The following is a 112,724-nucleotide window of genomic DNA, read 5'->3' as shown; positions in this document are numbered from 1 at the left end:
CCCGCTCGTCCGCGTCAGATTCGGATGCCATCTCAGTCGTCCCCCTCGGCCGCGGGCATTCTGTCGGCGGCGGTTTCGACCGCGTCGACGATGTTCTGATAGCCGGTACAGCGACAGAGGTTCCCCTCGAGCGCCGCCCTGATCTCCGTCCGCGAGGGGTCGGGTTCGCTCTCGAGTAGCGCCAGCGCGCTCAGCAACACGCCGGGCGTACAGTAGCCACACTGGAGCCCGTGTTCGTCCTGAAAGGCCGCCTGGAGCGGGTGGAGTTCGTCCGCCGCGCCGAGGCCCTCGACGGTGGTCACGTCTGCACCGTCGGCCTGAACGGCCAACAGCGTACAGGACTTGACCGCCTTCCCGTCGACGTGGACCGTACAGGCCCCACAGAGGCTACTCTCACAGCCGACTTTCGGACCCGTATATCCCAGGTGGTCCCGGAGGGCGTGTATCAACAGCGTGCGCGGCTCGACGCTCAGTTCTCGTTTCGTTCCGTTAACCGTGAGCGTAATTTCGTGTGTCGTGATCGTCATACTGATCGGTCTCCGCTGGTTACTGATCGGTCTCCGCTGAGCGCGGGTACGTCGCTCGCAACCGCCTGACCGTCACTCATAGCGCGTCCTGAATCCGGTCTCTGAGCCGGGTTCGTTCGGTCTCGTCGTCGGGCTCTTCGACCTCGTCCAGTCGGGAGGCGACGTCCTCGAAGAACTGGTTGACGATGCGGTTCGCGACGGGGTTTATCACCCGGCCGCCAAGCTGGGCGATCTTCCCGAACACGTCGGCTTCGGCTTCCCACTCGACGGCGACGCCGTCGTCTATCTCCTCGAGTTCCATCCAGGCGGACATCTCGAACGAACTGTTCGCGGCGGAGCCGTTGCCGGTCGTCGCCATCCGCGGGAACTCTCGCTCTGCGATCGTCACGGTCGTCTCGAAACTCGGCTTGACGCCCCCGACGCCCAGCTCCATCAACGCGGCGTACGTCTCGCCTTCCTCGAAGGCCCGTTCACCGACCGCTTCGGGTGTCGCCTCCGGCAGCGTCGGCGGCTTTTCCTCGGTCGCCTCGGCCCGTTCCCGAAGCTCGTCGAAGTTCGCGTCGTCGTCGACCTCGAGCAGAAACTCACAGCCGGGCAGCGCCTGCTCGATCATCACCGGGTCCGACAGCACGAGCCAGACTGCCTCCGTCGATACGTCCCCGAGCTCGAACGTGCCATCGAATCTCATGGCTTACTGGGAATTGTCACCACAACACAACCAGTTGCGACGAGCGGTCAAAAAGATACCTCGAAATACTCTCAAAACTTATCATTCCTATACTAGTGAATTTACCCCATAGAGGGTTGTTTGACCCACTTTCAAAACCCTCTCCACGAATTTCGTATCGAACGGGCGATAATCGCCGCGGAAATCCGGACTGTCGCACGCCGGACGGATGACCGCGTCCGGGACCCGACCGTCGACGGCGATGCGCTGGTTAGCTCGACGACGCGTTCCGCGGGGCGTACTACGCGCCGTTGACTGTTCCTCCCTCGGGTGGAACTCGAGACGAACATTCTGACCATCGAGACGAATTTGAATATTTATATGTAGTCGCTGTTAACTGGAACGTGTATGCCCTCCAATAGGATATCGATTCCATCGGTCCGTGGTAGGCCATCGATCGCAGTCACGCTCGCGGTGATCGTGGGACTGTCGATGGTTGCGATGGGTGGAATGCACGGTGTATCGGCGGCCGAACCGGATCAACCCGAGTACGACGTCGACGCCGTTGGCGATTTCGACGACGCCGGAGACACGCTCGGGAGCGCGGACGAACTGTACGTCGAGGACGACGGCAGCGGCGTCCTCGTCTACACCGACGACGGCGACGACGACATCGACGAGTTCCAACTCGGTGCCGACGTCAGCGAGGGACTCGCACACGTCCTCATCGCCGGCGAGAACGACGGCGACGAGGACATCGAAGGGGAGATGAGCGCGTCTCTCGAGGAGGATCTCTTCTCCGCCGATGGTCACTTGACGATGGAGCAACCGCCCGAACTCGACGAACTCGACGTCGAGATCTCCGGCGAACAGACCGAAGAGACGAGCGAGTTCGACGCCGACATCTACGCGCTCTTTAGCGGCGATTCGGACGACGCGGACACTCAGCAGCTGTCGACTGCCGGAGCCCAGACCCAACAACAGAGTCTGTTCGAATCCGCCAGTACGTCGGGCGACGTCGAGGTCGCCGCGGACACCTTCCGGACGAGCGGTGACGTCCACGTCGACCTGGGAACGTCAGCGATGGGCGACTCGCCCGATGAAACGTTCTCGTTCGAACTGTCCGAGACCGCAGACGGCTACGAAATCGCCGTCAGCGAACGCCAAACCGAGTTCGATTCGATGTTTTCCGACCCGGTCGAGGAGTGGGAAACCGAAGCGAAGGCGAAAGCGACCCTCGAAGAGCAGTACGCCGAGATGGCGGAGGAACTCGGCGGTGAGGTGACGGTCGAGATCGACCACCACGACTTCGACGAGCACGACGAGAACACCTACTGGAAGGAACTCGATTACACGGTCACCTACGAGGGAATCGAAGAGGGTCTCCAGGACGCACTCACCGAGGAGCTCGTCGACGATCCACAGACTGATCTCTCCGTGGACGATGCAGAGCGCATCGCGGCCCAGGTGACCGAACTCGAGATCGAGACCGTCGAGTTCGAGATGATCTCGAGCGACGAGGAGTTCGAGGCGACCTGGAACGTCCAGATCAACGAGTACGCGGCAGCTATCGAGGCGATCGGTGAGCTCGGTGAGGCCTCGATGGACGACGAGGACCTGTTCGAAGACGAGTTCGAGGAGTTCGACGACATGTTCGAGGCCCAGCAGGCGGCTGACCTCCGAACGACGTTCGAGTGGGACGCAACCGCCGAGTTCACCGACGACAACCAGATCGAACTCGAGGCCCAGGCGACGGGAGACACCGAGAACTACGACGCGTACACGGACGAACTCGCAGACCGCGGCATCGATGCCGCCGACGAAGAGGTCGTCTTCGAGTTCACCGCCTACACGGAGGGCGAAGAGGTGTACGTCGACGGCACCGTCGAGATCGGGATGGACGACCTCGCAGAAGAAGTGCTGACGTCCATGACGACGGTGATACAGGACGAATCCGACGAACTGGGTAGTTTCGCCTCGACTCTCGAGGACTCCGAACTCGAGATCGCGAAAGTCGACGTCGACTTCGACAGCGAGACGGTCGAACTCGAAGCCGGTGCGAAGTTCGAGAACACGGAGTCGCTGATCGAAGACGGCATCCTCGGAGACAACGTCGCCGTGACGCAGATCGCCGGCGAGGACGAGGACGGCGACGTCGTCACCTACGTCTACATCGAAGACCTCGAGACCGACGACGAGCTGTCGGAATCCACGCTCGCGGAACTGGGTCTCGTCGACGACGACACCGAGGTGTACGAACCCGGTGAAGGCGACCGCGAGTTCGCTGAGATGGACACCGAACGCGCGGCTGACTTCCTCGACGTCGATCTCTCGGGAGACGACGGTATCCCCGGCTTCGGCCTCGCAGCGGCGCTCGTTGCGCTCAGTGCGCTCGTCGCAACGTTGCTCGCGCGACGGACGTAGTCCGGGCGCTCGAGACCTGCAACCGTTTTCGCGGCGGTGAATTACTTCTCAACTAACCAATATCTATTCATAGCTGACTCTGATTTGGTAGCGTAGGGCATGGCGAACGAACGGATCACTCCAGACGATCTTCCCGAGCCTCGATACGAATACGGCGCTGACGATCACGTATTCGTCGAACTCGCGGAAGCGATGAGCTTCACTGCTAACGTCAAGGCGATGGCGATCACCCAGCAGGTGGCCGAACGGGAGATCGACGGCGTCATCGAGAACTGTCCGGCCAACGCCTCGTACATGCTCCGGATCGATCCCGAGGTGATCCACCCGGACGACCTGATCGCACAGCTCCGGGAGATCGAATCCGACCTCGACCTGACGGAGTACGAGTGGGATACGCGACTGATCGACGTCCCCGTCCTCTTTCAGGATCCATGGACCCACGAGACGCTCATGGAGTTTCGTGACCGCCATCAGGACGCCGATGCGACGGATCTCGAGTACTCGGCGCAGATCAACGGCTACGATTCCGTCGAGGCGTTTCTCGACGCGTTCGTCGGCGCGCCACACATGGTGACGATGGTCGGGTTCGTCCCCGGCCTCCCCTGGTGTTTCCAGATGGTGCCACGGAGCGAACAACTCGAGGTGCCGAAGTACGTCGAACCCCGAACCGACACGCCGAGTCGCGCGGTCGGCTTCGGCGGTGCGTTCTCGGTCATCTACCCGGTTCAGGGAGCGGGCGGCTACCAGCTATACGGTCGGACGCCGATCGAAGTACTGGACGTCGACCAGATCCTGCCGGATTTCCGTGATTCGATGGTGTTTCCCAATCCGGGCGACATCCTGAACTACAGGCGAATCGACCGCGACACGTACGACGAAATCCGCGAGTCGGTCGAGGCCGGCGAGTACGAGTACACCTACCAGCGAGTGAGCTTCTCGCCCGACGAGTTCTTCGAGTCGCCACACGAGTACACCGACGACCTCACGGCGGTGATCGAATGATCGACGTCCACGAGGGAGGCATCTCGAGTACGGTTCAGGATCTCGGCCGAACCGGACACTATCATATCGGCATGCCTCCGTCGGGTGCGATGGACGAGTACGCACACACGGTTGCTAACTACCTCGTCGGCAACGACGCCGACGCCGCGACCATCGAGATGACCTACCAGGGGATTACGGCCACGTTCGACGACGACGCCGTTATCGCGATCACCGGTGCCGACATGTCACCCGAACTGAACGGTGATCCGATCGGAAGCTGGGAAACCGTGGCCGTCGAGGCCGGCGACGAGCTCTCCGTCCAGTTCGCGACCGACGGCGCTCGCGCGTACCTCGCCGTCGCGGGCGGCATCGACGTCCCCGAGGTGATGGGGAGCAGGTCGACGTACACGCTCGTCGGGATCGGCGGTCACGAGGGCCGCGGGCTCGAGGCGGGCGACGAACTTTCGGTCGGTGAGCCGCCGAACGGGAGCGTCGACCTGGTCGGCACGCGACTTCCCGACGAGTACATCCCCGAGTACGCCGACGAAAACGCCGTCCGGATCGTCGTCGGATTGACCAGCTACCGTCTCACCGACGAGGCGAGAGCGACGCTCTGTGACGCGGAGTGGACGGTCTCCGCCGAAGCCGACCGCGTCGGCTACCGCCTCGAGGGACCGGACCTCGAGTTCGAAGAGCGCGAGCAGCCGTTCGGGGCGGGCACGGATCCGTCGAACGTCGTCGACCTGGGCTATCCGATCGGTTCGATCCAGGTTCCCCAGCAGCCGATCGTTCTCATGCAGGATGCGGTCACTGGCGGCGGTTACGCCACCGTCGGCACGGTCATCAGTGCCGACCGCGGACTGCTCGCCCAGCGACAGACGCACAAGACGGTTTCGTTCGAGTCCGTCGACGTCGAGGAGGCGATCGACGCGCGAACGCGACGGAGCGAGCGACTCAAGGAGATCCGATCCGTGATCGACGGATGACCGTGATCCGAGTGATTCTGCCCAAGTCAGGATGTGAATCAGGAGAGAAACTACAAATCGAACGAGGTCCAATATAATACGACCGACCATGTCCGAGACCATCACGATCAACTCACCGATGCCGGGCGTCTTCTACCGACGTCCCGATCCCGAAGAAGCACCGTTCGTCGAACCGGGTGACAGCGTCGACGCTGGCGAGACGATCGGTCTCGTCGAAGTGATGAAGAACTTCCACGAGATCGAAACCGATCGGGCGGGAACCGTCAGCGAGTTCCTCGTCGGAGACGAAGCCGAAATCGAGGCCGATCAGCCACTCGTCGAGATCGACGCGGCGTAGCCTTTCCCGGCAGCGAACCGACCCTCACCGGTGGCGAAACCGAATAGTTTTCCGTCGTCTCGAGACGCGTCTCGAGAACGAGTACAGACGTCCACTGACGCGCGGCGAGCGGGGTCACCCAAGCTATATGCGAACTTGTGGTGGACGTACATCCATGACTGGAATCGATATCAACTGTGACATGGGCGAGAGCTTCGGCAACTGGACGATGGGGAACGACGCCGACGTCATGCCCTACGTGACGTCCGCGAACATCGCCGGGGGCTATCACGCCGGTGATCCCCACGTCATGCGCGAAACCGTCGAGCTTGCCGCCGACCACGGCGTCGGTATCGGCGTTCACCCCGGCCTTCCCGACAAGGTGGGATTCGGTCGACGGACGATGGACGCCAGCCCAGCGGAGGTCCGCGACTACGTCGTTTATCAGCTCGGCGCACTCGCGGCGTTCGCCCGCCGCCACGGGACCTCCGTCCAGCACGTCAAACCCCACGGTGCGATGTACTCGATGCTGTCCGACAGCGCCGAGCACGCTCGAGCCGTCATGGAGGGCATGCTCGAGGTCGACGAGGATCTCATCTACCTCGCGACCGATATGAATATTCACGAGGTCGCCCAGCAAGTCGACGGCCTGCGAGCCGTCTTCGAGGGCTACGTCGATCTCGACTACCGGGCCGACCGGTCGCTCATCGTCGAACAGGAGCTGTCCGATCGCGATCCCGATCTCGTCGCCGACCGGTTCGTCTCCATCGCCACCGACGGCGTCGTCGAGGCCGCAAACGGCGAGGAAATCTCAGTTCCCGCCGACAGCATCTGCATCCACGGCGACAATCCCAACGCCGTCGAACTCCTCGAGGCGATCCACGAACGGATCGACGACCACGACATCGAACTCGTCGGCCTGCCGGAACTCGTCGCGGACTGACTCGAGGAAGATCTCGGTCAGTGGGCATACACTATTGGGATTCTATGTATCGTTTTTTTGAATTCATCTCTCCCAAAATTAGACTGGCCGTTCGCACTGGTCCGGAGGGGGGAAATGAAGACCACAAAACCCTACGAGAACCGCTAATAGCAGAGAATACGTGGGAATAAGTATAACCCAAAGGATGTTTCCTCCACCGATTACCGATGTAGTCCAAACCGAAAGAATCGGGCTAATTTGGAAGAGATTGACGAGAAAAAACGTAAGTGTGGCTGGGAGAACAAACCACTTTAGTATCGATTTCTCAGTTTCAGATTCAGACATTATATATACCAAATAGTATGCTATTAATAAGATTTTCTGGTGATTCACTGCTCCATTTGCATCTGTAGTGTACGCTCCTTGTCCGATTTTCCTCCTTTAGTGGACTACTGACCTGGCGGTAAGTACAGGTAACGAATGTATCGTCGAGACATCTGGCTTCCGTTGGCTCTGATCACAGGACTGCACCGAATGATGCGTGCAGTTCGCACAGGCTGATTCAGATCAGTCACCCAAACTGGACGATCAGACACACTCTTTGTACGACCCGTTCAACGACCAGACTCGTTACTCCGACTCGCCGATCTGCTCGGTCACGAAGAACGCTGGATGGTCCCATAATTCAAGCGGCCCTTTCCGGGTGTACCGCAACCATCCAATTCCAAACGACAGCACGAGCACGTTCGCACTGAACATCATCACGCCGCCGTGTCCGAGTAGGATCGCCTCGCTGGTCGGCTCGACGAGGACGAGTACACCCCATCCACTATCTGCAGGATCGGTCGCAGAAATCAGGCTTGCCCCCGCGGCATTCCCACCTGCATGGGCCGCGATCGGCAGCGCGAGGTCATTACTCAGCAGGTACAACACACCATACACGAGTCCAGCGAGGATCCACGTCACGACGAACGCCGGATGCGGAGCCTGCACCGACCAGTGTTCGAGATGAATAACACCGAAAATTACAGTTTGTACGGCAAGCACAACGACGAGCGTATGTTTCGGGGACAGCCACCGGCGAAGTCCCTCCGCAGCATTCACCATGAACACCGCCCGGAAGAACACCTCCTCCCAAACGCCCGTCCCTAGGTACGCGATGACGACCAACAACAGTCCCATCCAGAAGCTCACGTGACCGGCAGCGAACGTCGTCGAGATCTCGTACCATCCGATCGCAACCCCGATCAGGTACGGAATCGCCACTGCACCGGCTGCGAGGCCGAACCCGGCAAGCAGATCATGTGCCCAGCGTCTGTCAGCCCGTAACCCGTACTGCCAAACGGTCCGTCCTCGGTCGAGATACCGAGTCGTCACTGCAACCGCAGTAACCATAGCGATCGCCAACGTCATTTGCGTCGCCGTGATGAGCACCGGGACAGACACTCGGCCGAACAGAAGCGTGCTCACGACGATGCCAACACCGAACATCGGCAGTAGCGGCGCAAGAATCCGCCACGGTGCTCGCACTCGACCCTGCGCTTCGTTCCATACAAGGGCCGTAACGGACGGTATCACCGCCCGAACTGTTCGCATCATACACTTCGGTTGGACCGCTACGCCCGTATTACTTGAGGATCGGTTGACAACACACAAACCGGAGAAACAGCCACCTTGTACCTCGAGCGGGTGAATCGGAGGGCGGAACAGATCTCCGAGACGTGACCACGAGCTGCTCCCCATGGTCCAGTAACTCTCACCCGGTAGCTCCGTCCGATTACTTTTCGAGCCGCATCGGCTGACGTTCACGGTACGTAAGCGTTCGCCACACCCATTCGACCGGTCCGAAGCGGAACCGCTCCAGCCACCACACCGAAAGTGGGATTTGAATCGCCCAGATCAGCACGACCACTCCCAGCAACTCAACGCGACTCAACTGTCCGAACAACCCGAGTCCGTGACCGTAGAAGATCATCGTCGCGATGATGGTTTGAAGCAGATAATTCGTAAACGCGGTCCGGCCAACCGCGGTCAACGCGTGGACGACCACGCCGTCGCGGATCCACCGACAGAGAAGCATAATCCCCGCGATATAGCTGGTTGCAAGGAGCAGGGCACCCCAGTAATTGAGTTGAAACGCGAGAGTGAGTACCGGGACCGTCTCCCAGGCAAACACCTCGCGAAGCCACACGCCGACGAGGACGAGTGCAAGTCCGGCTCCACCGACGCCGACGAGGACGCGTTTGTAAAAGCGTGTGCTCCGCGTATTTGAGATGATGCCCCACTTGTAGAGCGCCATTCCGATGATCATCATTCCACCCACCGACCAGAACATCTCGAAGACGAATCCGAGTGTGTGATATTCGAGAAGGACTGGGGCCCGGTGAGCTATCTGATCCAGCCAGCCGCTTTGATAGATCCCGATTTCCCTTTCGGGTGAGAAATCTGCGCCGAACGCGGCGAGCAACTCTTCTTCGAACTCGGCCCGCCCGTCCTCAGAGAAGGAGAGGTAGCCCAAACCCGTCAAGAGGTAGAGGATGGACGGAATCGAGAACAGTGCGGTGCCGAGTATAAACTGACGACGTGGACGCCACCGCCACACCCAGACGACGAGGAAGCCGGAGAGAGCGTAGAAGACGAGGATGTCGCCGTACCATAGCAAATATGCGTGTCCGAGGCCGATCACAAGCAGCCAGAACGTCCTTGAAAGGTGTAACTTCCGCCCGGACTGGCCCTTTCTGTCCTTCGATTCCAGGAACAGGACGATTCCGGCACCGAACAAGAACGTAAACAGAGTCACGAACTTCCGCTCGAAGAACACGTGGCTGATGAACCAAGCGAGGTAATTCCCGCCGGTAAAGTCCCCGTAGAGGGCCGGGTTGAACGTCGCTACAGTCGGCATCCCGAATAGCCAGATGTTGATCACCAGAATCCCGAGCAGAGCAAACCCACGGAGAGCGTCGAGAGCAACGATCCGATCGGACGGATCTGTCGGCTCGGGCTCGCCCGAATCCGTCGTCTCCTGATCGTCGGACGAATCAGTTGGCATAATAACAGAGCTACATCCGACCGAAATGTACTTTTCTATCAGTAAAACCAGCTTGGTCTGACACACCCATCCTCTAAGTCGGTTACTGACCGTTGAAAGTGCTGTTCGTCGCGGATACCACCTGAGTCGTGCCGAATACGGGGCGTACCTCGACTACGCCGTCGATTCGAAACGTTTCACATTCATATCGATCAGGTATACTTCCACCGGATGAACCTACTCGTCCAGTAGCTCCCGTTCGACGTACGTCGTCGTGTGCTCGTTCTCGAGGAAGCCGCGGTCCTCGAGCAGCGTACGGTGGAAGGGAATCGTCGTCGGGATGCCCTCGATATCGAAGCCCTCGAGCGCCCGTTTGCCACGGGCGATGGCTTCGTCTCTGTCCTCGCCGGTGACGATTAGCTTCGCGAACAGCGAGTCATAAAACGGCGCGATCGAGTCGCCCTGATCGACGCCGGTCTCGACTCGGACGCCGATTCCGGTCGGAGGTCGAAACGTGGAAAGGGTGCCGGGAAGCGGCGTGAAGTCGTTGTCCGGGTCCTCGGCGTTGATCCGGAACTCGATCGCCGTACCGCGCGGATCGACCTCGTCCTGACTGAACGATAGCTTCTCGCCAGCGGCGACGCGGATCTGCCACTTGACGAGATCGATGCCCGTGCGCACCTCCGTGATCGGGTGTTCGACCTGGATGCGGGCGTTGACCTCCAGAAAATAGTACTCCCCGTCTTCGTAGAGAAATTCGACGGTGCCGACGTTTTCGTAGCTCGCCTCGGCAACGCCTCGCCTGGCGGCCTCACAGATTTCGTCTCGCACCTCCTCGTCGAGGACCGGCGATGGTGACTCCTCTACGAGCTTCTGCTGACGGCGCTGGATGGTACAGTCGCGTTCGCCCAGATGTCTGACGGTTCCGTGACCGTCCCCGATCACCTGGACCTCGATGTGTCGGGGATTCTCGAGGAAGCGCTCGAGGTAGACCATGGGATTGTCGAAGTACGCCTCTCCTTCACGGACCGCGTCCTGGAGCTTGGATTCGGTCTGGGACGGTTTGTGAACGATCTTGAGCCCTCGGCCCCCGCCGCCGCCGTCGGCTTTGATCGCGACGGGGTAGCCGTATTCCTCGCCAAAGGCCTCGACTGCGCCAGGAGCCTCTATCGGCTCGGTCGTTCCAGGGACGATCGGGACATCCGCCTGTTTCATGATGGTCCGTGCGCTCGTCTTTTCACCGAAATCCGCCATCACGCTACTCGGTGGCCCGATCCACGCGAACTCGCTTTCTTCGACGTTGGCTGCAAACGACTGATTCTCGGCCAGGAAGCCGTATCCGGGATGAACCGCGTCCACGTCGGCTAAACGCGCGACATCGAGGAGCGCGTCCTGATTGAGGTAGCTCTTTTTCGCCTGCGATCCGCCGAGGTAGTACGCCTCATCAGCGACTCTAACGTGTTTGGCCTCCTCGTCTGCGTCGCTGTAGACCGCGACCGCATCGATATCCAGTTCCGTACAGGCGTGAACGATCCGGACGGCAACCTCTCCGCGGTTCGCGATCAGTACCCTGTCGAACACAGTAGTATTATCTTTGCTCTGTCGAAAGATAAGTCTATCCGCCGGAAAAGGTTGGTCAACGGTCAGCAGTAGTCCGGATAACTATACGTTTCTGTGAATATCTACGCTACTGAGATTACGGCGTCGTAGCCGGAGTACCGGCTACACCAGCAAACCGGCACGATAGGCCGTCTCAACCCCCGTCCTCGCCATCTTCGCTGAGACCCTGTGCAGCTCGTACCGTTTCGACGTCGTAGTCTCGGAGAGTCGAAACGCCGACGGTCTCTTTGATCGTCGTGATCGCGAACTTCGAACTCGTTCGGCGGATCTCTTCGATCGACTCGTAATCCTCGACGAGCTTTTCGACCATATCCCGGGAGGTGAGTCGGGCGATGACGACGAAGTCTGTATCTCCCATCGTGAAGTACACCTGATTGACGCCTTCGATGTCGGAGAGTTTCTCTCCGATCTCTTCGTGGTATCCTTCCCCGTACTCGGCCCACACTTCCGAGATGACCGTGATCTCGAGGCCGATCTTCTCTCGAGCGAGTTCGCACAGGTCGTTTACGATGACGCCGCCGTCTTTCAGGCTCTGAATCCGATAGTGCACCGTCGATTTCGGAATGTCCGTCACCTCGTGGATCGTCTCCGTGCTCATTGTGTGGTTGTTGGCAATCGCGAACAGAATGTCGATGTCTCGTCTGTCTAACGTGCTCATCGGTATGGCTATCTACGAACCTGTTAGTTGCGAGACGAAAAAACGCATTCGGAATGGGCGCCTTCACGTCGATGCGATAAGCGGCTTTCCGCCGACGTGGTGGGCCCGACCATCCCATTCACTCCGATGGGGTGTGCGTGAATTTAAACCGTATCGGGAAGCCAACGACGGTATGGTCGAACTCGAGACGACGACGTGTCGAATCAACGGCGTAACGCTGGTGAGCGCAACCGTCGCCAACCCGCAGACGACACCACAGCGAGTCCGTCTCGAGAGTCGAATCGAGGGACCGACGTGGCCTCCGCGTCGTCGCGGTTCGATCGCTCCCGAGTGGAATGGGAATCGCTGGGAGTCGACCGTTGCGCCGAAACGCCGTTGCGGCCTCGGATTTGCGACATCGGTCGAGACGACCGATCCGCCGATCGAGCTCGTCTCTGCGATCCGCGCTTCCGATCGGACGCGTTCCTCACCGGATGCCGTACTCGCATCGCTCGCGGAAAGTGCCCCGTCACGTGACGTCGTTTCGTCGTTCCCCGATTGATGATCGTCGCGATCAGCGGCGGAAAGGGCGGCGTCGGAAAGTCGACCGTGGCGATGAACCTGGCTCGAGAGCTCGAGGCGATCGTCGTTGACGCCGATCTCACAGCCCCGGACCTTCCACGAGGACGGGCGGTCGATCTACACGACGTTCTCGCCGGTCGTGCTGATCCGATGGACGCCGTTGTTCACCACGGATCGCTCTGCATCCTTCCCTGTGGCCGAACGCTCGCTGGCGCACGCGCGTCGGACCTCGCAGAGATGGGGCGGACAGTTCGACGGGTCGAGCGCGACTACGGTGACGTCGTCGTCGACTGTCCGGCCGGGCTGGCACGCGACGTCGGCACGGCGCTACACTGTGCGGACGTCGCCGTCTTGGTGACGACACCGAACCGGCCCGCACTGCTCGATGCGGTTCGTACCCGCCGACTCGCGCTCGATCTCGAGACACCGATCGCGGCCGTCGTCCTCAACCGCTCGCGAAACGGCCGTGGGGCACAGATCGACGGTCGCGTCGAAGCCACGTTCGAAGCGCCAGCCACCGTCGTTCCCGAGCGAGCGGCAATCGCAGACGCCACTCGAGCGGGGAAACCGGTCCGTGACGTTCGACCGACCGATCGTGTTCTCGAGGTTTTCGAGCGGATCGCCCGACAGCTCGAACGGTGTCACCGACGGCGGGCCGACGACGGCTCTCTCTCGCGTTCGTAATCGCGGTCGGTATCGAGTTCGAGTGCGACCGTTTCCACGGCGGCCCGCTCGGTGCGAACCTTCGGGATCGAGAGCGTGTGTTCGATCCCCGTTCCGACACCCGCCGAATACGTCCGGAGGGAAACGACGACGTCGGCAAGATGCGTCGTCACCGATCGGTTCGTCGGTGTCGATCCCCCCTCGAGACAGTGACAGACGGCGAGTCCGTCAGTCTCTGTGACCCGGTCGACGAGTCCGGACAGGAACTCGAGATACCGTTCACGATCGCCACGCTCGAAGGCGTTCATCGAGTCGATGACGAGGTTCGCACCCTCGGGAAGCTTGTCGATCAGTTCGGTCGCGTCCTCGAACCGAGCGTCGCCGCCGACCCGACGAACGGTCGGAGTGACGGCCCCCTCGCGGGTCGACTCGAGCGTTCGTTCGACGCTTCGTCTCGAGCGCGCCGCGGTGAGATAGAGCGTTCCCCTGGTTCCCGTGAGAGCAGCGAGGAGGTGTTCGGACTGGCTCGCCGGATCGGCGGTGAGCGCGACGACCGACCCGGGACGGAACCCACCACCAAGCGCCCCATCAAGCGCGCAGATTCCGGTCGACAGGCGGTTGCTGTCCGTCGCGGCTCTCGCCCGATCTGGGAACGACTCGCGTCGAAGCCGGTCGACGACGTGGTCGAACGCGCGCTCCGTGGCGTCGGCCGAAAGCGGCGCGTCGTGTTCGGGTATCGTTCCGAGCACCGGGATACCGAGTTCGGATCCGATCGTTTCAGTTTCGCCGCCGTGTTTCGTGACGACGGCACCGGCGACGGGGACCTCGAGACGGCGGGCCAGTTCGATCGTGGTCCGCGCACCGCGTCTGGCACGGTCGGTATCGGTTGTGACGACCACGACCGCGTCGGCAACCGCGAGCGGATCGGTCACGTCGGGGCCGCATCCGGAGGGGCAATCGAGCAGTATTCGAACGTCTTCGTTTCCGAGGCGATCGAGTGCCGTTTCGAGGTCGATCCTATCGGTGGTGTCCGGTGCCGCGATCACGCCGGCACCGGTCGTTCCCGACAGCGGTTGAACGGCCGCTCCGACGGCGTCGGCCTCGACGGTTGCGAGCGTCGGCGTTCGGTCGACGTTCGCGACGGCGTGGAGGTTGGGAAGCTGTCGATCGGCGTCGACGGCGACGGTCGGATCGCCGGCCCGCGCGAACGCCCTGGCCAGACCCACCGTCACCGTCGTCTTTCCACAGCCACCTTTCGAACCGGCGATCGCGATCATGCCGACTCTGGTTGCCCCTTCTCATTTGAACCTGTGGACGGCTTCGACGCGGGCGTTCGAACCTCTCGGAGGGGCTCCGTCGACGCGGTCGTCTCGTTCTTGATAGCGCTGCTCGCCGGCCAACCGTTATCTATCAGGTCGTGGTCGAACCGGACATGGGAACAGGACTCGATCGGGCCCACACCGAACTCGAGCGCGCGGCCGAAACCGCATCGGACGACGTTCGTGAGGACGTCCAGGTGGTGCTCTCCGCCTTCGAAGAGTACGAGATCGAGGATCGCCTTCCCGACCACGCCGTCTTCGACGGCCACCTCAACACGCTTCGTCAGGCCAGCGAACGGGCTTCCGGCGAGACGCGCGAGCGAATCGACGACGGGCTCGAGGCGGCCGAGGCCTTTCGGGAGGAACTCGAGCAGGGCTAATCCAGTTCCGCCACACTACAATCCACGGACACCTGAACCCACGGACGGATCCGGGTGTAGCGGCCCAGCGGTACATCAGACCGTCTCACTCGAGACGATCGAGGATCGCGTCTCGGTCGTACGATAGCGACAGCGACCGCGATCGTCCGCGTCCGTCGACGTCAGCGTACTCAGCGTCGATCAGGCCGAGCTGATCGAGCTTGTTGACGATTTCGGAGTAGCGCGTGTAGCCGAGATCGGTTCGGTCCCGGAACGCCTCGTAGACGTCGCCGGCCTGGTCGCCGTCGTGGTGTGCGATCACCTCGAGCAGCGCCCGCTCGGTGTCGGCAAGTCCCGAAAGCGACCGCGAAAGCGAGAGGTACTTCGACTTCTCGTAGGCACCTTCGACGTCCTCGCGTTCGACGGTCCGGCTGGCGCGCATTTCCGCATTCAGCCCGGCCCGTCGTAACAGATCTATTCCGACACGGAGGTCGCCGCTTTCGGCGGTGAGTTCAGCGACGTACTCGAGGGTTGCCCGGGAAATCACGCCGTCGTGAAAGCCGCGTCGCACTCGCTCGTCGAGGATGTCGACGATTTCGGGCTGATCGTAGACCGGGAAGTAGACGTCCTCGGGACGAAAGACGCTCTGCACCCGCGAATCGAGTTCGTCGATGACGTTGAGGGCGGGATCGGAGGAGACGACGATGACACCGATTTTCGCGCCGGGATGTTCCTCGTGAGCGCGCAACAGCGAGTAGAGCGTATCGGAGGCCTCGTTCTCGTAGAAGAGGTAGTTGACGTCGTCGAGAGCGACGACGAGCACCCGGTCATCTTCGACGAGTTTCTCTGCGATCTGGCCGAATAGCTTCTTGAACGAGATTCCCGACGAGGGCGGCTCGTAGTCGAACGTTCCCTCGAACAATCGCGAGAAGACCGAGTACCGGGTCGCGTTGACCTGACAGTTGACGCGGATCGTCCGGACCTCGCTGGTCTGGGTGCCGACCTCGTCGAAGAGTTTTTGGATGGACGTGGTCTTGCCGGTTCCCGGCGGCCCGCGAACCATCACGTTGAGCGGACGCGACCCGCGGACGGCCGGACGCAAGGCGTACGTCAGACTCTCCGTCTGACTCTCGCGATGTTTGAACGTCTCGGGAACGTAGTCGATTTCGAAAACGTGCTCGTTCCGGAACACGGACTCATCCCACGACAACATCCCCCCGTCGGGATCGTCTCCCATCACTTTCACCACGCTCTCGGAGCTACTTAGTTGTTCGCCGCCCCCGCCGTCTCGCGAGTTCGATTCCCTCCGTTTCGCACTCGAGGTCGACCCGCGTGATCCCTCCTCGATGACCGCGCGGACGCGGGGCTGTCCGAGCCGATGCATCTCCTCGAGTTCGCCGTCGAACTCGCCGTACTGCGTTTCTTCTCGAGCACCTAGATAGACGTTCGTACAGGATGGAACGGGTTTCGTTCATTCGAGTTCGAACCGATTCGTTCGCTCCTCACTCGAACTTCTCGAGCAACCGGTCGTAAAACTGCGGTGCGGACTCGCCGGGGGCCTCGCCGCCGTTCGCCGCGACGGCGTCGGTCGCCAGCTTCTCGACGATGAGCTCCGGCGTCGATCGCGCGAGGTGGTCTTTGACCGGCGAACGGTTCACCTCGAGTTCCCCGTCGACCAGACCGACGGCCTCGATACCGTCGACGGTGACGTCGTAGTCGGCCATCTCGCGGATCTCGTCTGCCAGGTGCGAGACGAACACCGCAGTCGCGCCGTTTTCCGACAGCGCCTCGAGAATCCCCGCGATAATCTTGGCTGACGCACCGGGCTCGGTGATGCTCTCGAGTTCGTCGACGAGGACGAGCGATCCTTCGCCACCGTCCGCGAGGGCGGCGAACTCCCGGACGGTGGATTCGAACGCACCCGCGTCGAGCGTCCCCTGGGTTTTTGCGTGATAGTGCAGGTCGTCGAACCGGCGAAGCCGGACCCGATCGGCGGGGACCGGAAGCCCCATGTGAGCGAGTACGACCACGCTCGCGACCAGATCGAGCGTCGAGGTCTTTCCACCGCTGTTGACGCCCGATAGCAGGGCGACGCCACGGACTTCGTAGTCGACCGGATCGATCGCCTCGAGCGGCTCCTCGAGAAGCGGTGAGCGCCCGGTGTCGATCTCGAAGCCGACCGATTCGCCAGCGACTCCGGCGATTTCTTCGCTATCGGGTTCGTCGGCGTCGCCCCAGACGAACTCGGGCATCGAACACGCGAAGTCGTCGGCAAACCGGGCGATCGCGAGTTCGACGTCGAGCTCCAGGGCGTCACGAACGAGCCGCCGGGCGGTCGCACGTCGATCAGCGAGATCAGCCGCTACTTCGCGTTTGAGTCGGCCGGCGCGGCGCTCTTTCGCCGCGGTTAGTTCCTCGCGGAGCCGGCTCAGGGCGCTCTCGTCGCGTTCGACCGGGAACGTCGGTTCGTCGACGAAGAGTCGGCGGGCGATGTCGGCTTCGCCCGCATCGAGCGACAACGCATCGATCAGGTGCTCGCGAGCCGTTTCGATCGCCGCGTCGTACTCGTCGGAAAGCTCTCGCGACAGGAGCGAATCGATACCCGCACCGCGTTCGACCAGCGAGAGCAGGTCCGATCCCTCGATCGTTACGTCCTCTTCTCGGATCGCCTCCCGGAGGTGATCGTTGGCGACGCTCTCGGCCGTTCCGACCGCCGCATCGAGATTGTCGACCGCCCTCTCGAGGCGATCGAGTTCGTCGTCACCCGCGACCGTTCCGTCGGCTTCGAGCCGGCTGAGTCCCTCCTCGAGCGCGTCGAGATCGCAGTCGTCGTCGGTCTCTATGGCTGCGACTCGGTGGACTTCGATCGCCGCGTTGATCCGGTCTCTGTTCCGGGCGAAAAACGAAAGCGGTCGTTCGGGAACGATCTCCGCGGATACCTCGAGCGCATCGGGTCTGACCTGTACGTCGCCCTCGACAGTGATGCCGGCGAACGATTCGTCGAGCGCGATCACCGTCGAATAGCCGCGAGCGAGTTCTGCAAGCCCCTGTGCGTCCTCGACGATTTCGACCGACAGCTCCGGGATCGCCTCGCGCGCGGCCGAGTACCGCTCGGCGTCGGCCGTCGCCAGACACCGCTCTCGGACGCGAACGTCTCCCGGTTCCTCGAGCGGAGAAACCCCCTCGAGCGCCTCGAGAGCGTCTGGATCGGGCTCGCGATCGATCGCCTCGTCGGTGAACGCCCGGACCTCCTCGATGCGAGAGCGCGTCGGACTCGGATAGATCGTCTCGAGTCGCTGGGCCGCGTAGTCGGTGACCGTTCGGTCGGTGAGCAGCGAGAGGACGGTGCGATAGACCTCTCGAGCGCGATCGGTCGCGAGAAAGCCGCCGGGGTCGTCGTGCTCGCGGCGGATCGCCCCGCGCGCGATTCGCGCAGCGCGCCCCTGGCTGAGTCCCGGCGCGCTCGCGATTGCCGCCACATCGCCCGTCCGCAGCGCTCGTTCGGGCTCGTCGAGATCGGCCAGCGCCCGGGCGGTCTTTTCTCCGACGCCAGGGATCGACTCGAGGTCCATGTCTTCTCGACCGGCGTATCAAACCGCAGCGAGAAAAAGTTCCCGTCCGGAGCCCGATTTCGGTAGTCAGGGTGAACGCGTCACGGACCGATCACTCGATGACGACGCTACTCGTCGCCGCGTTCGGACGACGGAAGATCGATCTCGAGATCGCTCTGAAACCTCGCATAGGCATAAGAGGTGGCGAGCAGGACGGCTCCGAGAACGAGAAACGACAGCGTCCTGGCGACGGTGTCGAGGCCGCGCGTATCGAACAGGAACACTTTGACGGTCGCGAGCCCGAACACGCAGATTCCGAGCAGCCGGATACCCCGACCGTCCGTGGCGAACCCGATCCCCAGCAGGACGAGTCCGAACAGCACCCAGGCGATCGAGGTGCCGACTCCCGAGAGCTCGAGTCCGAGAACGAGGACGCCAAGACCGGTCGCGACGGCGGCGTAAGCCGCGGGAACCACCGCCCGATCGTCGGAGGCGCGCTCGGCCTCGAGCAGCGAGTCCGTTCTCGAGAACCACCACGCGAGCGCGTAGAACGTTCCGACCGCGAGCGCGAACGCGACGGGACGCCCGGTCAGCGTCGCCAGCGGTTCGGACGCGTCGAACGACGCAAGCTCGCTCGCGTCGACGGCGAGCAGTTTCACGAGGAGCCCACCGGCGACGACGTGGCCACCGATCCGAAACGCCGGGGTATCGACGGCCTCCGAGAGGACGACCGCGGCGACGATCACCGCCAGCGCGCCGACGGTCGTCGCGAACGTCCCGACGGCGAGCCCGAGTCCGGCTGCGAGAAAGACCACCGAACCGGCGGCCGCCGCCGCGTCGACCGGAATCCCCCCTCGGTTCGTCAATGCGTACGTTCCGGCGAGCGCTACGGCGACAGCGATCGTCCCCGTCCCATCGGCCGCGAACGAGAGAACGGCGTCACGAACGGCGATCTCGAGCAGAAACGCCGCGAAAGCCGCGTTCGCGACCGTCAGAACGACTAGCCGGGCGCGATACGTTCGATCGAACGTGACGTCGGCCCCCCTCCGCTCGGCGCTTTCGGCGGTGTCGTCGTGCCCCGAAGCGGTGGGCCCGCCACCGCTCGATCGGAGGACGAGTCCGCCGATCTGGTAGAGCACGAACGCGGTGGCACCGACCGCACCGACCGCCGCGGCGGGTGGCTCGAGGTTGGCGAGCCACAGCAAAACGACGCCGTAGGAGGCGAACGCGCTCGAGACGACCAGCCGGCTCCACGGGCGGATCGTCGCGATGGCGACGAGACCCGCAGCGAGCACGAGGGCGTAGATCGGGGTCACGACGACCGTCGCGGCGTCCATGCTTATCGTGGCGGTGACATAGCCGAGGAGGAACGCCTCGCCGGCGACGAGCGGCGTACGGTCCCGGATCGAGAGGGCAGCCGTGACGGCGACGAGCAGCGTCAGTGCGACGAGGACGGCCCACAGCGGTGTCCCGATGGCGTCTCGATACCCTTCGAAGCCGTACGCCGCGTAGATGCTAAAGTAGGCGACTGCGAGCCCGGTTCCGGCGGCGATGCGTCCCCAGCGAACGTACCCTCGCCGGCTGGCGGCGTACCGGCCCCCGCCGAACAGCGAGAGCCCGGCGAGCGTCCCGACGGCGATTCGTCCACCGGGTCCGAGCAGTCCGATTTCGATCGCGAGCCGGACGAAGAACACGACGCCGACGACGACCGCGAGCGCGCCCACGAGCCCAAGCCATCGAATCCCGACGGCCGACTCCCAGTCGCTGTCGTCCGATGGCTCGGTGGATTCGGTCGGTCTCTCGGGCGTCTCCGACGGCGTTTCGGCCACCGAATCCGATTTTTCCGCGGGTGTCGCGGATCGCGTCTCCGACTGTCTCAGTGCCTCGCTTTCTCTCGTTGGCTCATCGCCAGCGCTCGAGTCTTCGAGCGCCTCGAGTCGACGGTGGAGGGCGTCGACCTCCTGACGAAGCCGCTCGACTTCACGACGGAGATCATCGTCGTTCATCTCTGGATATCGTTCGGCTCCGTCGACATAAACGCCGGGGTGGATGGTGGTGCGTCTCGGTTAGTTCCTCGGAACGCACTGCAGGAGGTGTGATCGAGCGGCGACAACACCTGCCTCGTTCGGTCGTCCGTCTCTCGGTGGCCTCCGTCCGAACCGACTACCGGTGCCTGACCCGTCGATCGAGTCGATGTTTCCGGAACCGAGCGAGACGAGCGGACTCGAGTCCCGCCGCTATCCGGAGTGCTAACCAGTAGATCGACACCACCTTTACGGGAAAACCGAGTGCATCCGCTCACGGGCGATGCGTTCGAGAGAATTCGGGTATCAGTCGATGTGGCCTTCGCGTCGGAGCTGATCCGCGTCCTGACCGGTGTAGCGCCACTCGATCGTGGCCTTTTCGTCCTGCCAATCCCAGGGTTCAGCGACGACGATGTCGTCTTGCTCGATCCAGGTTCGGTATTTCATTCGGCCGGGGATTCGGCCGAGCCGCTCCTCGCCGTCCTGACAGCGGAGGCGGACGTGGTTGCCACCGAGGTGTTCGGTTACGACGGCGAATACTTCATCGCTGTTGGGCATGCGGAGGTTCCGCCGCCCGGATTCTTCTGTCACACTCTCACTACGCAGACCATACGTTTAAATCATCGGAGAGGAACGGTAGCGTTTGTCGTGGTCTCGAGCGTCCTCTCTAACGTATGCTATCGATCCGGGTGTGCTGGCCGCGTTGTAGCCGTCGCGTGATACAGATCGTCTGGCGAGTAGTTCTCCACTAGAGTTCCCGGTTCGAGTCGGGGTCGTCGAGCTCCCAGAGTAACTCGGGCAAAAACGCCTCGAGATTGTCGATCACGCGCCGCTGGCTGACGTTCAACCCGTCGCAGTGGTCGTGTGCGGACTCCCGGATATCGACGTGAAGACCGTCGTCCTCGAGCCAGACCCCGAGGGGAAAGACCGAACACCGGGTTGGTTTCCAGTCCTCCTCGAGGTGGAGCGTACAGAGGCCGTCATCGCGAAGGAAGGCACAGGCACGGCCGTCCCCGGAGACGTGATCCTCTCGGTCTTTGTTCTCGCGAGTGACGAACTTCTCGCCGCGGAACTCCGTGGTCGTCTCCGCGAGATTGGCTCGCTGTGCGAGTCCGATCAGATCCCGATCGTAGAGCAAGACCCCGTGGTGACAACACCAGGTACAGTCGTCGACGCACTCGAACGTGAGGGTCGGGTCGAACTCGACGGTGACCGTTCGACCGGGATAGACTTCGACGCGCCGCGAGACGTCAGCGCTCACGGGATATCGGTCGGGACTCGTCCTCAAGTGTTTTTCTACCCGTCGGTCGCACTCAAGGGTTGGTCTTCCTCGAACTGCCGGAACGCACACCGGTACAGGCCAGACCGTTCGGTCACACCAAAACTGACTGATAGTAGTTCGTTCGAACGGTGCTCGGGGGGTAATTCGGTCACGAACGGATGAATTGGCAACGATCGGATGACGTGATCTGTGGTGTACCCCCAATCCCCGAGCAGTTCGCACATTCTCACGCGCGATAATAAATATTGCTACTAATTCACATGCTAACGGCACGGTTCTCGAGGTTGAGAGGGGCCCACGGGTCGAACGACCCGTGTCGTCTACCAGTGGTAGCCCGGAGTGGGTGGGTAGATGGTTGGGATTGGCGTTTGAATCGCTCCGGGCGTGCTGACTAACTGGTCGGTCAGTATCAATCTGTTGGATTTCAGCCTCCGTTTGGGCGGGAGCACGCGTCACCTCGCCCTCTGAAAATATACGTCGTCCAACAATTACTCGCGTACCAAACATGTTTGGAGTGGATACTATATCCGATTGATCACAATTTCCGTATATGACAGAAACGGAGTGTGTAGAACTACCGTCCGTTTTGAAAGAACTGGACACCGGTATCACGATACACGATCCGGAATCGGGTGCCGTTCTCAACGTGAACAGTCGGCTGGAACAATTATACGGATATTCCACGGCCGAGCTTCGAGAAATGACCGTCGAAGACTATACGGCCCCATCCACGACGTTCACTCAGGAGAAGGCGGTTCATCGGATTCGAGCAGCCGCAAACGGTTCGCCCCAGACATTCGATTGGAAAATCGAACGCGCAAACGGAGAATATCGGTGGGTCACCGTTCAACTGACACGTACGGAGATCGAAGACGTGCCATACGTCCTCGCTGAGATCAACGACGTTACCGAGTACAGGGCACGTGAACATCTGCTCAGACTGTTGAATCGGGTTATCCGCCACAATCTCAGAAACGATATGAACGTTCTTCTGGGATATGCTGACCGGGTTAAAGGAGCGATCGAAAACGAACAGGTCGAAAAGGAGATCGATACGATTCTGGATATCGCTACAGAGGTCGGCTCATTGAGCGATTCTCTCGACCAGATCGAAAACGTCGTCCAACCGGATGCGACTCATCGAGAGCCGACTAACCTTCGAAATCTCGCACAGATGCACGCCGTACAGGCCAAATCTGAGTACCCGTCTGCTGATATAACGGTCAACCTGAACTCGGGAGTCTGGGTAAGCGCGGATCGAAGCCTCGAGCATGCGATCGAAAACGCAATCGAAAACGCAGTCGAGCACAACGACAGGGATCCACCGAAGGTGGAGATAACGACAGAGACCGACCCCAGGAACGGTCTGGGTATCATTTCTATCGCCGACAACGGACCTTCAATTCCGGACGTTGAAATCGACGTCCTCCGGGATGAGTCGATCGTTGATAGTACGTACCACGGTTCTGGCGTTGGCCTCTGGGTCATCAAGTGGTGCGTCGATTCTCTCGGCGGCGAACTGGCTTTTGAGGAGAACACGCCGAGGGGAAATACCGTCAGAATTGGATTGCCAAAAATCAGACACGAATCTGCCGACTCGTGACTACTGGTGTATTTAGCAGAAATACGGTAGATCGAGTACGGACTCACTGACCGAGCGGATCGTATCGCTGGAACTCCGAGTAGCATCTCCCTTTCAGGACGAGTGTTCGGTCGGGAGGTTGTGGGAATATATAAGCGTCCCTTTCGACATACCTGTAAGACCGACGTAACGAACGAGCAGATTGAACGATCAACACCTATCGTCATAAGTTGACGATACTTATAGTGTGGTGCGAGCAAGAAGATACAGATAAGCTGAATTTAGCACTTCTGAAGCGACTGGTTAGAACGTCTATTGCCGAGAACAAACGGTGAACTACCCCACCCTACTCAGCCGCGATAGCGGCTTCAGTGAGGATGGGGCTTCCTGATTCAACGACGCGCTTTGCAGACACTACTGCAGTGTCCGTAGGGAGCGCAGTCTCCACAGGCGTGGATTCGGGCCATCCCAGCCCTAGCTCTTCGAAACCGCGGTGCAAGACATTCAACGCTGCGTTCGCGTCACGGTCACACTCAAACCCGCACGATGGACACGAATGCTCCCGCACCCAAATCGGCTTCTCAGTTTCAGCCCCACACGACGCGCATTCTTTCGTCGTCCCGTGGGGCTCGACTTGCACGACGTGGACACCATACAACTCTGCCTTGTAGTCGAGCAACGTGATGAACTGCCGCCACGCGGCATCCTGCTTGTTGCGAGCGGTGTGCGAGTCCTCAAGCAGTGGCTTCACGTCTAAGTCCTCGACGAATACGCCATCGTACTCACGGACGAGCCACGTCGTCAACTTCTGCTGGTAGTCCAGTACTTTCCGCCGAATCCGACGCTTGATCGTTGCAACCTCGACGCGCTGCTTTTCCCGGTTGTTCGACCCGTCTTCTTTCTGAGAGAGTTTGCGTTGCTCTCGGCGCAATCGCTCGTACTCTTCATCGAGATCGAGCCAGTCTACGCTGAGACCATCTGTTGTGTGGATGTAATTGAGGATTCCGAGGTCAATTCCGATACTATTGCTCGTATCGAGCGAGTCTACGTCGGGTTTCTCGGGTAAGTCTTCGTCGTCGGTTTCGAGACCGAACGAGACGAACCATTCATCCGTCGTTTCTTTCTTCACCGTGACTTCCTTGATAGTGGCTTCGTCGGGGATTTCGCGGTGATAACGAATCTGGATGTCGCCGATTTTGGAGAGCCAGAGCGTTGCAGTGTGACCACTCGTGTTTTTGAGTTCGAAGCCAGACTGCGAGACGTCATACTCTGGAACTCCGTCGGCGATTTCCACGTGAGCCACCCAACGTTGTTCCCATTTTTCTTCTGCTCTGAGAGGGTCGAGAGGTTCTGATAGAACCGTGTAACAGTTCGTTGTAGCGCCTTCGAGTTGACCTCTGAGAAGAGGGGAAACTCGTCTTTCCAGTCTGGGAGCCTGTAGTGGTGTTTGTACGCGGAGGCGATGGTGTCAGCGTCTCCGTGTTCGTATTCGTATCGGGTGTAGTTGTAGGCTTGGCGATGAATGTCGATGTGGTGTTCCAGTCGCTCCGCTATTGGCTGGATTGGGTCGGCAGCGTAGCGGTGACTGTACTCCATCGCTGTCTCGTAGTTACGAGGTATTATTATTTAATTGTTTGACATTCGTACGACGATTCATCCCCTCCCTACTCGCTCACTCCGCTCTACTCGTTCACTCCTTGAGGAAGGGGCCCTTCTCGCCTCATCTCTGGTAAAATCCACGAGGGTCAGCGTCTCAACTTCGTTCTCAACTGGTGGGTTCGATCGCTGGGCTCGTATTGTTCTTCGCTGTTTCCGGCTCGAAGAGATCTACGTCCTCTGTGAGATTAAAAATAGCATCGACAAACCATCTGAAAGACATGGAGCAAGACCGTGTACCCCTCCCGTTTCGTCTTGAGTGGTGTGACCCACGATAGTGGGAGTCGCGACTCAACAGGGTACTTCTGCTCCAGCGCGCTCGTAGTAGTACCAGGTGATCAGGATACACGAAAGGTAGAACGCCAGGAATGCCCCCATCGCTGCGGTCGTCGCCTGGGTTAACTCCACTGACGTGCTGAATCCCTGTGGGATGAAGAACCCGCCGTACGCGCCGATCCCACCGCTGAACCCGAGGACACTTCCCGCTTCCAGTTCGGCACGTGAGTGTGCCTTCTTCTGGGCTTCGGAATCGTCCTCGTTTACCTCACGAAGGTGCTGTTTCCGAAAGATTACCGGGACCATCTTGAACGTCGATCCGTTACCGATTCCGCTAGCGAGAAACAGCAGTATGAACGCCGCGAAGAAGCCCCAGAAGATCCCCTCGATCATGAAGTAGATAACGAGACCGGTTCCGATCGCCATCGTCACGAACACCCAGAGCGTCACCCGCGCGCCGCCGAGACGATCGGCGAGCCAGCCGCCCGGCGGCCGGACGAGTGCGCCGACCAGCGGGCCCGCGAACGCGAACAGTGCGACGTTCCGCCCTGGGAACTGGATGCTCGTCAACAGCGGGAACGCGGTCGCGTATCCGAGGAAGGAGCCGAACGTCCCGGTGTACAGCCAGCACATGATCCAGTTGTGTTTCTCCGTCAGGATCGTCAGTTGCTCCCCGAAGTTCGCCTCGACGTTGGCGATGTCGTTCATCCACAGGTACGAGGCAACGGTACCAACCAAGATAAATGGAACCCAGACGAAGCCAGCGTTCTGCAGCCACATCGACTGTTCACCGGGATTACCGGTGACGTACGTCTGGGTGGCACCGCCGAACCCGTCGAACGCTCCCAGGAAGATGACGACGGGTACGAGGAACTGGGCGGCACTTACGCCGACGTTGCCGATCCCGGCGTTGATCCCGAGTGCGGTCCCCTCATCCCGTTTGGGGAAGAAATACGCGATGTGGTCCATGCTGGAACTGAAGTTCGCCCCGCCGAAACCGGCAGTCGCCGCCAGTACCGCCATGATCCAGAACGGCGTATTCGGGTTCTGGACGGCGAAGCCGATCCCGATCGCCGGGATCAACAGGGTCGCGGTAGCGAACGCGTTCCAGCGACGGCCCCCGAAGATCGGGACGACGAACGAATACGCGAGCCGTCCCGTCGCACCCACGAGCGACGGGATCGCGATAAGCAGGAACAATTGACTTTCCGAGTAGGTGAAACCAGCCTCTGGGAGATATACGACGATCAGGCTCCACAGTACCCAGATCGCGAACGAGAGGAACAGCGTGAACACTGAAACCGTGAGGTTTCGCCACGCGATACGCTTACCTTGTTCGTTCCAGAACGATTCGTCTTCGGGATTCCAGTCCTCCAGTACTCCGTTGTCCATAGTTGCCTCTATCTGTGTGGATTCGCGTCGTCTCAGGAGACGGTTTCTCGGTTCATCCTATCGCCGTCTACTCGACATCGCGTCACCTCGTTCGGCGGCCGAAGCGGCTTCTCGCAGCTCTTCGGCGAGCGACCGTGCTTGGTCGGGTGTCAGTGTGACGGACTCCGCGTGATGTTCGATGTGATGGAGATCCGCAGGATCGGATTCCAACCCGAATGTAACCGTCCGTTTACCTCGTGGTGATTCTACGTCGAGAACGCCGACCGTCTCGTCAATCCAGCCGTTTCCGATCGCCTGCACCTCAAGGTAATCGAACGTGGTGTGCGCCGTGACGTCCAATATTCGACCGGTCATACTCAATCGGAGGTCAGCGGCGTCCCGTCGGCCGCCGTCGGGGCCGGACTCTCCCCCTCCGCGAACGGGTACCAAGACTGCTTGCCGTCGGTCAAACAGGGGTCCTCGTAGCCAACGACCTCCTCGGGTTCAGCGAGTTCGACGATCGTTTCGTGGCCGGTCGCCTCGACCCACTCGCGGAACGTCTGTCCCTCCGTCCGGAGCGCGGCGTACGCCTCGAGGAGGTTTGCGATCAGGCCGGGGAGTTCGTCCGCCGGCACTCGCTGACGGATCCACTCGATGAAGCTCGGGTTCTCGCCGATACCACCGCCGATGCCGACGTCCACGGCCTCAACCATCTCCCCATTCTTTCGGGCGCGCATGCCCTGTAGTCCGATGTCAGCCGTCATAGCCTGCCCGCAGTCGGCCGTACAGCCGGAGTAGTGGAGCTTAATTCGATCGACGTCCTCGGGCACCTCGACGTTGTCCCCGAGCCACCGGAGCAGCCGGGCCGTCCGGGCCTTCGTCTCGGTAAGCGCGAGCGAGCAGAACTCCGTACCCGTACACGCCATCGTCCCCTTGACAAACGGGTTCGGCTCCGGCTGGTGTTTCTCCAGCATTGGCTCGGCAAGCAGGGCGTCCAGTTCGTCGTCCGGTACGTCCATAATCAGGGGGTTCTGCCGGCGAGTGAGTCGTACTTCGCCCGAACCGTACTCGTCTGCCAGGTCGGCAAGGTCGATCGCCTCTTCGGCCGGCAGCCGACCGACCGCCACCGAGAGACCGACGTAGTTTCTCCCGTCGGCCTGGTCGTAGACGCCGACGTGGTCGTGTGAACCGAATTCCGCGGGTCTGCCGGCGTTGTACGTATACTCGCCGCGAAAGTCGGTTCCGGCCGGCTCGAAGGCGAAGGCGAGTCGCTCGTCGAGTTCCTCTCGAATGGTGTCGGTTCCCCAGTCGTCGACGAAGAAGCGGGCCCGGTTCTTCGCTCGGTTTTGCCTGTTTCCCTCCTCGTGATAGAGCTCCACGAACGCCCGGACCGTCTCGACCGCGTACTCCGGCCGGACGAACATGTCCAGCGGTCGGGCCTCGCGCGGTTCACGTCCGCCGAGTCCGCCGCCAACCCGCACGTTAAATCCGTCCACGTGCTCGCCGTCGATCATCTTGTGGGCTGGTTCGAGTCCGATATCGTTGATCGCGTCCTGGGCACAACCCTGGCGGCAGCCGGAGACAGAGATGTTGAACTTTCGGGGCATGTTACTCAGGCCGTCGTCCTCGCGGATCGTCTCCTGGATCTCATTGAGAACCGGCCGTGACTCGACGAACTCTTCAGCCTTCCCGGCAACGGGACAGCCGGATATATTGCGCATCGTATCACCGCCTGCCGATCGGGACGAGACACCAACGGACTCGAGTTTCTCCCAGATCGCGGGAATGTCCTCCAGCTTCAACCAGTGGAGCTGGATCGACTGGCGGGTCGTGAAGTCGATCCAGGTGGCGCCGAATTCGGGGTTTTCCACGGGACCGGATGCGTACTCGCGGGAGACTTCACTGATTGCGCGAAATTGTCCTGGTTCGAGCACCCCGCCGCAATTGGTGAGCCGCATCATAAAATACGACTCTTGACCGCTGCGGTGGTGGAACACCCCCCAGAACTTGAATCGCGAGAACCACTTCTCACGCTCCGCTTCGGGGATATCGTCCCAGCCGCGCTCGGCGAACTCCTCGATCTTCGCTCTAATTTCGTCACCGTACATCTCGGATTTCCATTCTTCTTTCTTGTGTGCCATGATATTTTGATATTAGAAGGCCATTCATCCACCACTTCGGATGAACGCTATTTGTTTGTCCGATTCTTCCTGGTAGAGTGGTTCAGACAATCGGTGATAAATATTGGTATTTAAAAAATCCAAATAAATGAGATGAGAGTATTTATACGTCCAGTATATTAGGTATATAGATAACATAAGGGGGTGAAAACCCAGGAAAATAAATCGTATTGGAATATTCTACAGGATGGGTGGAGTTGGTGAGTTCTGGTGAGGCTGATGCTGAGACGGAGTCGTTTGGGTGTTTCGACGCGAAGAATCTAGGCAATGGACTGGCCGAAGATACGTCTGCGGAGATGCGACCGCTGTCCTTTCCAACGGTGGCTCTTTTGAGTCGCGTGTAGTGAGTGCAAGTCGCGTCGTCGAGTCAGGAAGTCCCGTTCGAGAGACGGGAAGCCACCCTCAAGGAGGCCGCCCTGTGGCGGCCGAGTAGGGTGGGTAGTTCACGATCCCAGTGAGAAACCCAAGACGGGAGTACGGGCCAACATTGACGCCGTGCAATTGAACAGTGTTTCACCTGACAATATGTACAAATACCCCTCCCGGATCAACACTGTTACGGCGTCTTCCTCGCAATGGGGACGTATGCAAACCCACATCGTCCCGGTCGGCTTCGACTACGACCGGCTGATCGCACCATTGGTCCGCGATCAGATCGACGTCGACAGCGTTATTCTGCTCGAGGGGGCCGTCGGGAGCGAGGCCAACGTCGAGTACTCTCGGCACCTCTCGAAGAAACTCGAGACGGACTTTCGGAACCTGCTGGGTGCCGAGACGGACCGGTTCGTCCTCGAGGACGTCTACGATTACGACGGGGCGTTCGAGCAAGCGTTCGACCTCATTACGGTCGAACTCGACCGCGGCAACGAGGTCTGGGTCAACGTCGCGGCGATGCCGCGAACGGTGAGTTTCGCGTTCGCGAACGCCGCTCACTCGCTGATGGTCGAACGCGAGGACGAACGCGAACAGATTCACACCTACTACACGGCTCCCGAGAAATACCTGGAGACCGAACTCGCAGAGGAGCTCCGCGAGCAGATCACACTCCTCGAGAACCTCGACGATGACGACAGGATCGGCGCGACCGCACACGACCGGATCGAAAGTCGACTCGAGAGTGCTCGGGATCTCCTCTCGGAGTTCGACGAGCGCGGGACGACGATCGGAGCGAAGAAAATCGGAGACAGCCACATCGTCGAGTTGCCCGTCGCCTCCTTTTCCAACGTCAAGCCCTTCGAGGAACTCATTCTCTACAAACTCGGAGAGGACGGCGAGTTCGCTTCCGTCTCCGAACTCGCGGAGTCGCTCGCTCGCGAACTCAACGAGGAGTACACCGATAGCTTCCGGTCGAAAGTCATCTACAACGTCGATCGGCTGGGCCCCGGTGGCAAGGGCTACATCGAACGCGAAGAGCGCGGAAAATCCTACCGGACGCGACTCTCGAGGATCGGTGAGCTCTGGGTTCGCGCCCACTCGGACAACGATACGATGGAGTAGGTCGTCCACTCGCGTTTTCGCCACGGTCTCGTCGTCGCGGGCTCGGAATACCGACGCGTCGTTTCGGCTCGGTCGAGACACCGAAATCGACTCCCGAGTGGGGGCTCAACGAGCAGTCGATGACGAGGTATCACCTCTTCGTCCTCGCCGCAGTTCTGGTCGCTGGGCTCGTGCTGTTCGGTCGCCACCGGTGGCGAACGCGAGAGCGGCGCGGCCTCGAGCGTGACCTCGACAGCCGCCTTGCGGAGGCGATTCCGGCGGGGACGGCCTCACACCTCGACCGCTCACCGACCGTTCGCCGTCTCGCAGTCGTCGAGACGACCGGGGACGAAGACGACGTGTCACGGACGGTGTACGTCCCCACCGTTCGTGTCGACCTCGGAATGGTCGATGTGCCGAGAACGGAGTTCGCTTTCGGGTACGTGGCCGACGTGCTCGAGGCGATCCATCCCGTTTTCGAGGCGCGAGAAGACCGCGTTCGTCGGTACGACGTGGAGTTCACGTTCGGTCCCTCCGGACTGATCGTCGACGGGGAGTGTCGCCGCGTTTCGATCCCGCCGGAACTGGCGGAGCGACTGCTCGTGGACGAGAACTACCGCGCGTTCGACCTCTGGCGGACGATCGAACGGGACGACGACGAGGGACGAGCGGTGTTCTGGGGGGATTGTACCGAGACGCCGCTCTAGTCCATTCCAACTCACTGCACGCCTGATCGCACGGTCATCGTGCGATCGATGTGTGACTCGTCGCCGTTGTTCCGATACGTTTCTGACCGGGCCCGATCGACTCGTACGGATTGCTGTAAGTCGTACCCTCTCATACGGACTATCGTAAGCCATTGCCGGTGGGACCGCGACCCGTCTGCGGTCCCAGCGGTAAATCGTTACAATAGACCGTATCACTCCTCGCGGCGCTGGCGTTGTCTGAGGTTCTGCCGGGTGAACTGTGGTTTGACTCGAGTTGGCCGACGCGTCCGGAAGCTCCGATAGAGCTGGATCGCTACGATTACCGAAAAGCCGGCGGCGACGACGGTCGCCTCGGGTGTCTCGAGCGCGTAGAGGACGCCCATCGAGAACAGCGACATGGTGAGCAACATCCCGTAAATCAACCGCTTTGCGAGTTTGTCGAAGACGTTCTCCGAATCCTCGACGCCGATTCGAACGTAGAGATCGTCGCGCTCGAGGCGGTCGAACGCTCGCTCGGCTTTCGGGGTGATTCGCGTCAACGACTCGCCGGTCTCTTTGAGTCGCTCGCCAGATTCCGCGAGGTAGCGTCGCACGGTCTCTTCGCGATAGCCCTGCTCGGTGAGATAGTCGGTCGCAGTCGCGATGAAATCGAAGTCCGGATCGAGGGTCACACAGACGCCTTCGACGACGGTCGCGACCCGGAGGACGAGCGCGAGATTCTTCGGCAGGCGGAACGGAAAGACGTAAATCGAGTCCTCGATCTGGCCGACGATCTGGTTGATCCGGTACTGTTCGACGTCTTCGCCGCGAGCGTCCTGGATCGCGATCTCCATCACCTCGGCCATCACCGCTCGGTCGGCTTCGGGAGAGAGCGTTCCGATCTCGATCAGCGCATCGAGTATCGCATCGATGTCCTGATTGGCGACTGCGACGTAGAACTCGACGATCTTGTTCTGTACGAACTCGTCGACCCGACCCGACATACCGAAGTCGTAGAAGACGATCCGGCCGTCGTCGGTGACGGCGAGGTTGCCGGGATGTGGATCGGCGTGGAAGACGCCATCCTCGACGATCATCTGCAGATACGACCGCTCGAGATGTTCTGCAACCCGCGTCCGATCGATCCCTCTGCGCTCGAGTTCCTCGACGTCGTTGATCTTCGTCCCCTCGATGTACTCCATGGTCAGGACCCGCTGACAGGAGTGACTCTCGATGACCTCCGGAATAACGAACCGATCGTTGTCGGCGAAGTTCGAACGGATCTCGGTCAGCATCTCGGCTTCGCGTTCGTAGTCCATCTCCTCGCGGATCGTTCTCGAGAACTCGTCGGCCAGATTCTCGAGCGAGAACGATCGGGACTCGTCGACGAAATACAGGAGGACCGGCAACGACCAGTGGATGACGCGCAGGTCGGCCTCGACCAGCTCTTCGACGTTCGGTCGCCTGATCTTCACCGCGACGTCACGATCTGATCCGCCGCTCGTGGCGGCTTCTCCGGCTTCCTCGCCGATGCTCGCTCGATAGACCTGCCCCAGGCTCGCACCGCTGATCGGTTCGGTCTCGAAGGTCTCGAACCGGTCATCGACGGGTCCAAGCTCGTTTTCGAGTACCCGACTCGCGTCCGTCCACTCGGCGGGCGGGACATCGTCCTGGAGCGCAGAGAGGACGTCGATGTAGGCCGGCGGTAACACGTCGGGTCGCGCCGAGAGCAACTGGCCGAGTTTGATGAACGTCGGCCCGAGCGTCAACAGCGACTCGAGCAACACTTCGGCCCGGTAGCGGTGGGTTTCGGGGTCGACCCGGCGAGGGCGACCGAACAACACGAATCGCCGGCGATCACGGGCGTAGGCGACCAACAGCGGAAAGAACTGCCACGCGACGAGGACGAAGCGCCTGTACGCGCGGAGAAAGGACAGCGTCTGTCACCTCGATTCCGTCGGCTCCCTGTTGTCTTCGCTATCGTCGCGGTCGTCCGCATCGCTTCCCGTTCGACTCCCGGATCGATCGACGACGTCGATCGTCGTCTCCCCGCCGCCGGGTCGCTTGGGGATCGTCAACTCGAGAACACCTCGATCGACGGAGGCCGTCGTCTCCCCGCCGATCGCGTCGTCGGGGAGGGGTAACTCCGCGTCCAGAAACATCGGCCGGTTCTCCTCGAGATAGCGGTACTCGCCGGGGAGGTCCTTCGCTCTCCGTGCCTCGATGCAGAGGCGATCGGCCTCGACGGAGAGGTCGAGTGAGTCGGCGGTGACGCCGGGAACGTCGAGGACGATCAGGTACGTCTCGTCGCTCTCGAGCAGATCGAAGAAGACGTCCTCCGAGAGGTCTCGCAACGCGTCGCGCAGGGCTGGCATGCCTTCAGGTTCGAACGCCGATACGAAAAAGGCCGCGGTCTCGGAACATTCTCTCGCGCGATTCGGGCGGAACGAAACCCGTTCGAAGCGCCGCCCAGCCGTCGGTCGGATCACGTCGACCGGATCCGCTTTCGGGATCGAACGGTTAAAGCCGGATTCCTGTGGTTACATCCGTGGTTACGTTTCGATACGGTCCAGTGCAACGACTCCCAGGAGCACCAGACAGACGAGGATCATCACGGCCTGTGAGGCGGTCGCGACGACGGAGTCGACCGAATCGCCGGTTAGCAACGCGATCGCGTCCGGAACGCTCTGTGCCGATCCGACGATACCGAGGATCGAGAGCGCCACGATTCCGTAGGTCGCGAGTCGCTCCCGGTCCAGCCGTCCGCCAGCGACGCCAAAGAGCGCGATCAAGACGCCGAAGAACGCGGGAATAAGCGCCGTGACACTCGCGAAACCGGTACCGACGTACGCACCGATTCCCAGGAGGACGAGGACGATGCCGAGTCCGATCGCACTCGGAAACACGCGGATGGAACTGCTCATGCGTACGGACGATCTCGCTCGGGATAAATGATACTGTCGGAGCGGGCGGAGAAAACCCCGCGGTGGTTCGCTCGAGTTCGTCTTCAGTCGGTAGTATATTTGTACTCCCGGCCGAAACGGGGGACGATGCGACAGTACCTCGAGCTCGTCGACGCGGCTCTCTCGGGTGGGAACTACAAGTCGAACCGGACCGGCGTCGACACGATCTCCTCGTTCAGCGAACACTACGAGGTCGACCTTGGGGAGGGCTATCCCCTCCTGACGACGAAGCGAATGGACGGCTACCGGTGGAACTCGATGATTCACGAGGTCTGCTGGTATCTTTCGGGCGACGAGCACATTCGGGACCTCCGCGAGGAAACGAAGATCTGGGACGCCTGGGCCGACGACCGCGGACGTCTCGACACCGCGTACGGACGGTTCTGGCGGCGGTATCCGATCCCGGAGGATGCCGCTCGCCTCGAGGGCGAATCCTGGCCGGACGAGGCCCATCGGTGGGTGACGACGGAGGCGGACGGCCGCCGAACGTTCGATCAGCTCCAGTACGTGATCGATACGCTCTCGGATACCCCGAACTCGCGGCGGCTGGCCGTCAGCGCCTGGCACCCCGCGAACGCGGCCGTTTCGACGCTACCACCCTGTCACTACACCTTCGTCTTCAACGTCCAGGGCGACCGGCTGAACTGCCACCTCACCCAGCGATCAGGCGACATCGCACTCGGCGTCCCGTTCAACATCGCTGCCTACGCGCTGTTGACGGAGGTGATCGCCGGGCAGACGGGCTACGAACCGGGAACGTTCGCCCACACGGTCGTCGACGCCCACGTCTACTGCGGCACGGACGCACGCGGCGAGTGGTACGCCGACAACCTCGAGACGTTCCAGGCCCGTCTCGAGGCGGTCGACGGCCGCGAGGGGTACCGCACTCTTCGCGAGTGGCTCGAGTCCGAAGCGCCCGACGAAGCCGACGGTGAGGACCGACTCGATCACGTTCCCGGCCTGCTCGAGCAGCTTTCGCGAGAGCCCCTCGAGCGCCCGAAACTCGAGGTGGCTGACGTCTCGATCGACGAGCTGACCGCAGAGGACGTCCAGTTGCGATCGTACGACGCCCACGACGGGATCCGGTTTTCGGTGGCCGAATGACCGAGAGCGACGACGAGCCGTCGACGTCCGACGGCCTCGAGACTGACCGCGAACTCGTCGCGATCGTGGCCGTCGCAGAAAACGGCGTCATCGGCCGGGACGGCGAGATGCCCTGGCACGTTCCTGCCGACCTCGAGCACTTCAAATCGAAGACGATGGATCATCCGGTCATCATGGGACGGGTGACCTACGAGGGGATTCTCGAGCAACTCGAAGAACCCCTGCCCGGCCGGACGTCGATCGTCCTGACCAGTCGCGACTTCGCGACACCGGAGAGGACGGTGACGGTAAGCGGATTCGAGGAGGCACTCCGTGCGGCCGAACGTGTGGCCCGTGACCGCCACGACGGTACCGATCGTATTTTCGTCGGCGGCGGGGCGACCGTCTACGACGGACTGTTTCCCGCCGTCGACCGGCTCGTCGTGACCGAGATCCACGACGAACCCGACGGAGACACGCACTTTCCCGACTGGGATCGCAGCCGCTGGCGGGAGGTCGACCGGGACGAACGCGACGGCTTCGGTTTCGTCGAATACGTTCGTCTCGAGTAGCCATCTGGGTCGAGTTCCCCCGAGCGAAAGCGGTCGAAACCGAACGAACAGATAACGAAACGAACGGGAGCGAATGCGAACGGACGAAATCGAACGCGTAGACGCGAGTGAAGACGGGAAACGAGCAGAATCAATCGGAAACGAGCGAAAGCGAGCAAGGATATACGAAACCGAACGAAAACGGAACGGCTCGCACTCGACCGACGATCAGTCGTCAGCCGGTGCAGCGCCGCTTTCTTCGGCCTGTTCTTTCGTCCAGGCGAGCTTGCCGCCGGCGGCGAGGATGTCGCGCTCACGCTCGGAGGCGTCGAGGGTCGCCGTGACTTCGTAGTCGTCGTTGATGCGGACGGTGAACTCCTCCTGGCCGGTGGTAACGGCCTCGTAGACGTCGTCGACGACTTCGATCTCGTCGCCCTGATCGATGTTCGCGTAGGTCTCTTCGTCGATCGTCAGCGGAACGATTCCGAAGTTGAACAGGTTTGCGCGGTGAATACGTGCGAAACTCTGTGCGAGGACGCCCTCGATACCGAGGTACATCGGACAGAGAGCGGCGTGTTCGCGCGAGGATCCCTGACCGTAGTTCTCGCCGGCGACGAGGAAGCCGCCGTCGGCCTCGAGCGCGCGCTCGGCAAACGTCTCGTCGACTCGAGAGAGGGTAAACTCGGAGAGTTTGGGTACGTTCGACCGGTACATCAGGATGTCCTGGGTCGCCGGGATGATGTGATCGGTCGTGATGTTGTCCTCCATCTTGAGCAGCGCGTCGCCTTCGATCTCGGAGCCGAGCTGGTCGCGGATCGGGACGTCTCCGATGTTCGGGCCCTTGATCAGTTCGTCGTCGACGGCCTCGTCGGGGCTGATGAGGTCCGTCTTGGAGCCGTCGTACTCGTCCGGAAGCTCGACGCCGGGATCCTCCAGGTCACCGAGTTCGTCCGCGAGGTCGCGCGGATCGACGATCTCGCCGGCGATCGACGCGGCCGCGGCGACTTCCGGCGAACAGAGGTAGACGTTGTCGTCTTCGATACCCGACCGTCCCTCGAAGTTGCGGTTGAACGTCCGCAGCGAGACCGAATCGGAGGCGGGGACGTGGCCGATGCCGATACAGGCCCCGCAGGTCGCCTCGGAGAAGTTGACGCCAGCGGCCATCATCTCCGCGACCCACCCCTCGCGGGCGAGCATCTCGGAGGCCTGCTTGGAGCCGGGAGCGACGATCGTTTCGGTCTCCATCGACGTTTCGCGACCCTCGAGCATCTTGGCGACGGGAAGGATGTCCTCGTAGCCGCCGTTCGTACAGGAGCCGACGATGACCTGTTCGACGGACTCGCCGGCGACCTCGCTGACGGGAACGACCTTGTCAGGCATCGACGGCTGGGCGATCAGCGGCTCGAGATCCGAGAGGTCGACGACGATCTCGTCGTCGTACTCGGCGTCGTCGTCGGGCTGGAGTTCGACGTACTCCTCGCCGCGGCCGACGCGCTCTAGGTAGTCCTCGGTCTGTTCGTCGGTCGGGAAGATCGACGTCGTCGCGCCGAGTTCCGTCCCCATGTTGGTGATCGTCATCCGTTCGGGTGCGGTGAGCGTTTCGACACCCGGGCCGGTGTACTCGAGGATCTTGCCGACGCCGCCTTTGACGGAGAGCCGTCGCAGGAGCTCGAGAATGACGTCTTTCGCCGTGGCCCACTCGGGGAGTTCGCCCTCGAGACGGACGCTGACGATCTCGGGCATCTCGATGTAGTAGGGAGCGCCGCCCATCGCGACGGTGACGTCGATCCCGCCAGCGCCGATGGCGAGTTCACCGAGGCCGCCGGGGGTCGGGGTGTGTGAGTCCGATCCGAGCAGCGTCTTGCCCGGTGCCGCGAAGTTCTCGCGGTGGACGTTGTGACAGATGCCGTTACCGGGGCGAGAGAAGTGAGCGCCGTACGTACCCGCAGCAGAGCGGAGGAAACGATGATCGTCCGTGTTTTTAAAGTCGAACTGATACGTCTGGTGATCACAGTACTGAGCGGCGATCTCGGTCTGAACCTCGTCCAGTCCCATCGCTTCGAACTGGAGCCAGACCATCGTCCCGGTCGTGTCCTGAGTGAGCACCTGGTCGATCTCGATCCCGATCTCTTCGCCGGTCTCGAGTTCTCCTTCGACGAGGTGATCGTCGAGAATTTTCTCGGTGAGTGTCTGTCCCATAGCAGCCGAAACTGGGCTGTCCGGCTTGATAAATCCAGCGTGTTTCTGTGGCGATCAACCGTGTTACTCCCGCCGTTGCGGCAGTTTTCACACGCTTTCGAATTCAACTGGCGCGACATCGAATCGACCCCCGTCTCGAACGGATACGCTTTTCTCGCTCGCACACCGCCGTGGTGATACGCTCATGTTTCGCTCCGGTGCGTTCGTAGCCGACTATATTTCACCGACGACCGACGATCAGGTCCAGCCAAACGGCGTCGACCTCACCCTCGATGTCGTCTTCGAGCAACTCGAGCCGGGGAGAATCGGCCGTGACGGCAAACAGATCGGTGATCGCGTCGCCCGCCCGCTCGAGGAACTCGAGCGCAAGGATCCCGATACCTACTACCTGCCTCGCGGTGCGTACATCGCCCGGTACGGCGAGCGAATCGAGATTCCCGACGGACACGTCGGCTTCGTCTATCCGCGCTCGTCGCTGATGCGCAACTCCTGTATGTTGAACACGGCGGTCTGGGATGCGGGCTACGAGGGCCGCGGCGAGGGGTTGTTACAGGTCCACCACGACATCGAGATCGAACGCGGGGCGCGAATCGCTCAGCTGGTGTTCGCGGAGGCAAGCCACGAGGACGTCTACGACGGAAGTTACCAGGGCGAAAACCTCGAGAACGATTGATTTCAACGTCTGTGAACGAACGGTTCGAACTGTCCGTACCTGTCTACCGATTCACCCGGACTGTTCGTGATCGCGCCGGAGCTGAGGGACAACGGTCCGTTCGATCTCCAGCCATCCAGTGGGTGCCGTCTCACTTTTCGCCCATCGGACCGAAGGGCTCGATATGATCGGTGACCACACATGATGGCGACCACCCACGTGTTCGCCGGACTCGCCGCCGTCGCTCCGGTCGCACTCGTGGTCCCGGAGTTTGCGGGTCCGCTCGCGCTGGGTGCCGTCGTCGGCGCGATTGCACCCGATTTCGACCTCGTTCTCGAGCACCGGCGGACCCTTCATTTTCCGGTCGCCGGCCTCGTTATCGCCACACCGCTCGCCGCGGTCGCACTCGTCGCTACCGCTACGTTCACCGTCGCGCTCGCAGCCGTTGCCTTCACAGCGTGGCTTCATGCCGCAAGCGACGCGCTCGGCGGCGGTCCCGAGATGGATCCCTGGAACGACCGAACCGAGCGTGCGGTCTACGATCACGTTCGGGGCCGGTGGATCGAGCCGCGTCGCGTCGTTCGCTACGATGGCGCACCCGAGGATGCGATCCTCGCGCTGTCGCTCGCGGCTCCCGTGCTGGTAATCTTCGACGGCTGGGTCACCGCCGTCGTCGCAGTCGGCGTCCCGATCACGGTCGTCTACGCTCTCCTTCGGCGGCGATTGACCGCATGGACGCCCGACTGGCTCGAGTGAGTGGTGTGATCGATCGGTCGCGTCGTCGTTTCCCTCTGCATCCTCTCCGATACGGGGTCGTCCCGCTCCATTTCCTCTCTACGGCGGAGACGGTCCCGCTCGCCGTACTGTCCCGTTCGCCGGCAAGTCGGAACGCTGATACCATCGCCACCCAAGCCACGGACATGGTCGATACGTTTCTCGCACAGACGACGCACCTCGTGTTCGCTTCGATCTGGGCCGGTAGCGTCTTTTACGTCGCCGTCGTCGTGTTGCCGCTGGCTCGAGACGGCGCGTTCAACACGACGAAGCCGCTCGAGGCGATTTCGGGCAAACTCACGATGATATCGCGGGTGAGTGCGCTCGTCTTGCTTCTCACCGGCGGTCACCTCGCCGGGACGCGATACACCGCGGAGAGCCTGTTCAACTCGATCAACGGTCAGCTCGTGTTGGTGATGGTCGCGCTCTGGCTCCTGCTGGCGGCGCTCGTCGAGATCGGCGCGAAACGACTCGAGGCCGGACTCAACGGCAAGAAACTTCGTGAGCCAGCAGCGGACGTCCTGGGACTCTACCGGGTAGCGGCCGTCGTGGCGATCGCGTTGCTCGTCGTCGCCGGAGCGATCACGACGAACGTACAGGCAGTGGTCTGAGATTCGATCCGTTATCGGCCGTCCGGGTCCGATACTGTTCGAAAATCGGTCTCTCATCGAAGAGAGACAGTCGTACGAAAGATACTTAGCCGGTTACTGTAACGTATTCCCATGATCATCAGGGGCAAGGACATGGCGGTCTCGCTGCTCGCGGTCGGGACGGCGGCGGTCGCCGGCTATCTGCTTCGCTCGAGTCGGTCGCGGGACGACTCCCCGCGGTCGAAGGCGGATCTCGGTGCGCGCCTGGTAGATAGAGACGAGATTCCCGCCGACGCGACGGTCGTCGACGTCTCCTCGCGCCGACTGGACGAGATTCCTGGCGCTCGGCGCGCGATCGAACGCGCCGTTCGAAACCGCGCACGCGAAGACTGGGAGCACGTGACGCTGGACCGCGGCGGTGCCTGGTCGGTCGTCGACGCGATCCGCGATTCGCTGCCGTACTACGACGGGTCCGACAGCCGGTACAACGGCGTCTACGTCCACTACGAAAACCGGTTCGTCGTTCTCGATGCGATCGGCTGGGCCCGTCTCGAGGAATCGCTGTACTGATCGACTCGAGACGATACGCGGTCGAAACGACGACGGACGCATTCGGCGGGTGGCCCACGGCCGAGAATCACAACCACTACCTCTCTCCTGGACGGAGCCACCAGCATGCAACTGGGCGTAATCGGACTCGGACGGATGGGACAGATCGTCGTCGACCGCGTACTCGGAGCCGACCACGACGTCGTGGCTTTCGACCTCGACGCTGAGGCGGTCGCGACGGCGGCAGACGCCGGTGCGGAGTCGGCCGATTCGATCTCCGATCTGGTCGATCGACTGGACGAGGAGAAACGGATCTGGCTGATGGTGCCCGCGGGTGAGGCGGTGGACGTTACCCTCGAGGAACTCGAGTCCCACCTCGGACCGGACGACGTCGTCGTCGACGGGGGCAACTCCTACTTCGAGGACTCCGTCCGACGGGCGGAGTCGTGTTCCGCCGCCTACCTCGACTGTGGCACCTCCGGCGGCCCGGCCGGTGCCGAACTCGGGTTCTCGCTGATGGTCGGCGGCCCCGAGTGGGCCTACGCGGAACTCGAGTCGGTGTTCGACGCCGTCGCGACCGGACCCGACGGTCACGAGCGGATGGGCGAATCGGGTTCGGGCCACTACGTCAAGATGGTCCACAACGGCGTCGAGTACGCGCTGATGCAGACCTACGGCGAGGGGTTCGAGTTGCTCCACGAGGGTCGGTACGACCTCGACTTAGAGTCGGTTGCGTCGGTCTGGAACAACGGCGCGGTGATCCGGTCGTGGCTGCTCGAACTCTGTGAGGAGGCGTTTCGCGAGGAGGGTTCCGATCTCGGCACCGTCGCTGATCGCATCGAAGGCGGTTCCACCGGAACCTGGACCGTCCAGGAAGCTCTCGAGCAGGAGGTCCCCCTGCCGCTGATTTACACGGCCCTGGGCGAGCGCTTCGACTCGCGAGCCGACGACGGCCGGTTCTCTCGACGACTCGCCAACCGACTCCGATACGGGTTCGGACGCCACGAGGTTCCTCGGCGCGAATAGTGATCCCCTGTTTCGCGTGGGCTTCGGCTACCACCACGTGCGCCGTGCGTTTCGGACGTGATCGACCGTAACGCCAGTTCGAGACGCGAAACGGGAACGTGATCGAAAACGAGCCATCCGTTTCGAACGCGCCTCATCAGGATCGGTAAGCCGGTGGAATTTTCGTCCTACACCTGGCGGGAAATCGACCTGTTCTTTCCTCGGGAAACCTGTGGACGGAATATTGGGTCACGTTCTTTACTACTGACCCCGACAGCGTTAGTTATGAACTCTTATCGCTCCTCGAGGACGGTTCGGGTCCCTGCCGACCAGGCGACGAGTTTGGCCATCGTCGACCTCGTCGCCCGGATGGACGACGTCGATCCCCTCGACCTCGATCCGCTGTATCACGCGATCGATCCCGATGCGCTCGATTCGATCTGTGAGTCCAGCTCCGGACCGACCGCTTTCGAGTTCCTCTATGCCGGCTGGACAATTACGGTCGAGAGTACCGGAGTTGCCGGCGAAACCGAGATTTCGTTGATCGACGCGCCTCGTCACGCTGACGCCGTCGAGATGGTCGACACGGAGTCGTCGACGTAGGTCGCTTCGCTACTCGAGCCGTTCGCTCGTGTCGGATGCGCCCCCGGTGTCGGGTCCGAACCCGCGAGCGACGATCGAACGCTCCTCCGCCGGAACGCCGTAGAGCGTACAGACGCGTTCGTGGATCGTGCTGTCGAGAGCGGCGATTCGTTCGTCGAGTTCTCGAGTGCGCTCGCGTGCCGCTCGGTACTCGGCCAGTTCGTCCGCGACGTCCTCGAGACGTGGAACGCCAAGCGCCTCCAGGCGCTCGAGCGGCGATATCGTTTTCGTTGCGGTTTCTCTGAACCCCGCAAACCCGCTCCCAGTGTCGACTGCGTAGGGAACGAACGTCTCGACGAGCGTTGCCATCCCGTCGTCGATTCCCGCGAGTTCAAGCGCTGGAACGGGCTCCGTTTCCGTGTATCCCCACCGGTCGGTGTCGACGTCGCACTTCGCGACTGAGTCGCCGTCGGTCGTCCCTCGGCCCGGCTTGTACCGGAGCGTCACCGAGACGACGACGCCGCGTTCGGTTCGGTCGACGTGGGCCGACCCGATCCGGAGCGTCGGCAATTCCTCCGTCGTCGCGGTGAGCATCGTGGCCGCCGACGTCCCATCCCCCGCACCGACGCCTCCACAGTCCGCACCGACGGACCGTTCTCCCATCCCGTTGCCGGCCACGGCTCGACAGCTTCGACGGTCTCCGAGCGACGGGCCGTCGTCGTACCGACCTAGATACGTCTCGATGGCCGAATCGATCTCGATTCGTTCCGCCGTCGACTCGAGTCGCCGTTCGACCGCGTCGACGAGTTTCGAATCGGGTCCGTCGTCCATCGCGATCGGAAACGCCTCGAACGTCGACTGGTTGATCTGTGGGAAGACCGATCGGTACGCCGCGTGTCTGTAGTAGTGGTAGTACTCGAGCAGCGGCGACGTGAGTACGCCGAGGAGATGTGCGTACGTTTCTCTCGGCTGCTGAACGTCGTCCGTCAGATGGATCGTGTAGGCCGATTTGACCGTCACCAGTCCGTCGGTGTCGAGCGTTCCGACGAGGGAATCGCTGGTCTGTCTGAAGACCAGCTTCGGGCTCCGGTACCAGCGGTCGGCTTTCTCGATGTCGTCAGGATCGACGTACCGGAGTTCGCTCTCGTCGATTCCGTACTCGAGGATCGCGCTCCCGGGTGCGATCGGTCGCGCGTTCGCCGTGGGATCGTCGCGAAGGAACGGCGCTCGCTTGCTAATCTCCTCTCCGCGACCGATCTCGACGGACGTCTCGAGTGGGGGATGGCCGGCCACTCGGGAGAGGACCGTGCGCGTGGTCTCGTCTAACCCAAGCAAGAATCGGTTCGCGGGCTGTCGTTCGAAGACTGTCCGCGGAATCTCCTCGTAGGTAATCGACCGCAATTCCTCCGCATCGCTCGCATCGGCACACGCGACGTCTTCGGTATCGTCACCGCTCACCAGGACGACCGCGCCCGTTTCGGCGCTCTCGAAGGCCGTCCCGATGCGGACGATCCACGAGGGTGGTGCGTTCTCGAGCAAGTACTCGCGGATGGGTTCAGCCCCCTCCCGCGCGAGGATCGAGTCGGGGACGACGAATCCCACACGTCCGTCGCCCGCCTGTCGGACCGCCCGCTCGTAGAACGCGACGTAGAGGTCGAACTGGCGCTCGGTGGTTTCGAATTCGGCCTCGAGATAGGATCGAAGCCTGGAATCGATCGCGGCGCTGATCGACCCACGCCCTGCGGTCGTCACCCAGGGCGGATTCGCGACGACGGCGTCGAATCCCGACGCGCCGTTCGACGCCTCGTTTCCGGGGGTAAGCGCGTCGATTTCGGTGGCGAGATCCGAGCCGGCGAACACGTCGGGAAACGCGAGCGGCCAGTGGACGTATCTCTCGGACGCCGCCAGCCGCTGTGCGTCCGCAAACCACGACGTTTCGACGAGGCTACGCCACGCCTCGTCGTCCGTCAGCGCCGCCAGCAACTGGTCGACGGCGTCGTCCCCCGCATCGAGGTCGAACGCCTGTGCCGTCCGGACGTTTGCGACCGCCTCGAGTCGCCGGCGAAGCGTCTCCTCTCCGATTTCGATCGACTCCCGTCCGTCGGTCGCCCCCTCTGCGTTCGCGTCACTACTGCTGGTCGCCGCCGGTTCGATCTCCAGGTCGTCGAACGTCCCGAGGTCGGCTCCGACGAGGGCGTTCCCGACGGTCAGGTGACGCTCGAGCGCCCGCGAACTCGTCCGATCGTCGTCCGTTCGGCCGCGAAGAACGAGTCGAGCGATCTCGACTGCGGTCGGATCGAGATCGACACCGTAGAGACAGTTCGCGACGATCCGACGACGGATCCAGTCGACAGTGCGGTCCGTATCGACCGCCCCGACGCCCGACCGGGCCGCCACGCGCTCTCGGAGGGTGACGAGTTCACCGACGAGGTAGTCGGCCGCGCTCGCGAGAAAGTAACCACATCCCATCGCCGGATCGAGGATGCGGAGAGCGAGCAGCCGCTCGACGAACGCGTCCAGATACGCCGCGTCCGAATCGACGGTGCCGTCGAGATCCGAGCCAATCTCCTCGAGCAGGGGAGAAAGCGTCCGTTCCACGACGTACTCGACGACGTGGTCGGGCGTGTAGTACGAGCCGGTCGCCTTCCGGTCGCTCGCGTCTCGAGTGAGATACACCGTCCCCGCTTCGATCCGGACGCCCCCGTCGCTTCCTTCGATCTCCTCGCCGTCGTTCTCCCCGGTATCGCCCGCCTCGCTCCCGCCGTCAGCCTCGTACACGATGCAGTCGTCGTCACCGAGTACACACGGTTGCTCGGTCACTGCGAGTCGGTACTCGAGCAGCGTCTCGTAGACCGAACCCAGATGCCGGCTATCGATCGACGCGACACCCGTAAACCGCCTCACGTCGACGTCCAACTGATCGGTGAAACGACCGTCGCTGCCCGCTCGACCGGGGGAGGAATTATCGGCGTCTCCGAGGTGGACCGACGAGCGTTGCTGGCTCTCGTTCCAGTCGATACCGTCCGCGACGAGTCGACAAAGCCACCGAACCGCCTGATCGTACACCGCCGACAGCTCGTCCGTCTCGATCGGCTCCGATCGCGGATCGGATTCGCCGGAACCGCGGTGCTCGAGGACCGCTCGAGCGACCGCTGGGGTCGCCTCGTGGAGGCGCTCTCTGTGTTCGACGGACAGCTCTCGCGACCCGTCGGTCGCGTCGATAGCACGCTCGAAAACCGGATCGCTTCCCGAATCACTCCGGACGATCGCGTGGCGAAACACGCAGTAGAAGTATTTGAAGTCGTCCAGGTCACCCGTCTCGAGGAGGCGCTCGAGGTCGATTTCGTAGTACGTGTCGAGTCGGCCGCCGGCGTCGTCGGCGTAGAGTCGCCACCGCTTGCCGTCCGTGAGGATCCCCCAGCGGACGGGGAGTCTCCCCAGAGACGTGACCATTCGGCGAGCCGGGTTTTCGAACCCGCGTTCGTCTCCGCGCTCACCGATCGACTCGAGCGAGCGACCCCATCGCCGCACGTCGACACCGGCGACCGCACTCTCGAAGGACGACCCCGTTCCATCGTCTTCGGCGGCGGTGTCGACCGTCGCCGTCGACTCGCGAACGGCGTACGTCGGCCGTCGTTGCGGTCGATCAGGTGGCGGCTCGGATTCCCCACGGACGACCGACAGACCGAGCGTTTCCAGTACCGGTCGGACGAGTGACTCCGCGAGTTCGGACATCCCGTCCGTCGGTGCGCCCTCTCGTTCGCGTCCCCAGATCGACCTGACCTCGTCGTACGATCGTCCGAGTTCGTCGTCGTTCACGTCGCTCCAGAGCGTCGTGTCGGGGAGTCGACCCTCGAAGCGGTCGGAGAACAGGCCGCGGTTCGTTCGGTAGCTCGGTGAGGGCTGCATCGAATTCGTACGCACCGGTGTTCGTCCGGTATGTTCAATCAGCGAGAGCGTATAGTCCTTGTGTGGCGACTCCAACCCATGGGGGGCTCGAGATGAGTCGAGAGTAGCTCCCGAAAGAAAATCGATTTAACGACTGAGACAGTCCTGTTCACATACCGTATGTCTGATAGATCTTCCGATCTCTTTGCTCCCCTCTCGTACGGACTCTTTTCGATTTTCCTGTGGAGCCTCTTCGCCAGCCTTGCCGACTTTCTCACCGGACAGGTGAACTATCTCGCGTTTACGATCGGAATCTTCGTCTGCGGAATCGTACTCTTCGGAGCCGACTGTTACCGAAAGCGAGATCGGCTTCGTACCGGCTTCGTTCGACTGGATCGCCGGGAGAAGGCGACGTTCCTCTCGTTCGTCTTTCTGTTCGGCGTACTGTTGGCGATCTACGACCTGACGTTTTACTTCGCCATCCAGACCGGACCGAGCATTCCCGCGAACCTCATCAATTACCTCTGGCCCATGTTGACGCCGATCTTCGCCGTCTTTCTCTTTCGTCGGCCGAACGACGAGATCACCGCGTACAAGATCGGAGCGCTGTTGCTCGCTTTCCTGGGGGCGATCATCGCCGTCTGGGACTTTTCCGGCGGAACGGACCTCGCATCCATGGAGTTGCGATTCAGTTACCTGGCAGCGTTCGTCGCGTCGATCGCCGCCGCGCTCTATCTCAACGCGCTCGACGTCGCACAGGATTACATCCCCTCGATCTCCCTGACGTACTTTCTCGGGATCCTGTTCGCGTTTCCGTTCCTCCTCGTTTCGGTCCCGATCTTCGAACTCACGGTTCAGGCGACCGCGGATTCGCTGCCGATCATCGTCCTCTATGGGATCGTGGTGTTCGTGGGCGGACAGTTCGCGTGGGGGCGTGCGATCACGAGAGGAAACAAGGTCGTCATCTCGGCGCTTGCGTATCTGACGCCCATCCTGAGTACGCTCTTTCTGTTCGTGCTCGTCGACGCCACGCTCACCCAGAGCATGGCCGCCGGCGGAACCCTGATCATCGTCGCGAACGTGTTGTTGAACGACTCGTTTCGGCACGTTTCCTCCGCTCGAGGCGCTGTAATCGGCATCTTCGCCGTTTCGATCGTCCTCTTCGTCGACCCGTCACTCGGCGGCAGTGAGACGTCTATCGGTGTCTTCGAGGGATTCGTTGCGACGATCTTCGCGATCCTCGCGGGGTTCATGCTCGAGCGCGTCTGGCGAATGAACCAGAGCGAGAACGAGTACGTCGTCGAGATGAACAACACGATGGAACAGTTCCTTCCGATCCTCGACGAACTCGAACGGGAGGATCGCGAGGCGTTCGTCGAACAGATCGACGCCGTCATGATCTCGATTCTCGAGTTGAATTACCTGAAAGACGCGTCGGAGCGGTTCGCACTCTCCCGACAGGTCCACACCGATATCAACGAGTTTCACGAGACGGCAACCGGACTGTTTGCGGAGACGGGCTACGAACGCCGTGCGACCGAGCTCTCGATGCAGTTCCGCAAGGACGTCAACAACTGGCTCATGCTGAATCAAGAGGGCGTGAGCCGCGGTGAGATGGGTATCCTGTGGATCCTTGGGACCGTTACGATCGTCTTGTTCATCGTGAACATGGGGAGTGGATTCCTCGAGAACGTGATCGCGATCGCTCTCAGCGGCGTGATCATCTTCATCATCCTGAAAATACGCGATTACAACTTCAACCGGACCGGAACGGAAAAAGCGCTGGTCGAACAGGACGTTATCCTGCAGATTGAACGCGAACCGTACTTTCCGTCCAAAGAGATGGTTCTCGACGGAGGATACGTCAAGACGATGAACGAAAACGACAGCGTACGGCTCGGTGAGGACCACGAGACGGCGATCGTAAAAGATCTCGCTCCGCACCTCTACGTGAGATACAGTCTCCTCGCGCTGGTCGGTCTCGGAATCTCCCTGATGATCGGACTGATCTACTTGCGGTCGGTCGGTCTGACCTGATACGGTCTACCGTGAGTCGTTACGGGAGCGACCGCAGGACGGCTCGCGGTCGCTCCGGTAAAAAGGTCACAGCAAACCGTCTGAGTGGATTCGCGTCTCGTCGTCGCCTGCGCACCCGTCGCTCGCAAATACCATCGAGGAAGCCGTCGACGCGGAGAGACGGCCGCGGAATCGCCCGCATGCAAGAGGTACCCTTTTCAGCGCCGATGGACAACGGAGAGACGATGAGTTCGTTCGAAACGCCACACGAGACCGGACGTGGATTCGGTCTCTCGAGTCGCGAGGCACGGGTCATCGGCGGCGCAAGCGCGTTGATGGCGATCAACGTCGCGTTGATGTACGTCTTCGTCTCGACGCCGCTCGCCGTCGTCAACGACTACCTGTTCGCCGCGCCGATCCTCGGCGTCCTGGTTTATGGGGCGGCCATCATGGTCGGCGAGCTGATCGCTGAACGCGGCGTCACGAGTGGCGATATGGGCGTGGCCTTCGCGGGCGTCGCCCTCTTGCAGCTCGCGTTCGGCGTCTTCGGAGCGGGCGTCATCTCGTTCGCACCGGCGGAGGCTCACCTCACGATACTCGGACTCACGGCGGCCGTAACAGCCGTCGCGACGGCGATTATCTCGGGGTACGTCTACGCCCGTTCGACGACGTTCGAACACTGGGGTCGGTTCGCTAACCTCGCGTTCATCGGCGGTGTCGTCGTGATCGCGATCGGAACGTTCGTCCTGCCAGCTCTGTTGGCCGTCGGATTCGTCTTCATCTTCCTCGGATTCCTCCTTCGACTCGGATACGAAATCTGGCAGGTTCGGGACAGACGGGACGCCTCCGCGACGCTGCAGACGATCGGCGTCTACATCGCCGTCGCCGGTGTCTTCGTCCACATCTTACAGCTCGTGATGCGATACGTCCTTTCACAGGAGTGACCGACGACGATCAGACGAAATCCAGCAGCTCCCGAAGCGACTCGAGTTCTTCGGTCGGCGGATCCGGACACTCGAGGTCGCGGTTGTGCGGTCGACGGATGAGCGCGGTCTCGAGACCCGCCGCGTGTCCCGCTTCGACGTCCGTTTGCGAATCCCCGACGTAGATTCCGGTCTCGGCCCCGAGTTCTGCGAGTGACTCCTCGATGTAGTACGGGTTCGGCTTCCGGCGTCGAAATCCCTCGAACGTCGGATCGCGTCCCCGAACGACGTCGAACTCCACTTCCACGTAGTCGGCGACGAACTCCACTGTCTGCTGGCGGTTGTTGCTCACGAGCGAGATCGACGTTCGTTCCCCGAGGTCGGCAATCGCGTCGACGTCGTCGTACAGACCGCGGACACCGGATCGAATCCGATCGTGCGTCCGTTCGGAGGCGTACCGTTCGCGCAGTTTCCAGTATCGAACGGGATCGATTCCGAGGTCGTGGGAGTGGTCGGTGATCCGCTCGATGTCGTGACCATCGAGAACCCGGCGCTGGTCCGGAGACGGCTCGACGCCGAGGTCGACGAGCGCATCACCCGTCGCGTCACGATACACCGACAGCGGTGTCCGTGCCCCCTCGAGAATAACTCCGTCCATATCGAAGAGAATCGGTGGCGACATCCATCGATGAATCGGACTCGTCGCTCAATACCTTATCGGATACCACACGAAACGCACCGACGACGGTATGAGCTACGGATTCGACGGCCAGTGATCGGACGCGTTACAGCTGGACTTTCCACGTCGTACTCGAGGAGTAGCCCCACTTTTCGATCTCGACGCCGTGGTCGCCCTCCTGCAGTGCGGTAATGTTCGAGCCGACCTCCTTTGCGGTCATTCCGAGTTCCTTCCCGATGAGTCGGGATTTGAAGTACGTCTTGGTCGCCGCGTTGTTCCGGAGGTAGCTCAGGATCTGTTGCTGTTTCGCGGTGAGGGTTGGCGTCGTTGCAGTGCTCATACGTCGTCGGACGACGGCGACGTTCTTAGGGGGTTTGGTACGCACGGCTAACACGGCCCTGTCTGGTGATTTTCACGCCGAGTAATCATACAATAATCCGATCGAAACCATCTCTTGGTACGGCCGGTTAACCGGTCCGTTCTGAGGACTGTCACGCCACAGTGACCGTTTCAGCGGGAAAGCCCGCCGTTTCAGGCGGAAAGACGTTATTACCGGTCGTACGCGCGAACGAGGTACGGTCCGAACGCACACGGGGCCGCCTGTTCGAGAACCTCGATTCTCGGTCAGTTCTCTGCTTGAATGTTTTGGCTTCACATACCAGATCGGTCGAATTACCGGTCTTCGGACGATATCTGACGCCGATTTCGAAATCCTTATACCTCGAGTCTTTGAACGGAGTAGGTAACGAATCTGTCCGGGCTTTTGCGACCCCCCGTTCGGGCAGTATCTGCCATCGTATGACCAACGCACCAGCAAACACCAGAGTACGGCGTAGCGAACACGAACAGACGGACGAACAAACGGAACACGAACAGAGCGACCTCGCCTGCCCCGAATGTAGCGGCAATCTCATCGTCGACGACGAACACGGAGAGACGGTCTGTGAGGACTGCGGTCTCGTCGTCGAAGAGGATTCGGTCGACCGCGGCCCCGAGTGGCGAGCGTTCGACGCCGCCGAGAAGAACGAGAAGTCCCGCGTGGGCGCACCCACGACGAACACGATGCACGACAAGGGGCTCTCGACCAACATCGACTGGCGTAACAAAGACGCCTACGGAAACTCGCTTGGCTCCCGCCAGCGAGAGAAGATGCAGCGCCTTCGCAAGTGGAACGAGCGCTTTCGAACCCGCGACTCCAAGGAACGCAACCTGAAACAGGCACTCGGAGAGATCGACCGCATGGCCAGCGCGCTCGGCCTGCCGACTAACGTCCGCGAGACCGCCTCGGTTATCTACCGGCGCGCGCTCGACGAGGACCTGCTTCCCGGACGCTCCATCGAGGGCGTCTCGACCGCCTGCGTCTACGCCGCCGCCCGACAGGCCGGCGTTCCTCGCTCGCTCGACGAGATCGCTGACGTCTCCCGCGTCGAGAAAAACGAGATCGCCCGCACGTACCGCTACGTGGTCCGCGAACTCGGTCTCGAGGTCCAGCCCGCCGATCCAGAGAGCTACGTCCCGCGGTTCGCCTCGGGGCTCGACCTCTCGGACGAAGCCGAACACCGCGCCCGCGGTCTCCTCCAGAACGCAAAGGAAAAGGGCGTCCACTCCGGGAAATCGCCGGTCGGTCTCGCCGCCGCGGCGGTCTATGCGGCAGCCTTGCTGACCAACGAAAAAACCACTCAGGCCGCCGTCTCTGACGTGGCAGACATTTCCGAGGTCACTATTCGGAACCGCTACCACGAGTTGCTCGAGGCCGAGGAAACGCTCGGCGTCGCCTGATCTCGACTCGCCCGATCTCTCGAACCGATACTGTTTTTCGAGTGCCCGTACTCGAATCGGACAGCTATGGGCATCGATTTCGATTCGTTCGTTCTCACTGCCGCGACCGCCGACCTCGACGACGAGCCCGCCGCTCGTGAACACGCCGACGCCGTCGAGTACCGGATGGACCTCGCCGCCGATCCTCTCGAGGGACTTCGGGCGTACGACGGCGAGTTGCCGATTCTGGCCACTAACCGCGCCGCCTGGGAGGGCGGCGAGTGGGACGGCGACGACGACGAGCGCCTCGCGGCCCTCGAGGAGGCTCTGGCGACCGACGCCGTCGAAGCCATCGACGTCGAACTCGAGTCGCTGCGCTCCGGCGCGGCGACCGACCTCCGCACGTCGGCGCGCGACCACGGCGTCTCCGTCGTCGCCTCTGCCCACGACTTCGAGGCGACGCCAGACGAGATCGAGTTGATGGACACGCTCTCGGATGCCTGCGAGCGCGCCGACGTCGGAAAGCTCGCCACGACGGCCGAGACGCGAGCCGACACGCTCGCGCTGCTCGCCGTCACTCACCGGCTCACCGAGAGCGGACGGACGGTCGCGACGATGGCGATGGGCGAGGCTGGCAGCCACACGCGAGCCGTCGCTCCCGTCTACGGCTCGAAAATCGGCTACGCGCCCGTCGATCCCGCCGAGGCGACCGCTCCCGGCCAGTACGATCTCGAGACGCTCTCGCGACTGATCGCGACCCTCGAGAACGAGTGACGGAGTTTCGAAACTCGCGCACGGTTGTTCCGCCGGTTGTCGATCGGATTGTCAAGAAGAAATCAGGAGAATACTGGTGGAAAACCAGCGGCTTTGCCTCCGTAGAACCGACGCTCTGCCACACTCTCGATGAAGGTCCGGACAGTCGTTGGGCGAGAACTGAAGGCGGTGTGGGGAGACGGCCGGGGAGTCTCGCTCGCGGTGATCGCGATCGGGTGGGGGCTGCTCATGGGAAGCCGGATGATCCTCCCGGTCATCATCCCGTATCTCCAGACCGTTCACGGGCTGAGCCTTACGGTCGCCGGCCTGCTGGTGAGCGTTCTGTGGCTCTTTGCGTCCGTCGGCCAGTTACCCGGCGGCGTGCTCGCGGATAAATACGACGAACGCACGATCATGGCGGGCAGCGTCATCGTCGTCGCGGTGGCGCTCGCGCTCGTCATCACCGCTCCCACGCCGCTCGTCCTGTTTCTCGCGACGGCGCTGTGGGGGCTGGGCTCGTCGCTGTACCCCATCGCTCGGATTACGTTTCTCTCGAACCTCTACACCGAGCGACTCGGTAGCGCACTCGGGCTGACGATGGCGACGGCTGACGTCGGCCAGACCGTGTTCCCGCCGATCGCCACCGTTCTCGCCGTGACGGTCGCCTGGCAGGCCGGACTCGGGTTCATGATCCCGTTGTTCGTTCTCGCCGGGATCGGCCTTTTCGTCATTCTTTCCGATCGGGACGGAAGCGATCACCCGACCGGTTCCGGGTCGCTCCGGGACGCACTCGACGTCCTGCCGGAGTTTCGCACGCCGGCGATGGCGTACATGACCGGTATCCTGTTTCTCTACTTTTTCATCTGGCAGTCGTTCACGGCGTTCTACCCCACGTACCTGACGACCGTGAAAGGGCTCTCGCCGTCGGTCTCGAGTCTCCTCTTTGGTTCGTTCTTCGCGGCGGGTGTGTTAATCAAACCGCTCGCCGGCGCTGCCTACGATCGTATTGGCGCGCGAATCTCGCTCATCGCAATCCTCGTCCCGCCAGTCGCGGGATTTGCCCTCCTTCCGTTCGTCGACAACGTCTGGCTCCTCGTCGGCATCACTGCGCTCGTGAGTACGATGCTCGGCTCGGGTGCGGTCACGCAGCCGTACCTCGCTGATTCGTTTTCGAACGAGGTCAAGGGAACCGGGCTCGGAACCGTCAAAACGATCACGTTAACGCTCGCCTCCGGCGGACCGGTTCTCTTCGGCGTGATCGCTGACTACGGCTATTTCAACGAGGGCTATCTCGTCCTCGCTGCGGTCACGGCCATCGTCGTCGTGTTCACGTTCTGGATGCCCGACAGCGACTGAGGAAATTCGACTCGGCGTTCCGCTGTGAGACGTCCATCGCTATCGCCTCGTGCACCGGGCAGATGACGCGTACTGCCACACCCTGTGACTGTCAGGTTCCGGTGACGTTCTCGAGAGCGAGGACTCGAGTGACGATGATTCCGCCGCGAGACTTTCAAAAAGTAGGAACAGTCGCGCTCGTGCGACGAATACTGAGGCACAAGAGATATATTCGTGTTCTTGCGAGGAATGGTATGGTTTCCTACGCGGAGGAGAACTGTCCCGACTGTGGTGGCAAGCAGAAGATTCGCGCTGATACGTCTGTATGGTGTCCAAACTGTGCGCTGTTTCGCTCTCACTGATTGACATCCTCCCGCGCCTGAAGACGCGGGAATCCCACGGCACCGCACCGCTGAGTTGGGATATTAAGGTTCGCGGTTCACGACCTGTTCTCGTGGGGCGAAACGTCCCTCACTACGGTCGAACAGATGAATCGCTGGCTGTGCTAACCAGCCGTTATCCCTATCACCGCCATCCGTGGCGAGACTCGGGAGTACCTTTTGCCGAATGTTCTCCGCACCATTCACGTCCGCGTTCGCAACCGTATTGCACTTCTCACACACGTACAATCCACGTTTGACACGTTGGTTGTCATCTGTGTGGCCGCACGCCGAACAGGACTTCGATGTATCGCGTTCGGACACCAACTCCACGTCGATACCTTCGGCTTCCGCCTTGTAGTCAAGTAGCGTTGTGAAGCGGTCGAACGCCCACCCGTGCAAGTCGAGATTGCCGTGGTCGCCCCAGTTGCGTGGTTCGCCGTTCTCGTCGTCTTCTCGGATGCCATCGAGGTCGCCAATGACAAGAGTACCGACACCTCGTTCGATGCACTCCTCTACGATTGCTTTCGAGAGTGCGTGCAAGAAGTGTGTCCGCCGACCAGTCCGCTTCCGGTCAATACGAGTAGCCTCACGGGACGAAGAATCGTCGCACTTGGCTTTCTTCTTCGTGAAGTAGTATTCGTCCTCTTTGAGTCCGCCACCGGGATACAACACCGACTCACTGCCGAACGAGACGGCGGCGAAATTGCAAATCCCGAGGTCAACACCACCCACTTCGTCACCCGGCGGTTCCGGGTCGATAGTGGTGCGACAGACGAATTGAAGCCGCCACTCGTCGCGCTTGTAGATCGCGCGAACCTGTTGAATGTCCCACTCGGTCAGGTCAACATCCGGGCGCGTCTGGTACTCGCACAGGATGAAGTCCGAACGGTGTTCTTTGAGGTTTCGGCCTTTTGAGAGGCGGACGCGGTTGAACTGTGCGTCGTGCTTGAAGCCAGCCGCTTTGAACGACACGGTTGAACGCGGGTGGGAGTCTCCATTTTTGCGGTAGCCGGGCGGTCGGGCGCGGTCATCGCCGTTCCGACGCTTGCCGAACCAGCCGTTGAACGCTTCAGCGAGTTCTTCGAGAACGCGCTGACTGGATTGAGAATGTAAGTCCGTGTAGCGTTCGTGGCCTTTGAGTTCGGTCTTGAGTTCCCTGTCATCGGGAATCTCGCCCGTCTCATCCCACTGTTCTTGTGTGTAGTAGCGACCGACGTTCCAGAGTTTTGAGGCGGCCCACCCGAGCTGCTCGAGGCCGCCCAAGACACCCAACAGCGACTCGCGTTCTCACTCGGTGCTCGGTGTGGACTCCGGTCACACTCGATGGATCCGACGAGGCGGCTCATCGCGAATCCCCTCCGTTGGACTCGGTACCGTCTCCAGACATCACGAATTTCCTCCGTTGGACTCGGTACCGCTCGTACAGTTGCCGCCGTCACTCCCCATTCGACTCACCCCTGTCAGTCGCGACGACCTCCTGGACGGGAGCCGGAACATCAAAACCGCAGTTGAACCGCTCGGGTTCGTCGATCGGATCGGCCTTTTCGAGCTCTTGGCCAGCAGCACCCCCTTCTCCGAGCCTCTCGTCAGTGTCGCACTCGATACAGCGATGGGCAACCTGATTTTCGTCGCCGTGCGTTCTGCGGAACTGCGGGGTAACGTGCGACCCACACATTCGGCACTTGGTCTTGTCAGACATATCGCATCCGAAGCGCATCATGCCAACAACCTCGTGGTGGCCGGTCTCCTTCGATCTAATCGCATGAATGCGGCGAGGCGATCACCGCGAGGGTAATCACTCACAAAAGTGGGCAGAATATTTCGAACAGTCGCAGTCAGTAAATTGTCTTGCTGACCGGTGACGATGCAACTCGCTGGATAGTTCGAACTATCACAAAACCGATATGGACTCGCTGGGATTTGAACCCAGGGCCTCTTCCTTGCGAAGGAAGCGATCTACCGCTGATCTACGAGCCCGCATCCGTTCTTACCTTCGGTTTCTATTTGTAGCTTGTGTTTCGAGGACGGCCGTGAAACACACCCACAGAGGTATAGCGCTCGAGTCACCCGCGCGTCAGCGTGCGGGCGAGCGAACGTGGAGCACTCGAGCGCGGCCGGCGACGGCTCCGACCAGGAACCCGGTGAAGTGAGCGATCAACGCGACGCCGGGTGCGGCGGTCGCCAGCGTGAGGATCCCGGCGAGGACGGCAAAGACGAGGATGGTCAGCCAGCGCGGGATGTCGACGAACGACGCCAACCCATCCGAGAGCCGGTTCGAGGCGACCAGGTATCCGAGTAGCGCGAAGACGGCACCGCTGGCCCCGAGGACGCCCGCCGTCGGTGTCGCGGGAACGAGCGACAGCGTCGCGGCGAATCCCGTCAGGCCGACCTGGGCGACTCCTGCCAGCGCGCCGGTCATCAGAAAGAACGTGTGAAATCGGAGTCTGGTCGTCGCTCGAGCGACGGGCCATCCGAAGACGACCAGTGCGAGGCTGTTCGACAGGAGATGCCAGAGACTGCCGTGGGCGTAGACGCTCGTAACGATGGTCCACGGGCTGTCCGAAAGCGGAGGGCTGAGAACGAACAGCCCGGTCATCACGCCTACGACGGCCGTGATCGACTGGAGGGCGAAGACGACGGCGAAGACGACGAGCAGTTCGATGATCGGACCGGTTGACCCGGAGTCGCCACTCGCTCGCGGCTCCGATCCGACGCTCTGGGTGGGTTGCGTCCGCGATCGGTTCGCCATACCGGATACTGAGTTATCGATCGCAAAAAGTCTGCGCTGTCGGCTCACTGCGTGATATCGGAGCGATGGATCGCCACCGGCTATCCGAGTACGCAGAAATGGTGCGATCGGTCTCCATCGGCGTATCTGTTGCCCTGAACGACCCGACGTCTCGGAGCCGACGCTGTCGACCGGCAAATACGCGTCAAAACTCGTCGGAAAGCGGTGGGTCTAGTTGTCCTCGAGAACGATCTCGATGGAGACGTCGTTTGGAACCTGAATGCGCATGAGCTGTCGGAGAGCGCGTTCGTCGGCGTCCAGATCGATCAGGCGCTTGTGGACGCGCATCTCCCAGTGCTCCCACGTCGCGGTGCCTTCGCCGTCAGGCGACTTCCGGGTCGGCACCTCGAGAGTCTTCGTCGGCAGCGGGATCGGACCGCTCAGGTTGACGCCGGTGTTGTTCGCGATCTCGCGGACATCGTCGCAGATGTCGTCTAAGTCGTCTGGACTCGTGCCCGCGAGTCGAACGCGTGCCTGCTGCATTTATTTCTCGTTGACGCTGAGGACCTTTCCGGCCGCGATGGTCTGACCCATGTCGCGGATGGCGAAGCTCCCGAGTTCTGGAATTTCGCTGGATGGCTCGATACTGAGAGGCTTTTGTGGTCGGATCGTGACCACGGCAGCGTCGCCCGACTGGATGAAGTCGGGGTTCTCCTCTGCGACCTCACCACTGGACGGGTCCATCTTCTTGTCGATGGACTCGATCGTACACGCGACCTGCGCCGTGTGTGCGTGGAAGACCGGCGTGTAGCCGGCCGTGATGACCGATGGGTGTTGCATGACGACGACCTGTGCCTGGAACGTCTCCGCGACGCTCGGTGGCTCGTCTGCGGGACCGCAGACGTCACCGCGGCGGATGTCGTCCTTGCCGAGGCCGCGAACGTTGAATCCGACGTTGTCGCCGGGTTCGGCTTTTGGCACCTCTTCGTGGTGCATTTCGATCGTCTTGACTTCGCCACCCACGTCGCTGGGCTGGAAGGAGACGTTGTCACCGACGTTCATGACACCGGTCTCGATACGTCCGACGGGGACGGTACCGATACCCGAAATCGTGTAGACGTCCTGGATCGGGAGTCGCAGCGGTGCATCCGTTGGTGGCTCGGGCTCTGGGAGCGCGTTGAGCGCGTCGAGCAGGATGTTGCCGTCGTACCAGGAGGTGTTGTCAGAGGTATCAGCGATGTTGTCGCCTTCGAACGCCGAGATCGGAATGAACTCGGCGTCGTCCGTGTTGAACTGGACCTGCTGTAGCAGCTGGGTAACCTCGTCGACGACGTCCTCGTAGGTGTCTTCCTTGTAGTCGACGATGTCCATCTTGTTGATGCCGATGATGAGTTCGTCGATACCCAGGGTGCGTGCCAGGAAGACGTGCTCCTGGGTCTGGGGCGCAACACCGTCGTCGGCGGCGACGACGAGAACGGCGTTGTCGGCCTGGCTCGCGCCAGTGATCATGTTCTTGACGAAGTCGCGGTGGCCAGGACAGTCGACGATGGTGAAGTCGTACTCGTCGGTCGAGAACTCCTGGTGGGCGATGTCGATGGTGACACCACGCTCTCGCTCCTCAGCGAGGTTGTCCATGACGTATGCGAACTCGAATCCGCCTTTGCCTTTCTCCTCGGCTTCTTCGCGGTGCTGTTCGATGACGTGCTCTGGTACGCTCCCCGTCTCGTAAAGGAGGCGTCCCACGAGCGTACTCTTCCCGTGGTCGACGTGGCCGATGATGGCCAGGTTCTGGTGTTGTTCGCTCATTGTTGTAGCTCACGCGCAGAGGCGCTTATATCGGTCTCTTTGGCTCGTTGCGGTTAAAACCATTTCGAAAGCGTATTCAGTCGAACCCGGCGCCTGCTTGCGGTTTGTGTCTCGTGCGCACGGTTTCGACGGACGTCCGACGGCGACTCGAGAACGGATCGTTCGGTTCGAGCAGTGCGTTATCGGGTTGGCAATCGACCGACGTCCGACAGCACTGCGGTCGCGGTTTCGGGGCCGCCAGCACCCCGGCCGCTCGAGGCGAGCGAGCCGGCGTGTCGGGTTTCGATCTGGACGATGTTTCGGGTGCCCGTCACCGCGAGCGCTCCGTTCTCCGGGACGAGTCGCGGCCCGACGCGGACGCTCTCGCGCGTCGCCTCACCGATGAGTCGAATCGTTCGACCGTCTTCGGCGGCGAGGTCGAGTGCGCTCCCTGGAATGTTCTGGATCCCCTCGACCGTGGCATCCGAAAGCGAGAAGCCGCCGTCCGAGAGGACGTTGGCGAGGATGACGAACTTGAGCGCGGCGTCGGTGCCGTCGACGTCGAAGGTCGGATCGGCCTCCGCAACGCCCAGATCCTGTGCTTCCGCGAGGACGTGTTCGTAGTCGAGACCTTCGGCGGCCATCCGGGTGAGTATGAAGTTCGCCGTGCCGTTCAACACGCCGCGAACTGTCGTGACCGCCTGCGGAGTGCTGTCCTCGATGGTCGACAGTACCGGAATCGCGCCGCCGACGGTCGCCTCGAACCGGATCGAACCCGCGCTTTCGGCCTCGAGCGCGCGAAGTTCGCCGTAGCGTTCCGCGACGGGGCCTTTGTTCGCCAGGACGACGTGGCGATCGGCTTCGAGCGCGCGCTTGGTGTGCGTAAAGCCGGGTTCGGCGTCGTCGAGCGTCGTTGGGGTCGCCTCGATGAGGACGTCGTACTCCGTCTCGAAGACGTCTTCGGGGGCTGCGGTTCCGACGGGTTCGTTCCCGACCTTCCGCTCGAGCGTACGTTCGACGTCGATTCCGGACGGATCGACTGCGGCATCGCTCGAGTCCGCGATGGCGACGACTTCGTGGCCGTACTCGGAGGCGAGATCGGCCACCGACCGACCGACGTCGCCGGCACCGAGGATCGCGAGTCGCATCAGGCCTCACCTCCGAGCAGCGGTTCGACGACCGTCAGTTCCTTCTCGGAGCCGATCGCCCGGATCGCCTCGAGCGCCTCGTCGGATCGTCCGGAGTCGATCGCGAGACGGGCTCTCGCACTCGAGATCGCATCCGTTCCGTCGGGTGCGGCGAGCGAGAGGTCGAGGAGGACCGCGTCGACGTCGGCTTCGATCCGCGAGAGCGTATCCGAGAGATCGCTCTCGACGAGATGACCGACCAGGACGACGCTGATCTCCTCGCCGTAGTGTTCGGCACCGGCCTGAATAACGTTGACACCGGCGTCGCGAAGCGCGCCGACGATATCGTCGAATCGGTCGGGCGGACATTCCAGATCGACTTCGACGGGAATGTGGCCACGGGGAGTGATGTTGCCGCGTTCGTGGTGGATGCTCAGCAGATTTCCGCCGTTCTCCGAGATCGGCGCGAGCGCGCGGAGCAACTCGCCGGGCTCGTCGACGAGCTCGAGACGAACGGTGTAGGCGCGAACGCCGCCGTCGGTTTCGGGCTCCTCTCCGTCTGTCGCCGCTGTTCCCTCGACGGAATCAACGTTCTCGGCGGGGTCGTCAACCATCGTCGTCACCTCCTGCGTCGGAGCGTCCACGCGTCGTCATTGTGTACGACTCCGGTGTTGCGGCGTAAAAGCATATAGTCGTTCCCAAAACTAGCCGCCCGTGTCAACGAGAACCATGCGTTTCTAGAGGTGGTCTTTACCCGGGTTCGACGATCCCCAGTCGCCGCGCCCGCCTTCCGTTCGGTCGACTCCCATTATCGACTCGGCCTGTTCCGGACCGCCCAGGCTTTCTCGCGGATCCGGGACACGAACCGTGACCTCGTCGATCTCCGGCCACGTGGTGAGTTCGGCCTCGATGTTTCCCGTGGTAATATCGCTGACCGAACACCCGGAACAGCCGCCGCCGAGTTCGATGATGACTTCGCCCGTGTCGGGATCGGCCTCTCGAACTGCACTCGTTCCGCCGTGCATCTGGATGATCGGCATCTCGCGTCCGAGCCAGCGTTCGACCCGCTCTCGGAGCGACGGGTCGGCGTCGGATTCGGTCATTGGGTGACCTAGGGGCTCGAGTAGTGAATAGGTTTGGTCTATTGCCCGAAACCGTCAGGAACGACCCTGAACGTTACGACTCTCGTTGTCCGTTACTCTCATCGGCGCTCCGATGTCGACGGAGCCACTCGAGTGAGGCGATCCCGCCGGCGACGCCGACCGCGGTGCCGGCGACGCTAAATCCGGGAATCGGATCGCTTTCGGAGCCGGTCCCGGTCGCGTTCCCATCGTCGCCGTCGGTCGACTCGATCGGAGCGCCCCCGCCGTCGATCGGAGCGTCCGCGTCACTCCCGCTGTCGTCCCCCGATCCAGTGTTGCCGTCGTCCGTCGTCGGATCGCTCGTCTCTGCGTCCTCGTCTCCCAGATCGAGTTCCTCGAGGTCGGTGAGGGAGGGCTGGTCGACCTGTTCGCCGGCGCGGATCGGGAACGTGTACAGTGCGCCTTCGGTCAGCCCGTGGGGGATCGCCTGGGTGCTACTCGCGACGAAAATGGCTCCGGGTTCGGAGACGCGGGCGGTCCAGAACCCCGACGTCTCGGGGTCGCGCCAGGACGCGACTTCGTCCGGCGCGGCGGGATCGCTCACGTCGTGAATCGTCACACCACCCTGATACCACGAGGCGTAGAGTTCGCCGTCGCGAAGCTCGAAGTTGTGTGCCGTCGTCCACAGCGGGCCGTAGTACCGCTCGTCGGCCGCCCGCGGTGGCTCGATCGTCGCTCGAAGCTCGGGATCTGTGGAATCGCTCACGTCGTAGAGGTCGATACCGCCCGGACCGTCGGGTTCGTCGCCGCCGGTCGCCCAGGCCTCACGGCCGACGCCGAGTAGGTCGCCCGTCTCGTCGACGGCTGCGTAGTGGTCGTTTCCGGGCAGCCCCAACCGTGCCTCCTCGTCGTCGTCCATCTCGAGTTGCTCCTCGAGGTCGGTATCGGTCACCCGGGAAACGTACGTCGGATCGGTCGGATCGCTCACGTCGAGCAGGTAGGTTCCGGCGTTCCAGTGAGCCAGGTAGGCGATTCCGTCGTGGACGTAGACGTCGTGTAGGTACCGAGCGAGCCAGTCGACGTCGCGCCAGCCGGGTTCGTGCTCGAGTAGCGACCAGCGACCGATCTCTTCGGGTTCGTCGCCGCCGACGTCGAAGACGACGAGTGGATTCTCGTCTCGCCCGTTTATTACCACGTAGAGGATCTCGTCCTGGAGAAAGCAGTTGTGAATGTGATCGCCCGTTTCGTAGGGCTCTCCGATGAGCTGTGGTTCGGCGGGATCGCTCACGTCGTAGCGAGCGAAGCCGTGGAACAGGTCGCTCGAGGCTCGATTTGCAGGCCCCGGAACGATCAACAGATCCCCGTCGACCTTCAGATCGAGGATCTCGAGGAGCGGCGCACCGTCGACGCTGATATCGTGCTCGCTCGCGAGCACCGTCGGATCGGCGGGATCTCCGATATCGACGGTTGCGAACCCGGTCGTCGCGGCGACGTACGCGACTTCGCCGTCGTCACCGACGACGGCTTCGGCAGCTCCTTCCACGGGAACCCGACCGAGCGGTTCGTAGCCGTCCGGGTCCGTCGAGTCGTCCGACGCACGCGAAGCGGGAACGGACGACCTCGAGACGCGAGAACGGGGTGTGGCTGCCGCCGAGTGTGGGACGGTCAGAGCGAGAGGAACTGTGACTCCTCGTCGGAGGAGCGCTCTCCGCTGCATACGTCCATCAAGAAACGAACGAATAAATAGCGTGGGGTGGTCTGATACGTGCCGAGACGGGTGACGAACGACCAGGGACGAGGCTGACGCGAACCGCCTCCGTTGAGGTACCGATCGTCAGACCGTCGACCGCCCGATCATTCGACCGACTGAGCCGGCGATACTTCAATCTACGAGCGGTCACTCGAGATGACTCGACCATCCGATTCGAGAGCGGTCACTCGAGGTGCCGTCGATCTCCCGTTCCCCGCGTCAGCGCGCTTGCCAGCGCCCCCTCGAGAACGACGTCGTCTCCGAGATCGGTGACGCGGATCTCCGGCACGTTCGCCATGATCATCTCCGAGATGCGCTCGCGAATAGGGTCGACGACGAGCGCTTCGTTGTACAGGGCAACGGCCCCGCCGAAGGAGACGACGATCGGGGCATAGGAGTGGATCACGTTCGCGACGCCGATCGCGTTCCAGTGGGTCAACTGCTCGATCGTATAGTCGGCCAGTTCGTCACCGCCCGCGAGCTCGAACACGTCTTTTGCCGCGAAATCTGGGTCCTCGAGCGGTAACTGCGTCGATATCGTGGGGTCGTCCTCCGCGAGCAATCGAGTGTACTCCGGGATACCGTTGCCGGAGCAGTACGCTTCCCAGTGACCGTCTCGACCACAGCCACAGGTCACTCGACCCTGTGGATCGACGATGCAGTGACCGACTTCGCCGGCGTTGCCGTCCCAGCCGTCTACGATGTGGCCGTCACAACAGACGCCGGCACCGATCCCAGACGAAATCGTGAGGTACACCATATCGTCGGGATTGCGTCTCGCGTGAAAACGCTCTCCGATGACGCCCGCGTTCGTGTCGTTGTGGAGGTAGACCTCGTCGCTCCCGATCAGCTTTTCGACCGGACCGGTCAGCGGAATCCGATCGATCGAGTCGGGCAAGTTAGCAGGGTCGATCACGGCACCCTCCGCGAGATCCAACGGACCGATCGAGCCGATGCCCGCGGCATCGATCGCATCGGGCGTGATGTCCGCGCCATCACAGGCGTCACGAACCGTCTCGAGAACGCCCTCCGTCACGTCAATCCCCGTCGGACCGCGCGGCGTCGCACTGTGGCCCTCACCGATCGTCGTCCCGTCGTCTGTGGCGACGACCGCCCGGACGTTCGTCGCACCGAGGTCGACGCCCGCATAGTAGTCCATGCTGTCTGGAGTACGGCCGTCGGACCATTTATACTGTCGGACGCCACGCCGTCACGCTCGAGGCGACCGTTCCACTGGCGGTTTCCGACGGCGGTCTCGACGGGACGCCCGCCCGACGGCCGCTACCCCTGGTCGCTTCGAACGAACGTCACCGGACAGGGTGAGGATAACAGGACCTCCTGTGCCGTCGATCCGAACACCGCCTTTCCGGTCGGGGATCGTCGTCTGCCACCGACGACGACGCGGTCGGCGGCGGACTCGCTCGCGAGATCCACGATCGTCGGGCCGTGTTCGCCAACCGCACCCTGAATGCTGTACTCGATGTCGTGTTCCTCGAGGGCGGTCTGAAGCTGTCGTATCGTCGAGTGACGAGCCGCGACCTCGTCCGATCCGATCTCATCGCGGTCGGTGTCGAAATCGAGGCGAGTGATGACCTCGTCGTACTCGGATTCGGTGAATACGTGAGCGAGGACGACGCTCGCGCCGGTCGGCTCTGCGACTTCGATGACCGCGTTTGCGAGTTCGTCGCTTCGTTCGGTATCGCCGGGACCGACTGCAAGCAGGATTGTCTCGAGTGTCATTGCTCGGATATCGCTCGGCCTATACTTAAATTCCTGACTTTTTTCCATGTGCCCGCCGACAGTCAGCTATGTACGAACCGGATCTCGAGGGTCAGACGGTGCTCGTCACAGGGAGTGCGACCGGTGTCGGTCGCGAACTCCTGTTGGCGACGGCCGACTGCGGTGCGAGCACTGCCGTCCACTATCACACGAGTGACGACGACGCCCGCGACGTTGTCGCCAGAGCGAGCGAACGCGGTGCGGGCGAGACGACGACCGTCCAGGGGGACGTCACCGATCCCGACAGCGTCGATGACATCTTCGCGGCCGTCGAATCCGATATCGGAACGGTCGACGTTCTCGTCAACAACGTCGGTGACTTCGCACCGACTCACTGGGCTGATCTCGAGTTCGAAACCTGGAACCGGGTGCTCGAGACTAACCTCAACGGCACGTATCTGTGTTCGAAACGGGCGCTACCGGCGATGCGTGAGAACGGCTACGGCCGCATCGTCAACGTCGGCTACGCCTCCGCCGAACGGGGGCTCGTGAGCCCGAAAAACTTCCCGTACTTCGTCGCGAAAACGGGCGTACTGATGTTTACGCGAATGCTTGCAGCCGATACGCAAGACGACGGGATCACCGTCAACGCGATCTCGCCGTACGTCGTCGAGAACTCCGCGGAGTTCCCGGACGAACTGCCGCGTGGCAGACCCGCGCGCTTCGAGGACGTCACGCGACCGTTATTGTTCTTCCTCGACGACGACGCCGGCTACGTGAGCGGCGAGAACATCGAAATCGACGGTGGTTGGCTCCCCGAGAGCGTCTGACCACGGTCGCGGCCGCCGGCCATTCACTTCGGCGTGGCGACGATCGCTCGAGCTGCGACGAACCGCGGGTTCGACGTCCTCGTCGTCGACGACGCGACCGCGAGCTTCGACCGAACGTACGACGGGGAGTCCGTCGACGCGGGGACGATCCACCGGACGACGCTCGCACAACTCGACGGCGAGTTCGCCACGATAATCACAGCCGCGGAGATACTCGGTGAGCAGCGCCGTCTCTGATCGGCGCGACAGACCCGCGTCCGGTCTGACGTCTTTCCGAACGCTACTGAGGACTGCCGAATCCGTACTCCTGGGCGACCAGCCGCGCGAGCATTGGTATGTCACCGAGCTGGAGGAGTTTCGCGACGGCGAACGGATTTCCGCGGTTCGCCTTCGCCAGCGTTTCGTTGTCGAAGCGGTTCAAATCCTCCATGAGCGTGTTGTAGCGCTCGTTCGAGGCGAAATAGAGGAGTTTGGTCATCCACAGCCTGCTTCGGACGTTCGGTGCGACCTCGCGGTGCCAGAGCGTTTCGTAAACCTCGAGATTGTCGGCAGTCGGTTCGAGATCGCCGTGTTTCAGACAACTGTCGGCCGCGGCAGCGGCCATCCGACCGGATTGCATGCACTTGTTGATCCCCTCTCCCCAGAGCGGATCGACCGTCGGAACGGTGTCTCCGATGGCCATGAACCGATCGGTATGCATCTTCCCCGGCCTCTGGATGTGTGCCGAGCCGCGGTGTTGTTTCCCCTCGAGGCGTTCTGCGTTCTGGAACCGAGGATCGGTCTCGAGCCAGTGATCCAGATAGTCGTCGATCGTGAAGCTCTCGCGGGCGTAGCGCTGGTGAATGTCGTTCTGGATGTAACAGAGGCCCACCTTGGCGGTGTCCTCGCCCGTGTGGAAGATCCACGAGTAGCCCCCGGGTGCGATCGCGTGATCGAGTCGAAGCATCATCGCGTCGTGTAAGTCCGCGAAACCCGGACGATCGATGTCGATTCCTTCGAACTCGTACTCGATGCCGATCGCGTGGTTCTCGCGTTCGAGTTCGACGAGGTCGAGTTTTTTCGCGAGCGGCGCGGCCGGCCCCGTCGCGTCGACGACGATCTCGCCGTACACCTCCTCGTCACCGTTGTAGGTGACGCCGACGATCTCGCCGCCGTCCATGATCGGCGCGGTCACGCGCGCGTCGAATCGGTACTCGGCTCCGTCGGCCCGGCCATCGCTGACGAGAAATCGCTTGAACTCAGCGAACTCGAGGACTGCACCGGGCTGTTCGCGAACGTAATGGTCGGTTGGCGACTCGAGGACGACGCTGTCGGTATATTGCATCACCACGTCGTCGGGAATACCGAACGAGGCCATCATCGAGGGGAACGTTCCCGCGGTCGATTTGTTGCTCTGGCGTGGGAACTGGTCTTCGGGCTCCGTCTCGAGCACGACGACGTCGTAGCCTCGGGCGGCAAGGTCACGCGCACACTGGGAACCGGCCGGTCCGGCACCGGCGATCACCACGTCGTAGCGGTCGTTCATGCACTCGAGACTGTGTCCAACCCTAATGAGTTTGTTCAGTCGTCGTCGCATCGACCCCGTCCGGTAAATACCACGTTTTGTCGCCGCTTTCCGCTGAAATCTCGAGAACAGCAGGTACTAATCGGTGATTGACCGGCGAATATCCTGGATTCGTCGCGAGCCGTGATCGCGTACCTTTTTGCATCAGTCCTCACAAGGGACGGATATGGTCGACGTCCTCGATAACAAACGGGCCGCGACGCGGTTTCGGATCCTCGTCCAGATCGCAGAGCGTCAGCCCGCCGTCAGCCAGGGGGAGATCGCCGGGGAAGTCGGCGTCACGAGTCAGGCGGTCAGCGAGTACATCCGCGATCTCGTCGAAGAGGGTCTCGTCGAGAAGGAGGGCCGGTCGCGCTACCGCGTGACCCCGGAGGGCGTCGACTGGCTCTTTGGGGCCGCCGAGGACGTCCGTCGGTTTGCCGATCACGTCACCGGTGACGTCCTCGGTGCGATGAGCGAGGACGCCGCCATCGCGACCGGAGACATCGACGAAGGCGACACCGTCTCGCTCACGTTACAGGACGGATTGCTTCACGCCACGCCGGGCGAGGAGGGGCCCGCAACCGGTATCGCGACGACCGACGCCGAGGCGGGGACCGACGTCGGCGTCACCAGCTTCGAGGGCGTCATCGAACTCGAGCCCGGTGCGGTGACCGTCCTCCAGGTGCCGACCGTTCGAACCGGCGGGAGTCGAACCGTCTCCATCGACACCGTTAGTGAGGTCTGTGCCGACGCCGATCTGGTCGTCGCAACCGGCGTCGAAGCCGTCGTCGCCTGCCGGCGCGCGAACGCAGATTCCGACGTCAGATTCGCCGTCGGAGACGTCGCGGCCGACGCCGCCGAACGCGGACTCGAGGTGACCGCGGTCGTCACGACCGATGCCGTCGGCCGCGTCACCGACTCGCTGCGGGACGCGGACGTTTCTCACGAAGTGCTCGAGGGCTAATCTGCCGTTCCGTACGGTATTCTCGGGGACCCCCCTCTCGCCCGAGCATTCGGTCTGACGACCCCGCTGTCGTATCGACGTTCGTGACGGTCACGGGAATACTGTGATTTCTTCGAGATAGGCGGTTGGTGACGAAGAGTATCAGATCGATACCTCTCAGTAGATCTGATATTACAAACATCGATATCTTGGTAGACGCTGATGTGATGGAACACGACTCTTCACGGGTTACCACGCCCAACCGACGAACGGTTCTCCAGACGATTGGCGCGGGCGGTCTCGCGCTGGGTGGTATCGCTGGAACGAGTGGATCGGCCGCGGCCGGATCGGACGAGAACTGGACCGAACTCTCCGTGGGCGATCACGATCAGCGGTACAACGTCGGATACAAGAACGGCGACGGTGCGAAAACGGCCAAGGACGTCGCAACGACGGTCTACTACGACATCGATCCGCTCGACGCACTGACCATCGAGTCGGATCTCGACGGCTTGCAGACGCTCGAGGAGAACGACGATATCGAATACGTCGAGGTGGATCGCCAACTCGAGGTGGAGTTACCGCCCCAGGAGGTCGAGGTTCAACAGGAGACGAACGGACAGACCGTTCCGTGGGGGATCGAACGGATCGGCGCACGAGACGTTCACGAGATGGGGATCACGGGCGACGACGTCGACGTTTGCGTTCTCGATACGGGAATCGATCCGTCGCACGAAGACCTGGCTGCGAATCTGGGCGACGGAGCCGCGTACACCGAATGTCAGGGTGATCTGGTGCCGTGGGAGTGTGAAGAACCGTGGAGCGACGACAGGGAGAGCGGTCACGGCACGCACGTCGCGGGAACCGTCGGTGCGCTCGATAACGATCTCGGCGTGGTCGGCGTCGGACCGGACGTAACGCTCCACGCGGTCAAAGTACTCGATCAGAACGGTGTCGGGTTCCACTCCGACATCGCGAACGGTCTGGCGTTTGCAGGGTTTTTCGAGTTCGACGTTGCCAACATGAGTCTCGGGGGCGTCGACACGGAACTAAAGCGGGCGGGCGTCGAATACGCACACGAACAGGGCGTGTTGCTGGTCGCGTCGGCTCAGAACGAAGGGGCACCCGTTCTGTACCCCGCGGCTTACGACGAGGTGATCGCAGTGAGCGCGACTACTCCCGACGACACGCTGGCGTGGTTTTCGAACAGAGGGCCGGAGGTCGAACTCGCCGCACCCGGCGTCGATGTCCTCTCGACGGTCCCACAGGACGGTTACGCCGCCTACGAAGGGACGTCGATGGCCGCCCCTCACGTCGCAGGTGCCGGGGCGATCATCATGTCGCTCGGCTACTCGGCCTCCGAAACGAGGGAGATTCTGAACGCCACGGCGGAGGATATCAGTCTCCCGTCCGAACACCAGGGATCCGGGCTCGTCGACGTCGCGACGGCGGTCGAGTTGGCACTCGAGGAACAACGGGAGAAAGAAGAAAAGAAACGGGAGAAGAAAGGAGCCGCCCAGTAGTCGACGTTCGGTGAACTCCGTTCCACTAGTACTCGTCGAAACCAGTCGCTCACCGCTCGCACTTGAGCGGCCAGCACGCTCGGTACTGCCAACCAGTTCGCAAGCGGGAGCGCAGTGACGTTCACTGACTGCCAGCGGATCCGATGTTTCGATGGCGGGTGTCAATAGCTCCGCGAACCGATTTCGACGCTACCCGATGTAGCGCAGGTCGTCGTCCGTCGGCATCTCCATTCCCTGTTGTTGCTGTTCCATCTCCTGGATCTTGCCGATGACGTCCTCCATCTCGTCGGCGCGCTCGTCGAGGGACTCGTAGTCGAGTTCGATGTCGAGACGCGCTTCGAGTACCTCGAGAACCGCACGGGCGCTTTTCGGATCGACCAGGTATCCGCTCGTTTCACCCATCAGGCAGGCCGCTTCGAAGCCTCGGCGCTCACCGAGTCCGAGCAGGAGTCCAGAGACGCCGACGATGCCGCCTGCGGGTTCGTCCTCGCGGAACTCGACGCCGTCGCCCTCGAGTTCCGCGAGCATCGGCTCGTGGCTGACCGCGCCGACGACGGCGTACTCGTCGATGAGCTCGCCGGTCGGAACGCCACCGAGTGCGTACAGCTCCGAGGCACCGAACTCCTGGGCGACGTCGAGGAAGGCATCGGTCAGCAGGTAGTGACCCTCGTTGGTCTGTGCCTGGTGGTCACCCGTCAACAAGAGCAAGTCGCGTCCGTCCGGCACGGAGACGGCGTAGAGCTCCGCACAGGTAAGCTCCGAAACACCGTCTTCGATGCTCACCTGCGGGGGGAACTCCTGTGAGTAAATGCGTCGAACGAGCGTGCTCTCGTCTTCGAGTTCCTCGAGGAAGTGATCGACTGCGAGCTTTCCGACGTGACCGACGCCCGGCAATCCCTCGACGAGGACGGGGTCGTCCAGGTCGACCTCGGCGACTGCGTCGATCTCGAGTTCGTCCATACCGTATCAGCGACTGCGACGTTTAAGAGCGCGTCGGTACTCGCCGTAGGCGTCGGTGGGATCGAACGGTGCCGGGGCGCTGTTTTCGGTGTCCGCGTCACAGACGGGACAGGTAGAAGACAGGGAGTATACCGGGCGCTCGTGTCGGTCTCGCCACGCCGAACACACCCGAATATCCGACTTCATGTCTCGTTACTCGTCGTCGGTCCGTCGCTCTCGGTGGAACTCGCCTTCGCCACCGTGGCTCTCGATGGTGGTGACCGCGCGGTCCGCGCTCGCTTCGAGCTGGGATTCGGCGGTCTTGTAGTTCGGTGCCTTGACTTTGATCCGGTACTCCGGTGCACCGACGTAGCTCACCTCGAGATCGATCTCGTCGGGAATGTCGCCGTTGCCCTGTCCCGCTTCGAGCGCCTTGCGGATGCCGTCGACGCCGGATGGTGAGGGGTTCTCGAGGTCGACGTAGCCGGTGACGGTGACGTACGGTACCGAGACGTTTTCGCGAGCGGTTTCGACGATCGCATCGATCTCGTCGGCCGAGAGATCGGTGTCCGAAAGCGCCTCTTCGCCGTGGATCGCGGCCTGTTTGAACCCGTCGTATAGGCTGCCGTGGACGCCGATGAGTTCGGTAGCGATCGCGGTGTACTCTTCGTCGTCGATCTCTTCGCCAACGGCCAGGTCCATCCAGTTGTCGGCTTTTTGCTCGTTTTTCCACTGCTGGATTTTCTCCGAGCGCTGGTGGTCGTTGACGTCTTTGAGCGAGAGGTCGATCTGCTCGTGCCCTTCGTCGACGTCGAGGACTTTGCAGACGACGATCTGTCCCTCGCGCACGTGATCACGAACGTTCTTGATCCAGCCGCTCGCGACCTCGGAGATGTGGATCAACCCACGTTTGTCTTCGTACTCCTCGAGATCGACGAAGACGCCGAAGTCTTCGATTTCGTCGATCTTGCCGACGACGAGTTCGCCGGCGTCGGGCCAGCCGCTGAACTTCATCGTGACTCGACTGTCTCGATGATCTCGTGTTCGATCTCGGCTTTGCCTCCAGTCGGCCGTGCGAGGGTCGTTCCGCAGACGGCACAGGCGACCTCGGTCGACGCTTTGCCGAAGACGGTCTGTTCGTTCTCACAGTCACTGCAACGGACGCTGTAGAAATTTCCTGCCATGTGAATCACTCCTGGAACTCGAGTCGACCGGTTCGCCATCCTTCGCGGAGGTGGGCCTTCCCACACTCGCCGCAGCGGTACTTGAGGTCGGTCTTCTTGGTGGGTTTGTTACCGCCGGGGACCTTCGAGAAACGTCCAGCGTTACCGATCACGGCGGTGTTTCGACGCGTTCGGCGCGCGTCCCATTTCATTCCCGAGGAACGGCCCGTTCGGACCTTTTCGACTTCGTGCTCGTGGTGTTCGTGGCAGTGCGGACAGTACGTATTGAATCGGCGTGGCATCTGCATGGTTATCTCTTGGCGACGGCTAAGACAGCGCCGTTTAAAACCCGTTTGGTTCGCCGCCGAGACGATCGGACGATCAACGCCGGTCGATATCTGTGGCAACCGAAGACAGTCACCGGAGCGGACACGACGTACAACAGGTCATTAACGTACGGCAGTTGCAGGCCGCACTGAAACCAGCGGGAACGTTCTATCCAGAGATATGTCCCACCCAAGACTCAACCGACGCAAGTTCGTTGTCGCGGCAGGTACTGCAAGTGCGCTCGTTCTGGCCGGCTGTGCCGACGAGGGTCCCGGTGACGAAGATGATGACCCTGCGGCAGACGATCCCGACGACGATCCGATGGACGACGACGAGGACGAGAACGGACTCGAGGACGAAGACGACGATCCGATGGACGACGACGAGGACGAAGACGAGACCTATACACTTACGGTCACGGTTGAAGACGACGAAGCCGAACCCGTCGAGGGAGCGACCGTCACGCTCGAAGAAGACGGTGCAATGGACGATGACGAGGACGAGAACGGACTCGATGATGAAGACGACGGGATGGACGATGACGAGGACGAGAACGGACTCGATGATGAAGACGACGGGATGGACGACGACGAGGACGAGAACGGACTCGATGACGAAGACGAAGAGGAGTGGGAAGAAGAGACGGACGAGGACGGCCAGGTCGAGTTCGAAGACCTCGAGGACGGTGAGTACACGGCCCGCGCCGAGTACGAGGGCGACGAGGCCGAAGACGACGTCGAGATAGACGGCGATGACGAAGAACTCACCCTCACGCTCGGTGAAGAAGCCGAGACCGACGACGAAGCTGACGACGGCATGGGCGACGACGAGGACGAAGACGACGGGATCTAACCAGTTCCGCCGAAACGACGGCTCGATGCGTGCGACCTGTGGCACGTCAGTTCTGACGTGACCGCGAACCCGCTACGATCGGCGTGCATCGGTACGACAGACCGTCTGAACGTCGGTCAACGGCGATCCTTCGGAACCACCCCTTCGCTTTTTGGGTATCGAGACCCACCGACGAGTATGCGCGACGAAGCAGAGATCAGAGAACAGTACGAGTTCCTCGCAGAGAACCTAGAGAGCGAAGAGATGCGCCACGATGGCGTCAGGGAGATGTTCACGCACTATAAACGCGCGATCGGCTGGGTGCTCGAGGAAGAACACATCTAGTCTCGTTCTCGCCGACGGAGATCCGATATACACCGATCCTCGGTCGGGATCGTTCGATCGTTCTCCCGACCGAACATATCACGATTTCAGGTTGTGTCGTTACCTTTAAGTCGGACCAGCGAAACCTATCAGGTGACGCTTCGCTTGGAGGGCCGAAGCGTCAGCGGGGACCAATTCAGGGCGGCAAGCGATCGCGTGGCATTTTTCCGCCACGCGATTTGCTTTCCTGTTTACGATACTCACTGCTAGTTACATTTCTTCGGACGGCTAGTTCTGTCACTTCCGTCGCAGTATTATCCCGCGCAGAAATACACGCACAGTAAACATGAACTCCGCGTTAAAGGTGGATCGGTGACCGATCCATCATGGTCGTTATCATTTCGTGATCTGCGAATACCGTTCCCTCGTCGGTAATAGCCGCTCTTTCCGTCGTAACGACCCGATAGCCTTATTAAAATTCGACAGTAAGTACGGATGGTACTTTCCCAATGTACGATTTGACAGGATTTCAGCGTGACTTGCTTTACGTCATCGCTGGCGAGGAGGAACCGCACGGACTTGCCATCAAAGAGGAACTCGAACAATACTACGAAAAGGAGATCCATCACGGACGTCTCTATCCCAACCTCGATACGCTCGTCGACAAAGGCCTGGTCGAGAAAGGGACCAGAGATCGCCGGACGAACTTCTATACACTTACCCGCCGTGGCCGCCGAGAGCTCGAGGCTCGCCGGGAGTGGGAAGCACAGTACGTCGACCTCTAACGTCCGTCCGTTCGCAGAGCGTTCGAGCCGGCAGGCCGCTTATGTACGCGCGTATGGAAGCCTTTCGGCGTGAACGAGGCCGCACTGCAGATCGCGGACGCGCCACTCGATGAGTCCGTCGTCCGGATCGCTCTCGCCGGTGCACTCGGTCTGTTCCTCGGCCTCGAGCGCGAGTGGTCGCAGAAATCTGCCGGTATCCGAACCTTCTCGCTGATCAGTCTGCTCGCTGCCGTCTTTACCCTTCTGGCGCTCGAGACGGCTCTGGGGAACGGGCTGTTGATACTGGGTGGAGCGCTCGTGATCGTTCAAGGGGTTCTGCTCGCGATACGGGGGCTTGCCGGTGAGGGGGACGCCGGTCTCTCGTTGACGACGTCGGTCTCGATGCTCGTCGCGTACGGTATCGGCGCGCTCGTCGCCGCCGGATTCATCATCGAGGGAGTCACCGTCGCCGTCCTCTCGTCGCTCTTGCTCGTGTTGAAGCGCGAACTCCACGAGTTCGCGTGGGGGCTCTCTCGCGAAGAGATGCGTTCGACGATCGAGTTCGCTATCCTCGCGTTCGTCATCTATCCGCTGTTGCCGGCCGAGACCGAACTCCACCTCGGCGTCCTGACGATTCCGCTCGAGCCACAGATCATCTGGCTTATGGTCGTCGCAGTCGCGGGAATCGGTATCGTCAACTACGCCATCGTCTCGACGTACGGCGGTCGAGGGATCGCGATCACGGGGTTTTTCGGTGGACTCGCTTCGTCGACTGCCGTCGTCGGAACGATGCTCGATCACGTCCGACAGCGACCGGAGGCCGCGACCTATGCCGTCGCGGCGATCCTGCTCGCGAACGCCGCGATGGCCGCTCGCAATCTCGCGATCGCCGTCGGCTTTACCGTGGGAACCGGCACCGACATCCTTCTCGAGGCGGTCGTCCCGCTCGGGGCCGTCATCGTGATCGCGTTCGCCATCGCTGGCGCGATCGCCGACTGGGCGGAGTCCGGCCCGATGGAACTTCGAAGCCCGTTCTCGATGAAAAACGCGCTCGCCTTCGGTGCGGTGTTCCTCGTCGTCCTCGTCTTTGGCTCCCTCGCAGAAACCTGGTTCGGCACGCTCGGGTTCTACGCGACCGCCGTTGCCAGCGGCTTCGTCTCGAGTGCCGGTGCGACGACGTCCGCGGTCGTCCTCTACCGTGGCGGTCAGCTTGGTGCCGCCGAAGCGACGATCGCGATCCTCCTCGCAACGGTCTCGAGCATCGTCGTCAAAGCGATGCTTGCAGCGACGTCGACCAACGACGCCTTTCGAAATCAGGTGGCCGCCTACAGCGCGGTGTTGTTGCTCGGCGGCGGAGCGGCATCCGTGCTGATCGTCATCTGAAGGGAACAATCAGCGCCCGTATCAATCGTCCCGAAGCGATTCGACGTGATCGATCCGTCGCTGGACGAGGTCGGGTTTGCCGATATCGTGGCGCATGTGCAGTCCCTCGTCGCCAGCGACTTCGAGTGCGTCCTCCGCGATCACTTCGGCCTCGGTGATCGAGTCCGCGATGCCGACGACGGCGAACGAGCGCGAGGTCGTCGTGTAGATGCCGTCGCCCCGCTCGTCGACGCTGGCGTAGTAGAGCAGCGCATCACCCGCGCTCTCTTCGTCGACCCTCACTTTCGCTCCCGCTTTGGGATCCGTCGGATACCCCTCCGGCACGCCGTACTTACAGACCGTCGCCTGATCTGCGAACTCGAGTTCCGGTGGCCCCTCCCCGTCGCGGGCAGCGACCAGCACGTCGAGGAAGTCCGTCTCCAGTACCGGAAGCGTGTTCATCGCCTCGGGATCACCGAAGCGAGCGTTGAACTCGATCACTTTCGGTCCCTCGGCCGTGAGCATGAACTGGCCGTAGAGGATTCCACGATAGTCCTCGAGCGCGTCGACAGTCGCTTCGATGATCGAGACGGCTTCCTCGTAGTCCGATTCGGTCATAAACGGGAGGGAAACCGTCGCGTCCGAATAGCTCCCCATTCCGCCGGTGTTGGGCCCCTCGTCCCCCTCGTAGGCGCGTTTGTGATCCTGAACGGCGGGCGCGGTCTCGAACTCCCCGTTCGCGACGAACGCCTGAACGGTGAACTCCTCACCGATCAGTCGCTCCTCGAGGACGATCCGGTCGTATTCGGAGTCGCGAACGTACTCCGTTCCTTCTTCGGCCGTGACCTGGTCGCCGATGACTTTGACGCCTTTTCCGCCGGTAAGTCCAGCGGGTTTGATCGCGAGGTCGCCCTCGTAGTCGTCGATGAACGCACAGGCGGCCTCCATATCGTCGAACGTTTCGAAATCCGGACACCCCGGAACGTCGTTTTCCTCCATAAACCGTCGCTGGAACGCCTTGTCCGTCTCGATGCGTGCGTCCGCTTTTTTCGGTCCGAAGGCGTAGACGCCCGCGTCCTCGAGTGCGTCGGCAACGCCGGCCTCGAGCGGGGCTTCCGGCCCGATAACAGCAATCGTTGCACCCACGTCCTCGGCGTACTCGACGACCGCCGCTGGGTCCGTCGTCTCGAGCGATTTGAATCCCGTCGCGATCCGTGCGATACCGGGGTTTCGGTTGCCAGCACAGGCGTAGAGGTCGACCTCGTTGCCGTCGGCCTGCGTCCGACTGCTTGAGGCGCCTCGCGCCTCACTGTCCTCGAGCGCGCGGGCGATGGCGTGTTCGCGCCCGCCACCACCGATCAGGAGTACGGTCTCTCGCATGCTCGATATCGGAACGCACGAACCTGTAAGCGTTGCTCTTTCTTCGGACGGGATCTATACACGCTCGTGCATTCCAAGTACGACGTTCTCGGGTGACTGTGACGCTATCACCGACCTCCGTGGCCACCGTTTCCGTCGGCAGTGCGCAATACTCTTCAAGAGCCTGTGAAAATTGTGGACGCACGTTCAACGACAAGACCGGCACGATCTTCGCGCTAGTGCGACGGTGGCTCTCGCCGCATCGAGACATCTCGAAGGACAAACTCACCGCGTATCTCATACGGTCTACTGTAAGTCGTTACCGGAGCGACCGCGAGCCGTTCTGCGGTCGCTCCGGTAAAAAGTCACAGCAAACCGTATGAAAGGGACAGCGAAGACCTGAGGTTGGCAGACACGGGTCGCTGCGATTATTCCCATCGATGTAGCGCCACTTCTGTCGTCGTCTTCGTGAGATCTCGATCACCGATCAACAGTTCATCGCCGCTCATAGCGGTGCTTGAGAGCGAAGATATACTGAAAATTCTGATTTAGACCCTTCTTTCAAAATCGCACGAAGGAACCGGTTCAAGGACGTATTGTAGCCGTTATCAAATTACCAATTATCAATACTGAAAGCCATAGCTGATAGTTATTTTTCCATCAAAATATACTAACGAGTAGTTATATATACCGTGGTTACACTGGTAAGAATCAGCACCAAACAAAGCGGCAGCAAGGGTGCGCCGGGTTGTGGTTGGATCCCCCATCCCCAGGCGCTACGTGAGTCATTCACGTCATTAGGCATAACCTTTCTGACCGTCTGCGGGTGCTGGATATACAATGAACGGTAAGCAAATCCGCAATAAACTAGTGGGTAGCGAAGAAGAACGGGCAGTATCTCCGGTCATCGGAGTTATACTCATGGTGGCAATCACTGTGATTTTGGCCGCAGTGATCGCTGCATTCGTTCTCGATCTTGGCGGCAGTGTCGGCCAGGAAGCACAGGCTGGTGTGTCAATGGAAGTTGACAATAATGATGGTGAAGTTCAAGTCGAAGTTAGCTCAATTGGTAATTCTGACCACGTCGAAATAGGTGGAGATGCAGATTTTGATGAGAATTTGAATGTGGGTGATGTGCAGGTCTTAAACAATTCAGAACATGACCTTGGTACAAACGGAACAGTTACTGCAATTGCAGTTATAAACGAAAGCGACACTCGAACGCAAGTCGCAAGTGAAAGTTACGACTTCAGCGAATAGATAGACATCGTTCTATTTTCGATTCGAACAGCCGTACACACGTGTAACCGACTATGATAGAAACCGTCCAAGAGTCAAATCGTGCCGTTTCATCCGTTGTCGGAATCATCCTTGTCGTTGCCATAACTGTCATCCTCGCTGCAGTCGTTGCTGGGATAGTCTACGACGTTGGGGAATCCGTCAATGAGGAGGTTCAGGCCGGTGTGTCGATCACCGTCGAGCACGACCCACAATACATTGACATCCAGGTGACGACACTGGGATCCGCCGAATACGTCAATATAACTGGTGATCCATTCAATCACCTCGAGGGTGGCAGTTCGCTCGAGGAAGAGGACTTCCAGGAACTCGAGGTGGGAGAATCGCTTCGAATCAGCGAGAACGATCTCGAGTCTGATGGTGAATCAGGAACCGTTGCAGCCGTTGCTGTCGGCGGTGATCGGGAGACGCTCGTGACGAGTCAAGAGTACGACTTCACGTAGAAGATCCAGTCACGGAGTTCGTGGTTCTGGATCCCCTCTGGAGACTGCGACCGCTGTGGATTCCGTGTGAATCTGCAAGTCGCGTCGTTGAACGAGGAAGCCCCCACCTCAACAAGCGAGGGGTGAGCAACCCCGAGCGCGGTAGGTGGGGGTAGTTCACGTTCTCGTTGGCGGTCAACTCCCGCTGGTGCATACATCGAGAATGTCGTATGCATTCGTAGCAACCCCGCACAGGAGATCGATGAAGGGATGAATCCCGAAAGTCGGACCGTTGATCTACGGCCAGTGTAGGAGAACGGTGTGATGCGATAGATGGCAAATCTACAGATTGAGGACGTATTAGTATTTCATCACAAATAACGTATCGACAACGTAAACGGTTCTGAGGCAGCCTTAATACGGCCTGTGGCGTATCACTCTCTGGCGGTTTAAATGTCAGAAGAGATAATAAAATCGGAATCGACTACGGAGCATCTACACGTGCTCGGCGCGACGATTACCATTACAGCCGACAGCGACGACACGGATGGGGAGTTTTCTGTCAAGAACATGCTCGCGCCACCGGGATTCGAGAATGGGTTGCACACCCACGAACCGGCCGAGGTCTTCCACGTCATCGACGGTGAGATGTTGCTTTACGTCGATGGCGAGACGCAGTACCTCAAACCGGGAATGACCGGATACGTCTCCGCGGGCGAGCGCCACGGTATGCGCGTCGAAGGAGACGAGGTGCTGCGCGTGCTCATCGTCATGTCGCCGGCGGGGGCCGAGGACTTTTTCCGGGCCGTCGGTGAACCGGCCGCCGATCGTAACCTGCCCGAGCCCCGAGAAGTGACTAACGCAGATCTCGAAGCGATCTTTGCAACCGGTGAGGAACACGGCTTCGAATTCTTCGGCCCACTCCCGGCCGACGAATAAGTCGGTCGTGGCGGCAGGTACTTCGTCGTCGTTGCGACGATCACCAGCACGACGAAGAACTCACAGTGGACACCCTCGAGCGCGACGTGTTTCGCGAGCACACTCATCGGTTTGCTGTGACTTTTCACCGGGGCGACCGCAGGACGGCTCGCGGTCGCCCCGGTAACGACTTACAGTAGACCGTATCAGGGCAAAGACGGCGGGTTGCTGGAACAGACGCATCGCACCGTTCACACTCGTCGGGTTCGACGAGGCTCCCCATCGCGAAACCCCTTCGTTTCCGCTCGAGTTCTCAGATTGTGAGAACGGACGATCAGGGCTCGGTTGTAGTGACTGGTCAGCGTCAGATCCACTGGGCGCGAAGTTTCCGGCTTTCTTCTTTTGTACTCTCAGATTCTGACTACAGTATGGCAACGAAACCAAACTTCGAATGTCCCGTTTGTCACCAGGAGATCGCGGTGGGGGAGCAGCTTGTGGATCATCTACACCACAACCACTCGAAGGACACGCTGGCGGAGTTTGTCGCCACTGAAGCGGTGGCCATGGAAGAAGAGATCTCTGAGTGAGTTTCGTTGTTTCAACGACGCGCGAGTGATTTACCGCTCACGAGACTCGCCTCCGTGTCGTCCCTCCGACGTCTCCGGGTCCGGAATCGGAACCTCGAGTCCGGCGGCAGACCCTCGCTTAGTCGGGCGTATCTGCTGCACTCGCCACAGCGATAGGCGCGGTCGCGATCGTCACCGAAGACGCGCGCGAACTGTTGGTAACGTGGGCTCCACAGTGACGACATGCCGATCGGTCGACCGGTGTCCAGGGTGGAGAACTCACTCAGACCACCCCGCAGAACAGCCGCTACGTGTCAGCAGATGCTGGGAGGGGAGTGTATCCAGTGGGCCGGCGCAGATGTCGAACAGATGCGAGACGGTCGCGCTCACTGCGTTCGCGCGCTGCGACTCGCGTGTTCGAATCTGCACCTCTTCACGATTCGCCCGCATTCGTGACTCGTCGCTACGCTCCTCGTCAATAGAATGCGGGACGAATAGTGGGCCGGCGCAGATTCGAACTGCGGTTACGGCCACCCGAAGGCCGAAGGATACCAAGCTACCCCACCGGCCCGCACTCGGACCGTGCGCTTCCATCGAGGTTAACGCTTCCGGATGCTATCAGTGTCTGATGCGAAACGATAGGTGATCGCCACCACCGATCCGTCGCGTCCACGATCTGGGAGGCAGGTCGACTCGTGTACTGGTTATTCGTGACCGTCTGTCGACTGCAACGGCGAGCCGAGACGAACTACATCCGTTCGTATCCGTCGGTATCGAGGTAGTGATGAGAGACCGTGATCGCCTGGTCGGCGTGCAACAACTGCGGTCCCAGCCGAATCCGTCGGTCGACCCACGAATCGAGGAGTCGCTGTTCGCTGGCGGTGAAATCCTGATGGTCCGAGAGAACGAAGATCGGCTCCTCCAGAGGATCTGCGTCGGATATGGGATCTCCGTCTTCGTGGAGTTGTATTACGGGTCCATCGCTGGCGATGGCTTCGAGCGTGTCCTCGAGCCCCCGTCGGTAGAGTTCGACACCGGGGCTTGGCTCGGCTGGAAGTGAACCTATCGCTTCGTCGCGGTGTTCGAGTGCGTTTTTGACGAGGGCAGCCGTACTCCGTTCGTCGGGATTGAGCCGCCGGAGGTCGTGTCCGTCGAACGTGATGGTGAGTTCGTCGCGGACGACGAGGTGAACTCGAACGTCGGTGCGGATGCCGTGGGAAGTGACGAACGCGGCGGTAATCGACCGACTGAGTGCATCGAGCCGTCCGGCACCACCCGCGAGATCGTCGAGAGAGAACTCCGGATCGGTCGGGACGTCGTGACCGATGAGAACGAACTGGCGCATACGTCAACCAGCGTCCCGATCGGGATAGCAGCCACGGTTTGACTTATGTGCGACCTGGACGCGAGTGCGTCGACCGAGCGCTCTACATGCATAGGCATGCTCAATCGTTACCTCCGTATGCAAACCAGTAACGGCATGTCACAATCACGGTCCGACCAGCATCACGAACGGGTACTTGTGGCTCTCGAGGGACGGCCCTGTCCGTCCTGTCACGACGGTAAGCTCGAGCGGAGTACGTACAAGGAAAACAGGGCGGCCGTCTGTGACTGCTGTGGGACGCCCCAGGCACAGGTGTGGTTCGATCCGTAGTTGTACACCGCTTTCACCGTCGGACGACGGAACTGCCGCTACGGAGGATCGTTCAGCGCCGTCGTCGATTACCGCAACTGAGCGTCGGTAACTCGGATCGATCCGCGCGTTCCGTCCCACTCCGGCTCGTACTCGAGATCGATCCGTCGGGACATATGCGGCGCGTCGACCACCAGCGTCTCAAACTCGCCGCCTTCTCCGAGCACGTGGACGCCGTAGTCCTCGTGGAGCGACTCGAGTTCTGTGAGGGCATCGCGGTCGAACGTTCGACCCAGCCAGGACTCGTCGAGTCCGCGTGCGGCGACCTGAACGATCACGATCTCGAAGCCGGCCTCGAGCATCGACTCGGCGAGCGTTCGCGGATCCCGTTGCCAGAGCGGGGCGAACAGCTCACAATCGAGTCGATTACACATGCCTTCGATCCGGTTCGTCTGGTACTCGCTCTCGACGGCACCGGCGGTGACGCCCGCGAGCCCGCCCTCGAGTTCGCGGTCGAGGTCCGTGAGGGCAGCTTCGAGGGGTTCGAGTTCGTCGTCACCCTGGACGCTCGAATCCGTTGCTGACCCGGCCTCGAGATCGCCGGGGTGGACGTCGAGCAGGTCTATTCCGATACTCTCGGCAGCGAGGGTTGCGAGGTCCGTCGCGGGGACGTGATACATGTACGACTCGTCCGTCGGATGAACGGTGACGAGCCGTCGGACATCGAAGCCCGTTTCGAGAGCGCGATAGAGCGCCCACGAGGAGTCCTTCCCGCCGGAAAAGAGGCTCACCCACGCGCCATCACCGTCTGCATCGCTCATGGTGGACGCACCAGCCACACGAGTAAATGGATGACGGGTCGAGTCCGTCACGAACTCGAGTCGGGGTTCGGGTCGGAGTCGGACCCGTGGCTCGGATCGGAGACCGGCTCGTGACGACTGCCGGCAGCTCGGTCCGGTTCTCCATCGTCCCGTCGCGGACCGCCGTCGGTCACCTCGGATTCTGCGTTCGAGCGACCTGTCGACTCCGATTGCATTCCGTCGTCGGGTTCTGCGTCGACGTTGGCGGAGCTGAAATACATCGCGATACGAGCGCCGACGATGCTCACGACGATCGCCGTAACCACGTAGAGCGCCAGCCGTTCCCCGCCGGTCACGACGAAGCTATCGATCGAGAGAACGCCCTGCTCGATCGCCGGAACGACGACCGGTTCGATGAGTCCCTGTTGCTCGAGGAAATACGCGCTAAAGCCCCGAACGACCATTCCCACCGCGAGAACCGCGAACGGGAGGTTCAGAAACGAACTCCGGATCGGCTCCTCGCTGATCGTCTCGTCGAGGAGTCGCCCGGCACTCGCGGTGAGTGCGGCCACTGCGAGCCACGGAACGCTGTCGAACGTGAACTGAACGATGGGAATCACGACGCCGGGGGTCTCCTCGAGACTCGAAACGCCGAGTGCACCCGCAAAGAGGCCGACGAACGTCAGGCCCGCAGCGACGACGTAGGTGACGACCGACACCTGTCCCGAGTACAGCGACTCGCGCACCTGGTGGGCGACGCCGGTCATGATCTCGTCGATATTGAAGCCTTTGTAGAGCAAGAACAGTCCGATGACGGTGGTGATCGCGGCTGCACCCTCTGCGGCACCGATCCGCATCGCGAGGACCGGGAAGACGAGCAGCGTCAGACCGAGTGGAACGAGAACGGTTTGCCGGAGTTCTTCGTCCGCGAGGAACTGTTTCAGCAGGTAGTACGTCGACTCGATGTCCCGTGCCTGTCGGACGACGACGCGATCGACGGAGTCGACCTGGACCCGACTCTCGACGATGGGGACCAGCCGTTCGTCCTCCGCGCTGTCGATAACGACGACAGCCGAATCCGGGTCGTGTGCCGCGATTAGATCGTCGAGCTGGCGAGCGACCGCCCTGTCGGCGGAGACCATCGACTCACGGTCGCCCGAGACGACCGCGACGACGGCGTCTTCGTCCTCGTCGCGAAGGTCCTGAGCGACGCGGAGCGTTTCGAGCAGCGAATTGACTCCCGAGTCCTCCGGGTCTGCGAGCCCGATATCGGTCACGAGCGCTCGAACCGCCTCCCAGCCGACGATCGGTGACCGGAGGCCGGTCTTGCGGCCCACGTCGTCGGTCCGGTCGAGGCAGACGACCAGCGTTGTCACGGTATCCGTTCCATGCTGTGTGACGATAAAACCACTCACTCGTTCGGTACGATCCGACGTGGGGGTGCAATCCGACGTCGGGTGCGCTTCGGCGTGGGATCCGATTTGGCGTGGGATGCAGCCCTACGTTCGCAGTCGGAACCTGTCCTCACTGATTACGCCAGCGAGGCCCGCCCCGAACGCGTAGGCGATCCCGCGTGCACCCATACCGACGCGAGCCATCAACGGCCGTTCCGGTTCGAACTCCTCGACGGTCACCTCATCTCGCTCGAGGCGCTGTGCGAGCTCTCCCTCGAGGTCGCGACGAGTGCCGAGTTCGTCGACCAGTTCCATCTCGTGAGCCGTCTGGCCGAGATAGATTCGGGCTTCGGTGTCGCGGACGAACTCCGGTTCGAGGTCGCGACCGTCGCTGACGCGTTCGACGAATGTCTCGTAGTAGTCGTCGATCAGTCCCTGGAGGTACGCTCGTTCGTCCTCCTCGAGTTCCTTTAGCGGGGTTCCGGCGTCCTTGTACTCCCCGGCAGCGAACCGTTCGTAAGAGAGTCCGACCTTCTCCGCGAGGTCGCTCGCGTTCACCCGAGAACCGATGACGCCGATCGAGCCGACGATCGATCCCTCCCTGGCCCAGAGTTCGTCGCAACCGCTTGCGATCCAGTAGCCGCCGCTCGCACAGACGTCGGTCGTGTAGGCTACAGTCGGCCCGTCGAAGCGCTCGGCCGCGAGCCTGATGTCGTCGCTCGGGACGACCTCGCCGCCCGGCGTGTTCAGCTTCACCAGGAGTGCGCGGACGTTGTCGTCCTCGTCGGCCCGGTCGATCTGTTCGACGATATCGTCGGCCGGCGTCGAACCCGGGCTCGAGGGAAATCGTCCGCCGCCGTCACGCGTGATCGGTCCCTCGACGGCGACCTCAGCCACGTCGTAGCCGGGAAACAGCGACGCGGCGATGGAGCCGGCGATCCTGACGCCGACGAGTATCACCACCAGCGCGAACGCCACGCCGAGCAGGTCCGCCAGCGTTTCGGGATAGAGAACGAACAGCCCGACTCCGATCACGGCGAACGCAGCCGTCGCCAGACCGAGGACCGCGAGCCGTTCGATTCCGGTCGTGCTACCCATCGTGTGTACCTCGAGTCATAGCGGATTCTGGGTCGGCCGGCCTGTTAAAGTATCGTCGTCTCCGACGACAGTCGGATCGTCGACGGTGCATTCGCTCTTCGGTGCCACCATCGACGCGTCGCCATCGAGCCGGTGCTCGAGCTATACGATCACCTAACTGGCGGACAACGCCGGCCACAAAACGGACGGAAGACGAACCGAGCGGCCGCTCTAGAGTAGTCCCGTCTTCTGGAGCTTCATCAGGTCCTCGGTGTCGAGGGTCTCGCCCTCCTTGAACTTCTGATAAATCTCCTCGGCTTCCTCTTTGGCCTCCTCTTTCTTTTTGTCGCGTGCGGACTTGCGCTCTTTTTCTTCTTCCTTGTCGAGTTCTCGCAGACGCTTCTGGACGCGGACGAAGTCCTCGTGGTGCTGGTCTGCGGCCTCCTGGGCTTCGACGAACTGCTCGTGCATGTCGTCGGCCTCATCACGGATGTCGTCGGCCTCGCGGTAGGCCTCGATCATCTGGTTGTGATGTTCCTGGGCCTTGTCAGCGAGTTCCGTCACCTTCTGGTGGTGTTTGGACGCCTCGGACCGAACCTCCTCGGCTTCTTCGACGAGTCCCTCGAGGTCGCTGTTCTGGTCGAGTTTCTGTTTGCGCTCTTCGTACTCCTCGCGCTTTCCCTCGATCTTCTCGATCAGTTCTTTTTCCTCCTCGCTCGAGAGGACCTCGGTCTGCTGTTTGAACTCGAGTTGTTCGATCTCGTCTTCGAGTTCCTCGAGATCTTTCCCCTCGTCGAGTTCCATATCCGATTTGAGCTTTTCGACCTTGTCGAACAGCTCGTTGGCCTCGGCGTTGAGCTCGTTTCGGCTCTCTTTGTGCTCTTGGACCTGCTCGTTGAGCTCGTCGCGTTTTTCTCGGTGCTCTTGAGCCTCGTCGACCTTCTCGCGCGTCTTCGCGTTGAGGTCGTCGCGGCTGGATGCTCGCGAGGATGCCATCTGGTTGAGCTCGTTTCGCCGGTCTCGCAGTTGACCGGCCATCTTGATGAGCTGCCCTTTCGATTTGTTTTCGAGGTCGTCTTCCGTCAGTTCGATGTTTTTCGATTCGTCTACCATGTGTTGTTCAAACCTCTGTGCCATACCCGCACCGGAGCGGGACTACGGGTGGGCAACGCGGCACAGCTGCTGTGTGTGCCGGCGCCGTCCGTCAAAAGCGGTCGCTTGCGATCTGCGAAACCTCGGTGAATAAGATTTCCTGTCATCGATCGTCGAGCGATACGCGCCCCGGTGGCGTTCTGGTACCTGTGACTACTGTCGCTTGTAATTTAAATGTACCGATCCAGAGAACCGTGAAAACAGTTAGCAGGGGCCTCGTCCCTCGTGTTGGACACTGTCATGGACGACGAACGGCCATATAAATGTCGGCGGAGTCACGGTCGGGAGCCGACACGACGACGCCGACGTGAATACACCTCAAAAGAGGTTCTCGAGTCGGTCGTCGGTGAGGTCGTCGATAGTGTCGGTCGCTTCCGACTGCTGGGTCTTGTTCGCCTCGCGAGCGCGGTCCATGAACGCCGAGATTCGCTCGGAGCGTTCGGCACCGCCGAGGAGAACGAGCGCGCCGAGCCGTTCGCTCTCGAGCGGGAAGTCCCCGCCGCGGACCTGCATGCTCTCGGTTTCGTCTTCGAGCCATCGTCGGGCTTTCTCGACGCCCTTTCGTGGGATTCGATCCGGCTGTCCGGCGATCACCAGCAGTGCCGAGTCGGCCGCGGTCGCGTCGGGCATACTGGCTCCGGTCAACAGCGCCTGCCTCGCGACGGTCATGACGGTTCTGATGTTTTCGCTGCTGTCCTCGCTTGCGACCTCGCTCGCGTAGCCGAGCACCGAGACGCCGCCGGACCGAAGCGTGTTGATGATCTCACTCGAATCGACGACGCTCTCCCCGACGCCGTCGATGATTTCGCCGGAGGCGAACAACAGTCCCACCCGCTGGGCGATCTTGTCGTTGATCGTCTCGAAGGCATCCTCGACGCTTTCGCCCTGTTCGTGCCAGGCGTCGTTGTCGATCAACAGCGTCGAGTCGGCTTCCCGGAGGAGCGTCTTGAGCGACCGGCCAGCGTTTGCCTGATAGAGCGCACCCTCGTTGCGGCCGGGTAGGATTCCGAGCGCATAGACCGGGACGTCGTACACCTGCTGGAGGTTGTGGACGAGGACCGGGGCTCCACCGCTGCCCGTCCCACCGCCGAGTCCGGCCACGACGACGATCGCGTCCGAACGGGAGGTGATGCGACCGTCCAGGGCGCCGAGTACCTCCTGGACGTCCGATTGCATGATTTCGGATCCGAGTTCGTTGTCACCGCCGACGCCGTGACCGTTGACGCGGTCGGCACCAATTAACTGCGTGTCGACGAACTCGATCGACTGGAGGTCCGGTTTCGCGGAGTTTAGGGCCAGGGCACCCTGAACGGCCTCGAACCCCATGTTCGCGTCGAACCGGGTGAGGCGCTCAGTGACTTTCCCACCGGCCTGACCGATTCCGATCAGGGCGACTTTCATATATAGAACGTCATGCGTATGGGGGAAGTTGAACGTTCCGATTAGTGAAATTTGGCACACTGATGAGACGTCCAAAACCAACGGGCTGTCGGCCGACACGACCGTCCGAACAGGATGGTAACCCACTTGAAGCCGAACGCTGTCAGTTCCGGTATGTTCCACGAACAGCGGATGTCCGTCCCCGACTCGCCCGACGGCCTGCGAGCGGAGTACGACGCGGACCTCCAGGCGGCGCTCGAGCGGGATGATCCGTCGGCCGCTGGCGATGCGATCGACGTCGACCGGACGGATATCGAGGCGCTTTCGGCGGGCGAGTCGCCCGATCTGTCGCTCGAGGAGGCAGCCGAGATCCAGTCGCTGGCGGAGGGAACGGCGGATCCGGAGACGATCGTGACGATGGCGTGTGAACACCTGTTGTTGGGGATGTCGACCGCCGTCCTCGACGTCGACGCGGTCGAGAGCGAACTCGACCTCGAGCTGGACGCAAAGGAGATTCAACAGAAGATCGAGCGACGCGCGCCGATGTCGTTCGATGAGTTCGTCCACATTCAGTACGTGATCGTCGACAGCGTGCCGTGACGATCGTCCGCCGTGACGATTCCGTATCGAGTCTCGAGAGCGGTGATATTATGCTCTCCGGGTGTCGAAATACCGCCTATGAAGATCGCGATACTGGGCTGTGGATACGTCGGGCTCGAGTTGGGTCGACAGCTCGTCGAACGCGGCCACGACGCGATCGGCGTCCGGCGTTCGGGCGACGGCGTTCGACGGCTCGAGGATGCCGGACTCGAGGCCGTTCAGGCCGACGTAACCGACGGTGATGATCTCGCAGCCGTTCCGGACGTCGACGCGATCGTCTTCGCCGCGAGCAGCGGGGGACGGGGAGCCGGCGCTGCGCGAGCCGTGTACGTCGAGGGGCTCCGGACGGCGATCGACGCCTTCGGCGCGCGCGACGATCCGCCCGGGCGACTCGTCTACACCTCCTCGACGGGCGTCCACGGCGATCACGGCGGCGACTGGGTCGACGAGGAGACGCCGGTCGAGCCGACGACCGAGAAGACGGCTGTGCTCGCCGAGGCCGAACGCATCGCCCTCGAGTATCCGCCCGAGTACGCATTTGAGGGAACGGTCGCACGGTATGCGGGCCTGTACGGGCCGGGTAGGTATCGCCTCGAGCGTTATCTCGAGGGGCCGGTCACCGAGGGCTATCTGAACATGGTTCACCGGGACGACGCCGCCGGCGCGGTTCGGTTCCTGCTCTCTGCGGATCTCGCACGCGGCGAAGTCGTTCAGATCGTCGACGACGAACCGGCCCAGAAGTGGGCGTTCGCGGATTGGTTGGCCGACCAGTGTGGACTCGACGCGCCGCCCAAGCGGACGAAAGCGGATCGGCTTGCCGAGGAGGATCTCTCGGAGCCGGCTCGTCGACGGATCCTGACGAGCAAGCGCTGTTCGAACCAAAAACTGCGGACGCTCGGCTACGAGTATTCCTATCCGACCTTCCGCGAGGGCTACCGCGACGCGATCGAGGCGTACTCGAGCTAGCCGGACCAGCTCGGAAAGAGGGGAAAATTCTTGGTTATTCGATCTGAGTGTGCGGTATGAACGATCCGAGCACCTCGACACGGCAGGTGCTCTCGCTGGGGGAACGCTCTCTCGAGGCGGGGACCTCGTCGTTCGAGGCCGGCGTCGATACCCTCCAGTCGCTCGATCCCCTCGTTCTGTCGTTGTTGATTCTCGCGATCGTGGCCGTCCTGCTCGGAGGCTGGTGGCTCGTTCGGTGGTTTCGTCGGCCAGCCGGCGTTCGCCTCCAGCGTCTGCTCTCTTCGTACGACGAAGTTGCGGTGTTGATGCATCCCAACCCGGACCCCGATGCGATGGCGTGTGCGATGGGCGTGGCCGCGATTGCCGACTCGGTCGACACCGAGACGACGCTGCAGTATTCCGGCGAAATCCGCCACCAGGAAAACCGTGCGTTCCGGACCGTCCTCGAACTCGATCTCGAGAACGTGGAGTCGAGTTCGGAGCTCGCCGCCGACGCGGTCGTTCTGGTCGACCACAACACGGCGCGTGGGTTCACGGGCGCACAGACGATCGAACCGGTCGCGGTCGTCGACCACCATCCCGGAAACGGCACCGGCACGAAATTCACCGACGTTCGGACGGAGTACGGTGCCGCTTCGACGATCTTCGTCGAGTACGTCGGCGAGATCGGTGCGACGAAAGTCACCGACGACGAGGACACGGGGAGCGGGCTCACCCTCTCACCCGAACTCGCGACCGGTCTCCTGTACGGTATTCAGGCGGATACGAACCATCTCACGAACGGCTGTTCGAACGCCGAGTTCGACGCCGCCGCGTACCTCTTCGACGCGATCGACGAGGATCTTCTCGAACGAATCGCGAACCCGCAAGTCAGCGACGACGTCCTACAGATCAAGGCAACCGCGATCACGGAAAAGCGGGTCGAGGGCTCCTTTGCGATCTGTGACGTCGGACTGATCTCGAACGTCGATGCCATCCCACAGGCCGCGGACGAACTGATGCACCTCGAGGGAGTCACCGCGGTCGTCGTATACGGCGAGAGCGACGGCACGATTCACCTTTCGGGTCGCTCGCGGGACGATCGCGTCCACATGGGCGAGACGCTTCGTCACGCCGTCAGCGACATCCCGATGGCGAACGCGGGAGGGCACGCTCGAATGGGCGGCGGACAGCTCTCGGTCGATCACATGCGGGGAATCGGTCCCTCGGACGGAATCGACAGGACCGAGTTCGAAGAACGGCTCTTCTCGGCACTTTCGGGCGAACGGTAGTTTCTCGAGTGAGCGGGAGTCGTTACCGGATCTCCTTCCACTCGAGATCGCAGTCCGGACAGCTTCTGACGGTCTTGATCTCGTTGGGGTCGTTTTCGGTCTTCAACGGCTGGTCGCACTCTCCGCAGACGAGCCTGTCGTAGGTGTCCTTGTCGAGTTCGCCTTCGCGTAGTGCCTTCCGGACGGATTTCATGTTCGGTCTGTAAGAAGGACGGGGAGAAAAAGACCGGGGCTTTATAACAGAATTATTTCTATATAGTACAATCACGTTCGACGATAGTTTTCGGTCGAGCTGTCGATCCGTCTGATTCGCCGGAGTCGTGGCCGTTTTATCCGTTCGGTCGAACAGTGTACCGATGGAGTACGTCCAGGAGCGAATCGCGACGCTCCACGATCTGGACGGGAATGCGACCCAGACCGCCGTGGACGGCCGCCTCGAGCGCACCGTCGCCAGAACGGCCGTCGTCGTCCCGATGACTGCCCGGGAACACGAGAGTCCGGCCGCCACAGCCGTGCTCTCGGAACTCGAGCACCTCGGTCTCGCGGCGGTCTTCGTTCCCGTTCGAGCGCCGGTCGATCGAATCGGACCGATTCGAGAGTGGCTCGAATCGTTCGATCTTCCGATGCGAGTCCTGTGGTGTAACGCGCCGACCGTCGAGACGATGCTCGCTGATGTCGGACTCTCGAACGGGTTCGGTAAGGGTCGGGACGTCTGGCTCGCGCTCGGGCCGGCCGCGACTGCGGCGGAGTTCGTCGTCGTTCACGACGCGGATGCCCGCAGCTACGAACGGGGTCACGTCCACCGTCTGCTCGCGCCGCTGACGATGGGATTCGAGTTTTCGAAGGGGTACTACGCCCGGATCGAGGAGGAACGACTCTACGGGCGGCTGTTCCGACTGTTCTACGAACCGCTCATCGGCGCGCTCGCGACCGATCACGACGCGGCGATTCTGGACTATCTCGGGGCGTTTCGGTACGCACTGGCCGGCGAGTTCGCCGTGACGGGAACGCTGGCCCAGCGGCTTCGTCCGCCACGAGCCTGGGGACTCGAGGTCGGAACGCTCGGCGACGCCTTCGATCACGCCGGGTTCGTGGGGACCGCACAGGTCGATCTCGGTCGACACGTCCACGACCACCGCGCGGTCGCCGGAGAAACCGGACTCGAGGGGATGAGCCGCGAAGTCGCCGCCTCGTTGCTTCGCGTCCTCGAGGAACGCGGCGTCGAGCCGACCTACGAGACGCTTCCGGAGCGCTACTGTGCGGTCGGTGATCGGCTGATCGAGCAGTACCACGCCGACGCGGCGTTCAACGGACTCGAGTACGATCCGGCCGGAGAACGGGACCAACTCGCCCGGTATGCGGAGTCGATCGCACCGCCGGGTCTGGATCGACGGCTTCCACCGTGGACGGACGCGCCGGTCGATCCGGACGCGGTGCTTCGGACGACGCGCCCCTGGCTCGAGGAAGAAGCCAGCTTCTGATAGTCGTGGTAGGAAAGACGTCGGTTTCTGATACTCGTAACGGGGTGGTGTCGATTCGTCCAGCGGGGCCGTTCGACGGGCCGACCGGAGCGCCCTATCAATCTTTATCAGCGAACCACCCGTTGGAACGCGTATGGACGTGACCGCCGACGAACTGGCCGGCGTCGTCGATCTCTTCGGCGGGCTGACCCGCTCCGAACTCGAGCGGGCGCTCTCGGAGGCCGCGTTCCGCGCGGACGGGACGTCGGTCGACGAGGCCGCCGTCGAGGCGGCGGTCGAGGATGCACTGGAATCGTTCGCGCTCGTGAGCGACGACCGGGAGGGGAAACCCCTGTTGGTCGCCGGTCCAACGGCGTTTCCGACCGTTCCGGACCACGCAGAGGACGTCCCCCACATTCTCGACGTCGACCGGCGTCGACTGGACCGCGAGGCGCTCGGTGAGTCGACGCGCAGGCGGTTTTCGGAGGCGCTCGAGGCGGCGATCGAAGACGAGGACGACGATCGGCTGCGTCAGTTGCTCGACGTCACCTACGACGTCGAGGCCTGGGCACCGATCGACCTGACCGACGAACGAACGCGTCTGGAGGCCGAACTCGACTGAGATGTCGCTCCTGAGCCTGGATCCGATCGCCGCTTACGCGCCCACGGCGATCGACGATCAGCCCTACGACGCCGCCGTCCTCGCCCCGATCGTCGACCGCGACGGTGAGGACCACCTCCTGTTTACCAGACGGGCCGACCACCTCGGGGAGCATCCCGGTCAGATGAGCTTTCCCGGCGGCGGTGCCGAGCGCGTCGACGAGTCGATCCTCGAGACGGCTCTGAGGGAGGCGGACGAGGAGATCGGTCTCGATCGATCGGAGGTCGACGTCGTCGGACAACTCGACGACATTCGGACGGTGACGGAGTACGCGGTTACGCCGTTCGTGGCACGGGTACCCGACCGGACGTATGAACGCGACGACTACGAGGTCGCTGAGATCGTCCTCCTCTCGGTGTCGGCGCTGCTCGACCCGGAGAACTACGAGTACGAGCGACGTGACCATCCCTACTACGGCGACATCGTCATCCACTACTTCCACGTCGACGGCTACACGGTCTGGGGTGCAACGGGTCGAATACTCGTCCAGTTGCTCGAGTTGGCGACGCCGTTCGAAGCGCCCGAGCGGGTCGACCGCTCGACGCTGTGACCACGGTGTCGGAACCGACCACCCAGACGTAAGTAACGTCCACCCCTACGTGCGACTATGATATCGAGCCTCCGTGGCGCAACGAATCGCGGATCGGTCGCTCGCGTTCGTCTCAGTTCCGATCCCTGTGTGAGTAACCGTGACTGAGGACGGTGGAGTTTCGGACGGAGCGAGAGAGCACCTCGCCGCCGACACGGACACCGCTGTCGAAGGCGATTCCAGCCTCACGGTTGCCGTCATCGGTGCCGGTGCCGTCGGAACGACCGCTGCGTACGCGCTGGCACGCGCTGGTGCGGACGTGACGCTGTACGATCGCGGATCGGTCGCAAGCGGTGCGAGCGGACGCGCGGCCGGGATCTGTTACGATGCCTTCGCTGACTCGCTCGAGGCGACGCTGGCGGCCGAATCGATCGAGCGGTTTCGTGCGCTTTCGGGCGAGGAGACGTTTCCGTTCGTCGAGTGCCCGTACGTCTGGTTCGCACGCGAGGGGGACGACGATCGCATCGATGCCGTCCGCAGGCAGGTACGACGGATGCAAGAAAACGGCGTCGTGGTTCTCGAGGTCGACGGTTCGGCGCTCGGAGAGCGGTTCCCGTCGCTTCGAACCGACGACATCGCCGTGGCCGGGATCGCGGGCGCGGCGGGGTATACCGATCCGGCCCGGTACACGGATTGTATGGCCGCCGCGGCGACCGGTGCCGGGGCACGCCTCGAGGCCGAGACGGACGTCGCGGTTCGGACTACGCCTCCGCGGGTTGTCCTCGAGAACGGGGCAGGCCGGGAGTTCGACGCCGTCCTCGTCGCAGCGGGCGCACGGACGAAGCGGTTGCTCGCCGATGCGGGCGTCTCGATCGCCATGAAGCCCTACCGGGTGCAGGCGCTGATCGGATCCGGTGACTTCGAGGAACCCATGTGGTACGACGCGACCGACGAGTGCTACGCTAGGCCACATCTCGACGGCCTTCTCGCCGGTAACGGAGCCGAACACCGGGAGGCCGATCCGGCGCGCTACGACCGCGACGCGGATCCCGAATTCGCCGCGACTCTCGAAACGCGGATTCGACACCGGCTGCCGGACGTCGAACTCGGACTCGAGCGCGCGTGGGCCGGCCTCTGTACGGCCACGCCGGATCGAGACCCGCTCGTGGGTCGGCTGCGTGAGGGGGTGTACGTCGCAACCGGATTCCAGGGACACGGCTTCATGCGCGCCCCGGCGATCGGGGAGCGAATCGCTCGAGAGATCAGCGGCGGCTCCGGAATAGACGCCTACGACCCGACCCGATTCGCCGGTGACGAGGAGTTCGACGTGACGGAGGGCACGACGCTGACGTTCGAGGAGTAGTACGTCGAATCGGTCGGCTCGGACGGCGATGCGTGAACGCGATTCGCCTCAGTCCTCGACGGCGAGTTCGCCCGGTTCAGCGGGATCGGGGACGACGTCGTCGTCGGACGCGTCCGACTCGAGATCGTCCGTCGCCGTTCCGCCTTCGTCACTCGAGTCGGCGCTGTCTTTCGGAATCTCGATGCGAACCGTTCCGCTTTCGGAAAGGGTTGCCATCCCCGTGTCCGGGTCGACGATCGCGTCCGCCGGGAGATCGACTTCGCCCTCGAGGGTCATTCCGCGGCCGGGAAATCGCATGTCGAATCCCTCGCGGAACTCGCGAAATCGGTCGAATCGAACCCTGATCGTTCCGTCGACGTATCTGACCTGTACGTCGTCCGGTTCGGTACCCGGAGCGTCGAAGACGACGAGATAGGAGCTCTCGTCCTCGAGGACGTCAACCGGTAGATGACGGTGAGTTTGAATCCGTCCGTTCGTTCGACCGACCTGCCGGTACAGCGTCTCTGCGACGGACGTTCTGAGATCGTTCAGGTTCACCTGCGACCACCTACGGCGACACACCCAGTTCTCGCCGCGGGGCGACGGCACGCAGGGACCTGTGAATGCACACGGAGCATGTCTAGATAAAGAGCTACGATCGCCACGTTCTTATTGATTGTGATCTGCGGAAATTAACGTCAGACGAGAAGCCGTCGCCGTCTGCCTGTTCGCGATCGCTAGCACCATCAGCTAGCGGTTTGACCATAGCTGACGATCATGCTTCACATTTCGGACGGGCCGGGCCGCGATCCTGGCAGGACGGACTGTCATCGAGCAGAAAACGCGCAAATCTCCCAGTATAGTCACCGTTTTACCGCTCGAGGAGTTACCCACGGCTCATGACCGACCCCGAGTCGCTATCGGTGACGATCGTCGACGGTTACGTCGACGAACCCGCACACTTCGGGGTGCCGCCGTACGTTTCGACGTACCCGCGATACACGGCCGGTGCGCTCGTCGATGCGGGCGTTCCGCGCGAGCGGATCACGTACCACACGATCGACGGCCTCCGAGACGAGCCGAATCGCTGGCGCGACGTCGACGAGGCTGATCTCCTGATCTATCTCGGCGGAATGACGGTACCCGGAAAGTACGTCGGTGGGACGCCCGCAGAGCCCGACGAAGTGAGAAAGCTCGCCTGGACGGCGAACGGAACGAGCCTGATGGGTGGGCCGATCAAGTTCGGCGTCGGTGACGAAAACGCCGGCGCGACCGAGACGAGTCGGCAGGATCTCGATTTCGACTTCGTCGCGAAAGGTGACGTCGAGGCGGCCGTCTTCGATCTGGTCGAGAGCGGTCTCGAGGGCTTCAACAACCGGATGCGCGACGTCGAGGAGGTGTCGCGGTGGGCGAAAGAGGGCGCGTTCGTCGTCGAAGATCATCCGAACCATCCCGACTACCTGATCTGTGAACTCGAGACCTCGCGGGGCTGTGCCTACCGCTGTTCGTTCTGCACCGAACCGCTGTACGGGAATCCGACGTTTCGACCGCCCGAGACCGTCGTCGAGGAGGTGGACGCGCTCGCGTCTCACGGCGTCAAACATTTCCGAATCGGCCGCCAGGCCGACATCCTCGCCTACGGCGGCGACGGCGAGGCACCAAATCCGGACGCACTCCGGGAGTTGTACGGCGGCATCCGCGACGTCGCTCCCGACCTCGAGACCTTGCACCTGGACAATATGAACCCCATCACGGTCGTCAACTGGCCCGAAAAGAGCCGCGAGGGGATCCGGATCATTGCCGAACACAACACGGCGGGCGACACCGCCGCCTTCGGCCTCGAGTCCGCCGATCCAGTCGTCCAGGAAGCGAACAACCTCAACGTCAGCGCCGACGAGTGCTTCGAGGCGGTTCGAATCGTCAACGAGGAAGCTGGCTGGCGTCCGGGCGAGAACGGCGACCCCGTCGCGTTCTCCGACGACGGTACCGGGAGCGGAGGGACACCCACCCGACTCCCGAAACTGCTGCCCGGGATCAACCTCTTGCACGGTCTCAAGGGCGAACGCGAAGAGACCTACGACCGAAACCGCGAGTTCCTGGAGCGGGTCTACGACGAGGGCTACATGCTCCGCCGGATCAACATTCGCCAGGTGATGTCCTTCGACGGGACCGAGATGTCGGACACCGGCGCTGAGATCGCGACCGAGCACAAAAAGCTGTTCAAGCGGTACAAACGGCAGGTCCGCGAGGAGATCGACAACCCGATGCTCGGACGCGTTGTCCCGCCGGGAACCGTCCTCCCCGACGTCCACCTCGAGTACCACCAGGACGGGCGAACGTTCGGGCGACAGCTCGGCACCTACCCGCTGCTCGTCGGGATTCCGGGAGAACGACCGCTGGGTCAGACGGCGGACGTCGCTGTCGTCGATCACGGCTATCGCTCCGTGACTGGGGTTCCGTATCCCCTCGATCTCAACGACGCGTCGCTCGACGAGCTCACCGCGATCCCGGGCATCGGCAACCGAACGGCGGGCGATATCGTCGTCAATCGGCCGTACGACGCGGTTGACGACGCTGCACTCGAGGTCGGGATCGATCTCACGCGATTCGCGACGGCCCGGCCGCTCGAGCGGGCCGAGTGAGTTCAGTCGGTCGCTATCGAGTCATTCAGTCGGTAGTTCTATTATGGAGGGGGAGTAGAGAAGATATTGAGGGTCTACCTGTGGAAATATCTGAAAAACTCCTGTGTCTGTTCAGTACGGAGGTTTCAGCAGAGGAGGATCGATACGTCATCGAGGTGCCACGACAAGAAATCGAAACCGGAGACGTCGATCCGGGAGAGGTCTACCGGGTTGCACTCATCTCTCGAAACGAAGAGAGCGCCGACGGCGAAACGACGGCGACGCAGCCACAGAGTGCACCATCGGAGCCCCAGCCACCGGTCGACGTTGGCGAAACGCGGTACGTCGAAATCGAGGACATCGGCAAGCAAGGTGACGGAATCGCTCGCGTCGAACGGGGCTACGTCATCATCGTTCCCGGGGCCGAAGTCGGTGAACGGGTCAAAATCGAAGTCAGCGAGGTTAAATCGAACTTCGCCGTGGGAGAGATCATCGAAGAAACGTTCTAGGCCGATCGGTTTGCGTTCGGGTCGGCACCGGCCGACCGCGCACGCACCAGTTGAAGCGATTTACGAGCGTCCGGAGTGAGGCGGACTGCTGTACCGGATTACCGATGCAACCGCAGGCGGATCGCGGTCCCACCGGTACTGGCGCACAACAGACCGTATGAGACGCGCGGTGAACTGTGCAATTTTCGAACGGTCGATCCGTCGGCAACGCCGCTTCGCCGTCCGAAGCACTCGGACGCATTCGATTCACGCCGCGGAAGAGATGGTCCACCTATTCCTCGAGCGACGTCCCGTCCGCTCGCTTCGCCCCTTCGGAGTCGTGAACCACGACCTCGCCGGGGCCCGGATTCGCCGGTTCGAAGGCGTCGCGGACGGCGATCGCCTCCTCGAGTTCGCGGACGGCTCGCGCTTTCAGGGCGTTCGCGAGCGATTCGGCGTCCTCGCGAGAGATGTCGCGACCCAGTCCCTCACACTCGTGGGCGCGAACGATCCCGTTCTCGTCGACGGCTTCGCCCATCGGCTGGCTCGTCCCCGCGAGCGCTACGCTGAACGGATACGTCCGACAGATCAGCGGCCGATCCTGGTGGACGACGCACGATCCCACGCCCTCTTCGTTTTCCGAGTAGAACGCACAGTCCCCACAGGAATCGGTCTGAAGCGCCCATTCGAAGGTTTCGCCCTCGAGCGCGCCGTCGCGTTCGTCGAGCCCGTATGGCATCGGGCGCGCGACGTCTCGCCACTCGCGAGTCGTCGATTCCGGCGTCTCGGCCGGGGTTTTCGTACCTCCGGATCGGGCCTCGCCTTCGGCGTCGATCGTCGGCTGCTTTTGAGACGCGCTCTGGAGGTCTCGAGCCTCGTCGGGAAACACCGTCGCCGTGTGGTCTTCGTCGTCGTCTGCCGTACAGCAGGCACCACACCGGGTACACTCGAATCCGATGGACTCGATCGCGTCAGCGAGTTCGGTGACCGCGAGCGATCGAGCCTCGGCCAGCTCGGTCTCGAGCGATTGCATGTCTACTGAAAACGGGTCGACGGGCAAAAGCCGGTCGGAACGATACTCACCGCTTTCTCCTCTGTCTCCGCCTCGGCCTCCGACGAACGACTGGGGATCGCCCCCCACTCACTCGCCGGTCAGCACGCGGTGTCGGGCTACTCGTCGTCCCCCGAATCGGATCTCTCATTCGAGTTCGCGCCGGCGTCTTCACTCGATCCCTCGTCGGTCGCGAACTCGTAGGTCGCGATCTCGGTCGCACCACAGACCGGACACTGATCGATCGCCTCCTCGAACTTCGAGCCGCAGTGTCGACACTCGTGGAGTACCGCGTCGTCGCTTTCCGACCCGTCCTCCCGCTGGAGGAACTCGGGGATGAGTCTGTCGACTGGCATATCAATCGATTCGTCTCGATCGCGTTCCGTCGGTCTCGTCGAATCCCTTCAGTGCGGACTCGCCGGCTCCATCCGGGGAGAACACGGTCACGACGTCGTGTGGACGGATCGTCGTTTCGCCGTGTGGCGTGATGACCGCATCATCGCGTTCGATCGCGACGACGAGCGTTTCCTCACCGAGAACCTTCTCACGAGCGGCCTCCTCGAGCGTTCGACCGGCGATCGGCGCGTCCTCGTAGACGGTTACTTCGACGATGTTGGCACCGCCAGTGAGGCTGATGTAGTCCGCGAGCGGTTCCAGCCGACGGCTGTCGGCCGGTCCGTACGGCGTATACGGGAAGTCGTGTTCGTTCTGCAAGAGAAATTCGTCCTCGATCTCGACGTCGATGTTCTCGAGTTCTCGGCCGATCCGTCGCAGATCGGTCGTGTCGGTCCCGACCGCGAGCACGTGGAGGTTCATCCGACCACCCATCAGTTCCCGGACGTTGATGATCCCCGGAATCGTCCCGATCTTGCGGGCGACGCCCTCGACGTCACCGAACGGTGCGTGACACAGAAACAGATTCATAAGCGAGCCGTCGGCGTGTTCGAAGTCGACCGTCGCGTGGTATCCCTCGATGATTCCGTGCTCTTCGAGCTGTGCGATCCGGTTGCGAACCGTCGCACCGGAGACGCTTACCTCGTCGGCGATCGCCGGTGCTGACGTGTTCCGGGCGTCGCCCATCAACGCGTAGACGATCCGCCGATCGATCTCGTCGAGTCGATAGCTTCCGCCGATCCCATCGCCCATGGGCGTACTGTGCGATAGCTGAATATATAGCTGTGGTGCTTCCGTTTCCGCAACTATTGGCCAGGGTATTTTCGGATCGAAAATACCGCCGGTTACCGTCTCGTCGCTGGGGTCACATCGTCGACCCTGCTCGCCCGCTCAGTCCCGAACGGGTCCCGCCCGCTCGCCGTCCCACTCGAGTCGGTCCTCGACGACGAGTTTCTCGAGATGGGCGATGACCGTCGCTCGCGCGAGATCTCGAACGCCCGCGAGTTCCTTCTCGTATGCACCCTCGAGAATTCCCTCGAGCGTCGTCGCACCATCGTCGACGGCCGCCTCGATCCGACGTTCGCGGTCGTGCCGATGCGAGAGGTGGCGCTCGAGCGTCGCTCGGGGTCGCTCGATGACCGGGCCGTGACCGGGATACAGAGCCGGCGGATCGATCGCCCACAGCCGACGGAGCGTGCTCACGTACGCGCGCATGTCTCCGTCCGGCGCGCCGACCACGACGCTGCCGTCACGAACCGCGCAGTCGCCACAGAGAATCGGGCCGTTCCGACCGACCTCGAGTGCGACGTGGTCGGAGGCGTGTCCGGGCGTCTCGAGAACGCGAACGGACGACTCACCGAGGGTGATCGTCGTCCCCGACGAGAATCTCCGGTCTGGTCGTCTGCCGGTCGCCTCACGAAACCGATCCGTTCGCCCGCCTCTGGCCCAGACGGCCGCTCCCGTTTCTCTCGCGTAGGCCTCGACCGCGCCGACGTGATCCGGATGCGCATGGGTGACGAGAACGTGTGCGATCTCGCGGTCGCGGACCAGTCGGTCGAGTTCGTCGGAACGATTCGCGGGATCGACGAGAATCGCCGGATCGGTCCCGAGCACGTACGCGTTGGTCTCTCCCTCCGGTGCCCGCGTCGGAGCCGAAACGGGTCGACGAACGACGTCCATACGTCGGTATGGCCTCGATGGGAAAAGGGCCTACCGGATGTTCCTTACTCCGTGCGTAACTCAGTCGATGAACAGCTCGGCCACTCAGTTGTTGAGAAAGTACACCTGTTTGCGGGCGTCGCGGAAACTGTATCGAGAGCCGACGAGCCCCACGTCCTCGAGACGGTTGAGCGCGTAGCGAACGGTTCGATCGGGAAGTAAGGACTCCTCTGCGAGTTGGCCCTGTGAAAGCGGCGAGTCGGCCTCGAGGACTTTCGCGACGAGTTTCGCACTCGGTGGAAGCTCACGGAGTCGGTCGCGGTACTCGTCTTCGGACAGCGGCTGTTCGGCGGCACCGATGCGGTCCTCCGAAATGGTCGTGCTCATACCACCTCCAGCGGAACCGCTGATGGTAAACCTTCCCTATATGTGGATACGAATACTGTAGTTTATAATAGGTGTACTAGTGGCATATTAACACATCCAAAACGGCGAGAGACCGGTGGCTCGCGCCGGCAGGCGTCGGAGAGACTCCAGTATCGTTTTATCCTCGCGCTCCTGTAGTTGCGGCCAGTGTGAAAGGACAGGAGTGGTACCAGGCCGACGATGTCGCCGAGGAGTACGACGATAAGCGCTTCTCTCGGGGCGGTCAGCTGATCGACCACCGTGAGAAGCGGGCCGTTCTCGAGGCGATCATGCCGGTCGAGGATCGATCGGTTCTCGAAATCGCCTGCGGAACCGGTCGGTTTACCGTGATGCTCGCAGAGCAGGGAGCCGACGTCGTTGGGCTGGACATCTCGGCGGCGATGCTACAACAGGGACGAGCCAAGACCAGGGGGTCGAATCTCTCGGGAACGCTCGAGTTCTTGCGCGGAGATGCGGGACGATTGCCGTTTCCGGACGATCACTTCGATACCGTCATCGCGATGCGATTTTTCCATCTCGCGGACGATCCCGAAGCGTTTTTACGAGAGATGCGCCGCGTTTCTCGAGACCAGATCGTCTTCGATACGTTCAACCGATTTAGCGCCCGTAGCGTGTACAACTGGGCGCTTCCGATGGGATCTCGCCTCTACTCGAAGAGCGAAGTCACGACGTTGCTCGCAAAGACCGACCTCACGCTGGTCGACGTCGTCGACGACTTCCTCGTTCCCTACGGACTGTACCGGGCGATTCCGAACGCGCTGGCGACTCCGATTCGGACCCTCGATACGGCGATCGGCGGGCATTCGATACCGGATCACTTCGCGTCGGTTTCGTACTGGAACGTCAGCCTTCGGTGAACGGACGAGACTTCGCGAGGCGAGAGGGAAGAACCCACCGTCTTTTTACTATCGGGGACGGTTACCCGAGTGTATGGTGCTCTCGGTAGTCGTTTCCACGTTGAACGACCGAGAGCAGTTGCTGTCGTGTCTCGACGCACTCACCGAACGAACCCCGCCACGGACGGAGGTGATCGTCGTCAACGGTCCCTCTTCCGATGGGACGACCGGCGTCGTCCGCGAACGGACTGACGTCGACGTACTCGTCGAAATTTCCGAGCGAAGCCCGAACGTCTCTCGAAACGCCGGCCTCGAGGCCGCAACGGGTGACATCGTTGCGTTCCTCGACGGCGCGTGTACCGTCGAACCGGGCTGGTACGACGCCATCGAACGGTCGCTCGAGACCGAGGTCGATATCGTTTCGGGACCGATTACCGGCCGGAAGACGACCGTCGACGATCTCGGCCACACTCGAACCGTTGCCGGCCGGAGCGTCACGCCGTTCGACGCCGACAACGTTGCGTTCGATCGAACCGTTCTCGATGCACTCGACGGATTCGACGAGTATCTCGACGTCGGCGGTGATCGCGACTGTGCACACCGGGTCGCCGGGTTAGGATTCGAGGTCGACTGGTGCGGGGAGATGGCGGTTCGAAGCGAGATCGAAGCCGACGGGGGAACTACACAATCGGAGTGGGGATCGGCGTATCGGTCGCTCTCGTATCGGCTCGCGAAGAACTACGGTCCGCGACCGACCGTCCTGATCCGAACGGTCGCGAGTGCGGTCCGTGACGGCGTCTTCGGCGTCCGTCGTATTTTCTCGGGCGACGTGACGCCAACGGGCTGGGTTTCCGACGGAATCGAGGTCCTCACGAACGTCGCTTGCGGCGCTCGAGACGGACTCCGAGCGCGATACGCTGACCGATCCGCACGCCGGAACCCGAACGGGATTTCGGTTCGTCACGACCGAGCGGTTCGACTGTACGACTGGCGGTGAGCGAGCGTCACTACTCACTCCGGATCGAACCCGCCGGCCAGGATATCGAGTGCGAGCAACGCGACGATACCGACGAGCGCCCATGCGCCGGTGAGGACGACGATATCGGTCGTCCAAGCGTACGCCTCGTCGATGCTGTAAAGCGGTGCGGGAATCGAGCCGGCGATCAGTCCGACGAGAAAGAGCAGCGTCAACTCACGTCGAGCCTCGAGTGCGCGTCGGACGACTCTGGCGATCGTGACGAGGCCGACGAAGCCACCGAGTACGAAAACCACGACCGTCGCTCCGGGCTCGAGAACGGCAGCTACCGAGCCGCTGCCGGAGACGAGCGCGCTGATCGAGTCGAGGAACGCGCTCAGTTCCGCCGAGAGAAAGACGTACTGTCCGAGCAAGATCAGAATCAGCGCACCGGAGATCCCCGGCAGGATCATCGCGCTGATCGCGAGCGCACCCGCGAGGAAGATCAGGACAGATCCGCTTCCGGGGAGTTGGATGACGTTGCTGGCGACGAGGAGCGCGAGCCCGACGCCGGCACTCCCGGCGAGTCCGTGGGCGGGCGACGAGAACTCGAGGCTGCGAAAGAGGACGATGGCGGACGCGGCTATCAAACCCGTAAAGAAGCCGAACAGGGCGATGGGGTGGGATTCGGCCAACGCGGAGACGGTGGTCGCGATCAGCGCAACGGCGGTCACCATTCCAACGCCGAGCGGAAGGAGGAACTCGAGGTCCATCTCGACGAGAGCCGTCCGTGCCCGATCCCGGCGGTCCGCGTCGTAGCCGCGGAGTACTGCGAGTGCCCGTCCGGGCGTGAGGGCGGTGATCGCCGCGATCAGGCGACCGTAAAAGCCGAGCAAGAGCGCGACGGTGCCACCGGAAACGCCGGGCAAGGCGTCTGCCGTCCCCATACAGAGGCCGTAGCCGTACGTCCGAAGCACGTCGAACCAGTCGACGGTTCGATTTGCGAGGTTATATCCCATCGACACCTCTTTTTCGCTCGGTTGCGTTCCCTCGGCGGGAACCGCGCGTGCGTAGCTCGTCCATACGTCCACGACGCTCCGCGGTGGTATAAACGGACCCGTTCGCTGCACGGCGTGCGTACTCGTCCGGTCGGGACGGCGTTTCGACCGACGTGACGACCCGACGGAACGACGTCAGTGGCGAAGCTCCGTATCCGGTGTGAGCGCGTCGATCACGCGACAGGCGTTCTTCGAAAATGCCCGCCAGAGAAGATCTTCGGTGACGTCGAGCGTCAGGATCTCCATGACAGCGACGTCGGGGTGACACGAGGGCGCACCGCTTCCGAAGAGAACTCGATCCGGATGCTCGAGCAGCGCTCGCTCCAGGAGTTCGCGGTATCTGACGAAACTCGTCTCGAGGTAGCAGTCGTCGTACTCCCCGAGCAGGTCGATCATTTCGTTCATCAGCGAGCGCTCGAGCGGATACCCCCCGAAATGCGCGACGATAACCGGAAACGACCGTCCCAGGAGTGCGTCCGCGATCGCCTCCGGCGGCGCATCGACACCCCCGCGGACGAGCAGCGGAAGGCCCACGTCCTCGAGAACCGCGAGGACGTCGTCGTCGGGGTACTCGTCGATCGTGGGGTCCAGTACGAAGCCGTGAAATCGGTCGTCGTAGGCGTACTTTTCGATGTCGCCGGGCGTCGTGTGATACTCCTTTCGCCGGCTGACGGCGTTGTGGAGACGTCCCGTCGGACACCGTTCCGACTGTTTCGTTCCGTTGATTCTGGCGAACGCGACGAACGGACGGTCGACGCTACGCCGAGCGACGCCGTTGTTCGCGGCAACGTAGCTCGTTTCCGGTCTCGAGGGCGGGAACACTACCGATTTGGTGATCCCCGCCTGATGCATCTCCCGCTCGAGTTGGTCGGGGGAGACGACGGGCCGTTGAACTGGCCCGTTTCCCCCATCTGGCGTAAGTTGCGTGTACACGTCGACGACGCGAAACCCGTGTTCCAGCTCCAGCATCCCAGTGAACCGTTTAGTGTCGAGGCATATTTTGCTACCGACTTTCGGTCGGCGCGTTCGTGCCGACGGTTCACACGGGAATCGCCAGAGGGAGGGACTTCGGTAGGGAAAAATTTATATAGAAGTGCTGACGACATAGTTAGTGAGGATTCACAATGGCACAACAGCGACGCATGGGCGGACAACCCATGTTCATCATGAGCGAGGACAGCCAACGAACGCAGGGTCGAGACGCCCAATCGTCGAACATCATGGCCGGCAAGGCCGTTTCCGAGGCGGTACGGACGACGCTTGGCCCCCGTGGAATGGACAAAATGCTCGTCGACTCCGGCGGAGAGGTCGTCATCACCAACGACGGTGCGACGATCCTCAACGAGATGGATATCGAGCACCCTGCGGCCCAGATGATCGTCGAAGTCGCGGAGTCCCAGGAGGAAGAAGTCGGAGACGGCACGACCACCGCGGCCGTAATCGCTGGCAACCTGCTCGCTGAGGCAGAGGACCTGATCGAACAGGACGTCCACGCGACGACCATCGTCGAAGGCTATCACGAGGCGTCCAGAATCGCACTGGATGCGATCGCAGAACAGATCGGCGAGGCCGACGTCGACGACGACGTCCTGAAACAGGTCGCTGAGTCGAGCATGACCGGCAAAGGAACCGGCGGACTCACCGCCGAATCGCTCGCTGAAACGGTCGTCGAGGCCGTTCGCCACGTCGAAGGCGACGACAGCGTCGAGCGCGACAACATCACGGTCCACACACAGATCGGTGCTTCCACGAACGCGACCGAACTCGTCCCCGGCATCATCGTCGACGAAGAGCCCGCTCACGACGAGATGCCGGACGAGGTCGAGGACGCCTCGATCGCCGTCCTCGACGTCGAACTCGAGGTTCGAACCGGTGAGGTCGACGCCGAGTATGCCATCGACTCGATCGACCAGCTCAACGCCGCCATCGACGCCGAGGAAGGCGAGCTTCAGGGATATGCGGAGGCGATCGTCGAAAGCGGTGCTGACGTCGTCTTCACGACCGACGACGTCGACGACCGCGTGAGTACCGCCCTCGCCAACGAGGGCATCCTCCTCTTCGACGGGCTCGGAAACTCCGACGCGCGCAGCATCGTTTCCGCGACCGGCGCACGCCGCGTCGGTGCGCTCGAGGACCTCGAAGCGGACGACTTCGGTCAGGCCGACCGAATCCGCACCGAACGCTTCGGAGACGACGACCTCGCGTTCGTCGAGGGCGGTGCGGCCGCCGAAGCCGTCACCGTCTTCGTCCGCGGTGGCACCGAACACATGGTCGACGAACTCGAGCGCGCCATCGGTGACGCACTCGACGTCGCGGCGACCGCGCTCGCTTCCGGTGAAGTCGTTCCCGGTGCCGGCGCGACCGAAATCGCGGTCGCAGACAAAATCCGTCAGGAAGCGGCCGGCATCGAGGGTCGCAAGCAACTCGCCGTCACGTCCTTTGCGGACGCACTCGACATCGTTCCGCGGACGCTGGCTTCCAACACCGGCCAGGACCCGATCGACTCGCTCGTGGACCTCCGTGCCGCCCACGAATCCGAAGGCCGTGCCGGTCTCATCACGGACGGAGAGACCGTCACTATCGACGATCCGTTCGAGTACGGTGTCGTCGATCCGGCCGACGTCAAGCGTGAAGCGATCGAAAGCGCGACCGAAGCCGCGACGATGATCGTTCGCATCGACGACGTCATCGCCGCCGAGTAACGCGCTTCGTCGCTTTCTTTTCGACCGTCACGCCGTCAATAGTAGCCAATACTGTTATGTGTTAACATAGCATAGTAAAACCGTAATGTCCGGGAAAACACCAACAGGTCGACTGACGCCGGTCGAGAACGCCGCCGGACGAACGGTCTACTACGACGAAGACCAGCGGACGTACCACACCTGGTGTGACGACGACGATTACGAGCCGGTGAGTACGGCCCTGCTCGCTGTCGTTTCGTCCGTTATCGGCACCGATCCCGTCGAACTCGAGTCGCTCTCGGACCGCGTCGATCCGGACGCGCTGAACGCCATGGTCCATCATTGGCGAACCGGCGGTTCCGACGGCGGCGGCTCGATTTCGTTTACGTTCTCGGACTGCGGAATCACCGTGCTGGCAAGCGGTGAGATCGTGATCGATCCGAACCGTCGCCAGCGGTCGTTTCCATAAGAGTCCCTTCACTCTTCGCGCTCGTCGCCTTCGAGGATCACCCGGTCGCCGGTATCGAGACCGAACGCGTCGTCTCCGCGGCCCTGATTGACGTCGAGTTCGACGTAGCCGTGACTTCCCACGGTCGCGAGGCGGGTGCCGATCGAAACTGACGCGAACGTCTCACCGACGGGAACGACCTCGCCGTTCGCGACAAGGCGCGACCGCCCCTCGAGAAAGTCGCCCGGGACGTTCGTCACGACGTTGCCGAAATCGTCGATGGCGAGGACGTCGCCGGCGGCACGGCTCTCGTCGCTCTCGACGGCGGCCGACGGAAGCTCGAGATCGACGTACGACGTGGTCGCCTCGAGAGCCGCGACCGACTCGAGTGAGTCGCGACTCGTCCCGTGGACCGCCGCGGCTGCAGGCGCGAAAACGTCACGTCCGTGGAACGTGTTGCTCGCCGGTCCGGAACGTCCGTCGTGGGATACGGCTCGTTCGTCGATGCCGTACGCCTCGAGTTCCGTCGTCCCGGCGAGCCGACGGGCGGGAGGCACGAGGACGCCGTTGTCCGGGCCGACGAGTACGTGCTCGTCCGCGCGCAGGACGAGAGTATCGCGGTCGGTTCCGACGCCCGGATCGACGACGACGAGGTGTGTCGCGGGCGGAAAGTACGGAAGCACTTCGCGCAGCCAGAACGCCGCGGCTCGAACGTCCTGTCGGGGGAAGTCGTGAGCGACGTCGACGAGTCGCGCGTCGGTTCGCTGCAGAAGCACCCCTTTCATCGCCGCGGGATAGGGAGTTCCGAAATCCGTCGCGATCGTGATCATGAGTGTCCGTAGGCGGTGCTCGAGGAAAATAGATCGGTCTCGAAGAGGGTGGCGCTCCCGGTTACACGCCGTTCGAGTCCGTGTCGCTGATCATCTGGATGCGCTCGGTTCCGTCGATCTCGTCGACGACCTCGACGACTGCCTCCGGGACGAGCGACTGCCAGTCCCCGTCGGTTATCATCCGTTCCCGAACTTCGGTCCCCTCGAGTACGTCTCGGTTGAACATCGGTGACTGGCGGATCTCGATACCGGCTTCACGAAAGAGCTGGATGACGAGCGGGTTGTTCGAGTAGGCGACGTCGAAATCCGGGCTCATGCTCTGGACGTGGCTCACCCACACCGAGTTTCGCTCCAGGTCCTCGATCGGGACGGCGTAGGTGACGAGGTCGGTGTCGACGAGCGATTTCGTGATCATCATGATCCGTTCGCCCGCCGTAAACGGGTTTCGGACGGTGTGTGAGTCGTCGGCGCTGCCGATCCCGAGGACGAGTTCGTCGACGTCGTCCGCGATCCGCGCGACCATGTTCCGATGCCCGTTGTGGAAGGGCTGGAAGCGTCCGATGTAGAACCCCCGGGTCATGTCGAGAACTGTTCGACCGCGAGGCTTAAGCGTGGCGAGTTGCGACCGCGATCTATCGACTATCGCGACGGAAACGAACCGATTCCGAATCAGCGGCGAACCGCCTCGAGGTCGCGTCCCGGGGCACTCGACCTCCTTCCCCTGTATATCCAGTTCCTTCGTTCGGTGATACTCACCGGTTTACGAACTCGACTTTCGACTCGATCGACAGATCACAAACGCCGCTCTCGTAGCCTCTACCCGACGTTTTCAACCACTGACACCATCCTCCGCATGGAGAAAGTATATCAGTGGCAATCCCTTCGGGACAGGTACCGAACAGAGTTCTATGAGCAACGATACGAACGTTGACGATCCTCCCACGGATGCCCTTGATTCCTCCCCCGACAGTGAGCGGAATCCGGACGACGATCACGAGCACGAGCGCTCGCGGGAGCGTCAGGGAGAACGGTCGCCGTCGGATGGAAACGGTGACCGGAGCGAGGACGTCGACGATCTCGAGACCCCGATCGACGACGATCGATCGGAGTTCGACGGTGACAGCGTGCAGGGAGACGACACCAGCGACGACGACATCGAGACCGTCGAAGACCTCGGAAGTGCGGTCGAGGTCGACCCCGGTGTCGAAGTCGACGAGGAGATCGCTGAAGATGATCTCCTTGGCGGCCTCAAAATCGACTCGACCGAAGACATCGAAGTTCCGGATCGGCTCGTCGATCAGGTGATCGGACAGGACGAGGCGCGTGATATAATCATCAAAGCGGCCAAACAGCGCCGCCACGTCATGATGATCGGGTCACCCGGAACCGGAAAGTCGATGCTGGCGAAGGCGATGAGCCAGTTGCTCCCTCAAGAGGACCTCCAGGACGTTCTGGTCTACCACAACCCGGACGACGGCAACGCACCGAAGGTCAGGACCGTTCCCGCCGGAAAGGGCGAACAGATCATCGACGCCCACAAAGAAGAGGCCCGAAAGCGAAACCAGATGCGCTCGATCCTGATGTGGATCATCATCGCGATCATCATCGGATACGCGATCATCAGTCCCGCGAGCATCCTTCTGGGAATCCTCGCTGCGGGTATCGTCTGGTTGATCTTCCGGTATACGTCCCGTGGAACGGACGCGATGGTGCCGAACATGATCGTCGACAACGGCGAACAGCGCACCGCTCCCTTCGAGGACGCGACCGGCGCTCACGCCGGTGCCCTGCTCGGGGACGTCCGCCACGACCCCTTCCAGTCCGGCGGAATGGAGACGCCGAGTCACGACCGCGTCGAGCCCGGATCGATCCACAAATCGAACAAGGGCGTGCTGTTCGTCGACGAGATCAACACGCTCGACGTCCGTACCCAGCAGAAGCTGATGACGGCGATCCAGGAAGGCGAGTTCGCGATCACGGGCCAGTCCGAGCGCTCCTCGGGCGCGATGGTCCAGACCGAGCCCGTCCCCTGTGACTTCGTCATGATCGCTGCAGGGAACCTGGACGCGATGGAGAACATGCACCCCGCGCTTCGCTCGCGCATCAAGGGATACGGCTACGAGGTGTACATGGACGACACAATCGAGGATACCCCCGAGATGCGACGCAAGTACGCCCGGTTCGTCGCCCAGGAAGTCGAACGCGACGGCCGACTCCCGCACTTCACGCGCGAGGCCGTCGAGGAACTCCTCCTCGAGGCCAAGCGCCGAGCCGGTCGCAAAGAACACCTGACGCTTCTCTTCCGAAACCTCGGTGGGCTGGTCCGCGTCGCCGGCGACATCGCCCGCGCCGAGGACCGCGAGCTCACGACCCGCGACGACGTCCTGCAGGCCAAAGAGCGCTCGCGATCGATCGAACAGCAACTCGCGGACGACTACATCGAACGGCGCAAGGATTACGAACTCCAGGTCACCCAGGACGGCGTCGAGGGACGGGTCAACGGACTTGCCGTCATGGGCGAGGATTCCGGGATCATGCTCCCCGTGATGGCCGAAATCGCTCCCGCCCAGGGTGGCGGGAAAGTGATCGCGACGGGCAAGCTAAAGGAGATGGCCGAAGAATCCGTCCAGAACGTCTCCGCGATCATCAAGAAGTTCTCGGACGTCGACCTCTCCGAAAAGGACATCCACATCCAGTTCGTTCAGGCAGGCCAGCAGGGAGTCGACGGTGACTCCGCTTCGATTACGGTCGCGACGGCTGTCATCTCCGCGCTCGAGGACATCCCGGTCGATCAGTCGGTCGCGATGACCGGCTCGCTGTCGGTGCGCGGCGACGTCCTCCCGGTGGGTGGCGTCACCCACAAGATCGAAGCCGCCGCGAAAGCCGGCTGCAGCAAGGTCATCATCCCAAAAGCCAACGAACAGGACGTGATGATCGAAGACGAGTACGAGGAGATGGTCGAGATCATCCCGTGTTCGAACATCAGCGAAGTCCTCGACGTCGCCCTGATGGGCGAACCGAAAAAGGACTCGCTGGTCGATCGGCTGAAGGCGATCACCGAATCCGCCTTCGACCAGAGACAGGGTGCCGTCGGCTCGGCCAGCGGCTCGAACCCGAGCCCGCAATAGATGCCCCAGTGGACGGCGTTCGTCGCGATCACGTGCGTCGTCCTCGCATTACTGCTCGTTCTCTCGTATCTAACGCAATCGACGCTTTCAGACCCACAGAGTCCCGATTCAGGCCGGGAAGATAATTCCGAAGGGGTACTCGAGTCGACGGGTTCTCCTCTCAACCGGGCCGAGTCCGAAGCGGTCCGTTCGGGCTCGTCCGCATCTGAAACCGCCACGCCGAGACAACGCGATTCTGAAACCGAGACGCCGGGGGAGAAACCGGATTCTACGCCCGAAGCAAACTCGAGGTCCACGCCCGAAGCCGACGTGGAACGGCCCCTCGAGCGACGGCGTGACGACACCGCTCCGGAGAGGAAATCGGACGAAACGACCCTCGAGACGGAGACGGCAGAACCGATCCCGGCGGAGATGGCGAACGAGATCGATCCGGAATCGCTCTCGACCGGCGCGATGCTCGCGAACGTCGCGCTCTCGCAGGGACTGTTCGCGTTCGTGTTGATCGGCGCGATACTCTATACCGGTATTCCGGCGGACGCGCTGGGACTCGAGTTCTCGCGATCGTATCTCGAAGCGGGGCTGGTTCTGGGTGTGGCTGCGGGAGTCGTTCTCTACGTCGCAAACGAACTCGGCGCGGCGATCGCGACCCGATTCGGGTTCGACCACGACGAGCGGTTACGAGCGCTTCTCGCTCCCGACTCGGGGGGCGGTTGGCTCGTCTTGCTCGCCGTCGTCCTGCCGATCATCGCCCTCTTCGAGGAGTTGCTCTTTCGGGCGGCACTGATCGGAGTCGTCGCGGCAGGGTTCGGCATCTCGCCGTGGCTGTTGGCCGTCCTCTCCTCGATCGCGTTCGCGGTCGGCCACGGCATGCAGGGCTCGGTCGGAATCGTCGTAACCGGTCTCCTCGGGTTCGTCCTCGCGGGAATATTCATCCTCACCGAAAGCCTGCTTGTCGTCGTCGTCGCCCACTACCTCATCAACGCCCTCGAGTTCGTCGTTCACGAGGGGTTCGAGTTCGAGTGGGCGAAGCCGCTCGAGCGCTGATCGTCCGCCGGTCGAACTGGAGTCAGTACCGCTAAGGAGAGCGAGTCACATCGAGTGAGTATGAGCCACGTCGACATATCGGAACGAGCCTTCGGTGCGATATTTCTGGGAATCGTCGTCTACTTCGGACTCGTCATCTACGGGTCGTTCGCGAACGAACCCCTGGCCACGCTCGCCGCGGAGTTCGTCTTCGGCGTGATCGCGATCGGACTCGGCACGCTGCTGTACGCGGTGGCCAACGCGACGCGGTCCGTGTTGTTCGGAGCCGCGATTGCCCTCGTCGCCGGTGGCGTCCTCCAGTTCGGATATCTCCTGTCGCACGTTCTGGCCGTCCAGCAGGCGTCGATCATCGACCACGCCTCGTCGATCGCCGTTTTCGTCGGAATCGGTCTCTACGTCTACGCGGTCTGGTTCGACGAGCGATAGGGTGGGGACAACTGCGCCGCCGCGGTGACAGTTGTGACGGTTACGCGATCGTCTCGAGGGCCTCGAGCGTCGACAGCTCGTAGGTCGGTTGGTGATCGCCGTTCCGGCCGCGTCCGGTGTCGACCCACGCGGAATCGAGTCCCATCGCGTTCGCACCCGCGACGTCCGCGTGTAACGAATCTCCGACGTGGATCGACCGCCGTGGCTCGGCCCCGAGTTCGCTGAGGGCGTACTCGAACGGGGCCGCATCGGGTTTCGGATAGATCCCCGCGCTGGGTTCGGTAAAGACTCGAACGTCGAATTCGCCCTCGATCTCGAGTGCGCGGAGCTTTTTCGTCTGGGTTCGTCTGCCGCCGTTCGTAATGAGCGCGACCGGACCGCGATCGCGTGCGTAGTCGAGGGCCTCCCGCGCCCCGGGCCGGAACCGGACGGCGGTCGGATTCCGTATCTCGAGATACCAGTCGGTGAGCCGGGACGAAACGACCGGGTCGACGTTGGCCCGACTCGCCACTTCCGAAAACAGATGTTCGTAGAACTCGCGGTCGGTTTCGGCCGTCGGAAGCGCCGGAACGGCGTTTCGGAGATCGGCCGCCGTACAGAACTGCTCGAGCCCCGCCCGTTCGAAGGTCGCCTCGAGTACGCTCGAGGCGTCCTGCGTGGGCTCACAGAGGGTGTTATCGAGGTCGAAGCAGATCGCATCGTAGGCGGCCATCACCGGCCGTAGGGTCCGGAGCGTTCTCAACGTTTCGACCGTCGGACGCGCCTTCATATGGGGCGTTGTAACGATTTCTGTGTCGTCGTCCAGCGGCCGTCACACGATTGTCTATTCGGTCGTGGTGACGTCCCGCCCGTTCCGATCGACCGATCCGCCGCGAGTGTGGCTCCGTGATTCGCCACGTTCAAGCCGATTCCCTTCGATCGTAGAGATATGACCCGATCCGTTTGGATAAAAGCCGACGACACCGTCGGCGACTGGGACGATCGCCGCGCGCGGATCACCACCGCGCTCGAGGCCGGCGTAGACTGGGTACTGGTCGACGAAGACGACGTTTCCCGCGTGCGGGAACTCGGTGAGATCAACGTCGCCGCGTTTCGGACCGACGGCGACGTCACGCTCGTCGACGATGTCGAGGCCGACGACTCCGACGCCGCGGCCGACGCCATCGTCGTCGGAAAGGACGGCGAAGGCGATGCAACGATCGACCTTCCCGAGGATTTCTCCGGCTCCGCCGATCTCTCGACGCTCCGGCGTGACGGCGAGACCGACCTCGAGCGCGGAGCGTACGTTCGTATCCTCGGCACGGAGT

At 62.0% G+C, this 112,724-nt stretch carries 112 protein-coding genes, 2 tRNA genes and 4 pseudogenes (2 of these 118 running past the window's edge); 55 read left to right on the top strand and 63 right to left on the bottom strand.

Annotated elements, in window-relative coordinates; all coding sequences use genetic code 11:
- From EA462_RS11515 to EA462_RS11505, 3 genes are all read right to left on the bottom strand, one after another.
- Positions 1-31, bottom strand: partial view of a xanthine dehydrogenase family protein molybdopterin-binding subunit gene (locus EA462_RS11515; RefSeq protein WP_124178717.1) — the 5' portion only. 2,339 nt of this gene lie to the left of the window's left edge; 31 of the gene's 2,370 nt are visible here — the first part of the coding sequence; the start codon lies at positions 29-31; its stop codon lies off the left edge, out of view.
- Position 32: 1 nt separating this feature from the next.
- Positions 33-521, bottom strand: a complete 489-nt coding sequence (locus tag EA462_RS11510) for a (2Fe-2S)-binding protein (protein WP_124178964.1) — start codon at positions 519-521, stop codon at positions 33-35.
- Positions 522-603: 82 nt separating this feature from the next.
- A complete protein-coding gene (locus EA462_RS11505) occupies positions 604-1,215 on the bottom strand; it encodes a CoxG family protein (protein ID WP_124178716.1) in 612 nt (203 codons plus the stop codon).
- A 387-nt stretch (positions 1,216-1,602) separates the two neighbouring features.
- Between EA462_RS11505 and EA462_RS11500 the strand changes: the two genes are divergently transcribed.
- The 5 genes from EA462_RS11500 to EA462_RS11480 all read left to right on the top strand — a co-directional run bounded on the left by EA462_RS11500 (position 1,603) and on the right by EA462_RS11480 (position 6,847).
- On the top strand, positions 1,603-3,618 hold the full coding sequence (locus EA462_RS11500) for a hypothetical protein (RefSeq protein WP_243641404.1): 2,016 nt from the start codon (positions 1,603-1,605) through the stop codon (positions 3,616-3,618).
- Between the two features lie 99 nt (positions 3,619-3,717).
- Positions 3,718-4,620, top strand: a complete 903-nt coding sequence (locus EA462_RS11495; protein ID WP_124178715.1) for a 5-oxoprolinase subunit B family protein — start codon at positions 3,718-3,720, stop codon at positions 4,618-4,620.
- Positions 4,617-5,588 (top strand): 5-oxoprolinase subunit C family protein, encoded by a 972-nt coding sequence (locus EA462_RS11490; RefSeq protein WP_124178714.1) that lies wholly within the window; start codon positions 4,617-4,619, stop codon positions 5,586-5,588. Before EA462_RS11495 ends, EA462_RS11490 begins: the two co-directional genes overlap by 4 nt.
- Positions 5,589-5,676: 88 nt before the next feature.
- On the top strand, positions 5,677-5,925 hold the full coding sequence (locus EA462_RS11485) for an acetyl-CoA carboxylase (RefSeq protein WP_124178713.1): 249 nt from the start codon (positions 5,677-5,679) through the stop codon (positions 5,923-5,925).
- 154 nt (positions 5,926-6,079) lie between these two features.
- Positions 6,080-6,847 carry a LamB/YcsF family protein gene (locus EA462_RS11480; RefSeq protein WP_124178712.1) on the top strand — a complete coding sequence of 256 codons (768 nt, stop codon included), beginning with the start codon at positions 6,080-6,082 and terminating at the stop codon, positions 6,845-6,847.
- 609 nt (positions 6,848-7,456) lie between these two features.
- Here EA462_RS11480 and EA462_RS11470 read toward each other — a convergent pair.
- From EA462_RS11470 to EA462_RS11455, 4 genes are all read right to left on the bottom strand, one after another.
- Positions 7,457-8,221, bottom strand: a complete 765-nt coding sequence (locus tag EA462_RS11470; protein WP_165872053.1) for a CPBP family intramembrane glutamic endopeptidase — start codon at positions 8,219-8,221, stop codon at positions 7,457-7,459.
- A gap of 382 nt (positions 8,222-8,603) precedes the next feature.
- The gene (locus EA462_RS11465; protein WP_124178709.1) at positions 8,604-9,875 is read right to left on the bottom strand and encodes a DUF418 domain-containing protein; all 1,272 of its coding nucleotides are present in this window, start codon (positions 9,873-9,875) and stop codon (positions 8,604-8,606) included.
- A gap of 216 nt (positions 9,876-10,091) precedes the next feature.
- Positions 10,092-11,435, bottom strand: coding sequence for an acetyl-CoA carboxylase biotin carboxylase subunit (locus tag EA462_RS11460; RefSeq protein WP_124178708.1), 1,344 nt, complete (start codon positions 11,433-11,435; stop codon positions 10,092-10,094).
- 172 nt (positions 11,436-11,607) lie between these two features.
- Positions 11,608-12,132, bottom strand: coding sequence for an Lrp/AsnC family transcriptional regulator (locus EA462_RS11455; RefSeq protein WP_124178707.1), 525 nt, complete (start codon positions 12,130-12,132; stop codon positions 11,608-11,610).
- A 172-nt stretch (positions 12,133-12,304) separates the two neighbouring features.
- Here EA462_RS11455 and EA462_RS11450 point away from each other — a divergent pair, with 172 nt between their 5' ends.
- The gene (locus EA462_RS11450) at positions 12,305-12,673 is read left to right on the top strand and encodes a DUF7857 domain-containing protein (RefSeq protein WP_124178706.1); all 369 of its coding nucleotides are present in this window, start codon (positions 12,305-12,307) and stop codon (positions 12,671-12,673) included.
- Positions 12,673-13,377: a MinD/ParA family ATP-binding protein gene (locus EA462_RS11445; RefSeq protein WP_124178705.1), complete on the top strand. Its 705-nt coding sequence runs from the start codon at positions 12,673-12,675 to the stop codon at positions 13,375-13,377. The genes EA462_RS11450 and EA462_RS11445 overlap by 1 nt, the downstream gene beginning before the upstream one ends.
- Here the strand turns inward: EA462_RS11445 and EA462_RS11440 are convergent.
- Positions 13,335-14,633 carry a DUF7125 family protein gene (locus EA462_RS11440; RefSeq protein WP_124178704.1) on the bottom strand — a complete coding sequence of 433 codons (1,299 nt, stop codon included), beginning with the start codon at positions 14,631-14,633 and terminating at the stop codon, positions 13,335-13,337. The genes EA462_RS11445 and EA462_RS11440 overlap by 43 nt on opposite strands.
- A gap of 155 nt (positions 14,634-14,788) precedes the next feature.
- Here EA462_RS11440 and EA462_RS11435 point away from each other — a divergent pair, with 155 nt between their 5' ends.
- A complete protein-coding gene (locus EA462_RS11435; RefSeq protein WP_124178703.1) occupies positions 14,789-15,055 on the top strand; it encodes a DUF7553 family protein in 267 nt (88 codons plus the stop codon).
- 85 nt (positions 15,056-15,140) lie between these two features.
- On the opposite strand, the gene EA462_RS11430 is transcribed toward EA462_RS11435, so the two are convergent.
- The 5 genes from EA462_RS11430 to EA462_RS11410 form a co-directional block, all read right to left on the bottom strand.
- Positions 15,141-16,271: an ORC1-type DNA replication protein gene (locus EA462_RS11430; RefSeq protein WP_124178962.1), complete on the bottom strand. Its 1,131-nt coding sequence runs from the start codon at positions 16,269-16,271 to the stop codon at positions 15,141-15,143.
- 265 nt (positions 16,272-16,536) lie between these two features.
- Entirely contained in the window at positions 16,537-18,606 is a 2,070-nt protein-coding gene (locus EA462_RS11425) for a MutS-related protein (RefSeq protein WP_124178702.1), read from the bottom strand.
- A gap of 107 nt (positions 18,607-18,713) precedes the next feature.
- On the bottom strand, positions 18,714-20,591 hold the full coding sequence (locus tag EA462_RS11420; RefSeq protein ID WP_124178701.1) for a DUF2339 domain-containing protein: 1,878 nt from the start codon (positions 20,589-20,591) through the stop codon (positions 18,714-18,716).
- Positions 20,592-20,915: 324 nt separating this feature from the next.
- Positions 20,916-21,200 carry a translation initiation factor eIF-1A gene (locus EA462_RS11415; protein WP_124178700.1) on the bottom strand — a complete coding sequence of 95 codons (285 nt, stop codon included), beginning with the start codon at positions 21,198-21,200 and terminating at the stop codon, positions 20,916-20,918.
- A gap of 157 nt (positions 21,201-21,357) precedes the next feature.
- On the bottom strand, positions 21,358-21,870 hold the full coding sequence (locus EA462_RS11410; RefSeq protein WP_124178699.1) for a YkgJ family cysteine cluster protein: 513 nt from the start codon (positions 21,868-21,870) through the stop codon (positions 21,358-21,360).
- A gap of 571 nt (positions 21,871-22,441) precedes the next feature.
- Between EA462_RS11410 and EA462_RS11405 the strand changes: the two genes are divergently transcribed.
- A complete protein-coding gene (locus EA462_RS11405) occupies positions 22,442-23,494 on the top strand; it encodes an ATP-binding protein (protein ID WP_124178698.1) in 1,053 nt (350 codons plus the stop codon).
- A 325-nt stretch (positions 23,495-23,819) separates the two neighbouring features.
- Here the strand turns inward: EA462_RS11405 and EA462_RS11400 are convergent.
- From EA462_RS11400 to EA462_RS11385, 4 genes and pseudogenes are all read right to left on the bottom strand, one after another.
- Positions 23,820-25,069 (bottom strand): annotated as a pseudogene (locus EA462_RS11400) (RNA-guided endonuclease InsQ/TnpB family protein).
- Between the two features lie 351 nt (positions 25,070-25,420).
- Positions 25,421-26,797, bottom strand: coding sequence for an MFS transporter (locus EA462_RS11395; RefSeq protein WP_124178697.1), 1,377 nt, complete (start codon positions 26,795-26,797; stop codon positions 25,421-25,423).
- Positions 26,798-26,854: 57 nt separating this feature from the next.
- The gene (locus EA462_RS17895; RefSeq protein WP_124178696.1) at positions 26,855-27,151 is read right to left on the bottom strand and encodes a DUF6360 family protein; all 297 of its coding nucleotides are present in this window, start codon (positions 27,149-27,151) and stop codon (positions 26,855-26,857) included.
- Positions 27,152-27,153: 2 nt separating this feature from the next.
- Positions 27,154-28,917 (bottom strand): nitrite/sulfite reductase, encoded by a 1,764-nt coding sequence (locus tag EA462_RS11385; protein WP_124178695.1) that lies wholly within the window; start codon positions 28,915-28,917, stop codon positions 27,154-27,156.
- 624 nt (positions 28,918-29,541) lie between these two features.
- On the opposite strand from EA462_RS11385, the gene EA462_RS11380 reads away from it, so the two are divergent.
- Complete coding sequence (locus EA462_RS11380; protein WP_124178694.1) at positions 29,542-30,453, top strand: HFX_2341 family transcriptional regulator; 912 nt, start codon at positions 29,542-29,544, stop codon at positions 30,451-30,453.
- 119 nt (positions 30,454-30,572) lie between these two features.
- Positions 30,573-31,139 carry a hypothetical protein gene (locus tag EA462_RS11375; RefSeq protein ID WP_124178693.1) on the top strand — a complete coding sequence of 189 codons (567 nt, stop codon included), beginning with the start codon at positions 30,573-30,575 and terminating at the stop codon, positions 31,137-31,139.
- 212 nt (positions 31,140-31,351) lie between these two features.
- Here EA462_RS11375 and EA462_RS11370 read toward each other — a convergent pair whose 3' ends face one another.
- The 3 genes from EA462_RS11370 to EA462_RS11360 all read right to left on the bottom strand — a co-directional run bounded on the left by EA462_RS11370 (position 31,352) and on the right by EA462_RS11360 (position 34,042).
- The gene (locus tag EA462_RS11370; protein WP_124178692.1) at positions 31,352-32,995 is read right to left on the bottom strand and encodes an ABC1 kinase family protein; all 1,644 of its coding nucleotides are present in this window, start codon (positions 32,993-32,995) and stop codon (positions 31,352-31,354) included.
- Positions 32,996-33,061: 66 nt separating this feature from the next.
- A complete protein-coding gene (locus EA462_RS11365) occupies positions 33,062-33,493 on the bottom strand; it encodes an Hsp20/alpha crystallin family protein (RefSeq protein ID WP_124178691.1) in 432 nt (143 codons plus the stop codon).
- Between the two features lie 177 nt (positions 33,494-33,670).
- Positions 33,671-34,042 (bottom strand): hypothetical protein, encoded by a 372-nt coding sequence (locus EA462_RS11360; RefSeq protein ID WP_124178690.1) that lies wholly within the window; start codon positions 34,040-34,042, stop codon positions 33,671-33,673.
- A gap of 126 nt (positions 34,043-34,168) precedes the next feature.
- On the opposite strand from EA462_RS11360, the gene thyA reads away from it, so the two are divergent.
- Both thyA and EA462_RS11350 read left to right on the top strand, forming a co-directional pair.
- A complete protein-coding gene (thyA, locus tag EA462_RS11355; protein ID WP_124178689.1) occupies positions 34,169-35,185 on the top strand; it encodes a thymidylate synthase in 1,017 nt (338 codons plus the stop codon).
- Positions 35,182-35,736, top strand: a complete 555-nt coding sequence (locus EA462_RS11350) for a dihydrofolate reductase (protein ID WP_124178688.1) — start codon at positions 35,182-35,184, stop codon at positions 35,734-35,736. The genes thyA and EA462_RS11350 overlap by 4 nt, the downstream gene beginning before the upstream one ends.
- A 207-nt stretch (positions 35,737-35,943) precedes the next feature.
- Here EA462_RS11350 and EA462_RS11345 read toward each other — a convergent pair whose 3' ends face one another.
- Entirely contained in the window at positions 35,944-37,914 is a 1,971-nt protein-coding gene (locus EA462_RS11345; protein WP_124178687.1) for an aconitate hydratase, read from the bottom strand.
- Between the two features lie 184 nt (positions 37,915-38,098).
- Here EA462_RS11345 and EA462_RS11340 point away from each other — a divergent pair, with 184 nt between their 5' ends.
- The 6 genes from EA462_RS11340 to EA462_RS11315 all read left to right on the top strand — a co-directional run bounded on the left by EA462_RS11340 (position 38,099) and on the right by EA462_RS11315 (position 42,087).
- Positions 38,099-38,587, top strand: coding sequence for a deoxyuridine 5'-triphosphate nucleotidohydrolase (locus EA462_RS11340; protein WP_124178686.1), 489 nt, complete (start codon positions 38,099-38,101; stop codon positions 38,585-38,587).
- A 180-nt stretch (positions 38,588-38,767) separates the two neighbouring features.
- A complete protein-coding gene (locus EA462_RS11335; protein WP_124178685.1) occupies positions 38,768-39,322 on the top strand; it encodes a metal-dependent hydrolase in 555 nt (184 codons plus the stop codon).
- Between the two features lie 164 nt (positions 39,323-39,486).
- A complete protein-coding gene (locus tag EA462_RS11330) occupies positions 39,487-39,951 on the top strand; it encodes a copper resistance protein CopD (RefSeq protein WP_124178684.1) in 465 nt (154 codons plus the stop codon).
- A gap of 111 nt (positions 39,952-40,062) precedes the next feature.
- Positions 40,063-40,500 carry a hypothetical protein gene (locus tag EA462_RS11325; RefSeq protein WP_124178683.1) on the top strand — a complete coding sequence of 146 codons (438 nt, stop codon included), beginning with the start codon at positions 40,063-40,065 and terminating at the stop codon, positions 40,498-40,500.
- Between the two features lie 105 nt (positions 40,501-40,605).
- Positions 40,606-41,505, top strand: coding sequence for a phosphogluconate dehydrogenase (NAD(+)-dependent, decarboxylating) (gene gnd, locus EA462_RS11320; protein ID WP_124178682.1), 900 nt, complete (start codon positions 40,606-40,608; stop codon positions 41,503-41,505).
- A gap of 264 nt (positions 41,506-41,769) precedes the next feature.
- The gene (locus tag EA462_RS11315) at positions 41,770-42,087 is read left to right on the top strand and encodes a HalOD1 output domain-containing protein (RefSeq protein ID WP_243641403.1); all 318 of its coding nucleotides are present in this window, start codon (positions 41,770-41,772) and stop codon (positions 42,085-42,087) included.
- A 9-nt stretch (positions 42,088-42,096) separates the two neighbouring features.
- On the opposite strand, the gene EA462_RS11310 is transcribed toward EA462_RS11315, so the two are convergent.
- Positions 42,097-45,990 (bottom strand): Eco57I restriction-modification methylase domain-containing protein, encoded by a 3,894-nt coding sequence (locus tag EA462_RS11310; protein ID WP_243641402.1) that lies wholly within the window; start codon positions 45,988-45,990, stop codon positions 42,097-42,099.
- A gap of 144 nt (positions 45,991-46,134) precedes the next feature.
- Here EA462_RS11310 and EA462_RS11305 point away from each other — a divergent pair, with 144 nt between their 5' ends.
- Both EA462_RS11305 and EA462_RS11300 read left to right on the top strand, forming a co-directional pair.
- Positions 46,135-47,991 carry a DMT family transporter gene (locus EA462_RS11305; RefSeq protein WP_124178681.1) on the top strand — a complete coding sequence of 619 codons (1,857 nt, stop codon included), beginning with the start codon at positions 46,135-46,137 and terminating at the stop codon, positions 47,989-47,991.
- 224 nt (positions 47,992-48,215) lie between these two features.
- A complete protein-coding gene (locus tag EA462_RS11300) occupies positions 48,216-48,914 on the top strand; it encodes a hypothetical protein (protein WP_124178680.1) in 699 nt (232 codons plus the stop codon).
- 10 nt (positions 48,915-48,924) lie between these two features.
- Here the strand turns inward: EA462_RS11300 and EA462_RS11295 are convergent, their stop codons facing one another.
- Positions 48,925-49,575 (bottom strand): HAD family hydrolase, encoded by a 651-nt coding sequence (locus EA462_RS11295; protein ID WP_124178679.1) that lies wholly within the window; start codon positions 49,573-49,575, stop codon positions 48,925-48,927.
- Between the two features lie 103 nt (positions 49,576-49,678).
- Positions 49,679-49,912 (bottom strand): DUF7123 family protein, encoded by a 234-nt coding sequence (locus EA462_RS11290; RefSeq protein ID WP_124178678.1) that lies wholly within the window; start codon positions 49,910-49,912, stop codon positions 49,679-49,681.
- A 458-nt stretch (positions 49,913-50,370) separates the two neighbouring features.
- On the opposite strand from EA462_RS11290, the gene EA462_RS11285 reads away from it, so the two are divergent.
- The 3 genes from EA462_RS11285 to EA462_RS11275 all read left to right on the top strand — a co-directional run bounded on the left by EA462_RS11285 (position 50,371) and on the right by EA462_RS11275 (position 53,439).
- Positions 50,371-51,351: a transcription initiation factor IIB gene (locus tag EA462_RS11285; protein ID WP_124178677.1), complete on the top strand. Its 981-nt coding sequence runs from the start codon at positions 50,371-50,373 to the stop codon at positions 51,349-51,351.
- A gap of 66 nt (positions 51,352-51,417) precedes the next feature.
- Positions 51,418-52,104 (top strand): type I 3-dehydroquinate dehydratase, encoded by a 687-nt coding sequence (locus EA462_RS11280; RefSeq protein WP_124178676.1) that lies wholly within the window; start codon positions 51,418-51,420, stop codon positions 52,102-52,104.
- Between the two features lie 129 nt (positions 52,105-52,233).
- Positions 52,234-53,439 carry an MFS transporter gene (locus EA462_RS11275; protein ID WP_124178675.1) on the top strand — a complete coding sequence of 402 codons (1,206 nt, stop codon included), beginning with the start codon at positions 52,234-52,236 and terminating at the stop codon, positions 53,437-53,439.
- 404 nt (positions 53,440-53,843) lie between these two features.
- Here EA462_RS11275 and EA462_RS11270 read toward each other — a convergent pair whose 3' ends face one another.
- The 12 genes from EA462_RS11270 to EA462_RS11210 form a co-directional block, all read right to left on the bottom strand.
- Positions 53,844-55,073, bottom strand: coding sequence for an RNA-guided endonuclease InsQ/TnpB family protein (locus tag EA462_RS11270; protein ID WP_243641401.1), 1,230 nt, complete (start codon positions 55,071-55,073; stop codon positions 53,844-53,846).
- 163 nt (positions 55,074-55,236) lie between these two features.
- Positions 55,237-55,500, bottom strand: coding sequence for a DUF7563 family protein (locus EA462_RS11260; protein WP_341538905.1), 264 nt, complete (start codon positions 55,498-55,500; stop codon positions 55,237-55,239).
- A 206-nt stretch (positions 55,501-55,706) separates the two neighbouring features.
- A tRNA-Ala gene (locus EA462_RS11255) sits at positions 55,707-55,778 on the bottom strand.
- 97 nt (positions 55,779-55,875) lie between these two features.
- Positions 55,876-56,550: a rhomboid family intramembrane serine protease gene (locus tag EA462_RS11250; protein ID WP_124178672.1), complete on the bottom strand. Its 675-nt coding sequence runs from the start codon at positions 56,548-56,550 to the stop codon at positions 55,876-55,878.
- Between the two features lie 210 nt (positions 56,551-56,760).
- Entirely contained in the window at positions 56,761-57,072 is a 312-nt protein-coding gene (rpsJ, locus tag EA462_RS11245) for a 30S ribosomal protein S10 (protein ID WP_124178671.1), read from the bottom strand.
- Positions 57,073-58,335, bottom strand: a complete 1,263-nt coding sequence (gene tuf, locus EA462_RS11240; protein WP_124178670.1) for a translation elongation factor EF-1 subunit alpha — start codon at positions 58,333-58,335, stop codon at positions 57,073-57,075. It abuts the gene before it with no gap.
- 179 nt (positions 58,336-58,514) lie between these two features.
- A complete protein-coding gene (locus EA462_RS11235) occupies positions 58,515-59,462 on the bottom strand; it encodes a homoserine dehydrogenase (protein WP_124178669.1) in 948 nt (315 codons plus the stop codon).
- Positions 59,462-60,055, bottom strand: a complete 594-nt coding sequence (locus EA462_RS11230) for an amino acid-binding protein (protein ID WP_207891654.1) — start codon at positions 60,053-60,055, stop codon at positions 59,462-59,464. Before EA462_RS11230 ends, EA462_RS11235 begins: the two co-directional genes overlap by 1 nt.
- A 123-nt stretch (positions 60,056-60,178) precedes the next feature.
- Positions 60,179-60,544 (bottom strand): NifU family protein, encoded by a 366-nt coding sequence (locus EA462_RS11225; RefSeq protein WP_124178667.1) that lies wholly within the window; start codon positions 60,542-60,544, stop codon positions 60,179-60,181.
- Positions 60,545-60,617: 73 nt separating this feature from the next.
- Positions 60,618-62,240 (bottom strand): LVIVD repeat-containing protein, encoded by a 1,623-nt coding sequence (locus EA462_RS11220; protein WP_124178666.1) that lies wholly within the window; start codon positions 62,238-62,240, stop codon positions 60,618-60,620.
- 217 nt (positions 62,241-62,457) lie between these two features.
- Positions 62,458-63,432, bottom strand: a complete 975-nt coding sequence (locus EA462_RS11215; RefSeq protein ID WP_124178665.1) for an ROK family protein — start codon at positions 63,430-63,432, stop codon at positions 62,458-62,460.
- 122 nt (positions 63,433-63,554) lie between these two features.
- Positions 63,555-64,013: a universal stress protein gene (locus EA462_RS11210; protein ID WP_124178664.1), complete on the bottom strand. Its 459-nt coding sequence runs from the start codon at positions 64,011-64,013 to the stop codon at positions 63,555-63,557.
- 68 nt (positions 64,014-64,081) lie between these two features.
- On the opposite strand from EA462_RS11210, the gene EA462_RS11205 reads away from it, so the two are divergent.
- A complete protein-coding gene (locus EA462_RS11205) occupies positions 64,082-64,822 on the top strand; it encodes an SDR family NAD(P)-dependent oxidoreductase (RefSeq protein WP_124178663.1) in 741 nt (246 codons plus the stop codon).
- 33 nt (positions 64,823-64,855) lie between these two features.
- Positions 64,856-65,059: pseudogene (locus tag EA462_RS11200) on the top strand (cysteine hydrolase); the annotation flags it as partial.
- Positions 65,060-65,102: 43 nt separating this feature from the next.
- Here EA462_RS11200 and EA462_RS11195 read toward each other — a convergent pair.
- Positions 65,103-66,347 carry a digeranylgeranylglycerophospholipid reductase gene (locus EA462_RS11195; RefSeq protein ID WP_124178661.1) on the bottom strand — a complete coding sequence of 415 codons (1,245 nt, stop codon included), beginning with the start codon at positions 66,345-66,347 and terminating at the stop codon, positions 65,103-65,105.
- Between the two features lie 205 nt (positions 66,348-66,552).
- Here EA462_RS11195 and EA462_RS11190 point away from each other — a divergent pair, with 205 nt between their 5' ends.
- Both EA462_RS11190 and EA462_RS11185 read left to right on the top strand, forming a co-directional pair.
- On the top strand, positions 66,553-67,332 hold the full coding sequence (locus tag EA462_RS11190) for a DUF7839 domain-containing protein (RefSeq protein WP_124178660.1): 780 nt from the start codon (positions 66,553-66,555) through the stop codon (positions 67,330-67,332).
- A gap of 206 nt (positions 67,333-67,538) precedes the next feature.
- Positions 67,539-68,834 (top strand): S8 family peptidase, encoded by a 1,296-nt coding sequence (locus tag EA462_RS11185; protein ID WP_124178659.1) that lies wholly within the window; start codon positions 67,539-67,541, stop codon positions 68,832-68,834.
- A gap of 189 nt (positions 68,835-69,023) precedes the next feature.
- Here EA462_RS11185 and EA462_RS11180 read toward each other — a convergent pair whose 3' ends face one another.
- From EA462_RS11180 to EA462_RS11160, 5 genes are read right to left on the bottom strand one after another with little or no spacing between them, the layout of a single operon-like run.
- The gene (locus EA462_RS11180; protein ID WP_124178658.1) at positions 69,024-69,794 is read right to left on the bottom strand and encodes a proteasome assembly chaperone family protein; all 771 of its coding nucleotides are present in this window, start codon (positions 69,792-69,794) and stop codon (positions 69,024-69,026) included.
- A gap of 6 nt (positions 69,795-69,800) precedes the next feature.
- Positions 69,801-69,980, bottom strand: a complete 180-nt coding sequence (locus EA462_RS11175) for an RNA-protein complex protein Nop10 (protein ID WP_124178657.1) — start codon at positions 69,978-69,980, stop codon at positions 69,801-69,803.
- Between the two features lie 6 nt (positions 69,981-69,986).
- Positions 69,987-70,787 carry a translation initiation factor IF-2 subunit alpha gene (locus EA462_RS11170; protein WP_124178656.1) on the bottom strand — a complete coding sequence of 267 codons (801 nt, stop codon included), beginning with the start codon at positions 70,785-70,787 and terminating at the stop codon, positions 69,987-69,989.
- Positions 70,784-70,957, bottom strand: coding sequence for a 30S ribosomal protein S27e (locus EA462_RS11165; RefSeq protein ID WP_124178655.1), 174 nt, complete (start codon positions 70,955-70,957; stop codon positions 70,784-70,786). Before EA462_RS11165 ends, EA462_RS11170 begins: the two co-directional genes overlap by 4 nt.
- 5 nt (positions 70,958-70,962) lie before the next feature.
- On the bottom strand, positions 70,963-71,244 hold the full coding sequence (locus EA462_RS11160; protein ID WP_124178654.1) for a 50S ribosomal protein L44e: 282 nt from the start codon (positions 71,242-71,244) through the stop codon (positions 70,963-70,965).
- 199 nt (positions 71,245-71,443) lie between these two features.
- Here EA462_RS11160 and EA462_RS11155 point away from each other — a divergent pair, with 199 nt between their 5' ends.
- From EA462_RS11155 to EA462_RS11145, 4 genes are all read left to right on the top strand, one after another.
- Complete coding sequence (locus tag EA462_RS11155) at positions 71,444-72,115, top strand: hypothetical protein (RefSeq protein WP_124178653.1); 672 nt, start codon at positions 71,444-71,446, stop codon at positions 72,113-72,115.
- Positions 72,116-72,292: 177 nt separating this feature from the next.
- Complete coding sequence (locus tag EA462_RS17315; RefSeq protein WP_165872052.1) at positions 72,293-72,439, top strand: hypothetical protein; 147 nt, start codon at positions 72,293-72,295, stop codon at positions 72,437-72,439.
- A 488-nt stretch (positions 72,440-72,927) separates the two neighbouring features.
- The gene (locus EA462_RS11150) at positions 72,928-73,203 is read left to right on the top strand and encodes a PadR family transcriptional regulator (protein WP_124178652.1); all 276 of its coding nucleotides are present in this window, start codon (positions 72,928-72,930) and stop codon (positions 73,201-73,203) included.
- Positions 73,204-73,272: 69 nt separating this feature from the next.
- On the top strand, positions 73,273-74,565 hold the full coding sequence (locus tag EA462_RS11145; RefSeq protein ID WP_124178651.1) for an MgtC/SapB family protein: 1,293 nt from the start codon (positions 73,273-73,275) through the stop codon (positions 74,563-74,565).
- Between the two features lie 21 nt (positions 74,566-74,586).
- On the opposite strand, the gene purD is transcribed toward EA462_RS11145, so the two are convergent.
- Positions 74,587-75,924 carry a phosphoribosylamine--glycine ligase gene (purD, locus tag EA462_RS11140; protein WP_124178650.1) on the bottom strand — a complete coding sequence of 446 codons (1,338 nt, stop codon included), beginning with the start codon at positions 75,922-75,924 and terminating at the stop codon, positions 74,587-74,589.
- A gap of 125 nt (positions 75,925-76,049) precedes the next feature.
- Here purD and EA462_RS17890 point away from each other — a divergent pair.
- The 5 genes and pseudogenes from EA462_RS17890 to EA462_RS17310 all read left to right on the top strand — a co-directional run.
- Positions 76,050-76,157, top strand: a pseudogene (locus EA462_RS17890) (IS1595 family transposase); the annotation flags it as partial.
- 586 nt (positions 76,158-76,743) lie between these two features.
- Entirely contained in the window at positions 76,744-77,163 is a 420-nt protein-coding gene (locus EA462_RS11130; protein WP_124178648.1) for a type IV pilin, read from the top strand.
- Between the two features lie 53 nt (positions 77,164-77,216).
- Entirely contained in the window at positions 77,217-77,645 is a 429-nt protein-coding gene (locus tag EA462_RS11125) for a type IV pilin (protein WP_124178647.1), read from the top strand.
- Between the two features lie 432 nt (positions 77,646-78,077).
- Complete coding sequence (locus EA462_RS11120; protein ID WP_124178646.1) at positions 78,078-78,563, top strand: cupin domain-containing protein; 486 nt, start codon at positions 78,078-78,080, stop codon at positions 78,561-78,563.
- A gap of 407 nt (positions 78,564-78,970) precedes the next feature.
- Positions 78,971-79,129 (top strand): hypothetical protein, encoded by a 159-nt coding sequence (locus tag EA462_RS17310; RefSeq protein WP_165872051.1) that lies wholly within the window; start codon positions 78,971-78,973, stop codon positions 79,127-79,129.
- Between the two features lie 30 nt (positions 79,130-79,159).
- On the opposite strand, the pseudogene EA462_RS17565 reads toward EA462_RS17310, so the two are convergent.
- The 3 genes and pseudogenes from EA462_RS17565 to trmY form a co-directional block, all read right to left on the bottom strand.
- A pseudogene (locus EA462_RS17565) lies at positions 79,160-79,391 on the bottom strand (DUF7563 family protein).
- Between the two features lie 215 nt (positions 79,392-79,606).
- Positions 79,607-79,679 (bottom strand) — tRNA-Pro (locus EA462_RS11110).
- Between the two features lie 177 nt (positions 79,680-79,856).
- Positions 79,857-80,453: a tRNA (pseudouridine(54)-N(1))-methyltransferase TrmY gene (gene trmY / locus EA462_RS11105; protein ID WP_124178645.1), complete on the bottom strand. Its 597-nt coding sequence runs from the start codon at positions 80,451-80,453 to the stop codon at positions 79,857-79,859.
- A gap of 135 nt (positions 80,454-80,588) precedes the next feature.
- On the opposite strand from trmY, the gene EA462_RS17305 reads away from it, so the two are divergent.
- On the top strand, positions 80,589-80,762 hold the full coding sequence (locus EA462_RS17305) for an HVO_A0556 family zinc finger protein (protein ID WP_165872050.1): 174 nt from the start codon (positions 80,589-80,591) through the stop codon (positions 80,760-80,762).
- 68 nt (positions 80,763-80,830) lie between these two features.
- Here EA462_RS17305 and EA462_RS11100 read toward each other — a convergent pair whose 3' ends face one another.
- The 5 genes from EA462_RS11100 to EA462_RS11080 form a co-directional block, all read right to left on the bottom strand.
- On the bottom strand, positions 80,831-81,562 hold the full coding sequence (locus EA462_RS11100) for a diphthine--ammonia ligase (RefSeq protein ID WP_124178644.1): 732 nt from the start codon (positions 81,560-81,562) through the stop codon (positions 80,831-80,833).
- Positions 81,563-81,609: 47 nt separating this feature from the next.
- Positions 81,610-82,917 (bottom strand): DUF373 family protein, encoded by a 1,308-nt coding sequence (locus EA462_RS11095; protein WP_124178643.1) that lies wholly within the window; start codon positions 82,915-82,917, stop codon positions 81,610-81,612.
- A gap of 123 nt (positions 82,918-83,040) precedes the next feature.
- On the bottom strand, positions 83,041-84,033 hold the full coding sequence (gene sppA / locus EA462_RS11090; RefSeq protein WP_124178642.1) for a signal peptide peptidase SppA: 993 nt from the start codon (positions 84,031-84,033) through the stop codon (positions 83,041-83,043).
- A gap of 210 nt (positions 84,034-84,243) precedes the next feature.
- Complete coding sequence (locus EA462_RS11085) at positions 84,244-85,149, bottom strand: coiled-coil protein (RefSeq protein ID WP_449289207.1); 906 nt, start codon at positions 85,147-85,149, stop codon at positions 84,244-84,246.
- A 333-nt stretch (positions 85,150-85,482) separates the two neighbouring features.
- Positions 85,483-86,565: a tubulin/FtsZ family protein gene (locus tag EA462_RS11080; protein WP_124178640.1), complete on the bottom strand. Its 1,083-nt coding sequence runs from the start codon at positions 86,563-86,565 to the stop codon at positions 85,483-85,485.
- Between the two features lie 153 nt (positions 86,566-86,718).
- Between EA462_RS11080 and EA462_RS11075 the strand changes: the two genes are divergently transcribed.
- The 3 genes from EA462_RS11075 (at position 86,719) to EA462_RS11065 (ending at position 89,381) form a co-directional block, all read left to right on the top strand.
- Positions 86,719-87,144 (top strand): DUF5791 family protein, encoded by a 426-nt coding sequence (locus EA462_RS11075; RefSeq protein ID WP_124178639.1) that lies wholly within the window; start codon positions 86,719-86,721, stop codon positions 87,142-87,144.
- A gap of 78 nt (positions 87,145-87,222) precedes the next feature.
- Complete coding sequence (locus EA462_RS11070) at positions 87,223-88,110, top strand: SDR family oxidoreductase (protein WP_124178638.1); 888 nt, start codon at positions 87,223-87,225, stop codon at positions 88,108-88,110.
- 56 nt (positions 88,111-88,166) lie between these two features.
- The gene (locus EA462_RS11065; protein ID WP_124178637.1) at positions 88,167-89,381 is read left to right on the top strand and encodes a DHH family phosphoesterase; all 1,215 of its coding nucleotides are present in this window, start codon (positions 88,167-88,169) and stop codon (positions 89,379-89,381) included.
- A gap of 22 nt (positions 89,382-89,403) precedes the next feature.
- Here the strand turns inward: EA462_RS11065 and EA462_RS17300 are convergent, their stop codons facing one another.
- Positions 89,404-89,574: an HVO_0758 family zinc finger protein gene (locus EA462_RS17300; protein ID WP_165872049.1), complete on the bottom strand. Its 171-nt coding sequence runs from the start codon at positions 89,572-89,574 to the stop codon at positions 89,404-89,406.
- A 163-nt stretch (positions 89,575-89,737) separates the two neighbouring features.
- Here EA462_RS17300 and EA462_RS11060 point away from each other — a divergent pair, with 163 nt between their 5' ends.
- The 4 genes from EA462_RS11060 to EA462_RS11045 all read left to right on the top strand — a co-directional run bounded on the left by EA462_RS11060 (position 89,738) and on the right by EA462_RS11045 (position 93,394).
- A complete protein-coding gene (locus EA462_RS11060) occupies positions 89,738-90,862 on the top strand; it encodes a glycosyl transferase family 2 (protein ID WP_124178636.1) in 1,125 nt (374 codons plus the stop codon).
- 133 nt (positions 90,863-90,995) lie between these two features.
- Positions 90,996-91,463 (top strand): DUF7109 family protein, encoded by a 468-nt coding sequence (locus EA462_RS11055; protein ID WP_124178635.1) that lies wholly within the window; start codon positions 90,996-90,998, stop codon positions 91,461-91,463.
- Position 91,464: 1 nt separating this feature from the next.
- A complete protein-coding gene (locus EA462_RS11050; RefSeq protein ID WP_124178634.1) occupies positions 91,465-92,052 on the top strand; it encodes an NUDIX hydrolase in 588 nt (195 codons plus the stop codon).
- 139 nt (positions 92,053-92,191) lie between these two features.
- Positions 92,192-93,394, top strand: a complete 1,203-nt coding sequence (locus tag EA462_RS11045; protein WP_124178633.1) for an NAD(P)/FAD-dependent oxidoreductase — start codon at positions 92,192-92,194, stop codon at positions 93,392-93,394.
- 48 nt (positions 93,395-93,442) lie between these two features.
- On the opposite strand, the gene EA462_RS11040 is transcribed toward EA462_RS11045, so the two are convergent.
- The gene (locus tag EA462_RS11040; protein ID WP_124178632.1) at positions 93,443-93,931 is read right to left on the bottom strand and encodes an Hsp20/alpha crystallin family protein; all 489 of its coding nucleotides are present in this window, start codon (positions 93,929-93,931) and stop codon (positions 93,443-93,445) included.
- Positions 93,932-94,272: 341 nt separating this feature from the next.
- On the opposite strand from EA462_RS11040, the gene EA462_RS11035 reads away from it, so the two are divergent.
- Together EA462_RS11035 and EA462_RS11030 are read left to right on the top strand one after the other, a co-directional pair.
- Entirely contained in the window at positions 94,273-96,015 is a 1,743-nt protein-coding gene (locus EA462_RS11035) for a radical SAM protein (protein ID WP_124178631.1), read from the top strand.
- A gap of 80 nt (positions 96,016-96,095) precedes the next feature.
- Positions 96,096-96,503 carry a TRAM domain-containing protein gene (locus EA462_RS11030; protein ID WP_124178630.1) on the top strand — a complete coding sequence of 136 codons (408 nt, stop codon included), beginning with the start codon at positions 96,096-96,098 and terminating at the stop codon, positions 96,501-96,503.
- Between the two features lie 271 nt (positions 96,504-96,774).
- Here the strand turns inward: EA462_RS11030 and EA462_RS11025 are convergent, their stop codons facing one another.
- The 5 genes from EA462_RS11025 to EA462_RS11005 form a co-directional block, all read right to left on the bottom strand.
- Positions 96,775-97,515 carry a YkgJ family cysteine cluster protein gene (locus EA462_RS11025; RefSeq protein ID WP_124178629.1) on the bottom strand — a complete coding sequence of 247 codons (741 nt, stop codon included), beginning with the start codon at positions 97,513-97,515 and terminating at the stop codon, positions 96,775-96,777.
- Positions 97,516-97,652: 137 nt separating this feature from the next.
- On the bottom strand, positions 97,653-97,889 hold the full coding sequence (locus EA462_RS11020; protein ID WP_124178628.1) for a hypothetical protein: 237 nt from the start codon (positions 97,887-97,889) through the stop codon (positions 97,653-97,655).
- Between the two features lies 1 nt (position 97,890).
- Positions 97,891-98,679 (bottom strand): Lrp/AsnC family transcriptional regulator, encoded by a 789-nt coding sequence (locus tag EA462_RS11015; RefSeq protein WP_124178627.1) that lies wholly within the window; start codon positions 98,677-98,679, stop codon positions 97,891-97,893.
- A 138-nt stretch (positions 98,680-98,817) separates the two neighbouring features.
- Positions 98,818-99,606 (bottom strand): MBL fold metallo-hydrolase, encoded by a 789-nt coding sequence (locus EA462_RS11010; RefSeq protein WP_124178626.1) that lies wholly within the window; start codon positions 99,604-99,606, stop codon positions 98,818-98,820.
- Between the two features lie 84 nt (positions 99,607-99,690).
- Positions 99,691-99,972, bottom strand: coding sequence for a helix-turn-helix domain-containing protein (locus tag EA462_RS11005; RefSeq protein WP_124178625.1), 282 nt, complete (start codon positions 99,970-99,972; stop codon positions 99,691-99,693).
- Positions 99,973-100,160: 188 nt separating this feature from the next.
- Here EA462_RS11005 and EA462_RS11000 point away from each other — a divergent pair, with 188 nt between their 5' ends.
- Entirely contained in the window at positions 100,161-100,868 is a 708-nt protein-coding gene (locus EA462_RS11000; RefSeq protein WP_124178624.1) for a class I SAM-dependent methyltransferase, read from the top strand.
- Positions 100,869-100,941: 73 nt separating this feature from the next.
- Positions 100,942-101,844: a glycosyltransferase family 2 protein gene (locus EA462_RS10995; protein ID WP_124178623.1), complete on the top strand. Its 903-nt coding sequence runs from the start codon at positions 100,942-100,944 to the stop codon at positions 101,842-101,844.
- A gap of 14 nt (positions 101,845-101,858) precedes the next feature.
- On the opposite strand, the gene EA462_RS10990 is transcribed toward EA462_RS10995, so the two are convergent.
- Together EA462_RS10990 and EA462_RS10985 are read right to left on the bottom strand one after the other, a co-directional pair.
- On the bottom strand, positions 101,859-102,821 hold the full coding sequence (locus tag EA462_RS10990) for a DUF368 domain-containing protein (RefSeq protein WP_124178959.1): 963 nt from the start codon (positions 102,819-102,821) through the stop codon (positions 101,859-101,861).
- A gap of 174 nt (positions 102,822-102,995) precedes the next feature.
- The gene (locus EA462_RS10985; RefSeq protein WP_124178622.1) at positions 102,996-103,829 is read right to left on the bottom strand and encodes an amidohydrolase family protein; all 834 of its coding nucleotides are present in this window, start codon (positions 103,827-103,829) and stop codon (positions 102,996-102,998) included.
- 188 nt (positions 103,830-104,017) lie between these two features.
- Here EA462_RS10985 and thsA point away from each other — a divergent pair, with 188 nt between their 5' ends.
- Entirely contained in the window at positions 104,018-105,562 is a 1,545-nt protein-coding gene (gene thsA, locus EA462_RS10980; protein ID WP_124178958.1) for a thermosome subunit alpha, read from the top strand.
- A gap of 85 nt (positions 105,563-105,647) precedes the next feature.
- The gene (locus tag EA462_RS10975) at positions 105,648-106,010 is read left to right on the top strand and encodes a HalOD1 output domain-containing protein (RefSeq protein ID WP_124178621.1); all 363 of its coding nucleotides are present in this window, start codon (positions 105,648-105,650) and stop codon (positions 106,008-106,010) included.
- A gap of 8 nt (positions 106,011-106,018) precedes the next feature.
- Here the strand turns inward: EA462_RS10975 and EA462_RS10970 are convergent, their stop codons facing one another.
- Both EA462_RS10970 and EA462_RS10965 read right to left on the bottom strand, forming a co-directional pair.
- A complete protein-coding gene (locus tag EA462_RS10970) occupies positions 106,019-106,819 on the bottom strand; it encodes an SAM hydrolase/SAM-dependent halogenase family protein (RefSeq protein WP_124178620.1) in 801 nt (266 codons plus the stop codon).
- 61 nt (positions 106,820-106,880) lie between these two features.
- Entirely contained in the window at positions 106,881-107,399 is a 519-nt protein-coding gene (locus EA462_RS10965) for a nicotinamide-nucleotide adenylyltransferase (RefSeq protein WP_124178619.1), read from the bottom strand.
- 328 nt (positions 107,400-107,727) lie between these two features.
- Between EA462_RS10965 and lonB the strand changes: the two genes are divergently transcribed.
- Genes lonB through EA462_RS10950 form a run of 3 tightly spaced genes read left to right on the top strand, consistent with a single transcriptional unit; the run spans position 107,728 to position 111,417 of the window.
- Positions 107,728-109,947, top strand: a complete 2,220-nt coding sequence (lonB, locus tag EA462_RS10960; protein ID WP_124178618.1) for an ATP-dependent protease LonB — start codon at positions 107,728-107,730, stop codon at positions 109,945-109,947.
- Positions 109,948-110,991 (top strand): CPBP family intramembrane glutamic endopeptidase, encoded by a 1,044-nt coding sequence (locus EA462_RS10955; protein ID WP_124178617.1) that lies wholly within the window; start codon positions 109,948-109,950, stop codon positions 110,989-110,991.
- A 60-nt stretch (positions 110,992-111,051) separates the two neighbouring features.
- Positions 111,052-111,417, top strand: a complete 366-nt coding sequence (locus EA462_RS10950) for a hypothetical protein (protein ID WP_124178616.1) — start codon at positions 111,052-111,054, stop codon at positions 111,415-111,417.
- Positions 111,418-111,457: 40 nt separating this feature from the next.
- Here EA462_RS10950 and EA462_RS10945 read toward each other — a convergent pair whose 3' ends face one another.
- Positions 111,458-112,129, bottom strand: coding sequence for an HAD family hydrolase (locus tag EA462_RS10945; RefSeq protein ID WP_124178615.1), 672 nt, complete (start codon positions 112,127-112,129; stop codon positions 111,458-111,460).
- A 216-nt stretch (positions 112,130-112,345) separates the two neighbouring features.
- Here EA462_RS10945 and EA462_RS10940 point away from each other — a divergent pair, with 216 nt between their 5' ends.
- Positions 112,346-112,724, top strand: partial view of a 3-dehydroquinate synthase II gene (locus EA462_RS10940; RefSeq protein WP_124178614.1) — the beginning only. The gene runs 806 nt beyond the window's last position; only the first 379 of its 1,185 coding nucleotides appear in the window; its start codon is at positions 112,346-112,348; its stop codon lies beyond the right edge, outside the window.

It is taken from the genome of Natrarchaeobius halalkaliphilus (assembly GCF_003841485.1).
GTDB lineage: Archaea > Halobacteriota > Halobacteria > Halobacteriales > Natrialbaceae > Natrarchaeobius > Natrarchaeobius halalkaliphilus.
The sequence above is the reverse complement of the archived record's forward strand: the minus strand, read 5'-3'. Positions and strand labels throughout refer to the sequence as shown.

What these genes read in the sequence shown, in the direction of transcription:
- EA462_RS11505 (WP_124178716.1), bottom strand. Translation starts at nt 1,215, where the DNA reads ATGAGATTCGATGGCACGTTCGAGCTCGGGGACGTATCGACGGAGGCA.
- EA462_RS11500 (WP_243641404.1), top strand. Translation starts at nt 1,603, where the DNA reads ATGCCCTCCAATAGGATATCGATTCCATCGGTCCGTGGTAGGCCATCG.
- EA462_RS11495 (WP_124178715.1), top strand. Translation starts at nt 3,718, where the DNA reads ATGGCGAACGAACGGATCACTCCAGACGATCTTCCCGAGCCTCGATAC.
- EA462_RS11490 (WP_124178714.1), top strand. Translation starts at nt 4,617, where the DNA reads ATGATCGACGTCCACGAGGGAGGCATCTCGAGTACGGTTCAGGATCTC.
- EA462_RS11485 (WP_124178713.1), top strand. Translation starts at nt 5,677, where the DNA reads ATGTCCGAGACCATCACGATCAACTCACCGATGCCGGGCGTCTTCTAC.
- EA462_RS11480 (WP_124178712.1), top strand. Translation starts at nt 6,080, where the DNA reads ATGACTGGAATCGATATCAACTGTGACATGGGCGAGAGCTTCGGCAAC.
- EA462_RS11470 (WP_165872053.1), bottom strand. Translation starts at nt 8,221, where the DNA reads ATGGTTACTGCGGTTGCAGTGACGACTCGGTATCTCGACCGAGGACGG.
- EA462_RS11465 (WP_124178709.1), bottom strand. Translation starts at nt 9,875, where the DNA reads ATGCCAACTGATTCGTCCGACGATCAGGAGACGACGGATTCGGGCGAG.
- EA462_RS11455 (WP_124178707.1), bottom strand. Translation starts at nt 12,132, where the DNA reads ATGAGCACGTTAGACAGACGAGACATCGACATTCTGTTCGCGATTGCC.
- EA462_RS11450 (WP_124178706.1), top strand. Translation starts at nt 12,305, where the DNA reads ATGGTCGAACTCGAGACGACGACGTGTCGAATCAACGGCGTAACGCTG.
- EA462_RS11445 (WP_124178705.1), top strand. Translation starts at nt 12,673, where the DNA reads ATGATCGTCGCGATCAGCGGCGGAAAGGGCGGCGTCGGAAAGTCGACC.
- EA462_RS11440 (WP_124178704.1), bottom strand. Translation starts at nt 14,633, where the DNA reads ATGATCGCGATCGCCGGTTCGAAAGGTGGCTGTGGAAAGACGACGGTG.
- EA462_RS11435 (WP_124178703.1), top strand. Translation starts at nt 14,789, where the DNA reads ATGGGAACAGGACTCGATCGGGCCCACACCGAACTCGAGCGCGCGGCC.
- EA462_RS11430 (WP_124178962.1), bottom strand. Translation starts at nt 16,271, where the DNA reads ATGGGAGACGATCCCGACGGGGGGATGTTGTCGTGGGATGAGTCCGTG.
- EA462_RS11425 (WP_124178702.1), bottom strand. Translation starts at nt 18,606, where the DNA reads ATGGACCTCGAGTCGATCCCTGGCGTCGGAGAAAAGACCGCCCGGGCG.
- EA462_RS11420 (WP_124178701.1), bottom strand. Translation starts at nt 20,591, where the DNA reads ATGAACGACGATGATCTCCGTCGTGAAGTCGAGCGGCTTCGTCAGGAG.
- EA462_RS11405 (WP_124178698.1), top strand. Translation starts at nt 22,442, where the DNA reads ATGACAGAAACGGAGTGTGTAGAACTACCGTCCGTTTTGAAAGAACTG.
- EA462_RS11395 (WP_124178697.1), bottom strand. Translation starts at nt 26,797, where the DNA reads ATGGACAACGGAGTACTGGAGGACTGGAATCCCGAAGACGAATCGTTC.
- EA462_RS17895 (WP_124178696.1), bottom strand. Translation starts at nt 27,151, where the DNA reads ATGACCGGTCGAATATTGGACGTCACGGCGCACACCACGTTCGATTAC.
- EA462_RS11385 (WP_124178695.1), bottom strand. Translation starts at nt 28,917, where the DNA reads ATGGCACACAAGAAAGAAGAATGGAAATCCGAGATGTACGGTGACGAA.
- EA462_RS11380 (WP_124178694.1), top strand. Translation starts at nt 29,542, where the DNA reads ATGCAAACCCACATCGTCCCGGTCGGCTTCGACTACGACCGGCTGATC.
- EA462_RS11375 (WP_124178693.1), top strand. Translation starts at nt 30,573, where the DNA reads ATGACGAGGTATCACCTCTTCGTCCTCGCCGCAGTTCTGGTCGCTGGG.
- EA462_RS11365 (WP_124178691.1), bottom strand. Translation starts at nt 33,493, where the DNA reads ATGCCAGCCCTGCGCGACGCGTTGCGAGACCTCTCGGAGGACGTCTTC.
- EA462_RS11360 (WP_124178690.1), bottom strand. Translation starts at nt 34,042, where the DNA reads ATGAGCAGTTCCATCCGCGTGTTTCCGAGTGCGATCGGACTCGGCATC.
- thyA (WP_124178689.1), top strand. Translation starts at nt 34,169, where the DNA reads ATGCGACAGTACCTCGAGCTCGTCGACGCGGCTCTCTCGGGTGGGAAC.
- EA462_RS11350 (WP_124178688.1), top strand. Translation starts at nt 35,182, where the DNA reads ATGACCGAGAGCGACGACGAGCCGTCGACGTCCGACGGCCTCGAGACT.
- EA462_RS11345 (WP_124178687.1), bottom strand. Translation starts at nt 37,914, where the DNA reads ATGGGACAGACACTCACCGAGAAAATTCTCGACGATCACCTCGTCGAA.
- EA462_RS11340 (WP_124178686.1), top strand. Translation starts at nt 38,099, where the DNA reads ATGTTTCGCTCCGGTGCGTTCGTAGCCGACTATATTTCACCGACGACC.
- EA462_RS11335 (WP_124178685.1), top strand. Translation starts at nt 38,768, where the DNA reads ATGATGGCGACCACCCACGTGTTCGCCGGACTCGCCGCCGTCGCTCCG.
- EA462_RS11330 (WP_124178684.1), top strand. Translation starts at nt 39,487, where the DNA reads ATGGTCGATACGTTTCTCGCACAGACGACGCACCTCGTGTTCGCTTCG.
- EA462_RS11325 (WP_124178683.1), top strand. Translation starts at nt 40,063, where the DNA reads ATGATCATCAGGGGCAAGGACATGGCGGTCTCGCTGCTCGCGGTCGGG.
- gnd (WP_124178682.1), top strand. Translation starts at nt 40,606, where the DNA reads ATGCAACTGGGCGTAATCGGACTCGGACGGATGGGACAGATCGTCGTC.
- EA462_RS11315 (WP_243641403.1), top strand. Translation starts at nt 41,770, where the DNA reads ATGAACTCTTATCGCTCCTCGAGGACGGTTCGGGTCCCTGCCGACCAG.
- EA462_RS11305 (WP_124178681.1), top strand. Translation starts at nt 46,135, where the DNA reads ATGTCTGATAGATCTTCCGATCTCTTTGCTCCCCTCTCGTACGGACTC.
- EA462_RS11300 (WP_124178680.1), top strand. Translation starts at nt 48,216, where the DNA reads ATGAGTTCGTTCGAAACGCCACACGAGACCGGACGTGGATTCGGTCTC.
- EA462_RS11295 (WP_124178679.1), bottom strand. Translation starts at nt 49,575, where the DNA reads ATGTCGCCACCGATTCTCTTCGATATGGACGGAGTTATTCTCGAGGGG.
- EA462_RS11290 (WP_124178678.1), bottom strand. Translation starts at nt 49,912, where the DNA reads ATGAGCACTGCAACGACGCCAACCCTCACCGCGAAACAGCAACAGATC.
- EA462_RS11285 (WP_124178677.1), top strand. Translation starts at nt 50,371, where the DNA reads ATGACCAACGCACCAGCAAACACCAGAGTACGGCGTAGCGAACACGAA.
- EA462_RS11280 (WP_124178676.1), top strand. Translation starts at nt 51,418, where the DNA reads ATGGGCATCGATTTCGATTCGTTCGTTCTCACTGCCGCGACCGCCGAC.
- EA462_RS11275 (WP_124178675.1), top strand. Translation starts at nt 52,234, where the DNA reads ATGAAGGTCCGGACAGTCGTTGGGCGAGAACTGAAGGCGGTGTGGGGA.
- EA462_RS11260 (WP_341538905.1), bottom strand. Translation starts at nt 55,500, where the DNA reads ATGTCTGACAAGACCAAGTGCCGAATGTGTGGGTCGCACGTTACCCCG.
- EA462_RS11250 (WP_124178672.1), bottom strand. Translation starts at nt 56,550, where the DNA reads ATGGCGAACCGATCGCGGACGCAACCCACCCAGAGCGTCGGATCGGAG.
- rpsJ (WP_124178671.1), bottom strand. Translation starts at nt 57,072, where the DNA reads ATGCAGCAGGCACGCGTTCGACTCGCGGGCACGAGTCCAGACGACTTA.
- tuf (WP_124178670.1), bottom strand. Translation starts at nt 58,335, where the DNA reads ATGAGCGAACAACACCAGAACCTGGCCATCATCGGCCACGTCGACCAC.
- EA462_RS11235 (WP_124178669.1), bottom strand. Translation starts at nt 59,462, where the DNA reads ATGCGACTCGCGATCCTCGGTGCCGGCGACGTCGGTCGGTCGGTGGCC.
- EA462_RS11230 (WP_207891654.1), bottom strand. Translation starts at nt 60,055, where the DNA reads ATGGTTGACGACCCCGCCGAGAACGTTGATTCCGTCGAGGGAACAGCG.
- EA462_RS11225 (WP_124178667.1), bottom strand. Translation starts at nt 60,544, where the DNA reads ATGACCGAATCCGACGCCGACCCGTCGCTCCGAGAGCGGGTCGAACGC.
- EA462_RS11220 (WP_124178666.1), bottom strand. Translation starts at nt 62,240, where the DNA reads ATGCAGCGGAGAGCGCTCCTCCGACGAGGAGTCACAGTTCCTCTCGCT.
- EA462_RS11215 (WP_124178665.1), bottom strand. Translation starts at nt 63,432, where the DNA reads ATGGACTACTATGCGGGCGTCGACCTCGGTGCGACGAACGTCCGGGCG.
- EA462_RS11210 (WP_124178664.1), bottom strand. Translation starts at nt 64,013, where the DNA reads ATGACACTCGAGACAATCCTGCTTGCAGTCGGTCCCGGCGATACCGAA.
- EA462_RS11205 (WP_124178663.1), top strand. Translation starts at nt 64,082, where the DNA reads ATGTACGAACCGGATCTCGAGGGTCAGACGGTGCTCGTCACAGGGAGT.
- EA462_RS11195 (WP_124178661.1), bottom strand. Translation starts at nt 66,347, where the DNA reads ATGAACGACCGCTACGACGTGGTGATCGCCGGTGCCGGACCGGCCGGT.
- EA462_RS11190 (WP_124178660.1), top strand. Translation starts at nt 66,553, where the DNA reads ATGGTCGACGTCCTCGATAACAAACGGGCCGCGACGCGGTTTCGGATC.
- EA462_RS11185 (WP_124178659.1), top strand. Translation starts at nt 67,539, where the DNA reads ATGGAACACGACTCTTCACGGGTTACCACGCCCAACCGACGAACGGTT.
- EA462_RS11180 (WP_124178658.1), bottom strand. Translation starts at nt 69,794, where the DNA reads ATGGACGAACTCGAGATCGACGCAGTCGCCGAGGTCGACCTGGACGAC.
- EA462_RS11175 (WP_124178657.1), bottom strand. Translation starts at nt 69,980, where the DNA reads ATGAAGTCGGATATTCGGGTGTGTTCGGCGTGGCGAGACCGACACGAG.
- EA462_RS11170 (WP_124178656.1), bottom strand. Translation starts at nt 70,787, where the DNA reads ATGAAGTTCAGCGGCTGGCCCGACGCCGGCGAACTCGTCGTCGGCAAG.
- EA462_RS11165 (WP_124178655.1), bottom strand. Translation starts at nt 70,957, where the DNA reads ATGGCAGGAAATTTCTACAGCGTCCGTTGCAGTGACTGTGAGAACGAA.
- EA462_RS11160 (WP_124178654.1), bottom strand. Translation starts at nt 71,244, where the DNA reads ATGCAGATGCCACGCCGATTCAATACGTACTGTCCGCACTGCCACGAA.
- EA462_RS11155 (WP_124178653.1), top strand. Translation starts at nt 71,444, where the DNA reads ATGTCCCACCCAAGACTCAACCGACGCAAGTTCGTTGTCGCGGCAGGT.
- EA462_RS17315 (WP_165872052.1), top strand. Translation starts at nt 72,293, where the DNA reads ATGCGCGACGAAGCAGAGATCAGAGAACAGTACGAGTTCCTCGCAGAG.
- EA462_RS11150 (WP_124178652.1), top strand. Translation starts at nt 72,928, where the DNA reads ATGTACGATTTGACAGGATTTCAGCGTGACTTGCTTTACGTCATCGCT.
- purD (WP_124178650.1), bottom strand. Translation starts at nt 75,924, where the DNA reads ATGCGAGAGACCGTACTCCTGATCGGTGGTGGCGGGCGCGAACACGCC.
- EA462_RS11130 (WP_124178648.1), top strand. Translation starts at nt 76,744, where the DNA reads ATGAACGGTAAGCAAATCCGCAATAAACTAGTGGGTAGCGAAGAAGAA.
- EA462_RS11125 (WP_124178647.1), top strand. Translation starts at nt 77,217, where the DNA reads ATGATAGAAACCGTCCAAGAGTCAAATCGTGCCGTTTCATCCGTTGTC.
- EA462_RS11120 (WP_124178646.1), top strand. Translation starts at nt 78,078, where the DNA reads ATGTCAGAAGAGATAATAAAATCGGAATCGACTACGGAGCATCTACAC.
- EA462_RS17310 (WP_165872051.1), top strand. Translation starts at nt 78,971, where the DNA reads ATGGCAACGAAACCAAACTTCGAATGTCCCGTTTGTCACCAGGAGATC.
- trmY (WP_124178645.1), bottom strand. Translation starts at nt 80,453, where the DNA reads ATGCGCCAGTTCGTTCTCATCGGTCACGACGTCCCGACCGATCCGGAG.
- EA462_RS17305 (WP_165872050.1), top strand. Translation starts at nt 80,589, where the DNA reads ATGTCACAATCACGGTCCGACCAGCATCACGAACGGGTACTTGTGGCT.
- EA462_RS11100 (WP_124178644.1), bottom strand. Translation starts at nt 81,562, where the DNA reads ATGAGCGATGCAGACGGTGATGGCGCGTGGGTGAGCCTCTTTTCCGGC.
- sppA (WP_124178642.1), bottom strand. Translation starts at nt 84,033, where the DNA reads ATGGGTAGCACGACCGGAATCGAACGGCTCGCGGTCCTCGGTCTGGCG.
- EA462_RS11085 (WP_449289207.1), bottom strand. Translation starts at nt 85,149, where the DNA reads ATGGCACAGAGGTTTGAACAACACATGGTAGACGAATCGAAAAACATC.
- EA462_RS11080 (WP_124178640.1), bottom strand. Translation starts at nt 86,565, where the DNA reads ATGAAAGTCGCCCTGATCGGAATCGGTCAGGCCGGTGGGAAAGTCACT.
- EA462_RS11075 (WP_124178639.1), top strand. Translation starts at nt 86,719, where the DNA reads ATGTTCCACGAACAGCGGATGTCCGTCCCCGACTCGCCCGACGGCCTG.
- EA462_RS11070 (WP_124178638.1), top strand. Translation starts at nt 87,223, where the DNA reads ATGAAGATCGCGATACTGGGCTGTGGATACGTCGGGCTCGAGTTGGGT.
- EA462_RS11065 (WP_124178637.1), top strand. Translation starts at nt 88,167, where the DNA reads ATGAACGATCCGAGCACCTCGACACGGCAGGTGCTCTCGCTGGGGGAA.
- EA462_RS17300 (WP_165872049.1), bottom strand. Translation starts at nt 89,574, where the DNA reads ATGAAATCCGTCCGGAAGGCACTACGCGAAGGCGAACTCGACAAGGAC.
- EA462_RS11060 (WP_124178636.1), top strand. Translation starts at nt 89,738, where the DNA reads ATGGAGTACGTCCAGGAGCGAATCGCGACGCTCCACGATCTGGACGGG.
- EA462_RS11055 (WP_124178635.1), top strand. Translation starts at nt 90,996, where the DNA reads ATGGACGTGACCGCCGACGAACTGGCCGGCGTCGTCGATCTCTTCGGC.
- EA462_RS11050 (WP_124178634.1), top strand. Translation starts at nt 91,465, where the DNA reads ATGTCGCTCCTGAGCCTGGATCCGATCGCCGCTTACGCGCCCACGGCG.
- EA462_RS11035 (WP_124178631.1), top strand. Translation starts at nt 94,273, where the DNA reads ATGACCGACCCCGAGTCGCTATCGGTGACGATCGTCGACGGTTACGTC.
- EA462_RS11025 (WP_124178629.1), bottom strand. Translation starts at nt 97,515, where the DNA reads ATGCAATCGCTCGAGACCGAGCTGGCCGAGGCTCGATCGCTCGCGGTC.
- EA462_RS11020 (WP_124178628.1), bottom strand. Translation starts at nt 97,889, where the DNA reads ATGCCAGTCGACAGACTCATCCCCGAGTTCCTCCAGCGGGAGGACGGG.
- EA462_RS11015 (WP_124178627.1), bottom strand. Translation starts at nt 98,679, where the DNA reads ATGGGCGATGGGATCGGCGGAAGCTATCGACTCGACGAGATCGATCGG.
- EA462_RS11010 (WP_124178626.1), bottom strand. Translation starts at nt 99,606, where the DNA reads ATGGACGTCGTTCGTCGACCCGTTTCGGCTCCGACGCGGGCACCGGAG.
- EA462_RS11005 (WP_124178625.1), bottom strand. Translation starts at nt 99,972, where the DNA reads ATGAGCACGACCATTTCGGAGGACCGCATCGGTGCCGCCGAACAGCCG.
- EA462_RS10995 (WP_124178623.1), top strand. Translation starts at nt 100,942, where the DNA reads ATGGTGCTCTCGGTAGTCGTTTCCACGTTGAACGACCGAGAGCAGTTG.
- EA462_RS10990 (WP_124178959.1), bottom strand. Translation starts at nt 102,821, where the DNA reads ATGGGATATAACCTCGCAAATCGAACCGTCGACTGGTTCGACGTGCTT.
- EA462_RS10985 (WP_124178622.1), bottom strand. Translation starts at nt 103,829, where the DNA reads ATGCTGGAGCTGGAACACGGGTTTCGCGTCGTCGACGTGTACACGCAA.
- thsA (WP_124178958.1), top strand. Translation starts at nt 104,018, where the DNA reads ATGTTCATCATGAGCGAGGACAGCCAACGAACGCAGGGTCGAGACGCC.
- EA462_RS10975 (WP_124178621.1), top strand. Translation starts at nt 105,648, where the DNA reads ATGTCCGGGAAAACACCAACAGGTCGACTGACGCCGGTCGAGAACGCC.
- EA462_RS10970 (WP_124178620.1), bottom strand. Translation starts at nt 106,819, where the DNA reads ATGATCACGATCGCGACGGATTTCGGAACTCCCTATCCCGCGGCGATG.
- EA462_RS10965 (WP_124178619.1), bottom strand. Translation starts at nt 107,399, where the DNA reads ATGACCCGGGGGTTCTACATCGGACGCTTCCAGCCCTTCCACAACGGG.
- lonB (WP_124178618.1), top strand. Translation starts at nt 107,728, where the DNA reads ATGAGCAACGATACGAACGTTGACGATCCTCCCACGGATGCCCTTGAT.
- EA462_RS10955 (WP_124178617.1), top strand. Translation starts at nt 109,948, where the DNA reads ATGCCCCAGTGGACGGCGTTCGTCGCGATCACGTGCGTCGTCCTCGCA.
- EA462_RS10950 (WP_124178616.1), top strand. Translation starts at nt 111,052, where the DNA reads ATGAGCCACGTCGACATATCGGAACGAGCCTTCGGTGCGATATTTCTG.
- EA462_RS10945 (WP_124178615.1), bottom strand. Translation starts at nt 112,129, where the DNA reads ATGGCCGCCTACGATGCGATCTGCTTCGACCTCGATAACACCCTCTGT.